This is a genomic window from Lysinibacillus sp. EB271-A1-10B (genome assembly GCF_058791335.1).
On record NZ_JBYTDL010000023.1, the window covers coordinates 1 to 82,861 of the forward strand.

At 38.0% G+C, this 82,861-nt stretch carries 92 protein-coding genes and 2 pseudogenes; 27 read left to right on the plus strand and 67 right to left on the minus strand.

Annotation, left to right across the window (positions count from 1 at the left end; translation table 11 throughout):
• Window positions 1-279: 279 nt before the first annotated feature.
• A complete protein-coding gene (locus tag AC3WSK_RS21395; protein ID WP_079561553.1) occupies window positions 280-1,179 on the minus strand; it encodes a DMT family transporter in 900 nt (299 codons plus the stop codon).
• Between the two features lie 287 nt (window positions 1,180-1,466).
• Between AC3WSK_RS21395 and AC3WSK_RS21400 the strand changes: the two genes are divergently transcribed.
• On the plus strand, window positions 1,467-2,192 hold the full coding sequence (locus AC3WSK_RS21400) for an MgtC/SapB family protein (RefSeq protein WP_079561552.1): 726 nt from the start codon (window positions 1,467-1,469) through the stop codon (window positions 2,190-2,192).
• 15 nt (window positions 2,193-2,207) lie between these two features.
• Window positions 2,208-3,203: a cation diffusion facilitator family transporter gene (locus AC3WSK_RS21405; RefSeq protein ID WP_079561551.1), complete on the plus strand. Its 996-nt coding sequence runs from the start codon at window positions 2,208-2,210 to the stop codon at window positions 3,201-3,203.
• Between the two features lie 170 nt (window positions 3,204-3,373).
• On the opposite strand, the gene AC3WSK_RS21410 is transcribed toward AC3WSK_RS21405, so the two are convergent.
• From AC3WSK_RS21410 to pruA, 4 genes are all read right to left on the minus strand, one after another.
• Window positions 3,374-4,537, minus strand: coding sequence for an iron-containing alcohol dehydrogenase (locus AC3WSK_RS21410; protein WP_079561550.1), 1,164 nt, complete (start codon window positions 4,535-4,537; stop codon window positions 3,374-3,376).
• 366 nt (window positions 4,538-4,903) lie between these two features.
• Window positions 4,904-6,148 carry a Glu/Leu/Phe/Val family dehydrogenase gene (locus tag AC3WSK_RS21415; protein ID WP_079561549.1) on the minus strand — a complete coding sequence of 415 codons (1,245 nt, stop codon included), beginning with the start codon at window positions 6,146-6,148 and terminating at the stop codon, window positions 4,904-4,906.
• Between the two features lie 83 nt (window positions 6,149-6,231).
• The gene (locus AC3WSK_RS21420; RefSeq protein ID WP_079561548.1) at window positions 6,232-7,425 is read right to left on the minus strand and encodes an ornithine--oxo-acid transaminase; all 1,194 of its coding nucleotides are present in this window, start codon (window positions 7,423-7,425) and stop codon (window positions 6,232-6,234) included.
• Window positions 7,426-7,719: 294 nt separating this feature from the next.
• Window positions 7,720-9,264 (minus strand): L-glutamate gamma-semialdehyde dehydrogenase, encoded by a 1,545-nt coding sequence (gene pruA / locus AC3WSK_RS21425; RefSeq protein ID WP_427485153.1) that lies wholly within the window; start codon window positions 9,262-9,264, stop codon window positions 7,720-7,722.
• A gap of 145 nt (window positions 9,265-9,409) precedes the next feature.
• On the opposite strand from pruA, the gene AC3WSK_RS21430 reads away from it, so the two are divergent.
• The gene (locus AC3WSK_RS21430; protein WP_079561546.1) at window positions 9,410-10,720 is read left to right on the plus strand and encodes an AAA-type ATPase lid domain-containing protein; all 1,311 of its coding nucleotides are present in this window, start codon (window positions 9,410-9,412) and stop codon (window positions 10,718-10,720) included.
• Window positions 10,721-10,846: 126 nt separating this feature from the next.
• Here the strand turns inward: AC3WSK_RS21430 and yugI are convergent, their stop codons facing one another.
• The 4 genes from yugI to AC3WSK_RS21450 all read right to left on the minus strand — a co-directional run bounded on the left by yugI (window position 10,847) and on the right by AC3WSK_RS21450 (window position 14,160).
• Window positions 10,847-11,224 carry a S1 domain-containing post-transcriptional regulator GSP13 gene (yugI, locus tag AC3WSK_RS21435; protein WP_079561545.1) on the minus strand — a complete coding sequence of 126 codons (378 nt, stop codon included), beginning with the start codon at window positions 11,222-11,224 and terminating at the stop codon, window positions 10,847-10,849.
• A gap of 85 nt (window positions 11,225-11,309) precedes the next feature.
• On the minus strand, window positions 11,310-12,968 hold the full coding sequence (locus tag AC3WSK_RS21440; RefSeq protein ID WP_492412299.1) for a hypothetical protein: 1,659 nt from the start codon (window positions 12,966-12,968) through the stop codon (window positions 11,310-11,312).
• A complete protein-coding gene (locus tag AC3WSK_RS21445; RefSeq protein WP_427485155.1) occupies window positions 12,961-13,509 on the minus strand; it encodes an RNA polymerase sigma factor in 549 nt (182 codons plus the stop codon). The genes AC3WSK_RS21440 and AC3WSK_RS21445 overlap by 8 nt, the downstream gene beginning before the upstream one ends.
• Before the next feature lie 390 nt (window positions 13,510-13,899).
• Window positions 13,900-14,160, minus strand: coding sequence for a DUF1871 family protein (locus AC3WSK_RS21450; RefSeq protein ID WP_079561543.1), 261 nt, complete (start codon window positions 14,158-14,160; stop codon window positions 13,900-13,902).
• 72 nt (window positions 14,161-14,232) lie between these two features.
• Between AC3WSK_RS21450 and AC3WSK_RS21455 the strand changes: the two genes are divergently transcribed.
• The 3 genes and pseudogenes from AC3WSK_RS21455 to AC3WSK_RS21465 all read left to right on the plus strand — a co-directional run bounded on the left by AC3WSK_RS21455 (window position 14,233) and on the right by AC3WSK_RS21465 (window position 15,929).
• A complete protein-coding gene (locus AC3WSK_RS21455) occupies window positions 14,233-15,402 on the plus strand; it encodes a MalY/PatB family protein (RefSeq protein WP_079561542.1) in 1,170 nt (389 codons plus the stop codon).
• Window positions 15,403-15,548: 146 nt separating this feature from the next.
• A pseudogene (locus tag AC3WSK_RS21460) lies at window positions 15,549-15,700 on the plus strand (IS1595 family transposase); the annotation flags it as partial.
• 40 nt (window positions 15,701-15,740) lie between these two features.
• Window positions 15,741-15,929, plus strand: coding sequence for a hypothetical protein (locus AC3WSK_RS21465; RefSeq protein ID WP_427485156.1), 189 nt, complete (start codon window positions 15,741-15,743; stop codon window positions 15,927-15,929).
• A gap of 257 nt (window positions 15,930-16,186) precedes the next feature.
• Here the strand turns inward: AC3WSK_RS21465 and AC3WSK_RS21470 are convergent, their stop codons facing one another.
• Together AC3WSK_RS21470 and AC3WSK_RS21475 are read right to left on the minus strand one after the other, a co-directional pair.
• Complete coding sequence (locus AC3WSK_RS21470) at window positions 16,187-16,399, minus strand: hypothetical protein (RefSeq protein WP_053484185.1); 213 nt, start codon at window positions 16,397-16,399, stop codon at window positions 16,187-16,189.
• A 22-nt stretch (window positions 16,400-16,421) separates the two neighbouring features.
• A complete protein-coding gene (locus AC3WSK_RS21475) occupies window positions 16,422-17,009 on the minus strand; it encodes a peptidylprolyl isomerase (RefSeq protein ID WP_079561540.1) in 588 nt (195 codons plus the stop codon).
• Window positions 17,010-17,675: 666 nt separating this feature from the next.
• On the opposite strand from AC3WSK_RS21475, the gene AC3WSK_RS21480 reads away from it, so the two are divergent.
• The gene (locus AC3WSK_RS21480; RefSeq protein WP_492412303.1) at window positions 17,676-19,526 is read left to right on the plus strand and encodes a transglycosylase domain-containing protein; all 1,851 of its coding nucleotides are present in this window, start codon (window positions 17,676-17,678) and stop codon (window positions 19,524-19,526) included.
• A gap of 121 nt (window positions 19,527-19,647) precedes the next feature.
• Here the strand turns inward: AC3WSK_RS21480 and AC3WSK_RS21485 are convergent, their stop codons facing one another.
• Window positions 19,648-20,211, minus strand: a complete 564-nt coding sequence (locus AC3WSK_RS21485; protein ID WP_079561536.1) for a DUF5366 family protein — start codon at window positions 20,209-20,211, stop codon at window positions 19,648-19,650.
• Window positions 20,212-20,365: 154 nt separating this feature from the next.
• Here AC3WSK_RS21485 and AC3WSK_RS21490 point away from each other — a divergent pair, with 154 nt between their 5' ends.
• The 7 genes from AC3WSK_RS21490 to mnhG are packed head-to-tail and all read left to right on the plus strand — an operon-like array spanning window position 20,366 to window position 26,124.
• Complete coding sequence (locus AC3WSK_RS21490) at window positions 20,366-22,780, plus strand: Na+/H+ antiporter subunit A (RefSeq protein WP_079561535.1); 2,415 nt, start codon at window positions 20,366-20,368, stop codon at window positions 22,778-22,780.
• Window positions 22,767-23,189, plus strand: coding sequence for a Na(+)/H(+) antiporter subunit B (locus AC3WSK_RS21495; RefSeq protein ID WP_049669152.1), 423 nt, complete (start codon window positions 22,767-22,769; stop codon window positions 23,187-23,189). Before AC3WSK_RS21490 ends, AC3WSK_RS21495 begins: the two co-directional genes overlap by 14 nt.
• Window positions 23,189-23,530 carry a Na(+)/H(+) antiporter subunit C gene (locus AC3WSK_RS21500; RefSeq protein WP_053593262.1) on the plus strand — a complete coding sequence of 114 codons (342 nt, stop codon included), beginning with the start codon at window positions 23,189-23,191 and terminating at the stop codon, window positions 23,528-23,530. Before AC3WSK_RS21495 ends, AC3WSK_RS21500 begins: the two co-directional genes overlap by 1 nt.
• A complete protein-coding gene (locus AC3WSK_RS21505; RefSeq protein ID WP_079561534.1) occupies window positions 23,523-25,010 on the plus strand; it encodes a Na+/H+ antiporter subunit D in 1,488 nt (495 codons plus the stop codon). Before AC3WSK_RS21500 ends, AC3WSK_RS21505 begins: the two co-directional genes overlap by 8 nt.
• Before the next feature lie 4 nt (window positions 25,011-25,014).
• Complete coding sequence (locus tag AC3WSK_RS21510) at window positions 25,015-25,494, plus strand: Na+/H+ antiporter subunit E (protein WP_079561533.1); 480 nt, start codon at window positions 25,015-25,017, stop codon at window positions 25,492-25,494.
• Window positions 25,491-25,772: a Na(+)/H(+) antiporter subunit F1 gene (locus tag AC3WSK_RS21515; RefSeq protein WP_079561532.1), complete on the plus strand. Its 282-nt coding sequence runs from the start codon at window positions 25,491-25,493 to the stop codon at window positions 25,770-25,772. Before AC3WSK_RS21510 ends, AC3WSK_RS21515 begins: the two co-directional genes overlap by 4 nt.
• Window positions 25,756-26,124, plus strand: a complete 369-nt coding sequence (mnhG, locus tag AC3WSK_RS21520) for a monovalent cation/H(+) antiporter subunit G (protein WP_079561531.1) — start codon at window positions 25,756-25,758, stop codon at window positions 26,122-26,124. Before AC3WSK_RS21515 ends, mnhG begins: the two co-directional genes overlap by 17 nt.
• A gap of 45 nt (window positions 26,125-26,169) precedes the next feature.
• Here mnhG and AC3WSK_RS21525 read toward each other — a convergent pair whose 3' ends face one another.
• The 5 genes from AC3WSK_RS21525 to AC3WSK_RS21545 all read right to left on the minus strand — a co-directional run bounded on the left by AC3WSK_RS21525 (window position 26,170) and on the right by AC3WSK_RS21545 (window position 30,457).
• A complete protein-coding gene (locus AC3WSK_RS21525) occupies window positions 26,170-26,640 on the minus strand; it encodes a GNAT family N-acetyltransferase (RefSeq protein ID WP_079561530.1) in 471 nt (156 codons plus the stop codon).
• A gap of 255 nt (window positions 26,641-26,895) precedes the next feature.
• Window positions 26,896-27,489 (minus strand): adenylyl-sulfate kinase, encoded by a 594-nt coding sequence (gene cysC / locus AC3WSK_RS21530; RefSeq protein WP_079561529.1) that lies wholly within the window; start codon window positions 27,487-27,489, stop codon window positions 26,896-26,898.
• Complete coding sequence (sat, locus tag AC3WSK_RS21535; protein ID WP_492412309.1) at window positions 27,486-28,625, minus strand: sulfate adenylyltransferase; 1,140 nt, start codon at window positions 28,623-28,625, stop codon at window positions 27,486-27,488. Before sat ends, cysC begins: the two co-directional genes overlap by 4 nt.
• 53 nt (window positions 28,626-28,678) lie before the next feature.
• Complete coding sequence (gene cysP, locus AC3WSK_RS21540; protein ID WP_492412311.1) at window positions 28,679-29,743, minus strand: sulfate permease; 1,065 nt, start codon at window positions 29,741-29,743, stop codon at window positions 28,679-28,681.
• A gap of 12 nt (window positions 29,744-29,755) precedes the next feature.
• The gene (locus AC3WSK_RS21545) at window positions 29,756-30,457 is read right to left on the minus strand and encodes a phosphoadenylyl-sulfate reductase (protein WP_492412313.1); all 702 of its coding nucleotides are present in this window, start codon (window positions 30,455-30,457) and stop codon (window positions 29,756-29,758) included.
• Between the two features lie 440 nt (window positions 30,458-30,897).
• On the opposite strand from AC3WSK_RS21545, the gene AC3WSK_RS21550 reads away from it, so the two are divergent.
• Genes AC3WSK_RS21550 through AC3WSK_RS21565 form a run of 4 tightly spaced genes read left to right on the plus strand, consistent with a single transcriptional unit; the run spans window position 30,898 to window position 34,764 of the window.
• On the plus strand, window positions 30,898-31,947 hold the full coding sequence (locus AC3WSK_RS21550) for a sulfate ABC transporter substrate-binding protein (protein WP_492412315.1): 1,050 nt from the start codon (window positions 30,898-30,900) through the stop codon (window positions 31,945-31,947).
• An 11-nt stretch (window positions 31,948-31,958) separates the two neighbouring features.
• Window positions 31,959-32,792, plus strand: a complete 834-nt coding sequence (gene cysT, locus AC3WSK_RS21555; protein WP_427484727.1) for a sulfate ABC transporter permease subunit CysT — start codon at window positions 31,959-31,961, stop codon at window positions 32,790-32,792.
• Between the two features lie 9 nt (window positions 32,793-32,801).
• Window positions 32,802-33,677 carry a sulfate ABC transporter permease subunit CysW gene (gene cysW / locus AC3WSK_RS21560; RefSeq protein WP_427484728.1) on the plus strand — a complete coding sequence of 292 codons (876 nt, stop codon included), beginning with the start codon at window positions 32,802-32,804 and terminating at the stop codon, window positions 33,675-33,677.
• Window positions 33,678-33,693: 16 nt separating this feature from the next.
• Window positions 33,694-34,764 (plus strand): sulfate/molybdate ABC transporter ATP-binding protein, encoded by a 1,071-nt coding sequence (locus AC3WSK_RS21565; RefSeq protein ID WP_079561522.1) that lies wholly within the window; start codon window positions 33,694-33,696, stop codon window positions 34,762-34,764.
• A gap of 101 nt (window positions 34,765-34,865) precedes the next feature.
• Here the strand turns inward: AC3WSK_RS21565 and cysI are convergent, their stop codons facing one another.
• From cysI to AC3WSK_RS21600, 7 genes are all read right to left on the minus strand, one after another.
• A complete protein-coding gene (gene cysI / locus AC3WSK_RS21570) occupies window positions 34,866-36,587 on the minus strand; it encodes an assimilatory sulfite reductase (NADPH) hemoprotein subunit (protein WP_079561521.1) in 1,722 nt (573 codons plus the stop codon).
• A 75-nt stretch (window positions 36,588-36,662) separates the two neighbouring features.
• Window positions 36,663-38,450, minus strand: a complete 1,788-nt coding sequence (locus AC3WSK_RS21575; protein ID WP_427484752.1) for an assimilatory sulfite reductase (NADPH) flavoprotein subunit — start codon at window positions 38,448-38,450, stop codon at window positions 36,663-36,665.
• 360 nt (window positions 38,451-38,810) lie between these two features.
• Window positions 38,811-38,960, minus strand: coding sequence for a YezD family protein (locus AC3WSK_RS21580; protein ID WP_079561519.1), 150 nt, complete (start codon window positions 38,958-38,960; stop codon window positions 38,811-38,813).
• On the minus strand, window positions 38,960-39,700 hold the full coding sequence (locus AC3WSK_RS21585; RefSeq protein WP_427484730.1) for a sirohydrochlorin chelatase: 741 nt from the start codon (window positions 39,698-39,700) through the stop codon (window positions 38,960-38,962). The genes AC3WSK_RS21580 and AC3WSK_RS21585 overlap by 1 nt, the downstream gene beginning before the upstream one ends.
• 12 nt (window positions 39,701-39,712) lie before the next feature.
• Window positions 39,713-40,489, minus strand: a complete 777-nt coding sequence (gene cobA / locus AC3WSK_RS21590) for a uroporphyrinogen-III C-methyltransferase (protein ID WP_079561517.1) — start codon at window positions 40,487-40,489, stop codon at window positions 39,713-39,715.
• 268 nt (window positions 40,490-40,757) lie between these two features.
• Window positions 40,758-40,964, minus strand: coding sequence for a hypothetical protein (locus AC3WSK_RS21595; protein ID WP_079561516.1), 207 nt, complete (start codon window positions 40,962-40,964; stop codon window positions 40,758-40,760).
• A 67-nt stretch (window positions 40,965-41,031) separates the two neighbouring features.
• A complete protein-coding gene (locus tag AC3WSK_RS21600; RefSeq protein ID WP_427484731.1) occupies window positions 41,032-42,540 on the minus strand; it encodes a leucyl aminopeptidase in 1,509 nt (502 codons plus the stop codon).
• A gap of 113 nt (window positions 42,541-42,653) precedes the next feature.
• Here AC3WSK_RS21600 and AC3WSK_RS21605 point away from each other — a divergent pair, with 113 nt between their 5' ends.
• The gene (locus AC3WSK_RS21605; protein ID WP_323648097.1) at window positions 42,654-43,136 is read left to right on the plus strand and encodes a divergent PAP2 family protein; all 483 of its coding nucleotides are present in this window, start codon (window positions 42,654-42,656) and stop codon (window positions 43,134-43,136) included.
• Between the two features lie 308 nt (window positions 43,137-43,444).
• On the opposite strand, the gene AC3WSK_RS21610 is transcribed toward AC3WSK_RS21605, so the two are convergent.
• The 6 genes from AC3WSK_RS21610 to AC3WSK_RS21635 all read right to left on the minus strand — a co-directional run bounded on the left by AC3WSK_RS21610 (window position 43,445) and on the right by AC3WSK_RS21635 (window position 49,829).
• Window positions 43,445-43,774: a YuiB family protein gene (locus tag AC3WSK_RS21610; protein WP_079561513.1), complete on the minus strand. Its 330-nt coding sequence runs from the start codon at window positions 43,772-43,774 to the stop codon at window positions 43,445-43,447.
• A gap of 320 nt (window positions 43,775-44,094) precedes the next feature.
• Window positions 44,095-45,888: a carbon starvation CstA family protein gene (locus tag AC3WSK_RS21615; protein WP_427484732.1), complete on the minus strand. Its 1,794-nt coding sequence runs from the start codon at window positions 45,886-45,888 to the stop codon at window positions 44,095-44,097.
• Window positions 45,889-46,006: 118 nt separating this feature from the next.
• Entirely contained in the window at window positions 46,007-46,753 is a 747-nt protein-coding gene (locus AC3WSK_RS21620) for a LytR/AlgR family response regulator transcription factor (protein WP_427484733.1), read from the minus strand.
• 4 nt (window positions 46,754-46,757) lie between these two features.
• Window positions 46,758-48,509: a LytS/YhcK type 5TM receptor domain-containing protein gene (locus AC3WSK_RS21625; protein WP_492412556.1), complete on the minus strand. Its 1,752-nt coding sequence runs from the start codon at window positions 48,507-48,509 to the stop codon at window positions 46,758-46,760.
• A gap of 23 nt (window positions 48,510-48,532) precedes the next feature.
• Window positions 48,533-49,030 carry an NUDIX hydrolase gene (locus AC3WSK_RS21630; RefSeq protein ID WP_079561509.1) on the minus strand — a complete coding sequence of 166 codons (498 nt, stop codon included), beginning with the start codon at window positions 49,028-49,030 and terminating at the stop codon, window positions 48,533-48,535.
• A 346-nt stretch (window positions 49,031-49,376) separates the two neighbouring features.
• Window positions 49,377-49,829 carry a MarR family winged helix-turn-helix transcriptional regulator gene (locus AC3WSK_RS21635; RefSeq protein WP_346426990.1) on the minus strand — a complete coding sequence of 151 codons (453 nt, stop codon included), beginning with the start codon at window positions 49,827-49,829 and terminating at the stop codon, window positions 49,377-49,379.
• Window positions 49,830-49,965: 136 nt separating this feature from the next.
• Here AC3WSK_RS21635 and AC3WSK_RS21640 point away from each other — a divergent pair, with 136 nt between their 5' ends.
• From AC3WSK_RS21640 to AC3WSK_RS21650, 3 genes are all read left to right on the plus strand, one after another.
• Window positions 49,966-50,457, plus strand: a complete 492-nt coding sequence (locus AC3WSK_RS21640) for a CarD family transcriptional regulator (protein WP_079561508.1) — start codon at window positions 49,966-49,968, stop codon at window positions 50,455-50,457.
• 968 nt (window positions 50,458-51,425) lie between these two features.
• Window positions 51,426-51,848 carry an NUDIX domain-containing protein gene (locus tag AC3WSK_RS21645; RefSeq protein ID WP_427484735.1) on the plus strand — a complete coding sequence of 141 codons (423 nt, stop codon included), beginning with the start codon at window positions 51,426-51,428 and terminating at the stop codon, window positions 51,846-51,848.
• Window positions 51,849-51,860: 12 nt separating this feature from the next.
• Window positions 51,861-52,265 carry an NUDIX hydrolase gene (locus tag AC3WSK_RS21650; protein ID WP_079561505.1) on the plus strand — a complete coding sequence of 135 codons (405 nt, stop codon included), beginning with the start codon at window positions 51,861-51,863 and terminating at the stop codon, window positions 52,263-52,265.
• A 259-nt stretch (window positions 52,266-52,524) separates the two neighbouring features.
• Here AC3WSK_RS21650 and AC3WSK_RS21655 read toward each other — a convergent pair.
• The 20 genes and pseudogenes from AC3WSK_RS21655 to AC3WSK_RS21750 all read right to left on the minus strand — a co-directional run.
• Window positions 52,525-52,620, minus strand: a pseudogene (locus tag AC3WSK_RS21655) (iron-sulfur cluster assembly accessory protein); the annotation flags it as partial.
• A gap of 152 nt (window positions 52,621-52,772) precedes the next feature.
• Window positions 52,773-53,153, minus strand: coding sequence for a helix-turn-helix transcriptional regulator (locus AC3WSK_RS21660; protein WP_492412323.1), 381 nt, complete (start codon window positions 53,151-53,153; stop codon window positions 52,773-52,775).
• Between the two features lie 143 nt (window positions 53,154-53,296).
• Window positions 53,297-53,875 carry a tetratricopeptide repeat protein gene (locus AC3WSK_RS21665; protein ID WP_492412325.1) on the minus strand — a complete coding sequence of 193 codons (579 nt, stop codon included), beginning with the start codon at window positions 53,873-53,875 and terminating at the stop codon, window positions 53,297-53,299.
• Between the two features lie 197 nt (window positions 53,876-54,072).
• Window positions 54,073-54,660, minus strand: coding sequence for a recombinase family protein (locus tag AC3WSK_RS21670; RefSeq protein ID WP_492412327.1), 588 nt, complete (start codon window positions 54,658-54,660; stop codon window positions 54,073-54,075).
• Window positions 54,661-55,101: 441 nt separating this feature from the next.
• Window positions 55,102-55,455 carry a phBC6A51 family helix-turn-helix protein gene (locus AC3WSK_RS21675; protein WP_492412329.1) on the minus strand — a complete coding sequence of 118 codons (354 nt, stop codon included), beginning with the start codon at window positions 55,453-55,455 and terminating at the stop codon, window positions 55,102-55,104.
• A gap of 88 nt (window positions 55,456-55,543) precedes the next feature.
• Window positions 55,544-57,517 (minus strand): phage tail protein, encoded by a 1,974-nt coding sequence (locus tag AC3WSK_RS21680; RefSeq protein WP_492412558.1) that lies wholly within the window; start codon window positions 57,515-57,517, stop codon window positions 55,544-55,546.
• 259 nt (window positions 57,518-57,776) lie between these two features.
• Window positions 57,777-58,064: a hypothetical protein gene (locus AC3WSK_RS21685; protein ID WP_492412331.1), complete on the minus strand. Its 288-nt coding sequence runs from the start codon at window positions 58,062-58,064 to the stop codon at window positions 57,777-57,779.
• A 155-nt stretch (window positions 58,065-58,219) separates the two neighbouring features.
• On the minus strand, window positions 58,220-58,501 hold the full coding sequence (locus tag AC3WSK_RS21690; RefSeq protein ID WP_492412333.1) for a hypothetical protein: 282 nt from the start codon (window positions 58,499-58,501) through the stop codon (window positions 58,220-58,222).
• Window positions 58,502-58,514: 13 nt separating this feature from the next.
• Complete coding sequence (locus AC3WSK_RS21695) at window positions 58,515-60,269, minus strand: glycosyl hydrolase family 28-related protein (protein WP_492412335.1); 1,755 nt, start codon at window positions 60,267-60,269, stop codon at window positions 58,515-58,517.
• Between the two features lie 100 nt (window positions 60,270-60,369).
• Window positions 60,370-60,573 (minus strand): hypothetical protein, encoded by a 204-nt coding sequence (locus AC3WSK_RS21700; protein ID WP_492412337.1) that lies wholly within the window; start codon window positions 60,571-60,573, stop codon window positions 60,370-60,372.
• A 5-nt stretch (window positions 60,574-60,578) separates the two neighbouring features.
• Window positions 60,579-61,256, minus strand: a complete 678-nt coding sequence (locus AC3WSK_RS21705; protein WP_492412339.1) for a hypothetical protein — start codon at window positions 61,254-61,256, stop codon at window positions 60,579-60,581.
• The gene (locus AC3WSK_RS21710; RefSeq protein WP_492412341.1) at window positions 61,246-61,701 is read right to left on the minus strand and encodes a hypothetical protein; all 456 of its coding nucleotides are present in this window, start codon (window positions 61,699-61,701) and stop codon (window positions 61,246-61,248) included. Before AC3WSK_RS21710 ends, AC3WSK_RS21705 begins: the two co-directional genes overlap by 11 nt.
• Complete coding sequence (locus AC3WSK_RS21715) at window positions 61,691-62,317, minus strand: HNH endonuclease (RefSeq protein WP_492535133.1); 627 nt, start codon at window positions 62,315-62,317, stop codon at window positions 61,691-61,693. The genes AC3WSK_RS21710 and AC3WSK_RS21715 overlap by 11 nt, the downstream gene beginning before the upstream one ends.
• Window positions 62,283-62,423: a hypothetical protein gene (locus AC3WSK_RS21720; protein ID WP_426389856.1), complete on the minus strand. Its 141-nt coding sequence runs from the start codon at window positions 62,421-62,423 to the stop codon at window positions 62,283-62,285. Before AC3WSK_RS21720 ends, AC3WSK_RS21715 begins: the two co-directional genes overlap by 35 nt.
• 37 nt (window positions 62,424-62,460) lie before the next feature.
• Window positions 62,461-62,700, minus strand: coding sequence for a helix-turn-helix transcriptional regulator (locus AC3WSK_RS21725; protein WP_492412345.1), 240 nt, complete (start codon window positions 62,698-62,700; stop codon window positions 62,461-62,463).
• Window positions 62,701-62,799: 99 nt separating this feature from the next.
• Window positions 62,800-63,717 (minus strand): hypothetical protein, encoded by a 918-nt coding sequence (locus AC3WSK_RS21730; protein ID WP_492412347.1) that lies wholly within the window; start codon window positions 63,715-63,717, stop codon window positions 62,800-62,802.
• Between the two features lie 241 nt (window positions 63,718-63,958).
• Window positions 63,959-64,438, minus strand: coding sequence for an ArsR family transcriptional regulator (locus tag AC3WSK_RS21735; RefSeq protein WP_492412349.1), 480 nt, complete (start codon window positions 64,436-64,438; stop codon window positions 63,959-63,961).
• 76 nt (window positions 64,439-64,514) lie between these two features.
• The gene (locus AC3WSK_RS21740; RefSeq protein ID WP_492412351.1) at window positions 64,515-64,673 is read right to left on the minus strand and encodes a hypothetical protein; all 159 of its coding nucleotides are present in this window, start codon (window positions 64,671-64,673) and stop codon (window positions 64,515-64,517) included.
• A 394-nt stretch (window positions 64,674-65,067) separates the two neighbouring features.
• The gene (locus tag AC3WSK_RS21745; RefSeq protein ID WP_492412353.1) at window positions 65,068-65,427 is read right to left on the minus strand and encodes a hypothetical protein; all 360 of its coding nucleotides are present in this window, start codon (window positions 65,425-65,427) and stop codon (window positions 65,068-65,070) included.
• Between the two features lie 56 nt (window positions 65,428-65,483).
• The gene (locus tag AC3WSK_RS21750) at window positions 65,484-65,741 is read right to left on the minus strand and encodes a hypothetical protein (protein ID WP_492412355.1); all 258 of its coding nucleotides are present in this window, start codon (window positions 65,739-65,741) and stop codon (window positions 65,484-65,486) included.
• A 111-nt stretch (window positions 65,742-65,852) separates the two neighbouring features.
• Between AC3WSK_RS21750 and AC3WSK_RS21755 the strand changes: the two genes are divergently transcribed.
• Window positions 65,853-66,089 (plus strand): helix-turn-helix domain-containing protein, encoded by a 237-nt coding sequence (locus AC3WSK_RS21755; protein ID WP_492412357.1) that lies wholly within the window; start codon window positions 65,853-65,855, stop codon window positions 66,087-66,089.
• 20 nt (window positions 66,090-66,109) lie between these two features.
• On the opposite strand, the gene AC3WSK_RS21760 is transcribed toward AC3WSK_RS21755, so the two are convergent.
• The 4 genes from AC3WSK_RS21760 to AC3WSK_RS21775 all read right to left on the minus strand — a co-directional run bounded on the left by AC3WSK_RS21760 (window position 66,110) and on the right by AC3WSK_RS21775 (window position 69,364).
• Window positions 66,110-66,334, minus strand: a complete 225-nt coding sequence (locus AC3WSK_RS21760) for a hypothetical protein (protein ID WP_492412359.1) — start codon at window positions 66,332-66,334, stop codon at window positions 66,110-66,112.
• Window positions 66,335-66,339: 5 nt separating this feature from the next.
• A complete protein-coding gene (locus AC3WSK_RS21765) occupies window positions 66,340-67,029 on the minus strand; it encodes an AbiTii domain-containing protein (protein ID WP_492412361.1) in 690 nt (229 codons plus the stop codon).
• A gap of 760 nt (window positions 67,030-67,789) precedes the next feature.
• A complete protein-coding gene (locus AC3WSK_RS21770; protein WP_492412363.1) occupies window positions 67,790-68,845 on the minus strand; it encodes a tyrosine-type recombinase/integrase in 1,056 nt (351 codons plus the stop codon).
• Window positions 68,846-68,989: 144 nt separating this feature from the next.
• On the minus strand, window positions 68,990-69,364 hold the full coding sequence (locus tag AC3WSK_RS21775; RefSeq protein ID WP_079561504.1) for a HesB/IscA family protein: 375 nt from the start codon (window positions 69,362-69,364) through the stop codon (window positions 68,990-68,992).
• A gap of 324 nt (window positions 69,365-69,688) precedes the next feature.
• On the opposite strand from AC3WSK_RS21775, the gene AC3WSK_RS21780 reads away from it, so the two are divergent.
• Complete coding sequence (locus AC3WSK_RS21780; protein WP_079561503.1) at window positions 69,689-70,381, plus strand: DUF2225 domain-containing protein; 693 nt, start codon at window positions 69,689-69,691, stop codon at window positions 70,379-70,381.
• Window positions 70,382-70,430: 49 nt separating this feature from the next.
• On the opposite strand, the gene AC3WSK_RS21785 is transcribed toward AC3WSK_RS21780, so the two are convergent.
• On the minus strand, window positions 70,431-70,667 hold the full coding sequence (locus tag AC3WSK_RS21785) for a NifU family protein (protein WP_010857481.1): 237 nt from the start codon (window positions 70,665-70,667) through the stop codon (window positions 70,431-70,433).
• A gap of 83 nt (window positions 70,668-70,750) precedes the next feature.
• Between AC3WSK_RS21785 and AC3WSK_RS21790 the strand changes: the two genes are divergently transcribed.
• Entirely contained in the window at window positions 70,751-71,086 is a 336-nt protein-coding gene (locus tag AC3WSK_RS21790; protein WP_197144251.1) for a YuzD family protein, read from the plus strand.
• Between the two features lie 126 nt (window positions 71,087-71,212).
• Here AC3WSK_RS21790 and AC3WSK_RS21795 read toward each other — a convergent pair whose 3' ends face one another.
• A complete protein-coding gene (locus tag AC3WSK_RS21795) occupies window positions 71,213-72,277 on the minus strand; it encodes an NAD(P)/FAD-dependent oxidoreductase (protein WP_079561501.1) in 1,065 nt (354 codons plus the stop codon).
• A 324-nt stretch (window positions 72,278-72,601) separates the two neighbouring features.
• On the opposite strand from AC3WSK_RS21795, the gene AC3WSK_RS21800 reads away from it, so the two are divergent.
• Window positions 72,602-72,838, plus strand: a complete 237-nt coding sequence (locus AC3WSK_RS21800) for a YuzB family protein (RefSeq protein ID WP_427484736.1) — start codon at window positions 72,602-72,604, stop codon at window positions 72,836-72,838.
• 211 nt (window positions 72,839-73,049) lie between these two features.
• Here AC3WSK_RS21800 and AC3WSK_RS21805 read toward each other — a convergent pair whose 3' ends face one another.
• Both AC3WSK_RS21805 and AC3WSK_RS21810 read right to left on the minus strand, forming a co-directional pair.
• Window positions 73,050-73,802, minus strand: a complete 753-nt coding sequence (locus tag AC3WSK_RS21805) for a TIGR01457 family HAD-type hydrolase (RefSeq protein ID WP_079561499.1) — start codon at window positions 73,800-73,802, stop codon at window positions 73,050-73,052.
• Complete coding sequence (locus AC3WSK_RS21810; protein ID WP_079561498.1) at window positions 73,799-74,251, minus strand: DUF86 domain-containing protein; 453 nt, start codon at window positions 74,249-74,251, stop codon at window positions 73,799-73,801. Before AC3WSK_RS21810 ends, AC3WSK_RS21805 begins: the two co-directional genes overlap by 4 nt.
• A gap of 88 nt (window positions 74,252-74,339) precedes the next feature.
• Here AC3WSK_RS21810 and AC3WSK_RS21815 point away from each other — a divergent pair, with 88 nt between their 5' ends.
• Complete coding sequence (locus tag AC3WSK_RS21815; protein WP_427484737.1) at window positions 74,340-74,606, plus strand: DUF3055 domain-containing protein; 267 nt, start codon at window positions 74,340-74,342, stop codon at window positions 74,604-74,606.
• A gap of 236 nt (window positions 74,607-74,842) precedes the next feature.
• Here the strand turns inward: AC3WSK_RS21815 and AC3WSK_RS21820 are convergent, their stop codons facing one another.
• The 9 genes from AC3WSK_RS21820 to AC3WSK_RS21860 all read right to left on the minus strand — a co-directional run bounded on the left by AC3WSK_RS21820 (window position 74,843) and on the right by AC3WSK_RS21860 (window position 82,779).
• Window positions 74,843-75,037 (minus strand): hypothetical protein, encoded by a 195-nt coding sequence (locus tag AC3WSK_RS21820; RefSeq protein ID WP_079561496.1) that lies wholly within the window; start codon window positions 75,035-75,037, stop codon window positions 74,843-74,845.
• A 64-nt stretch (window positions 75,038-75,101) separates the two neighbouring features.
• Window positions 75,102-75,629 (minus strand): D-glycero-alpha-D-manno-heptose-1,7-bisphosphate 7-phosphatase, encoded by a 528-nt coding sequence (locus AC3WSK_RS21825; protein ID WP_427484738.1) that lies wholly within the window; start codon window positions 75,627-75,629, stop codon window positions 75,102-75,104.
• A gap of 458 nt (window positions 75,630-76,087) precedes the next feature.
• On the minus strand, window positions 76,088-76,441 hold the full coding sequence (locus AC3WSK_RS21830) for a YutD family protein (RefSeq protein ID WP_079561494.1): 354 nt from the start codon (window positions 76,439-76,441) through the stop codon (window positions 76,088-76,090).
• A 32-nt stretch (window positions 76,442-76,473) separates the two neighbouring features.
• The gene (gene lipA, locus AC3WSK_RS21835; protein WP_079561493.1) at window positions 76,474-77,397 is read right to left on the minus strand and encodes a lipoyl synthase; all 924 of its coding nucleotides are present in this window, start codon (window positions 77,395-77,397) and stop codon (window positions 76,474-76,476) included.
• 104 nt (window positions 77,398-77,501) lie between these two features.
• Window positions 77,502-78,305 (minus strand): sporulation protein YunB, encoded by an 804-nt coding sequence (gene yunB, locus AC3WSK_RS21840; protein ID WP_079561492.1) that lies wholly within the window; start codon window positions 78,303-78,305, stop codon window positions 77,502-77,504.
• A gap of 23 nt (window positions 78,306-78,328) precedes the next feature.
• Window positions 78,329-79,438, minus strand: coding sequence for an HD-GYP domain-containing protein (locus AC3WSK_RS21845; protein WP_427484739.1), 1,110 nt, complete (start codon window positions 79,436-79,438; stop codon window positions 78,329-78,331).
• Window positions 79,439-79,476: 38 nt separating this feature from the next.
• Window positions 79,477-80,844, minus strand: coding sequence for a bifunctional metallophosphatase/5'-nucleotidase (locus AC3WSK_RS21850; protein WP_079561490.1), 1,368 nt, complete (start codon window positions 80,842-80,844; stop codon window positions 79,477-79,479).
• A 256-nt stretch (window positions 80,845-81,100) separates the two neighbouring features.
• Entirely contained in the window at window positions 81,101-81,922 is an 822-nt protein-coding gene (locus AC3WSK_RS21855) for a sulfite exporter TauE/SafE family protein (RefSeq protein WP_079561489.1), read from the minus strand.
• On the minus strand, window positions 81,922-82,779 hold the full coding sequence (locus tag AC3WSK_RS21860) for a DUF72 domain-containing protein (protein ID WP_427484740.1): 858 nt from the start codon (window positions 82,777-82,779) through the stop codon (window positions 81,922-81,924). Before AC3WSK_RS21860 ends, AC3WSK_RS21855 begins: the two co-directional genes overlap by 1 nt.
• Window positions 82,780-82,861: the final 82 nt, after the last annotated feature.

Consider the following 82,861-nt stretch of genomic DNA (forward strand, 5'->3'; position numbering starts at 1 on the left):
TTTGATAAGCTCAAATTGTTTTGCTGGCATCATGTTTGATGTCCAAAATTTTGTTTCGTTCACTAACTCAAGGTTAGCTACTGAAAACTTTATTGATTACGTTTTGCTTGTTCAGTTTTCAAGGTTCATTTTGTCGCTGTTGTTTTCAGCAACTCTATTATCATAACTCGTCTCCAACAAGAAGTCAATAACTTTTTCAAAATCTTTTTTCAAATCTTTTTCTCAAGTCGTCCTTCTTGTTAAGGACAAGTAATAATATATAATATAGCAATTTAAAAATCAAGCTTTTTTTGAAAAAAGTTTAAAAATCTTTTTCTCATCCACCACAAACAATAGAATTCCTACTATAACAATTAATCCACCAATAATTTGTGTGGCTATTAAATACTCTTTAAAAATGAAAAGAGCTAAAATGGCCGCGCCAATTGGTTCAAATAATATCGCAATAGAGACTACATTTGTACTAACGTATTTGATAGACCAATTAAATAGAGTATGCCCCAATAAATTAGGCACGATTGCTAATAAAATAAACCATATCCAGTCCATAGTTGGATAAGGACCAAACGATTCACCTTTAATAAGAACATAGATAAATAACGTAATTGTACTAACAGCATAAACAAGCATGGTATATGTCACAAGAGATAACCGCTTACGTACATCTTGTCCAAATAAAAAGTAAGCTGTAACGAGTGCACACGCAATAAGAGCAAGCATGTCTCCATAAAATGCAGTACCGCTAAGCTTAAAATCTCCCCAACTTATTAAAATACTACCAACAATAGCAATCGCGCCTGCAAGTATGGTTTTTAGAGTAATGCTCTCTTTGAAGAAAAAATATGTACCTACAAATGCAAACAACGGCTGTAGTGTAACCAAAACTGTAGAACTCGCTACAGAAGTGTAATTGAGTGATTCAAACCACAAAATAAAATGGAACGCTAAAAATATGCCTGCAACTGAAGAAAACAGCCAATCCCTTCTTCTTAATTGTTTTACTTCATTCGTGTACTTCCAAAAAAACAGAGGAGCCATTATTAATACCGAAAACAACATCCGGTAAAACGCAATAACCCCCGCTTCTGCATTTGCTAACTTTACAAATATCGCAGATAAGGATACAGAAATAACACCTATAAATATAGGAATGTATGGATGAATTTTTGGTTTCTCCATAAAATCCAACCTCCAATCATTTTTACCTGGACATAAATACGTCTGGATACGACTTTGTGCTATCCATGATATCTACTTGAGACTTTAACTTAAACCAACATCTATTTAATCACCTATAACGTTAGAGACTTCTGTAGCTACTTTCACTACCAAGACCGTTTGCTAAAAGAAAAAAAATGCTTATACTTCATTCCTATCGTGATGTACAATACAAAAAAGTAATGTACATATAATAATGACACCTTGCATATCTCTTAGCAATACGAAATATCTGTGGAGGGTTGCGTATGGAAACCTTATTTGGAAATATGATTACATATGAAGTTGGCATAAAATTAGTAATTGCAGCCACATTAAGTTTAGTAATCGGCATCGAAAGGGAATTAAAAAAGAAGCCTGTAGGATTAAAAACAAGCTTAGTCATCGCCACATTTAGCTGTTTATTAACTATTATTTCGATTGAAACCGCCTACTCAACACCCCCAAGGTCAGAAATCAATATTACAATGGATCCTCTACGCTTGGCTGCCCAAATTGTTAGTGGAATTGGATTTCTTGGAGCAGGTGTTATTTTAAGGCGCGGGAATGATAGTATCTCAGGTTTAACAACCGCTGCAATGATTTGGGGAGCTGCCGGGATAGGGATTGCAGTCGGCGCGGGATTCTATATGGATGCTACTTTAGCTGTTATTATCATCGTCTTCGGCATTGAGGTTTTATCGCCGTTTCTAATGAAAATAGGACCAAAAAGAATTCGTATGCGAGAGATATCATTGAAAGTTCAGATTAACAATGATGAAAGAAGCGAGTCTTTTCTAGAATTTTTAAAGGAAAACAATATTATTATCGAAAACATACGCATTCAAGATGTTCCTAATAAAAATAATAATAATGTTTTTCACGAATTAGATTTACGTTTATCATTAATAGTATCTGATAACTTACTGTCATTTTATCGTTCATTACGAGCACTACCCTATATAGAAAAAATTGAAATGGAAATTTTAAACTAGTTGGAGGATTCTTTCGTGGGAGAACTATTAAAACTATTAAAAAACGGGAATAAACCATCTTTGATGGCAGCAGTTGTCAATGCCTTTTTAGGAATTATTAAAGGCATCGCCTTCTTCTTTACAGGTAATGTTGCCATGTTTGCAGAAATGATGCACTCACTAGGGGATGCAGCAAACCAATTTTTTGTTTATATCGGCTCAGCGCTTTCGAAAAAAGCACCGACAAAACAATTTCCTGGAGGCTTTGGCCGAATCGTAAATTTAGTTTGTCTTTTTGCTGTAATAATCGTAGCAATCCTTTCTTATGAAACTGTAAAAGAAGGCTGGCATCATTTTATACACCCAGCTGGCGAATCTAAAGGAATGCTCATAGCACTTGGCGTATTATTGATCGGTATTGTTTTAGAAGGATCAGTTCTTGCGAAAGCTGCCGTTGAAATACTACATGAGACTGGGCAAGAAAAAGCGGGATTTCTTACAGCTATCCCTAAAGCTTTTCCCTATTTAAATCGCGCAAAACCAGCAACAAAATTAGTGTTTATGGAAGACTTAGTCGCTACAGGTGGTAACGTGTTGGCCTTCGCTGCTATTTTAATAGCGCACTATACAGGTTGGGCTAATATAGAAGGGCTCGTTTCGATGATTATCGGCTTTATGATGTTCTATGTAGTAGCAAAAGTTTTCCTTGATAATGCACGAGGCGTTATTGGCGAAACTGACGAAGAAATGCTAAATCATATCGCTCATCTTGTTATGGATGACCCTAATATCAAAGATATTGTTCGTTTAGAGGTCGTTAAAGAAGGTGAATTTTTACATGTGGAATTAGTTGCCGAAGCTGACCCTAACTTATCACTCGCTTTTCTAGATGATGTCCGCGACCATTTAACAGAGGTCATTTTAAGTCAGAAGGGCGTATCAAAAGTGGCCATTCTGTATGATGAGGATGATGGCGAACAAAATTGGGTGCATATTGGTGAAAGACCAGATCACTCAACACCTAAACAATAATCATTATCCAACATATTTTTTCTAAATAAGATAAATAGCCAATTGCCAGGTTTCAGGCAGTTGGCTATTTTTTATACAAATGAATGATGCCTCTAAGCAATGCAATGTGACATCAAGGTTTATCAGAAAGCCTACACATCAAGATTGCGTAGCCTCGCATCCATTTTCAATTAAAGTGAGTTTTGCAAAATAGCTCGTACATCTTCTTCCTGTAACTTGTTGAAGTTTCCAAAAGGCCCATTTTGCATGGTATGTTCTACGATTTGATGGAATTTTAAATTATCGATTTCATAATCCGCAAGGTGACTTGGAGCTCCTATTGAAGTCCAGAATGCCGATAAGCGATCAATTCCTTCGTATGCTACTTCTTCTGAAGTCTTTCCTGTAGCGTCGACACCGAAAACACGTGTTGCAATACCCGCAAAACGCTCTGGATTCACAGGTACACTTAGACGCATCCAATGTGGTTGTAATATAGCTAAACCGCCTGCGTGCGGAATATCGTATACTGCAGATACAGCGTGCTCAATATTATGTGACGCCCAATCACCTCGAGAACCAATTGATAAGAATCCATTTAATCCAATTGTTCCAGCTAATAAAATCGTTTCACGCAACTGGACATTCTCTAAATCTTCTATTAATTCAGGAGCTGTTGTAATAACTGTTCGTAATACCCCTTCGCACATTTCATCTGTAATCGGGGTATTTGTTGTATTATGGAAATATTGCTCAATAACATGCGACATTATATCAACGATACCGTAAACTGTATGTTTTTTTGGTACCGACACTGTATACGCTGGATTTAAAATCGAAAATTTCGGGAAAACAGCAGGGCTTCCCCAGCTTAGTTTTTCTTCTGTTTCCGCATTTGTAATGACAGAGCCTGAGTTCATTTCAGAACCTGTTGCAGCTAGCGTTAATACCGTGCCAAGTGGTAAAGCGTCCTGCACAAATACTTTACGTTTTACAATGTCCCAAGCATCGCCATCATATTTTGCTCCAGCGACGATTAACTTAGAACAGTCAATAACGGAACCGCCACCAACAGCTAGAACTAGATCAATTCCTTCTTTTTTACAAAGATCAATACCAAGTCTTGCTGTTTCCACACGTGGATTTGGCTCAACACCGCTTAGTTCAAATATTGTTTTATCTGCTTCTTGCAACTTCTCGATGACAGCATTGTAAACACCATTTTTCTTAATGCTACCTCCACCATAGACAACCAACACCTTCTTACCTTGCTGCGCTAACTCTTTCGATAGTTTTTCCAGTGCATTTTCACCAAAATGCAACTTCACCGGATTATAAAATGTAAATGAATCCATTCAATTCGCCCCTTTCTAGTTGGATTTTCTCATATTTCTGTAAATGAACGCAAAAATTAAACTTTGAAAATGTACTCGTTATAAATCTTATGAATTTTCTCAGGAACAGGGACACCGATTCCAGCTAATTTCTCCTGTATGTTCTCATAGGCAATTTTTACAATCCTGTTTTTTGTTTTGCCGGATATCAAAGTGACACACCTGAAGATACATACTATATGAAGAAATTGAACTTCGTTACGACTGGGCGACTCGAGCCCTACTTTATTTATAATGGCACTTTAATTTCATTGATATAATAGTTTTTCAAAAACATGAAACGAGTCACCCCATTAATAGGAGTGACTCGTTTTTCATATATATTGATTAAACCCATCCACGGAAGCGTGAAGCTTCTGCAGTGCGGCGAACACCTACCATATAAGCTGCTAAACGCATGTTAATGTTACGTGTTGTCGCTGTTGTATAAACGTTTTCAAACGCATCAACCATTTTTTTGTATAGACGTTCTTCAACTTCTTCTTCTGTCCAGTAATAACCTTGGTTATTTTGTACCCATTCGAAGTAAGAAACTGTTACACCACCAGCAGATGCTAATACGTCTGGTACAAGTAGAATACCACGTTCAGTTAAAATTCTAGTTGCTTCAGCTGTTGTTGGACCGTTCGCTGCTTCTACTACGATGTTTGCTTTAATGTCGTTTGCATTGTCCGCAGTAATTTGGTTTTCGATAGCAGCTGGCACTAGAATATCACAATCAAGCTCTAATAATTCTTTGTTTGAAATTGTGTTTTCAAATAATGTTGTTACAGTACCGAAGCTATCACGACGATCTAATAAATAGTCGATATCTAAACCTTCTGGATCATGAAGTGCACCATAAGCATCAGAAATACCGATTACTTTTGCACCTAAATCATGCATGAATTTCGCAAGGAAGCTACCTGCGTTACCGAAGCCTTGAATAACAACGCGTGCGCCTTTAATATCAATGCCACGTTTTTTCGCTGCTTCTTGAATAACGATTGTTACACCTTGTGCAGTTGCACGGTCACGACCTTGAGAACCGCCAAGTACTAGTGGCTTACCCGTAATGAAACCTGGTGAGTTGAATTCATCCATACGGCTGTATTCATCCATCATCCAAGCCATAATTTGTGCATTTGTAAATACGTCTGGCGCAGGAATATCTTTTGTTGGTCCTACGATTTGACTAACTGCACGAACATATCCACGGCTTAATTTTTCAATTTCATCCATAGACATTTGACGAGGGTCACAGATGACACCGCCTTTACCACCGCCATAAGGTAGATCCACGATACCACACTTCAATGTCATCCACATTGAAAGCGCTTTAACTTCCTCCTCAGATACGGCCGGATGGAAACGAACCCCACCTTTAGTTGGCCCTACAGCATCATTATGTTGTGCACGGTAACCAGTAAATACTTTTGTTGTACCATCATCCATTTTCACAGGAATACGCACTTGTAGCATGCGAAGCGGTTCTTTTAACAATTCATACATTGCTTCGTCATAGCCAAGTCTATTTAGAGCCTCTTGAATGACTTCTTGAGTTGATGTGAACAGATTTAAGTTTTCAGACATTATTAAATCGCCTCTTTGTTTTTATAATGATAGTATATCGGCATCATTGTAACATACTTCCGAATTGAAATGTGAACATTTTGTTAAAGATTAAAAACTTTTTCAATTTGCTCGATTGACCAATCTAAATCTTCTTGAGAAATAACAAGTGGTGGCGCAAATCGAATAACAGTATCATGTGTTTCTTTACATAATAGACCTAATTCTTTAAGTTTTTCACAATATGGACGTGCTGCCTCTGTTAATTCCATTCCGATAAATAAACCACGACCACGAACATCTTTAATAACTGGGTTATTAATTTCTCTTAATTTCCCTTTAAAGTATTCACCAAGTTGGTGTGAACGCTCTGCTAATTTTTCATCTAGTAATACTTTAATTGAAGCAATAGATACAGCACACGCTAAAGGATTACCGCCGAAAGTTGAACCGTGTGATCCTGGATTGAAAACTCCTAAAATTTCACGATTTGCAGCTACACAAGAAATCGGGAATACACCGCCACCTAAAGCTTTCCCTAAAATGTACATATCAGGCTCTACTTCTTCCCAATCACATGCGAACATTTTACCTGTACGTGCTAAACCAGCTTGGATTTCATCTGCAATGAATAAAACATTGTTTTCACGGCATAACTCACGAGCAGCTTTTAAGAAACCTTCTGGTGGAATAACGATTCCAGCTTCACCTTGGATTGGTTCAATTAAAAACGCCGCTGTGTTAGGAGTAATAGCAGCTTTTAATGCTTCTAGATTACCATAATCGACTAACTTAACATTCGGTAACATCGGACCGAAGCCACGACGATATTCTTCGTCAGATGATAAAGATACAGCAAGCATTGTACGACCATGGAAGTTACCATTACATGCAATAATTTCAGCCTTTCCATCTTCTACACCTTTAATATCATACGCCCAACGACGAGCCGCTTTAAATGCAGTTTCTACCGCCTCTGCACCTGTATTCATCGGCAATACCATCTGTTTATTCGTTAATTTACCAACAAGCTCATACCATTCACCAAGGTTTTCACTATAAAACGCACGAGAAGTTAATGTTACTTTATCAGCCTGTTCTTTTAACGCAGCGATAATTTTCGGATGACGATGACCCTGGTTTACAGCAGAGTATGCGGATAGCATATCTAAGTATTTATTACCTTCCGGATCTTTTACCCAAGCACCCTCAGCCTCTGAGATAACGATTGGTAGCGGGTGATAGTTTGCAGCACCAAAATTTTGAGTTTGTTCAATAACTAGATTTGTTTTTGTCATATAGCATTCTCTCCTTACTTTCATGATGAAAAATCTATGGAAGACTATGTTTTTCTATAAGTAAATTTAATAGGACAATTCCGTATTTTCAGAATATAAAGAACAAGAATCCGCCTAGTACTCCTAGGTAAGCCACTACAACGTTAGCGTCTGCGGTTCTTGCTCGGCCTACTTTATTAGGAGGGGTTTCGCAGATTCTCTTATTAGCCCCGGTTGGATTCAGTTTTGCGCTTACACAAAACCGAATCCGTGACATACACCGAGGGCTATACTTCTTTCAGTTTGCTAAAGAAGTTATAGCATTTCTGAAGTTGTTTTTGCTTGCATGTGAAGTTGTAGATAGTCAGGGCCACCTGCTTTTGAGTCTGTACCTGACATGTTGAAGCCACCAAATGGTTGGTAACCTACGATTGCACCTGTGCAACCACGGTTGAAGTATAAGTTACCTACATGGAAATCTTCACGAGCCTTTTCTAAGTTCATACGATTACTTGTAATAACCGCACCAGTTAAACCGTATTCAGTATCGTTTGCAATATCGATTGCTTGATCGAAATCTTTAGCCTTTGCGATTGCTACAACTGGACCAAAAATTTCTTCTTTCATAATACGTGCAGAAGGATCTACGTCTGCAAATACTGTTGGTTGGATGAAGTAACCAACTGAATCATCAGCTGTACCACCTGAAACAAGGCGGCCTTCTCCTTTACCAATTTCAATATATTCTGTCACTTTGTTGAATGCCGCTTGGTCAATTACTGTTGCCATGAAGTTTTTGAAGTCTGTTGGATCACCAACTGTTAACGTGTTAGTAAGCTCAATTACACGATTAACAACTGTGTCATATACATCTTCAACGATAATAGCACGAGAACATGCTGAACATTTTTGACCTGAGAAGCCGAATGCTGATTTTACGATAGATTGTGCTGCAAGCTCTAAATCTGCTTCTTTATCAACAACGATTGTGTCTTTACCACCCATTTCAGCGATAACACGTTTAATCCAAATTTGACCATCATTTAATACAGATGCACGTTGGTTAATACGTAAGCCTACATCACGAGATCCAGTGAAGCTGATGAAGCGTGTTTTCGGATGATCAACTAAGTAGTCACCTACTTCCGCACCAGAACCTGGTACAAAGTTCACAGCACCTGCTGGAAGACCAGCTTGCTCTAACACTTCGATAAATTTATAAGCAACAACTGGTGTTGTTGAAGCTGGTTTTAATAATACAGTGTTACCTGTTACTAAAGCAGCAACTGTTGTCCCTGCCATAATTGCGAATGGGAAGTTCCATGGTGAAATAACAATACCAATACCTAATGGAATATAGTCATAACGGTTGTATTCACCAGGACGGCTCTCTACAGGTTGGCCTTCTTTAATACGTAGCATTTGACGGCCATAGTATTCTAAGAAATCAATCGCTTCTGCAGTATCTGCATCAGCTTCAGCCCACGGTTTACCCGCTTCTTTTGTTAAAAGTGCAGAGAATTCATGTTTGCGACGACGAATGATTGCCGCTGCTTTAAATAGTACATCTGCACGAATAGCTGGATCTACCTTTTTCCAAGTTTTAAATGTTTCGTCTGCAGCTTGCATCGCTTTTTCAGCTAGTTCTTTGTTTGCTTTTGATACGCGACCAATTACTTCTGTTTTCTTTGCAGGGTTATATGAAACGATTTTATCTTCTGTCGTAATACGTTCGCCACCGATAATAAGTGGGTAGTCTTGACCTAAATAACTTTCGACTTTATTTAATGCTTCTAAATATGCGTTGTAATTTGCCTCTTGAGTAAAATCTGTGAATGGTTCGTGTTTGTATGAAATCATACTAAATCCTCCCTCGTGAGATGTGTTTTAAGTGTGCAAAAAACGTTGACGCAAAATATCTTTGCGTTTAGAATATTCTTACACTTATTATAATGCAAAATTTCGTTGCATATTTCAAGTAAAAAATTTTTGAGGTGCACATTTTATGAAAAATTCCGAACCTTTACTCCCTTTTTATGAGTTTATTGCAACAAATGTAACTGTTGGTATTCACGCTGTAGACCTTTCTGGCAAAACAATTATTTATAATTCGAAGATGAAAGAAATTGAGGGTTTTCATTTTGATGAATTAGCCGATCGTTCTGTTATTGAAATGTTTTCTTTCCGTCAGCATGAAAGTACTTTAATGCGTGTATTACAAACAGGTAAAAAAGAAGTTAATGTAAAACAAACATATTGGAATAAAAATGGTCATGAAATAACAACGATTAACGATACTTTTCCACTATATGTCGAAAATAAACTAATTGGAGCTATCGAGTTTGCTCGGGATATTACATCACTCGAAAAGCTAGTTTATCAGCCTCTTCGTCGATATGGTGAACCTTTAACATTCGATATGATAACAGCTGTTTCTAATTCGATGCGACAAGTTATCGCAAATGCCAAGAAAGCAGCAGCTGTGAAATTACCAGTATTATTAATTGGTGAATCAGGTACAGGAAAAGATCTAGTAGCAGAGGGTATACATCATGCAGCTTCAACTGACCCTGAAGCATTTGTAACTCTAGTGAGTCGTCGCTCTGCTCAATCTGTTTTAGATAAATTACAGGAGCTCTTACAGGATGACAAGACATACACTTTTTTCTTTGAACGCATTGATTTTTTAAGTCTAGACATTCAAGAGCAACTATTAGAGGTATTACAGTCTCTTCCACAGTCAAAATACATGCTCATTGGCAGTGTAGGAAGTGATCCCATTACATTGATTGCAGAAAAGAAACTGTCAAAATCACTGTATTATTTCTTTGCAACAATGGCCATTTCCATTCCTAATTTAACAGATCGAAAAGAAGATATTCTTCCATTCGTAGATGATTACTTTAACCGCCATCAAGAACGATTTGCTTCAAATGTCACGGAATTATCTCCTGATGTACAGGATTTATTTTTACAATATGATTGGCCTGGAAATTTAAAGGAGCTTGAACTATTACTAGATGAAACGGTGTCGTTTATGACTACTGAATCAACGGTTACCTCAGATTTATTACCAATGCATTTCCGCTTCAAAGTACAGCAGCAAGACGTATCTAATCACGAGCCGGAATTTTTTATGTTCCAGCAACAGAATGATGTTATGCCGCTCGATGCTTATTTACGTGAAGCCGAATCCTATTATGTGCAAAACGTCTTAAATTTATATGAGGGCAATATTACAAAGGCCGCTACCGCACTTGGCATGAGCCGTCAAAACCTACAGTACCGAATTCGAAAAATAAAAAATTCGCTATAATTAAATACTAAAAAACGAGGATACCTTCATATTTGAAAGCATCCTCGTTTTTTTATCTCGCATTAATAGGCAGTAATTTATTTGTACCGAAAGCGAAGCGTTAGGTACAAGACTCCAACCTTAAAATTATTGTCCTGACTGCTCGATCCAGTCTTGTAATTTATCTTTTAAGGAATTAAAACCATTCGCATCCGATTCATCTACACGGTCCTGCAATGATTTACGTGGTGGTGCATCTTTTTTACGCAATGTAGCCGGGCGCTCCTGCAAAGCACGAATCGATAAGCTAATTTTTTCGGCATCCTCATCGATTTCAAGTATCTTCACTTCTACCTCTTGCCCAACTGACAAAAATTCACTAACGTCCTTTACAAAGCCGTACGTAATTTCGGAAATATGTACGAGGCCTTGTGTATCTTCATCAAGCGCAACAAATGCACCGTACGGCTGTATACCTGTAACTTTTCCGGTCAACACGTCTCCTAATTCATATTTTTTTTCCATAAACTTTGCCCACTTTCTTTTTGTTTGCTACGTATATATCACCATAAATTATAACATACGTAAATAAGTGGGGCAAAAAATCTCCTTATTCGTTAATGGCACTAATTCGGTAATGTTGTTCACCATTTTCGGTTACTACAGGGGTTAACTCGAAAGATAATTGCTGTCCAACTACCCCTTGCGCCGCACCTTTTACAATTGCTCTAATACTAAGTGACGAGCCTCCCATTTCATAAAGAGCTTTAAAATTATCCATACCACCAAACTGAACAACTGTATTTATATCCAAGTCATCAGTTAAAAGTCTCTGAGCTATGTCACGATCACCAACCCCATGAGCATATAAAAATAAACTAACGATATTAAATGGATTTAATGTCTCTATAATTGCATCATTCTTTGTTTTAACATACTCATCGTAAAGAGATTTAGTTTGCTCAATCCAACCTTCATTAATCTCCATACTAGTTGTTCCATCATCCGTCTGCATAAACGTGTCTTCTCGCAAATATAAAATCCCCATCCAAATATCATATGTTGTTAACTGTTTTAGCGTTTTAGATTGTCCCGTTACCTTTATTTCATCTAGTATTGATTGTGCTGTTTTGCGCATTGCCTCACCATATCCGCCATTCGCAATAATCGTTAATAGATCGATGTATTCGGGCTTGTATTGACCAGTTTTTGTACGAATTGGATTGGTTTCAGTTCCTTTAAAAATGGCAAGCCATGTATTTTCAAACTCTCCCTTTAATACGTTAAAATTATCCGTCTCAGTAGATTTATCCGCTACAAGCGTTTTTTCATAGAGACGGAGAACAGTTGCGGAATCCTCTATAGAATAGAGTAAATCTCCACCAACAAGCAATGAGCCTGTAGCCAAGTATTTAAAATATCCTAATACATTTGGGTGAAGGCGTTCAATATATTCAGGCGCGTCTTTCCCGAATACAGGATTTGGTCGAAAACTATAACTTTGTCCATTATATTGTAATTCTAAATATTGCTCTTTAGCTGTAGCAATTAATTTATTTAGGTCTGCAGGTAGACTTTTTGGTTTTTGTGATAAAACTTTTTCATATTGAACAAGCTTATTAGAATAATAGTTTGCTATCTCTTCTGCTGAGTATGAATATCCACTATAAAAAAAATAAGATTCTTCAAATGACATAAGATTCCCGTAAGTTTCGATAAGTTGTATTTGCTCACGTGGCGTTTGTAGATTATCCAATGTATTTTTTGCCAAACTGTTCAAAAAGTTATCATTTCTGTTCTGTACATCTTGAAACAACTCTTTTCTTTTAGGTAATGAGTCCACTTCATTGTCTGTAGTTTGAACTAATGATATTTCACTAAACTCTTTCTCCGGAATGTCGAGCTCCTTACGCATTTGTTCACGTTTTTCTTTATATTCTTTTGTAAAGTTTGAAAGCCATTCTTCATATACTTTTTCTTGTTCTTTTGCTTGTTCTTGTTCAGCTGTTTGAACAAATGTCAAAGGATTAATCACATACGACGAAACGAGAACACCTACTAAAAGTACACTTGCAATGCACGCTATCCAGACAGCCGGCTTTTGCCATCTCGAAGGGGGCTTTTGTGTTGTTACTGTTTCTTGCGATTGTTGTGCTGCATCTTCTGCCTCGATTTGTGCGAAAACGGTTTTGGGATCTAGCTGTGGTTCCATGCGATCATAGGACTTTTTTAGAAGCTCCATTCGTTTTTCAAACTGTTTATCATCCATTTTCAACACTCCCCTCCTGCATGATCACCGCTTTGAGCTTTTCCTTTGCACGTAATATACGAACTTTAACAGTTGATAACGAAATATTTAGTACCTCTGCTATCTCCTCATACTTTAATTCATGGAAGTAAAATAATATAAGTGGATAACGATATTTTTCATCAAGTTCATTAATAGCACTATGTAATAGCCTATCCTCTTCAAAATTAAGGACTTGCTTTTCTGCTGAAGATGCGGGCAATTGTTGCTGTGCACTTAGTCTTTCTTCCTTTGCTTGCTCTCGTTGTTCTTTGCGATAATAATCACGCGTTGTATTCAATGTGATTTTATAGAGCCACGTCGTAAAACGATCCTGCTTAAATTGATGTAAAAAACGATAGAGCTTCACAAAGACCTCCTGTGAAACATCTGCTAAATCATTACTATGTACACCGCATTGAAAAGCAAACTTTTCAACTGTTCGCTGATGTATTCGGATTAGCTCTATATAGGCGCCTTTGTCTCCTCGCTGAGCCCGTTCTATTAATTCGGTTTCTGTCACAGTCATCCCCCCTTGCATATGTAACGAACCATCCCCCCTAATTGTTACATATTTGAATATATTTTGGATATCCATCATATCGTGTGGTTGATTCCCTCGTACTTCGCGGGTAGAAATTCCAAGTGCACTATTATTCGCCATTCTATCTGAAGTGAAGATTTTAGATCGCTCTATTTTAGACTTTGTAGACTTTTTAATAATAACGATATCCAGGGGATTTTACCGTTGTTTAAATAAAAGAGCTTTATTTTTATAGATAAAAAACGAGGTTGTCTCATAATTGAAAGACAACCTCGTTTTCTATAGAAAAGCAAAAACATAATTGTGCATCCACCAGAAGTTAGGCCAATACAATAATGGTCACTCTGGTATTTTCACCTTTTGAAGAAGTTAAATAATGCATTTTGCTTCAAATTTTATCGCAATAAGTTTGTATGAAATGGCTACACAATCTTCATATGGAATCCATTCTTCAAACGAATGCTCATATGTTTCTTGAATAACCTTTGCAAGAACAGATGGATCATCGATACCTTGCAATGCTGCTACAACATCTGCGGTTTCAGTATCATAATGATCTGGACCTAAGTGGAATGGATCCCACTCCTCTAGCAGATGTACGGCTGCTTGATTCATTTTTATATTTTCCAAAATACTCACCTATTATCCTTTTATCATACTCGTATGATACCATAGTAAATAAAAAAGAAAAGAGTGATTTGCTTGTCTATTTTTGATCAAACTATTAACCGTCGTTGTACAAACTCCGTAAAATGGGACGCAATAGAAAACGTATATGGGCTACAAGATGCTTCAGGCATACTCCCAATGTGGGTAGCTGATATGGATTTTGCTGCGCCAGTAGCTGTATCAAAGGCGCTGCAAGAGCATGCTGAAAAGACTGTTTTCGGCTATAGCTTTGTTAGCGATGAAGCCGTACAGGCAATCGTAGACTGGCAAAATACTCAACATGATTGGCACGTTGATAAAGAATCCATTGTTTTCTGTAATGGTGTTGTCGCTGCTTTAGCAGATAGTATTATGGCATTTACTAATCCAGGAGATAAAGTGCTTATTTCCTCACCTGTTTACCCACCATTCTATAACATCCCAAAAAGCAATGGTCGAGAGGTTGTTAATTGTCCTTTAGTAGAAAAAGATGGGACATATGTTTATGACTTTGTAGCCTTTGAGCAAGCACTTGCTCAAAATGTGAAAGCCTACATATTGTGTAATCCACATAATCCCGGTGGTTATGTATGGGATGAAGCTACATTAAAGGAAATTGTTCGACTATGTGCAAAATATGATGTAGTAATTATTTCCGATGAAATTCATTCTGATTTAATGTTGGATGGCTCAAAACATACACCATTAGCGAAAATCGCTGGTGATGAAATTGATCGCATTATTACATGTATGGCACCGACAAAAACATTTAACCTAGCTGGGATTCAAGTGGCCTATATGATCGTGACAGATAAGAAAAAGCGAATGTTATTAGAAGCAGTTCATATGGCTAGCGGGCAAGGCTCATTAAATACTTTTGCTGCTGTGGCACTTCAAGCTGCTTATACAGAAGGTTCGCCTTGGTTAAACGAAATGCTTCCTTACATTTCAGCTAATATGGACTATGTGATTGCCGAATTAGAACAATTACCTGGGATCCGTATTACAAAACCTCAAGGCACTTATTTACTTTGGATTGATTATCGAGAATTAGAGCTTGATGAAAATGAATTCATGCAACGCTTGCTTGAACATGGCAAACTAGCATTAGAGCCAGGGACAAAATACGGCGAAGAGGGTCGTGGCTTCCTGCGTATGAACGTTGCTTGCTCATTTGAGACAGTGAAAGACGGAGTTCAGCGCTTTAAGCAAGCACTTCAGTAATAGGAAATAAATAGTGAAGGGTATCTCAAGTTTTTTTGAGGTATCCTTTTGTTTTGGCTGTGTTAAAGAAATGCTGATAATTGATGCCTGTCCGAATTCTTCGTAAAATAAGAACAAGCATTCGGCAGGAAGATTGAAAGGATGACAAGGCGTTTAGCAAGTTATTAAAATCATTGATAAATTGACCTTTACAAAAAAAGAACAAGTCTATCAATGGGTAAAACGCTATGTTGATCCTTCTTCTTCCGTCGGCGGAAGCTTAATCCCTACCGGTCAGGAGTTAAAGAAGGGGAACGGCGAAAGAGACTTAAATTGAAACTAACTTGGAGGAGAATCTTGTGTTTCAAATGAACCTAATAAAGAAGTTAAAAACTTCTTATGAAATAGCGCTATCAAATGACAAGAAGTTATTATGTCATATAATGGGAGGAAAGACAGTTGTATTTGATACAAAAACTTGGGGAAAAGTTATTGAATTAAAAAAACCAAACCATCCGAGCAACCTTCACTTTTCCCCAAATGATTAATTACTTTCTAGTTGGTACTTGGTCAAAAGGCTATGTATTTGAGAATAATCTTAAGGGAGCAAAATGAAGGTTCCCCCTTCATAAAAATTAACATTTAAATTTAACAGATTTTTTGTTTTAAAAATATGTCTCATATGGCGATTAAGCATTTGAAGAATGGAGCGAAGATAAAATTTTAACATGAAAGTAATGAGAAAGTATGATGCCTCGCAATCCCTAATGGTTGCGAGGCAAATAGCTTTCCACAAACGTGTTTTTTAAATATTTTGCTGATTGTTTGTATTATTTTTCTCTGAAAGAATACGTGCTTCGATTTCCTTTGATTTCATTTCTTGTTTCTTAGAAATTTTACGGAAAACGGTAAATACAACAATACATAAAATAAGCATGATTAAAAATTCAAAAGCTGCAGGAATATAGCCTGATTTATCTTCTGGGAAATATAAAAATTGATACATTAAATGTTTCATGTTTTACACGTCCTTACAATTATTATTCAAAAACTGTAATTGACTCGATTTTCACATCTTCTACTGGTTTATCACGGAAGTCTTTTTCTACATCTGCAATTTTGTCTACAATGTCCATTCCTTCAACAATATGACCAAATACTGTATGTTTATGGTCTAACCAAGGAGTACCGCCATTTTGAGCATACGCTTCAATAATTTCTTCAGGGAAGCCCGCACCTTGTAATTGACGAAGCATATCACTTGGAAGGTGCTTCATTTGTACGATAAAGAATTGTGAACCATTTGTGTTCGGACCCGCATTTGCCATTGAAAGTGCACCGCGTAGATTAAATACGCTATCAGAGAACTCATCCTCGAAAGAGTTACCCCAAATTGATTCGCCGCCCATACCTGTACCAGTTGGGTCACCACCTTGAATCATGAAGTCTTGGATTACACGGTGAAAAATGATGCCGTCATAGTAACCAGATTTTGCATGGCCTAAGAAGTTTTCAACCGTTTTTGGTGCATGCTCAGGGAATAATTTAATTTTGACGGCACCTAATGTTGTTTTCATTTCTACAAGTACTTCGCCTTCAAGTACTTCTGTTGTTAATTGTGGAAACATTGAAGTCTCTCCTTTAAAAGTAAAATTTCAGTTTCAATGAAAATGATAATAATATCATTTCTGACCTCATTTTAGTCTAACATACTTCTTAATGGTTTTCTTCACCAAAGTATTGACGATTTTTTGCACTTTTAACTTTTTGGCTATTAAGCAAAGTGGAGGGTTGATTTCCGTTCCAACTGAGAGGTTCCTTAGGGACAGTGTAATAGGCGAGACTCCAGGGCGAGCAAGTGGAGGAACGAAGGCTAAAAGCATCACGTCCTGTGATAACACCTTCATGACCAACATCGTGTTGTTGTTGCTGTCGCTTAGTATTTGCATAGACGAAACCCTCTTACTGAAGTATCGTTTTAATGACTATATTTTAGAGTGATATGTTATGTGAGTGGTTGATTGGAGTGGAGACTGGGCGACTCCTTAGGGATCAGCGTCACAGAGGAGACCCTTCAGCGAAGCGGATTTTTTCTGTGCGAAAGCGAAGCGGCAGCAACAAATGTTTTAACTGTGCGAAAGCGAAGCGGCAGCAACAAAGCGCCCAGTCGGAACGGAAATCAACTCGCTTTGCCGAAGAGACAACAAAAGTGCAAATAGGTCGGAACGAGTATTTGGAAACCATCCAAAATATGTTATTCTTTTGAATGACTCATATTTAGAGTGGAGGCACACATGAAAAAGGCTTTTGGTTTTATTATCATTTTACTATCCTTACCTGTCCTTTGGTGGATTAGTACAAATATTAGGACGGAAATCCATGCGGCAAAAGCGCATGAGGAGCAAATTGCTAGCGCTATTCACTTACCGGAAGTTCAGCCACAACTTCCAATAACACTTATTGATCAAAACGGCAACACATTTAGCGAGGAATATGTCGAATGGAGGCAACCTCTAACACTACAAGAGATCCCAAAAATTGCCCAGGAAATTTTCATCGCAAGTGAGGACGCTCATTTTTATGAGCATATCGGCTTTGACCTCAGTGCAATCGTCCGTGCAGTTGTTGCTAACTCAAGCACGAATTCAACGTCTCAAGGTGCCAGCACTATTACACAGCAACTCGTTCGTATGCGTTATTTATCCGATGAAAAAACATATGAACGAAAATTAACAGAAGTTTTTTACTCCTATGAGATTGAGAAAGAATTTGATAAAGACACGATTTTAACGATGTATCTAAATGAAGCCTATTTTAGCAATCAAGTTTATGGAATTGGCGGAGCAGCTACCTATTATTTTCAAAAACCACTCCAAGAATTATCTATAGCTGAAATTGCATTTATTGCGGCCATTCCAAATAACCCCTCACTTTATAATCCTTTAAAAAATTTTGATAAAACAAAAGCGAGACAAGAGCGGTTATTAGATACACTCGCAACTAGCGGCGCTATTACAAAAGAAGATGCTAATACACATAAAGCTGAAACGATAACATTAAATGTAAAGAATAAAGCGCAAAGCTACCCAATGTACAGCACATACGTCCTACAAGAGCTTAAATGGTTAGTTGCAGAAAAAGAAGGCTATGCAGATCGTCTTGCAAAAACACAAAGTGAAGAAGAAAAGAAAAAAATCAAAGCGCAGCTAGACAATCGACTCAATATATTATTTCAAAATGGATTAACGATTTATACCGCGCTTAATCCAGACAAACAAGCAAATGATGAGAAAAAGATGACTGCCATTCTAGGCCCAGGCCAATTACAAGCAGCCGGAGCAGTTATTGATAATAAATCCCGTGAAGTAGTTAGTCTGTATGCAGGGAAGAACTATGAAAAGTTTGGTTATCATCGAGCCTTTCAAGGAACGCGTCAGCCAGGCTCTGCCTTTAAGCCATTAGCGGTATATGCACCGTTCTTTGAAACGACAGCACACACACCTGATTCTATAGTGAGTGGTGGCAGTTATTGTGTCGGTTCATTTTGTCCTCAAAACTATGGCGGCTTTAAATACGGTGATGTACCAATTCGAGTAGCATTTCAATATAGCTACAATACATCGGCTCTCCGTCTGTTGAACACAGTCGGAATTGATACAGCATTTAGTTACTTAGATCGTTTTAACTTTCGCTCCATCGTGGCAAAAGACCATAATTATGCTGTCTCCTTGGGAGGTTTAACGTATGGTGTTACAGCACTCGAGCTAGCAGACGCTTATACAAGCTTTATAGACGGCTCATACGCGCAAGCCCATAGCATCCGTAAAGTAACAGCAGCTGATGGAACGGAGCTTTACAGCTGGGATCCAGCACGCGATCAAATTTGGTCACCTAAAACGGTTAAGAATATGCGTTCAATCCTTTCAGATGTTGTTACTCGAGGTACAGGACAAGGCGTTTATAGTAGAAGTAACTATGTCGGTGCGAAAACAGGAACAACTAACAACTATCGCGACTACTGGCTTGCAGGATTAAACGATGAATACACAGCAGCAGTTTGGCTAGGCTATGATAAGCCACAATCTATGGAAAGATTAGAAGACTATAAGATTCACCATCAACTATTTAATGTTTTACTACAGTAAATAGTCATATATTCTCAATGAAAAGGAGCAGCCCTAAGTGAAATTCATCACTCTGGGCCGCTCCTTTTCTCGTTGAACGGTATTATGTAATTGGATAAATACTTAATGAAAATCGAGGCATTTAATGTGCAAACGGCAAGCTTGCCAAGATGCCATTATACAATTTTAAAACAACATAAATTATTAGCGATAATAGTATTGTCCACATAAATAGCTCAAATACTAGTAAGCCAATCGTTCCACTCATCGACATAAAATGGCTCATTTTATAGATAAGGTAAATAAAGTAGATAAAAACGGTTAAGACAAAAATACCTACTAATACGTAAATAAATTGAATAGCAAAGGCTGAACATATTGCACCAACTAATAATATGATATATCCGCCTCGTGCTTGATGAACTGTCGCACCATCATTATCCTTTGAGAAAAATAACATTCCAAGCTCATGAATCGTTTCCCCTACTAATTTTAATGCTGAAAATAACATAAAAAAGATTCCCGCAAAGACAATTAGTAAAAAAACACGGAGCTCGAAATCAGATAAAAACTCCCGCATGCCAGAATATACACCAATTGCATGAAAAACTTGCAATGATTCACTTACAGCATACATACCAAACGTCAAACTAAATAACAAAATCGTAATCAATGGTAGATAACCATAAATATAAGGGTTTCTCATAAAAATTTTTTTCCTCTATTTTTATTGATAACTTCTTATTTATAATATATCCAAAATTCTTCCACTATCGCAAGCTAAATCCTATGAGTGCATATGCATTCATACAAAAAGTGCGTTATAATTAACCTACTTACTTGCATAAAGGAGGATTTTTTTGTTACAAGTACTTTATATTTTCATTCCAATGCTTGCTGCAATATTTGTGCCATTTTTATATAAACGCATTAAAAATATTCACACAGGCTGGTTTGTTCTTGCAGTCCCTGCTACACTCGCGATTATTTACGCCTCATATATCGCAAAAGTAGCAGATGGTAAAGTTTTTCTTGAAGAGCTTCCTTGGATTCCATCGCTTGATATTTCCGTCGTTTCTTATTTAGACGGACTTAGCTTGCTGTTCTCATTACTCATTACCGGAATTGGCTCGTTAGTCGTACTTTACTCTATTTTTTACTTAGACAAACATAAAGAAAGATTACATAATTTTTATGTTTACTTATTACTATTTATGACCGCAATGCTAGGAGTAGTACAGTCAGATCATTTAATTTCTTTGTACTTCTTTTGGGAGCTAACATCCATTTCGTCATTTTTACTAATTGGCTACTGGTATTCTCGTGATGCATCTCGCTTTGGTGCACTTAAATCAATGATGATTACAGTCGGCGGCGGCTTAATGATGTTAGGAGGATTCATCCTTCTGTATTTAATGGGAGGAACGTATTCAATCCGTGAACTTATTGTCATGGCACCTAACTTAGTGCAGCATCCAATGTTCACTTGGTCACTCGTTTTAATACTTTTAGGCGCATTTACAAAATCTGCACAATTCCCATTCTACATTTGGTTACCAGATGCAATGGAAGCGCCAACACCAGTAAGTGCATACCTTCACTCCGCAACAATGGTAAAGGCAGGTATTTATTTAGTAGCACGCTTTACACCAATTTTCGCAGTTTCTGAGCTTTGGGTATGGCTCGTTACAGGCGTAGGTATTTTAACGCTATTCTGGGGTTCGTTCTTTGCTGTGAAACAAACAGATTTAAAAGGAATCCTTGCGTTCTCTACAGTGAGTCAGCTTGGCCTTATTATGTCATTGCTCGGAGCTAGTGCCTTAGCATTTCATGGCAATGGGGCAACAGATACGATTAAATTTGCTGCTTTTGCGGCGATCTTCCACCTGATCAACCATGCAACATTTAAAGGAAGCTTATTCATGATTGCAGGTATTGTCGATCATGAAACAGGTACACGTGATATTCGTAAGCTCGGTGGCTTAATGAGTATTATGCCGCTTAGCTTTACAGTCGCGGCAATCGGAAGCTTATCAATGGCCGGTCTACCGCCATTTAACGGCTTCTTAAGTAAGGAAATGTTTTTAACAGCAATGCTTGCACTGCAAAATTTTGAATTTTTCGGCTTTGATACATGGGGAGCACTCTTCCCGATTGTCGCTTGGATTGCTAGTATTTTTACATTTGTCTATAGTTTCTATTTTGTTTTCAGAACATTTACTGGTAAATATACACCAGAGAAATTACCTCACAAACCACATGAGGCACCAATTGGCATGCTGATTTCACCGATGATTTTAGCAGCATTAGTGGTAACAATCTTCTTTATTCCGAACCTAGTAGGGGATACTTTTGTAAAGCCAGCAGTACAAGCCATTCAGCCATTCTTATATGATTCACCAAAGGATATTAATATTCACGTGGCGGCTTGGCATGGTGAAATTACACCCGAATTAATCATGACATTTGGCATAGTAATTATTGGGGTTCTATTGTTTGTATCATTACCGAAATGGCAGGGTATTTATCAAAAATTCCCACGATCTTTAACATTGAATAATGCATACGACAAAATAATGCTTGGACTGGACGTAGGATTAAATCGTGTATCACGTCTATATATGACAGGCTCTATGCGTCATTACCTGCTATATATGTTTAGTAGTATTGCCGCGATTGTCATAGGTTCCTTATTTGTGAAGAAGGCCTTTACAGTCTCCTTCCAAGATACTGCACCTATTAGTCCTTACGAAATCATTTTAGTCGTAGTATTAGTCATTGGAACAGCCATTACAATTTTAGCAAAGTCACGCTTAACAGCGATTATAGGTCTTGGTGCTGTCGGCTACACAGTAGCATTGTTCTTCGTTATTTTTAATGCTCCTGATTTAGCATTGACACAACTTGTCATTGAAACGATTTCTGTTGCGCTATTTTTACTAGCGTTTTATCATCTGCCGAAGCTTGGAAAACGAGAAGAGCGCATGCGATTCCAATTAAATCGGGCAATTGTTTCCATTGCTGTCGGTGTTATGGTTACGCTTATAGCACTGTCTGCACATTCACAAAAATTGATTCCGACTATCTCGAAGTATTATGAGGAAACAGTTTATTCAAAAGCTGGCGGTGGAAACATTGTCAATGTAATTTTAGTAGACTACCGTGGCTTTGATACATTATTTGAAATTACAGTGCTAGGTATTGCTGGAATGGCCATTTTAGCAATGATCAAGCTACGCATGAATAGAAAGGAGAAATCGCATGAAAACAAATGATGTCATTATACAATTTACAACAAAAATTGTATTCTTCATTATTTTCTTCTTCTCCATTCATATTTTCCTTGCTGGTCATTACACACCTGGGGGCGGCTTTGTCGGTGGACTTTTAACATCGAGTGCTATCGTACTTTTAGTCCTTGCCTTTGATTTAAATACGGTTCGTAAAGTTTTACCAATAAATTATACGTATTTAACTGCAATTGGCTTACTTCTAGCCCTAGCAACAGCCGCTTTCCCAATGTTTGTAGGTAAACCGTTTTTCACACATTTCTTTGATTATTTCGATTTACCGCTTCTAGGCAAACAGTCATTACACACGGCTATGCTTTTTGATAGCGGTGTCTATTTGGTTGTTGTCGGCGTTACGATGACCATTATTCAAACGATTGGGGAGGATGAATAATGGAAATAATTATGGCGTTTGTCATAGGCTTTTTGTTTATGGCAGCGGTTTATTTAATCTTATCCAAAAGCTTATTGCGTATTATAATCGGGACAGGGCTTTTAAGTCATGGTGCTCACCTTCTCATTTTAACGATGGGCGGGCTTGGTGGAGAAGCACCACCTGTTTTAAAGGAAGGGGCAAAAACTTTTGCAGACCCATTACCACAAGCGCTTATTTTAACAGCGATTGTTATTAGCTTTGGGGTAACTGCTTTCTTCCTTGTACTTGCTTACCGTTCTTACCAAGAGCTCGAGACAGATGATATAAGCTTAATGAGAGGAAGTGATGAGGATGAATAACTTCCTTCTACTACCCATTATCATTCCGTTTTTCTTCGGTATAATTTTGATGTTTGGGCAAAAAAACTTAAAATACCAGCGTTCATTCGCATTACTTGGTATAGGGCTCGCACTTATATCAGCCCTTTCACTGCTTATAAAGGTGAAGAATGACGGTATACAAAAGGTGACGTTCGGGGACTGGCCTGTGCCGTATGGTATAACGATGGTTTCAGATATGGTGTCCGCACTACTTGTCACAACAACGCTTCTGATTGCCATCTTTGTTGTTTGGTATGGCTTTGGTTCCATCACAAAGGAACGCGAACGCTTCTTCTATTATCCTGGGATCATGTTTATTTTAACTGGGGTGAACGGGGCATTTACGACAGGCGATATTTTTAACCTTTTCGTATTCTTCGAGGTATTGTTAATGGCCTCTTATTTGCTCATCGTTCTTGGGGGCGAAAAAGGACAGCTCAAAGGTTCCATTAAATATATTTTAATTAATGTTATTTCTTCTGCATTGTTTGTTATAACAGTTGCCTTCCTTTACTCAGTAGTAGGCACATTAAACATGGCAGATATTGCTGTAAAAATTGCTGACATTAATCAGCCAGGTATTGTTACGGTTATAGCTGTACTATTTTTAATGGTATTTGGGTTAAAAGCGGCTATTTTCCCGTTATACTTCTGGCTTCCAACTTCATATGCGGCAGCTCCAATACCAGTACTAACGCTATTTGGTGCACTATTAACAAAGGTTGGCATTTACGCGATTACTCGAACATATACATTGTTCTTCGTTCATGATTTATCATATACGCATGATCTACTAATGGCATTAGCAGTTGCAACAATTATTGCGGGCTGTATCGGTGCTCTTGCCTATCACGATGTGAAGCTCATCATTATCTATAATATCGTCATTGCTGTAGGTGTTATTTTATTCGGTGTATCTCAAATGAATGAAATCGCCCTAAAAGGTGCCATGTTCTATTTAATTCATGACATGCTTATAAAAGCAGCGCTCTTTATGTTAATAGGTATAGTGATTTACATTACGGGCACATCTGATTTACGAAAAATGGGCGGTCTAATGAATAAATACCCTGCCCTCGGTTGGTTCTATTTAATTGCAGCATTTGGTTTAGCAGGGATTCCCCCACTTAGTGGCTTCGTCGGAAAGCTGTTAATTGCTCAGGGAGGCTTTGAAGCAGGCAGTAACTGGAGCAGTATTTTTATTTTAGCTTCGTCACTTCTCGTGTTATTGTCCGTTATTCGTATTTTCCTTTATGCCTTTTGGGGTGAGGAAAAAGAAACGACAGGTACTGTCGATAAAAAAGTCTATCATACACTATTCATGCCTACTGTTATTCTAGTGCTCATTACCGTAGCGTATGGCGTTGGTTCTGAATGGATTACACCATTTATGGACGATGCAGCAAAACTATTAAGTGATCCATCTATTTATATAGATGCTGTATTGAAGGAGGATTAGAGATATGGCATTTCAAATTATTTTAAATGTTATGCTTGCCTTCGTTTGGATGTTCCTTTCTTCTAATTACACAGCAACAGGCTTTATCATTGGGTTCATTCTCGGTATTGTATTACTCGTTATTATGCGTAGATTTTTTACAACCCGTCTTTACGTCTACCGCATATGGGCAATCATTAAATTGACTTTACTCTTTTTAAAAGAGTTAGTGTTAGCGAATATACAAGTGCTTCGAGTGGTCTTAAAGCCAAAGTTGGATATGCAGCCTGCGTTCTTCGCCTATCCTACTGTTTTAACACAAGAATGGGAAATTACATTATTATCGAGTCTCATTACGTTAACACCTGGTACTGTAGTAGTGCACGTATCAGATGATGCAAAAACTTTGTATGTACATGCTATCGACATGAGTGATGTCGATGAAGCAATTACTGCAATTCGGGATTCATTTGAGAAAGCGATTTTGGAGGTGAGTAAATCATGACAACGTTTATTATTACTGCAATTGTGGTGATTTGCTTATCGATGGTTGCAGTTATTTATCGAATGGTTAAAGGACCTTCTGCATCCGACCGTGTGGTAGCATTGGATTCATTAGGTGTATCAGTCATCTCGCTAATTGGACTGTTTTCAGTATTGGTTGAAACAAGCTTCTTCCTAGAGATTATATTATTGTTAGCGATTTTATCGTTTATCGGTACGGTTGCTTTCTCTAAATTCATAGAGAAAGGAGATATCATTAAACGTGACAATACTCGCTAATAGTTTAGTTATCTTTTTCATTTCTATCGGGGTGCTATTTATTGTCGTGACAGCCATTGGTCTTGTCCGTTTACCTGATTTGTACACACGTGCCCACGCTGCTTCTAAAAGTGCAACGCTCGGTGTTATGTGCGTACTCATTGGCGTATTCTTTCACTTCTGGCTTATTGAAGATCACTTTAATCCCCGCATTTTGCTTGGCATACTGTTCCTGTTCATCACAGGTCCTGTCGGAGGGCATATAATGACTCGCTCCTCATACATTGCTGGTGTAAAACCTTGGAAAGGTACAATTCACGACGAGCTTGGGCCTGAAATTGATCGGATGAAAAAGGAACAAGGCATTAAATAACTTTTCAAAAAAGTGGCCAACGAATAGACTTCATTGGCCACTTTTTTAATTGTTTGATAGCATAAAAAATTCTTTTTCTAAACCAATACCTTCCCAAAAATTTAGTGCTAAGTCATTTTCTAAATCTACATAAACATTTACTACTGAAGTATCATGCTCGTCATTAAACCAAATCACTAAGTCATCTACTAGACGTTTAGCAACCTTCTGTCTTCTATATACTGGTACTACATATACTTCGTCTATTTGGCCATAGTTCATATCGTAAATAAAATCCCTTTTGATCGAAGCCATTCCAAAACCAATCATTTCATTATTTTCATTCGTTGCTATATAAATGGCCCCATATTTTGATTTAATATATTGTTCTAGCTGTTCTTGAATTCCCTTCCTTTCACTCTCTCCTAATTCACAATTTGCAGTTTCTATGGCATTTTCATTCCAAAGTTCCAATATTTCATTTAATAATTTCTGGTTTATAATATCCTCGGTTAATAGTTGAATATGTATGCTCATTTCTTTCATCTCCTATAATGATTGATGATTTAATCATCTCACAACATTTGGGAACGTTCTATAAAAATGGGTAAATTTCTCAATCAAATATACCTCGGCATAATTGCGTCCGGAACCAGCTTTGTCCTTTTTAGCGGCTGTTTAAACACCGCTGAAAGCAGTTAAAAAAATCTGCTTCCTCAGGAGTAAGCAGATTCTTTATGAAAGCAAATTTATTAAATATAAACACACCACTATTACTCGTGGTTATTAAGCCTAAATATATCCTTTTGAAGTTAATATGTCTGTGAGCTGGTCTACGCATTCTTCGATAGAATTAAGTTCTGTGTCTAAAGTAATTTCTGGATTTTCCGGTTCTTCATAGGGTGCACTGATCCCAGTAAAGTTTAGAATTTCCGCATTTCGCGCTTTTTTATAAAGACCTTTTGGATCACGCTTTTCACATGTTTCAACAGAACACTTCACATAAACCTCTATAAATTCCCCAACTTCCACAAGCTGACGGACAACTTGACGATCTTCTCGGTAAGGTGAAATAAAAGCAGTTAGAACAATTTGTCCATTTTCCACAAAAAGCTTAGATACCTCTCCAATTCGTCTTATATTTTCCTTTCGACTAGCTTCATCAAATCCTAAATCCTTATTTAAGCCATGGCGAACATTATCACCATCTAAGACAAATGCTTGATTGCCACGTTCAAAGAGTCGGCGTGCAAATGCATTCGCCACCGAAGATTTTCCAGATGCTGATAAACCAGTGAACCATAAAATAAAGCTTTGATGCTTGTTTTGTGTACGGCGCTCCTCTTTCGTAATGGAAGCTTCATGCCAAACGATATTTGAACTCACTTTAAAACCTCCTTACGCATTCCTTTAATCAATACATCCACAACCTCTTTACGGCTAAATTTACTAGGAGGCACTTCGCCATTACGTAACATTTCACGAACCTTAGTACCCGATAAAATGACATGAGCAGAGCTATCATGTGGACAAGTTTTCGTTGTTGCCATTCCCTCACATTTGTTGCAATAGAAGCTATGCTCAAATTTTAATGGAATAATTCCTAATTCATCTTCCGTAAATTGTTCAAAGATTTTTTGTGCATCGTATGTGCCATAGTAATCACCAACACCTGCATGGTCACGCCCAATGATAAAGTGTGTACAGCCATAATTTTTTCGTACAAGTGCATGGAAAATAGCCTCCTTTGGTCCTGCATAACGCATGGCAGCTGGAAACACCCCTAGTTGCACACGATTTTCAGGATAATAATTTTTCAGCAAAACTTCGTAGCTCTCCATGCGAATTGCGGCTGAAACATCGTCTGATTTCGTTTCCCCAACTAGTGGATTTAAAAATAATCCATCAATTGTTTCAAGTGCAGCCTTCTGAATATATTCATGTGCTCGATGTACAGGATTCCGTGTTTGGAAGCCAACAATTGTTTTCCACCCATTTTCTTCAAAAATTTGACGTGTTTCAAACGGATCAAATGAATAGGCTGGGAACCTTTGCTCTAGTCGTTTTACTAATGTAATTTTTCCGCCCACATAAATACTTGGACGTTCATGCAACTTTTTAACACCTGGATGCTCTAAATCCTCCGTGCCGTATATTAACAATGCCTCTTTCTGCTTATTTGGCTCATAAATATCAGCAACTTCAATAACGCCATAAACAGCATCACCGTATACTAATTTAGCCTCATCACCTGGCTGCAATGTTGCCGCTACATCCTCTGCAACAGGTAATGTAATCGGAATACTCCATACCACGCCAGACGCTAAGCGTGTATGTTCAACAACTGATTCATAATCTTCCTGCGTTAAAAATCCTTCAATTGGACTGTAGCCACCAATAGCAATTAGCTCTAAATCACTTAGTGAAATGGCATCAAGTTCAATTACTTTCTTTATAGGTGTTACATCCTTCTCTAGATTAATAGCTTGCACTAATAGTCCACCATGTGGTTGTAAACTCATCAAAATATCCTCCTAATTTTATTGAATTACTTAGTTTTATATGTTTTCGGGTATTAAATTCCTTCTCCCGCATCGTATATTGAGCGCTCTTCTTCACGCATTGTTCGCATTAAGCTAATGACACCAAGCGTTCCAACAATAATACTGCCAATTAATATGATGGTATAGAAATCTTTTTCTAAGAATAGCTGTACTAAAAAATAAGAAATAGCTAAAGAAAAGATCGGTGAGACAATCCAAATACGGATTATCTTTTTCACAATATGCTTATGGAAAATTTGTTTTCCGTTATTGGCCATCCCCATTCCGATAATCGAAGAGGATGTTACTTGTGTTAATGGAACGGGAAGTCCAAAAATAGAGCTTACACCGACTAGGAGTGCACCTGTACTCGATATTAGTACCCCTTCTGCCTTCTCAAAGCGCATAATTTTTTTACCGTTTGTTTCAAGCACTCGTTTTCCAAGAAGCATTGAGCCAAGCGCCACAAATGCCCCACCAAGCAATATGCCTGTTGTTACACTCATCATCCCTGCACCTACAAGAGGTCCAACTGCATTTGCTACGTTATTCATCCCCGCTGAAAATGCTTCGAAAAATCCAGCGAACACAAGGAGAATCGTTAATATTGGATGATCTTTTAGCAAGCCCTTAACTCGTAATTTATACAGCCACTTCCCAGAGACAAATGCAATGACAAACGCTATAATTGGGATTATTACCCAAAACGATATGATAACAAGTAATGATTTAATGTATAACACTTTATAGGCAATTCCTACACCTACAACTGCTCCCACTGTCACTTCACTCGTTGATAATGGGATACCTAAAAGATTGGCGAAAAATAGTGAGCTCGTTGCAGAAATTAAAATAATAATGACAATCTTTACCGTAATGTACTCTTGCGGCATTATGCCGGAGCTGATTGTTTTTACTACCTCTCCACCTCCAAGAACTGCCCCAGAAAAAACACCCACTGAGCAAATGAGCAGTGCTTGCCAAGCCTTTTTAATGGCACCTGCACCGTAAGCAACTCCCATTGAGGCTGCCGCTCCACTAGCACCTATATTCATCGCAAAAAATAAACTAATCGCTATTGCTACATATTCAAGCATGGCAAAACTCCTTTACTCATGTAATCCACACTCAGTTTTACCAGACCCTTGCCATCTGCCTGAACGCAAATCATCCATTGTAAATGCCGGTTTTGTACAGTGCTCGCAGCCGACGCTTGGATAGCCCCTGTCATGCAATGGATTGTACGGTAAACTATGCTTTGAGACATAGCGCCAGACATCCTTCCATGTCCAATGAATGAGTGGACAAATTTTAATGGATTTAAATTTATCGTCACGATTAATAAAGTTCGTATTTTGTCGGGTTGGTGATTGTTCACGACGCAAGCCTGATATCCAAGCCTTTGCGCTCGCTAATGATTCATGCAACGGCACAATCTTGCGAATTTCGCAGCATTTGTTTGGATTAGACTTCCATAATTCATCACCGTATTCAGCAGCTTGTTGTTCGAATGTAAGTGCTGGTTTTTTCATAATAATGTTCAGCTTCGGATATTTTTCTTTTACTTTATCAATCGTTTCATATGTTTCCTTAAAATGAACATCTGTATCTAAAAAGACAACCGTAGCATCGGGCTTCACCTTTGAAATAAGGTCAATCATGACAATTCCCTCAATCCCAAAGCTACATGCATAGACGATATCTTCGCCATATTCAGCATAACTCCACTGTAAAACCTCCAGTGCTGCCTTGTAAGTTTCGTCTACCTGAAAATTCAATGTTGGCTCATGCCAAGTTGCATATGTTAACATATAATCCCCCTCATAACGAAAAAGGCGTTCCAACGAAAGACATATATAGACATGTCTTCGTTAAAACGCCTCTAGTTTGACTAGCCAGCTTATGCAATGATTGTTCACTAGTATTGGCTACCTCATTCTACAATCATTTTTCTTATTACCAAATATATACTAAAGTACACCAAGTAGTCAACTAGGCTTTTCACAAAAAATTCATTTCAATGAGCCCAAATTTTTATACTGTATTCTTGCATATGATGATAATCAAAAGAAGTACTTTTAATTCCTTGTTGACTAATAGGAAATATATGTTTAATGTATAACTAAGCTTTGAATCAAACCAATATAAAAATGCTGATCAGAGGATCTGAAGGCCATCTACTTAAGACGATTATTATTCGTTCTGGTAGATGGTCTTTTGTATTTTCTAAATCAAAAAGGAGCGAAATTTTATGAAAAAAAGGAAACATCTTTTCCAATCGTTAGTACTTATATCTGCATTAGCACTAACATTAACAGGCTGTGGTAGCAGCTCTTCTGAAAAAGATACAAGTGCTCAGGATACAAGAAAATCTGTGGAGCTACTAAATGTATCCTATGATCCAACACGTGAGCTTTACGAGGAATTCAACAAAGATTTTATAAAAAAATGGAAGGATGAAACCGGTCAAGATGTAACGATAAAACAATCACATGGGGGCTCCGGTAAACAGGGTCGAGCTGTAATTGATGGTCTTGAGGCAGATGTTGTTACACTAGCACTAGCTTACGATATTGATGAGATTGCACAAGTTCGAAGCCTATTAAATAAAGATTGGCAAACAGAATTTGAAAATAACTCTACACCTTATACATCTACTATTGTCTTTTTAGTACGCAAAGGCAATCCAAAGGGTATTAAAGACTGGGATGATTTAATAAAAGACGATGTATCTGTCATTACACCAAATCCTAAAACATCTGGTGGTGCACGGTGGAATTATTTAGCTGCTTGGGCCTATGCAGGGAAATTATATAAAAATAATGAGGCAAAAACAAAAAAATTTATGAAAGCTCTCTATAGCAATGTAGAAGTACTGGATTCTGGTGCACGCGGTGCTACAACAACATTTGTTGAACGTGAAATTGGTGACGTCCTAATTGCATGGGAAAATGAAGCATATTTATCGCTCCATGAATTGGGTGACGAGTTTGATATTATTACACCTTCTTTAAGTATTTTAGCTGAACCACCTGTGTCAATCGTCGACAAAATCGTTGATAAAAAAGGTACACGCAAAGTAGCGGAGGCTTATTTAAAGCATTTATATAGTGAGCGTGGTCAAGAAATTGCTGCAAAAAATTACTATCGACCACGAGATGAAAAAATTCTAGCAAAATATCAAGAGCAATTCCCAAAACTTGAACTCGTTTCAATCGATGATTTTGGTGGTTGGGCAGAAGCGCAAGCGACGCATTTTAAAGATGGTGGTACATTCGATGAAATTTATGTACCTCAATAAGGAGGAATGTTATGAGTAGTTTAACTGTTAATGAAAAAACACGCCGCATTATTCCAGGTTTCCACCTTTCTCTGGGCTATACGATGTTATACGTTAGCTTACTAGTCTTATTGCCGCTATCGATGATTTTTATTCATACAATGTCCTTAAGCTGGGCAGAGTTTGTTAATATTGTGACCGCTCCTCGTGCTGTCGCTTCCTATAAGGTAAGTTTCAGTACTGCACTCGCTGCTGGTTTATTAAATGTTATTTTTGGCACAATCATTGCATGGGTGCTTGTACGCTACCACTTTCCGTTTAAACGAATCATCGATGGACTTGTCGATTTACCATTTGCTTTGCCAACTGCTGTAGCAGGAATTGCCTTAACGTCACTCTATGCGCCAAACGGTTGGATTGGTCAATTTTTTAATTTTAAAATTGCCTTTACGCCACTCGGCATTATCATTGCCCTTACATTTATCGGGCTACCATTTGTCGTTCGTACTGTGCAGCCTGTCTTACAAAATATTAGTGCTGAGGTTGAGGAAGCCTCAGCAAGCCTTGGAGCAACTCGCCTACAAACCTTTCGTAAAGTGATTTTTCCAGAGCTTGCTCCTGCCATTTTAACAGGATTTTCATTAGCCTTTGCACGTGCACTAGGAGAGTATGGCTCCGTTGTTTTTATCTCCGGTAATATGCCGATGAAGACTGAAATTACACCGTTAATAATTATGACTAAGCTCGAGCAATATGACTATGCTGGTGCAACTGCTATTGCAGTGGTCATGCTGGTCACGTCCTTCATTCTATTGTTTAGCATTAATTTAATACAATGGTTGGCAAATCGTCGTTTTGTACATTAGGAGGTATTTATGGAACAATCTACATTTATTCAGCAAGTTGCTCCTGAAAAAAATAATGCAGCGACAAAGTCTGCTGCCTTACAAGAGCCACGTTTTGTCCGATATACGCTAACATTTATTGCACTAGCTTTTTTAGCATTTTTCATTGTGCTTCCACTAGTATCGATTTTTTTTACTGCCTTTCAAAAAGGAGTAGATGTATATGTAGCAGCTATCACACATCCAGATGCATTGGCAGCTATTAAGTTAACCTTAACTGTCGTCGCAATTGCCGTACCATTAAACGCAATTTTTGGAATTATGGCTGCTTGGGCTTTAACAAAGTTCAACTTTAAAGGGAAAAATCTACTTCTTACAATTGTGGATCTTCCTTTTGCAGTATCTCCCGTTATTGCTGGTTTAGTATTTATTTTGTTATTTGGCTCACAGGGATTATTTGGTGATTGGCTATTTGAACATGACATTAAAATTGTTTTTGCGCTACCTGGTATTGTCCTCGCTACTGTCTTTGTCACGTTGCCATTTGTTGCACGGGAGCTCATTCCTCTTATGCAGACACAAGGTACTTCCGAGGAGGAGGCATCCATTTCACTTGGTGCTAATGGTTTTAAAACGTTTTGGTATGTGACATTGCCGAATATCAAATGGGGCTTATTGTACGGCCTTATACTTTGTAATGCTCGGGCAATCGGTGAATTTGGGGCCGTTTCTGTTGTATCAGGGCATATTCGTGGAATGACAAATACAATGCCCCTTCATATTGAAATTTTATACAATGAGTACCAATTTGCAGCAGCCTTCGCCGTTGCTTCACTGATGAGCGTGATCGCCATTATTACACTTATCGTTAAAGATATTGTTGCTTGGAAATCAAAATCTGCTTAAAGGGGGTATTGTCAGCATGAGTATCCAAATTAAAAATGTATCCAAAAAATTCGGTTCCTTTCAAGCTTTAGAAGATGTTTCTCTTCATATTCAATCAGGAGAACTAGTTGCCCTTCTCGGCCCATCTGGTTCTGGTAAAACTTCGTTACTACGAGTTATTGCTGGGCTTGAAACATCCGATGTTGGGGAGATTTTATTTGACGGTCAATCGATGATCGATCGCCATCCAAAGGAGCGAAATGTAGGCTTTGTGTTCCAGCATTATGCACTTTTTCGCCATATGACCGTTTTTGATAATGTCGCTTACGGTCTTAAAGTACGTCCTCGTAAAACAAGACCATCTAAATTAGAAATAAAGAACAAAGTGATGGAACTTCTAAGACTCGTAAAACTGGAAAATTTCGCCGATCGCTATCCAACACAACTTTCAGGTGGGCAACGTCAGCGAGTTGCACTTGCTAGAGCTCTCGCCGTGGAACCCAAGGTGCTCTTATTAGATGAACCTTTTGGAGCACTGGATGCTAAAGTGCGCAAGGAATTGCGTCGTTGGCTTCGAAAGCTTCACGATGATTTTCATATTACAAGTATTTTTGTCACACACGATCAGGAAGAGGCACTCGATGTTGCAGACCGAATTGTCGTGATGAACAACGGCAAGATAGAGCAAATTGGTAGCCCAGACGACGTATACACAAATCCAAAAAGCCCTTTTGTTTATGATTTTTTAGGTAATGTGAATCTCTTTAAAGGACGATTACATAATGGTAAGCTCCTGCATGGTGAATTTGCGATTGATGTACCTGACGCACAGGTATACACAGAGGATCATGCAGTAGGATATGTACGTCCCCATGATATTCAAATTGAGAAAACAAATATATCTGGTACTGTCCCCGTCAAAGTAAGCCATATTCATTTGCTCGGACCTATCGTACAGGTTGAGCTACGTCGTGAAGATATAGATGAATTTTTAGAGGCAGAACTGACTAAAGAACAATTTACTAATCTTCAACTTATGGTTGGTGACCATGTATTTGTCAAACCAAAGCAATTAAAAGTCTTTATCCCCGAAGACTTTTCCATTTAAAAAAGACGTGTAGCAAATATCTTGCTACACGTCTCTTAGTGTTGGTGTCATATTGCAACATAAGCCCTGTAGCAGAGAAAATTTGCTACAGGGCTATTATTTTATTTATGATGAAAATCTCGTCCGTCGTACACAGCTGTTACATAACCTGCACGAATAACAAAATCCCCGAAATGCTCGCCATCTAGACGTTCCTTCGCATAGTGGAGCAGTATTGGACGAAGCTCCGCTAATATCTCCTCCTCACCTATATTTTCACGATATATTTTATTGAGACGATCACCAGTAAAACTTGCTCCTAAATACATATTATATTTCCCTGGACCTTTACCGATAAACCCAATCTCAGCCATTGCTGCACGCGAGCAACCATTCGGACAGCCTGACATGCGAATAACGATTTCTGTATCGTTTAAGCCTGCTTCTTCAATAATGGTTTCTATTCTTGTAATTAGAGAAGGCAGGTAACGCTCGGCTTCTGCCATAGCTAAACCACATGTTGGTAATGATACGCAAGCAATCGAATTTCGGCGCAATGCAGAATAATGCGCTCCATCTGTAAGGTTATATTGCTCAATGATAGCAGCAATTTTTTTCTTCTTTTGCGGCGTTACATTGCTAATCATTAAATTTTGGTTTGGCGTTAAACGGAAATCACCTGTATGCACTTTCGCAATTTCACGTAATCCTGTTAAAAGCTCATAATTTTCAAAGTCCTTAATACGTCCATTTTGAATAAATAATGTATAATGCCATTGACCTTCTGCCCCTTTAATCCAACCAAACTCATCACCTGTGCGATTAAAAGTAAATGGACGGGCCTCTTGGATAGTCCAACCTAGACGACGTGTTAGTTCTTCGTTAAACCACTCAAGTCCTCTGGCATCAATTGTATATTTAAAACGTGCATTTTTACGAACCGAACGATTCCCATAATCGCGCTGAATCGTAATAATTTTCTCCGCTGTTTCCAGTAGTTTATCAGGTGTGATAAAGCCAATTACTCGAGCAAGCTGCGGGTATGTTTCATGATCGCCATGTGTCATACCCATTCCTCCACCAACGGCTAAGTTAAAGCCTACTAACCTACCCTCCTCTACAATTGCAATCAGCCCTATATCTTGTGAAAATACGTCCACATCATTACTTGGCGGAATCGCAATACCAATTTTAAATTTCCGTGGCAAATATTGCGCACCATATATAGGTTCAACTTCTTCATCCTGACTATCAACTACCTTTTCACCATCTAGCCATAGTTCATGGTAAGCTCGTGTTCTAGGTAATAAATGCTCACTTAATTTGGCAGACCAATTATAGATTTCCTCATGTAATGCGGATTGATTTGGATTCACATTACACATCACATTACGGTTGACATCTCCACAAGCTGCAAGAGAATCTAATAACACCTCATTGATTTCCTGCATATATTTTTTAACATTCCATTTTAATATGCCATGCACTTGGAATGCCTGACGTGTCGTTAATTTTAAGGAGCCATTACCATACTTTCTCGCCATTTCATCCATTACTAGCCATTGTGCTGAAGTTGCTGCTCCGCCCGGTGTACGTACACGCACCATAAATTGATAGGCAGGCTCAAGCTTTTGACGCTGGCGTTCATTCCGAAGATCACGGTCGTCTTGTAAGTAACTACCATGGAATTTCATTAGACGGTTATCATCCTCTGGGATACCTGAACTTAATGGATTGTTCATCGTACGCTCTAATGTTCCGCGTAGATAATTACTATCGCTTTTAATACGCTCTACATCACTAGGCTTCCCCTGTTGTGGAGGTAAAATAATTTTCCCTGTCATTTGTTATCGCTCCTTTAATCAAATATTCCTTGGCAGAATTGTAGCTGTCGCTACAGAAAGCATTGCCGAAGGAAGTTAATAAACGTCACGTTGATAGCGTTTCTGCTGTTTTAGTTCATTAACAAAGGCTTTAGCTTCCTCTGGCGTTTTTTGTCCCTGTTGTTCAATAACGCGACGGATTGTTGCATCAACATCAGCCGCCATCGACTCTTTATCGCCACAGATGTAAATGACAGCTCCTTGCTCTAGCCATTCATAAAAAGCAACAGCATTTTCCTCAATTTTATGTTGAACATATATTTTTCTATCAGTATCACGTGAGAAAGCGACATGCAATTGACTTAGTGTGCCTGAAGAAAGCCAACGTTGCCAATCTGTTTGATAAAGAAAGTCTGTGACAAAGTGTTGATCACCAAAGATTAGCCAAGCTTTCCCTCCGATTCCTAATTCCTCACGCTCCTCTAAAAATGCACGGTACGGAGCAACACCTGTTCCAGCACCAATCATAATAATCGGTGTATCCTCATGCTCTGGTAGTCTAAAGTTCGGATTTTTTTGAATATATACCGGTAATGTGTCTCCAATTTGAATACGCTCTGCTACGCTTCCGGAGCAAACGCCAAGACGTTGACGTCCCTTCGTCTCATAGCTTACTTTCCCAATTGTTAAATGTACCTCTTCACTATTTGCTTTTTGACTACTAGCAATGGAATATAGGCGTGCTGGAATTTTACGTAGTAAATCTACAAATTTCTGCGCATCCCATATAAATGGTGCAAAGTCCTCCACAACGTCAAGCAAATCTCTCCCTTTTGCATAGTCCCTCCAAGAATTAGAGTCATCTAATAGCTTTGTAAATTCCTGATGGACCGTATAGGCACCAATTTTTTGTAACAATGGCTTAGATAACACTGTAATTTCTAGTTTTTTTTGCAATACATCCTTTAATGGCTGTGTTTCTTCAAAGACGTTTACTACAGTTTGTGGATCAAACTGTAACGCTGTGATTAAAGCATCAACTAGCTTTTCATCATTTTCCGGTTGAATACCGATACTATCTCCTGGTTCAAAATAAAAATTTGCACCTTCGATGGATAATTCAATATGACGTGTTTCTTTATTTGATCCGCGACCGTTTAAATTAATGTTTTCAAGTACTTCTGCATAAAACGGATTTTTTCGAGAATATGTAGTGTCTCCTTGCGCTGTTTTATTTTGTGTAGTCGTTATATCAGCTACATCTGTCTGTTGAAGCAACTTCTGCTGAACAGCTGAGAACCATTGTGCTGCAGTGTCATCATAATCTACATCACAATCTGTGCGAGGTACGATTTGACTTGCCCCTAATTTTGCAAACTGCTCATCAAAATCCTTTCCTGTTTTACAGAAAAATTCATAGGAGCTATCTCCTAAGGCTAGCACCGAATAATGAAGTTGCTCTAACTTTGGAGCTCGCTTGCTATGCAAAAATTCGTAGAACTGTATCGCTTGATCAGGTGGATCCCCTTCCCCATGGGTACTAACAATAAGTAAAAGATTTGTCACCTTTTTTAAATTATTTGGTTTAAACGTTGCTAACGACGAAATCGTTACGTCCACATCATTGTCTTTCAAGGCTGAGGCATATTTTTCAGCTAACCCCTGGCTATTACCTGTTTGTGAACCATATAAAATCGTTACTGTTTTGGCGATTATTTTTACTATCGGTGTTACTTCCTCAACAACTGGATTACTAGTTGCTAGTGGTGCACTTAAAAAACCGTTTAACCAAATCCTCTGTTCTCCTGTTAGTTGAGGGAGCAGCTCATTTAACAGCTTTACCTGCTCCTCATTAAATGGACTGTTTACTACTTGTAGTTTCAACCTTGCCACCTCACGTATTCGTATCATTTTCTTCTATTGATAATTTATCTGACAAAACGTTTGCTGAAAAAAGATCCATTATGCCTCGGTATAATTGCCGCTGACGCTAAGCTTTCGCGCAGATAAACAATGTGTCTGGAATCGGCTTTGTGCTTAAGCCTGCAAATGTTTTTAGTGCGAAAGCGCAGTGCTAACGTAGCGTCAGCAACACGTTTTTGTCTGTGCGAAAGCGAAGCGTCAGCAACAACACTAGGGCCGACACGATGTCGGTCACTCAGTCGTTGCCACAGGAAGTGGCGTTCGTAGACTGAGTTCCTCTGTTCAGCGGATGTTTGGACACCTGCTGAAAGAAATTAAAAATTATCGAAGTCGTATTTTTTCTTTCTTTTCTATTTGGACCACATAGGAATTTTGCACAATCAATGTAATCGATCCGTGGTTCACAGTATTTAAAATTTGGCGGACATTATCTAATGCAAGATTTACATTTTCAGTCCTTTTATCTACCATTACAAAACACCTTCCTTAGTAAGTTTTAATAATTGATAAATACGTTCCACTAAAACTTTCCTTACATTGTCGTCATAGCCTAAACTTTCACATAAAATAACATTCTTATTCCCATAATCTTGTAATCGCCTTGTTATGCTTTGGCGCAAAATCCCGGTAAACAACAAATACGGCACTATAAATACTTGATTGCCCCTTTTCTGCTCTTGTTGTAACCAATCTTCGAACGTAGGGCCCATGCCATAAAGAAAGCACGTGTCTACAGCTTCATAAGCGTATTTATCACGTAATCTTGTTGCAATTTTGGCTAAATCACTCTTTACTGCAGGATCACTACTCCCACGACCTATAAGTAAGACACTTGCACTGTTAGGCGGGCACCTTGCTTCTAAAATTCTAGTCTGTAATGTATCAATTAATAATTCATGGACCCCAAGTGGTTCACCGTATGTAAATCGCACTTGTGGATGCTCTTCTTTTGCTTTATCAATCTCACTTGGAATATCGTGCTTTGCATGCTGAGCGGCAAGCAATAAAATAGGCACGATCGCTATAGCTGTAGCGCCCTGGTTAATACAACTTGCAATCCCTTCAGCAATTGTCGGAGTTGCAAGTTCTAAAAAACTAATTTCTTGAATCGGTATTTCAATCTCTTGTTGTACGCTCTTCAGAAAGGTAACGGCTTGCTCCACTCCCGCCTTTACTCTACTTCCATGAGCGATATATAAAATGGCTTGCATAAACCCACATCCTTACACAGAAACTTCTGCTAACTGTGGCTGCGGAATGTTTTGTTCAAACCATTGAAGTGTTTCCCTCAAAGTAACAACTTTTCCTACTACAATTATGCTTGGATTTTGAATATTTTCTCGCTGAACTAGTTCTTCAATATTAGATAAAGTCCCTGTGACTGTTTTTTGTTGAGAAAATGTACCCCAATGGATGAGCGCTATTGGTGTTTCCTTATCTCGCCCATACTTGAGCAGCTGCTGACGGATATAGGGAAGGTTACCGACCCCCATATAAATAGCAATCGTATCAATCCCTTTTACAAGACTTTCCCATTGGATTCCATCATCTTTGCCCTCTCTCATATGCCCAGTGACCATAGCAAAACTTGAGCCTAGGTCACGATGTGTAACAGGAATTCCCGCATATGCCGGTGCTGCTATCCCTGAAGTGATACCAGGCACTATTTCAAATGGAATATTATGCTGTGCTAGTACCTCTGCTTCCTCAGCTCCCCTTCCAAAAACGAATGGATCTCCTCCCTTTAATCTCGTTACAATCAATCCTTGCTGTGCATAGCTGACAAGTGCTTGATTAATTTGCTCTTGAATCATGGCGTGCTGCTGAGGTAGCTTACCGCAAAAGATAAGCTTAGCTTCTCGTTTAGCATAGGATAGTAGAGTCTTATTAATGAGTCTGTCATATAGGATGACATCAGCACATTCGATACACCTTAATCCTTTTACTGTGATAAGATCAACATCGCCAGGTCCAGCACCCACTATAAAAACTTTTCCCATTTGATTTCACTCCCTTTCGTCTTTTCTTAGAGATAAAAAAAGACTCAAATTATCCATGGGCAGAGCAATGCCTGTGAATAATAAGAGCCTCTAGTTTGCTAGTCAGCTACGTATTTAATTCTTACTAATACAATAAGAATAATAAATAATTTAGTATATTCTGTCAACACTTTATTTAATACCTAGAATATGATATTTATTTAACTTGTTAAAAAAAACCAGATGTCGCTTGCTGACATCTGGTTTTTTAAGATTTATTTTATTTGAATTAATATCTACGATGCCCTCCAAACGGTGGACCTGGTCGGAAAAATGGTGGACCTGGTCGGTAAAACGGTGGAAATGGGCGATAGAACGGCGAAAAAAATGGAGATGGGCCAAACTGTGATCCAAGAAAACTTCCTAAAAATCCTCCCAAAAACGGCCCGCCGATTGGCCAAAAGCCTCCTCCTGGATAACCTCCGAAGAATGTCATAAGCTTCCTCCCTTTTTTACTCTATCGTATGTAGGGAGATGCATATATCACACGTCCATCGCCTATTCTATTTTTCTTCTCCTAAACGTTGCACAAAGTTTGCTAGTGTACGGACCATTACACCTGTACCACCTTTTGGACCTAAGTCATGTACAGCCATCGCATCTGACGTTCCTGCAATATCTAAATGAATCCATGGTGTATCACCAACAAACTCACCAACAAAGCCTCCGCCAAAAATCATGTGACCATCACGACCAGGAGAATTATTCAAATCAGCGACGTCTGATTTACGAATTCGTTTCTTGTCATTTTCTGTTAAAGGCATACGCCACACAAATTCATCCGTCTCCTGTGCAGCTTCCATGAAAGCAGCAAAGAATTCATCGTCATTAGAAAGTGCACCTGTTTTATCCATACCAAGTGCAGTAATCACTCCACCTGTTAACGTTGCAACATCAATCAGGGAAGTAGCTCCTTGTTGTTTAGCATATGTAGTAGCGTCTGCCAATACTAAGCGTCCTTCCGCATCGGTATTTAACACTTCGACCGTCTTACCACTATATGTCGTGATGACATCATCTGGCTTAAATGCTGTTTCAGATACCATATTATCGGTAGAGCCAATAACAGCTAAGACATTTTTGTTAGGTCGTAATTCACCAATAATTTTCATGGCACCTAGCACAGCTGCAGCGCCACCCATATCGCCCTTCATGCCTACCATTGAATCTTTTGGCTTTAAGGAATAGCCACCTGTATCATACGTAACCCCTTTGCCGACAAGACCAATTGGATCATCAAAATCTTCAGTCGCTTTATATTTTAATGTTATTAAACGAGGTTCTTCATGGGAGCCTTGATTGACACATAAAATACCGCCCATTCCAAGCTCCTCTAATTGTGCTTTATCTAAAATTTCCACTTCAAAATTATACTCGACTGCAAGGGACTCTGCGTAATTTGCTAAGTCTGTCGCTGTCAGTAAGTTTGGTGGACAATTAATTAAGCTACGTGCTTCATTTACAGCATTTGCATAAATAGCGCCAACCTCAAAGCTTGCCACCACTTCATCTAAATCATTAGCAGACGTTACAAGATGAACCGCGTCAATACGTTTATCTACTTCATTTGATGTTGTTTTATAATGAGGAATTGCATAATAACCTAGACCAGTTCCTTCACCAGCTAAAAATGCAACATCTGTTACAGTAATCGATTCTGTCGTAAACGACTCAAGCCAAATGGAATATTCTTTAACCTTTAAGGCCCTTAGTTCCTTGCCAAGCAACCCAAATGCTGCACGAATATCGCCTTCTGTTAGGTCTTTACGGTCATCTAAACCAACAAATAAAATGCGTTTAAGATTTACGTGGCTCTTCAAGAATGGCAATTTCGTCATTTTTTTAAACGCAGTAGATACATCTCCTGCACTAATCCACGCATCAATGGATTCTCCATAAAATGAAGAAAAGCTTGCCCATTCCTGCATTTGTTCACGATGTTTAGGGACACCTACTACTAACACTTCAGTAGAAATCGTTTCAAATGTTTTTGCTTCTTTTACAATATGCATGTACATTCCTCCATTCAGTATTCTATTATACCTAAATTTCAGAAAACGCGTAATATTTGGCTTTTAGAAAATAATGAATGTTATAATAAAAGCAATTATAAGTGAAGGTTGTGATGATCATGAGTTTACTTCAAAATACCCCTTTACTCGTTGCCCTTTTTGCTGTTCTCTTCGCACAGTTTGTAAAAATCCCTATTCATTTTTTAATGACTCGAAAGATTGACTGGGGATTATTTACTTCCACCGGGGGTATGCCCAGTTCACACTCCGCTTCCGTAACAGGACTAACAACCTCTATAGCCTATGAAACAGGATTAGATTCCCCAATTTTTGCCGTAGCCGCTATGTTTTCATTTATCGTCATGTATGATGCAAGTGGAGTACGTTTCCAGGCAGGTCAACATGCAGCAGTATTAAATCAACTACGAAAGGACTTTGAAACACTGCTTCATGATTTAAAAAAATGGCCGCAAATGGATGGCCAAGAAAAAATGGAGGAGCTAAAAACATTACTAGGTCATAAACGGAGCGAGGTATTTTTTGGAGCATTGACTGGAATCTTTATCGCCATCATCACATACCAGTTTATTTTGTAAAAATAGACACATCCTCATGCCGAGGCTGTGTTTTTTTATTTATCGGAACATTTTTGTGATTTATCGGAAACATTTCACGATTTATCGGAAACATTTCACGATTTATCGGAAGCTGTTCACGATTTATCGGAAAAATTCAATAAAAAAATCAGCAGATGCTTGGACATCTGCTGAAATAAGATCAATTATGCCTCGGCAAAATTGCGTCCGGAATCGGCTTTGTGCTAGCACAAAGCACTCCTTTTCGAATCCATGACATCCGCCGGAGGCTTAATTTCTTTCAGCGGATGTTTACCCGCTGAAAGAAATTAAAACATTCGATAACCGCTTTTACGTAAATAAATCATGACAATTCCCGCTACAATTGAACCAGCAAAGCCACCCGATAAAATGGACACATCAACAAGGTGCAATGCTTGTAACTTATCTAAAAGTGCTGGAAATGCAGAACCTGGCTTGAAAATATAATCTAAAAAGCTTACATCATCGACAATAAAAATAACAACAATTGGATACACGATTGCCATTAACCATGTCATTCGCAGAAGCATATTCAATAAAAATCCAATACCAAAGAACATAACGAAAAATAACAAAATTGAAATGATTAACTGTACTAATGAAACTGGACCATCCATGTATGTATAACCTCCGTTTTCCTCTCATAAGTTTACATGATTACTACAACGCTTTCAATGAACATATCCTTGATTTCGCTTGTTCGTCATATTTAGGAATCATCACCATAACGTGTAGTTGATTTCCGTTCCAACTGGGCGCTTTGCCGGGGGGCGTCCGTTGTGCCGCTAATCCCCAAGGAGTCGCCCAGTCGTAACGAAGATCCGCTTATATGTGGCATAAAATTAACATATGTCATCCATAACTCTTGATGATTAGCCAATAAAAAAACTATTGAAAACTAGTATACAACTAATTTTCAATAGTTTCTCGCTTTTCATTATGAAGCTGTTTGTGATAATAAAAACTTTGGTGACTTCCAAAGCTCTGCCCATTTTTTAATGGCAGCAATAACAATGATAAAGCCTAACATTAACATAATGACAGACAATATACCATTTAACATATTGTAACCAGCCGCCGCTGTATTCCAATACACATTTTTAATCATCCAAAAGCCTGCTACATTTACAGTGACATATAAATAGGCTAATGGGATAAAGCATGTTAAGGCATAGATTCGCTTATCTGCAACTTTTAATACGATTGTTACACCACATACTAAACCGATTGTTGCCATCAACTGATTCGAGACGCCGAATAATACCCAAATTGAACTAATATCTCCTGAATACAATAAGTAGCCCCACATGAAGCATGCAAGTGCACTTGCAAAGATTGTACCCGGAATCCAATTTGTACGCTTCAGTGGCTTGTATACATTGCCGCCAAAATCTTGGATTAAATAGCGCGCTACACGCGTCCCAGCATCAATAGCCGTTAAAATAAAGACCGCTTCAAACATGATCACGAATTGATAGAAATAAGAAGATAGTTCAGCAAACCAAGGAATCCCTGTGAAAATATCAGTCATCCCAACTGCAAGCGTTACCGCTCCTCCTGTACGTCCTTCTAAATCCATCCCAATACTTTCAGCTAAAGCATGTAAATGAACAGGCTCCATTCCTAATGTAGCAAAGACTGCTGGGGCTGAATTAATCGCAAAATAATCTGCAGGATGAAGGGCTGTTGCTGCAATTAAAGCCATTACACCTACTAAAGATTCTACGAGCATCGCACCAAAACCGACGATGCGAATATCTTCCCAGCGATCAATCATTTTCGGCGTTGTCCCAGAGCCTACAAAAGCATGGAAGCCAGAAATAGCCCCACAGGCAATTGTGATAGAGACGAATGGCCATACTGGTCCAGCAATTACTGGACCACCACCATGAATAAACTCCGTAATTGGCGGGAATTGAATAACTGGGTTAACGAAAAAGACCCCGATGATTAAAGCAATAAATACACCAATTTTCATGAAACTACTTAAATAATCACGCGGCGCTAATAAGAGCCAAACAGGTAATGCCGCTGCAAAGAATGCATAAATCGGTAAAATAATAGCTAAAGTATCACGGTCAAACGTTAAAAAATCGCCAAATGCTGTTCCTTGAATCATCGGTCCAAGAAATACACCAATCATCAACAAAATAAAGCCAACTGTCGATGTAACTATTAAATTTCCTGTTTTACGGTAAGCAATACCAACAAGCATCGCTATTGGAATAGTAATCCCTACCGCAAAAGTTCCCCATGGATTTCGCTCTAACGCACCAAGGACAACCATCGATAGCCCGGCCATTGTAATTGTAATAATGAAAAGCATGGCAAGGCCTGTACAGAATCCTGCAATAGGTCCTAATTCCTTCTTCATGACCTCAGATAAAGACTTTCCACCATGGCGCATTGAAGCGAATAACACTACTGCATCATGTACCGCACCACCGATTACCGCACCAATTAACAGCCAAAGGAGCCCAGGCAAATAGCCAAATTGTGCCGCTAAAATAGGTCCGACTAACGGTCCAGCTGCTGCGATTGCAGCAAAGTGATGCCCAAATGTCACCCATTTATTCGTCGGAACATAGTCTTTACCATCCTCCATAGCGTGTGCTGGGGTGGGCGTATCATCTTTTATCTTAAGTACCCTCTTTGTGAAAAATATGCCATACAAACGATAGCTAATCATCAGTACACAAATAGAACCTATCACAATTGTAATAGCATTCATTTTATCACTCCTTTTACTTTTTTCACATCATAGCAAACGAATTGACCGATTATTCATAAAATTCACCAAAATGTAAGAATTCCAAGTTGAAAGGGTGTTTTCTACTGTTGAAATGCAGTTATTTTGATAGCTGAAATATCTTTCGTACATCTTTCATATAAAGCCTGCTGACAGGAATCGAATGCCTATTATGCAAAATCAAATTGTATTTTGAGCTGCTCCATGGCTCGAGCTCTTCAATATGCTCTAAATTGACGATAAATGCCCGATGGACCCGCACAAAGCCTTTTAAAGTAAGTTTATTCTCCAAAGCTGCTAATGACTCTGAAGCAAAATATCTCCCTTTCTCCGTGACAACAATTGTCTTACTTTCTTCAGATGTACAATATAAAATTTCCTGAATTTTAATAAGTAAAATCCGATCATTCAGATAAACTGTTAATTTATCAAGCTTGTCCAATTGCATATCCTTTAATGTTTCCATCGTCTTAACCTGTGTTGTTCTTCTTTTAGCCACCAGCTTTTCAACAGCACTTTGTACACGCTCTGGCTCAAATGGTTTCAAAATATAATCAAAGGCATTCACTTCGAATGCTTGCAATGCATATTCATCATAAGCAGTAGCAAAAATAATTTCAGGTTTACGTATACTTAGTTGCAGCTGTTTTGCCAATTCAAGGCCATTGTTTACGCCTAGCTGTATATCTAAAAACACACAATCGATCTGCTCAAACTGTGGATCCAACAGTATTTCCTCCAGATCATCCGATTCACCAATGATCTGAACTAACTTTGTTTGCTCCAATAAAAATCGCAATTCAGCCCTTGCTAACGGTTCATCATCTACAATATAGATATTTAACATTTCTCTACTCCCATCTTGTGGCTTTTAATGGCAGCTGTATCATAATTTTCGTGCCAACATCCAACGTACTTGAAATGTGAAAATCTGCATCAGTTCCATAAATTTCATGGATGCGCTGATAAATATTCCATAAGGCTGTCCCGGTACCTTGTTCGGATTGCATGATCATTTTGCCAAGCTGTTTAACCTGCTCATTTCTCATCCCGCAGCCATTATCCTCTGTTAATAGTAATAACTTATTATTGATTCGCTGCACCTTAACGTCAATCTTGCCTTCCTTACGATTTTTAAAGGCATGATAAATGGCATTTTCAACAAGTGGCTGTAAGGTAAATGGGGGGATTTGTACATCAAACAGTGATTCATCCAAGTGAAACTTCACATCATAGCGGTTTGGAAATCTTTTTTGTTCAATCGACAAATAAGCCTCTACATGGTCAATTTCATTTTTTAACGGAATCAGCATTTGTCGGGCTCCCTGCAAATTACTTCTGAAAAACGTACTAAGCTTTATCAATAAAGCTCTAGCCTCATCAGCATCCGTTCGGATCAGACTTGAAATAGTATTGAGACTATTAAATAAGAAATGAGGATGAACCTGTGCTTGTAGCGCTTTAATCTCGGCATCCTTTAATAACTTTCTTTGCTGCTCAATTTCAGCATATTCAAGCTGCGAGGAAAATAGTCGACTGAGACCTTCAGCTAGCTCCTTTTTCACCCCAGTCAATGAAGAAACATTAATAAAATATAGCTTTAAGGTACCTACCGTCTTATGCTGTACTTTTAATGGTAAGACAATCGCAGCACTTAGCGGACAATCTTCATGTGGACAATTGATTTCTTTTGCGGACGTCGCTGTAATAATGCGTCCTTCTACTAACACTCGCTTCGTTAAAGCTGTTATTATTTCTTGATGAATGACGTGATGATCCTCACCTACTCCTACATGTGCTAATATTCCATTTGTATCTGTAATCGCGACTGCTTCAACCTTAATTTCTCTTTTAATAATCTCCGCAACCGTTCGGCATGATTCTTCATTTAACCCTTTACGAAAATGTTCGATTGTTTGTTGCGCAATTGAAAATGCTTGATGTGTTTGTAATGCTTTTGTACGTTCTTCCTCATCAATAAACGTTTTAATAATAATGAAAAATATTAAAATCCCAAGGGCATTCATAATAATCATTGGTAGAGCGATTAAAGAAACTAATTGCAAAGCTTGTCCAAAAGGCTTTGCTATTATTAAAATAACAATCATTTGTAAAGTTTCTGCACAAATTCCGATCATAACAGCCTTTTTATAGGAGAAGGTTTGACGTATTTTTAATTGCCTACTTAAACCACCTGTGATGAATCCTGCTAGTATAGTAGAAACACCACAGGCAACCGCTGTAAAACCGCCAAGGGTAATACGATGAATCCCTGCAATAATCCCCACACTAACGCCAACAAGTGGCCCACCAAAAATACCCGCAATTGCTACGCCAATTAGCCTCGTATTCGCAATTGCCTCCTCCGCATTTATAGTGCTATGTATCATTTGATTTAAAGGATAAATAGTACCACCTTCGATTTTTATCCCTGTATAGCTGCTCACTATACTTAGAGCACTAAAAATAATAATGAGCCAAACTTTTTCCTGAACCCCTTGATCCTGAAATAGCATGCCCCGAAAGAGGCGCCACCTTGACATTAAAAAGGCAAACACAATGATTAGTCCTACTCGCTCTAACATAAATAAAAATAGTTCCATCATAGGTCCCCTCCCCTGTCACTCTATTTTTTAAAGAACAATTTATAAGAGGAATAACCAAAGACATCTCCTGGATTTATACCTTCTATCCCCTCTAATTGGTGCTTTTCAAATTGGTTAGATGCCATTTCTTTTAACATCACTGATGTCATCTCATCTTGAGCTAGCTCCTTTGGAAACATCCATTTCGCCTCTAATAATTCTTTTTCCTGAAGACAAATCTTCTGTTGCTCATCTTTCATCCGACAATAAAATATCGCCATATTATCACTAATGTCACCACGAATCACACCCGTTCGAAAACCAATTAAGCCTGATACATAGCAATCAATACCCGTTTCTTCTTTTAATTCACGAACAACAGCCTCATCTACCGTTTCACCAGCATTGACAAAACCAGCCGGCAACGACCATCTTCCCTTTAATCCGCTATAGGCCTTTTTGACAACTAGCCATTGCCCTATCTCATTTACGGTTACCCCCGCAACGCCCAACCAAACTTTTCCTCTATCTTTTCTCATATCCTTCACCTCTATATCACTATTATAACGGCCTATTTTCTATATTTAGAAGTATTTATTCAGAATTTTTCGGTTACTCTATACTCTCGATAATAAAATACATACGTACACCAATTTTATAAATATGCCGCACCGATACAAATGACAGGACCATCACCATAACGTGTGCTTGATTTCGCCTTGGCGTAATTGCCGCTGAGCTTTGCTTTCGCTACCAAAAAAATTGCTAAAAGAAGTTAAAAAGCCTCTTCCATAACGGAGAGGCTTTTTTACTTTTTTCAAAGCAGTGTAGTATATTTGCTAAAACAGGGTACTTCGTTAGCACCACAGACTAGATCAACGAATATTATGCTTCCAATTGCTCCATATTCCAATTAAGCTTTAATATATTTTTTAAATTGTTTACTTGATCTGCTCCTATAGTATTAATTAGTTGCTGTTCAATATCAGCTTTATAACATTCGTTCTTTTCAAAACATTCTTGACCAAAATCAGTCATACGAATTGCTTTATGTTTTTTACTATGCTCGACATCAGTAACCTTCACTAATCCTTTTGCTTCCAAACTTTTTATAAATTTATGGGTTGCTTGTCTTGTAAATTCAACACCCTTAGCAACGTCTGAAATCATAAATTGTTTTTTATAAATTATCCCCAAAATACACCATTCAGAGTTAGAAATATAAATATTATGATGCTTATTCCACTTCTCTTCAGCAAGTCGTCGAAGTAGTTCGTGACGTTCGCTCAACAAGTCAATTACATCTCGATTCTGCAATTCGTCCTTCAACTGGTTCACCTTCATTCCATATTTTTCGTTACTAATATACAAAAAAACAACAGCAATCGTCAATCAAGTTGACAAAATTCTTATAATTGCTTACAATTAATTTAGTCAACTTAGTTGACAATATAGTTTGTTGGAGGGAATATACATGTACAATGTTGGCGATGTAGTCATTTATTCATCACATGGACTTTGTTCCATTAAAGATATTTGTGAACAAACCTTTAACGACATTACAAAAACATATTACGTTTTACAACCACTAAATGAACCACAATTAGTCATTCGTACCCCTATTGACAATTCAAAAAAACACCTTAGAGACATTATTAAAAAAGAAGAAGCACTCAATATTTTACATTCATTCACTTCACCTGGTGTAGAATGGATTGAACAAAACACTCATCGATCAAGATTTTATCTAGAAATATTTAAATCCGGTAATCGCCAAAAACAAGCAAACCTTTTAAACACATTGTTACGAAAAAAGATTGAATATAGTGCTAGCGAAAAAAAATTCCCTAACCAAGAAGAGAAATTACTGCAATCTTTACAAGAGAACATTTTTTCAGAGTTCTCCATAGCTCTTAATAAATCATCAGATGAAATTTATGATTATGTATTAACACAGCTTCACTAGCAGTGAGATATTGGTACATTAATAGGGCCACGATTAGAAATATCGTGGCCTTATTTTTTATTTAAAAAGAAATATAAAAAGGTTCTGCTCCATTTTCTAAAATACCGAAAAAATTGTTATCATTCTTGATTGTATAGGCTTCCCCTGTACCATTCATTTGAATGAATTTTTTATGTGAATCAATGAACATAGCATAGCCTGTGGCGAATGATTAGGTAATACTCATTACATTATTTTACCAGTTAACAGAATTCCAAATTTTTGAGAAAATAATTGTAATACATAAGAATTTCGAGGTATCAATTAATTGAAGAAAAGCATTTTTACAATCATTATATCTATGGTTGTTTTGGTAGGTATGATCATTTCATTATTTATTGCGTATAAGGATATTGGAAGTGTATTTGCAGCTAAGTTTATATTGTATTATTTAATTTTTCTTGTTTTATTCATTATTTATATAGTAACCGTAACAATAATAAATTTTAGAAAGCTAAATAAGAAGGATAAAAGAAAGAGGTTCTTTTTTATTATAATTAGTTTCATTCTAATTAGTTGTTGCAACTTTATTTTTTACTATGTAAAAGAACCATCAGAAATAAATTTTTACAATATTGTACTTACACCAGCATTTATATCATTCATTTTTGTATTAGCCGATTTACCATTCTCAACGAAAAAAAGAAATATTATTGAACTAACTGATCTTTCAGAGGACTTGCATTTATAATTAATTTTTAGATTTGCGAGTCCTTTTGTTATGCCCTAAAACGATTGCAGGCTCGTTGAACAATTAATCTCCCTCCGATGAAAAGTGATTTAAACCTTATCACTTTATCCTATGGGAAGGCTTAATCTCTTCTACTATACATTTGCTAATTAACTTCCAAATTACAATTTACTATGTTATTTTTATATAGACCGAATTTTCAGTTATATATAATTGCAATATATAAGGAGTGTTAGATTTGTTTATTGTCAATGTTGAAGGAGCCATAAGGAAAGATGATAAATGGTTCATTATTGAGAGCAATAAAAAAGAAGAACATGCCAGTGGATTACTTTCGCTTGTTGATGGAAAAGTAGAGATTGAAGGAAATTCATCAAATATATTAGAAAAAACTTTGAAAAGAGAAATTTCCAAAGAAATTGGCATTAAGATTAAAGAGAATTTGAAATATATACATAGCGCTTCATTTGTAACAGATAAAGGTGAAAACGTTGTTAATGTTATTTTCCTTTGTGAATATGAATCAGGTGATTTTTTTGTTAAACAGCCTGACGAAGTAGAAAAAATATTTTTGTTAGCAGCGGAAGAAATACTTAACAACCCTCAAGCACCTGTATTTTTAAAAGAATATATCAAATATGCGGAATTAGTACTGTTCTAAAGTAGGTGCATAATGAAAGAAATAAAAGTAGCAGTCAAAGGTATTTTGATAAAAAATAATAAAATGTTAATTGTGAAGCGCTCTGCTTTTGATGAAACAGGGGCAGGTACATGGGAAAGCGTTGGTGGTGTTTTAGAGTTTGGAGAATCATTTGATGTCGCTTTAAAACGGGAATTTCTTGAAGAGGTTGGTTTAACTATTAGCGTAAGGACGCATCTTTTTTCTACGACCTTTTTAACTCATAAAACACGACAAATTGTACTTCTTACATTTCTTTGCGAATGTCAAAATGATGAAATATCTCTCTCGGATGAACATGAGCAATTTATGTGGGCTACTAAAGAAGAATTGATGGAATTATTACCCCACACAATAATTCATGATTACAAAAAACATAATGTTTTTGAGTTACTTTAAAGTACGCGTTCGTTGTTACCTATTATAGATGGATATTCCTTGCCCATTGCCATTTTACTTTAGTTGTTCGTTTCTTCTTTTTAAAGCCATATTAAAAAGCCTCCTCAATTCGTTATGTTTTCTCAACATACAAATCAAAAAGGCTTGGTATCAAATCCTAAATGCCTCATTTTAGGGTTGTGTTTACACATTTGAATTTTATACACAGCAATTTCTACTGTTATTTACAACTCTACTTCAACATTTAGACATTTACTTTTTAATCACAAATCTCAGGTGTACCTTCACGTTTTGCTGTTTTGAAAGACGTACCACAGCCACATGATGCGATAGCATTTGGATTATCGATCGTGAATTGAACGGTATACTATTCGTAAGCATGAACGCCTACTGTACGTATTTTTTATCGGTATTTGAATACGACGTATTTTACAACACTTACGTATTATTAAAACGATAGATTACTTTCTTACATTATATATGTAGACTTACTAGAACCGCAAGTAACTATTTAATAGACCTGGCTGTTAACGTTGAAAGTAACGTATGTTGCTGCCTTATCACTTCATCTTTATAAGCGATTTCACTTTCTAACATCGCACAATTTTCACAACCTACATCTTGAACATCTATACCGTAAAACTTCTTTATAGCCTTTTTAACTGCGTCTAGCATAAAAACTGTACCGGATACTCTATGTTTAGCATACGTCATAGCATCGACTTCCAATTCATTAAATAGAACACTATTCCCCATAGGTTGCGAGAATGTACCAAGAAAATATTGAAACTTTTCTCTGTACCTAGCAATAGTCGATACACTTACACCTAACATCTTTGCTAATTCTGTCTGATTAATTAATTTTTCATCCATAGATTGTGTCCCCATTCTTCCGAAACACGCGCGCGATATGGTCGGTAATTACTCGTTAACAATACGAACTATACACCACCTAATTAAAATACGCAACCCTCGTAAACCCGCGTCACTACTGCGTTAATTACGTTTTCTGTAATTTATAACGTTTAAGGTTATTTCATTTTACTTGCTTTACGTTTTAGTTTCTCGATGCGACCTTCGTAACCGCCTTTAGTCTTGTCATGTTGACCAATTTTCAACGCCTGTTCGGATATATTAAGCGCATCTTGTATCCGGCCTTGCTTTTCGTACATAATAGCGAGCCTGCTAAACGCAACTACTCTCGCACCTTTAAACGCAATTAAGTCCAATTCGTTAATAACATCAAGGCAATATCGCTCACATTCGTCGAAATCTCCGGCTTTGTATGCCATTTCTGCGATCTTTGTTCGAGGAAAATGCTTGTCCGCAGAATTTGTAGCACGTTTTATAGCCTCAATTAAGACTCGTTTACGAAGATCAGGCGATAAGCCCTCAGACAAACTTTCTAAAAACTGTGATGCGCTTCCGCTGTAAGTACGATTTCCTTTATCGAAATCATCACGCACATACGGCCTGTTCGATAGCTGATACGGATGAGCTAAAGAATCTTTAATTTCTTCAATTTCCGACTCGGATAACGTACTATAAAAATCCTCTAACGCTAAATGACGGATAATTCCGCCTGGCTTCTTCTTAAAAATGGATAACATTTACACCCCTCCTACCTATTTATTCTACTTATTAATTATTTTTCCTTTTATACCCCCCAAATGAAAAAAAGTTGTATGTAAGTTCCGAACGGCAGATGACGCCTGTCAGAATCGAGGCCTTTGGGGGTCACGCACTTTCAACGCAAAAAAAAAGAACGACCAACAAACGAGGTTTAATTCGTTCATTGATCGTTTTGTTATCGTTTTATTCCTTCACGTTCAAGCAATCGGTAAATTGTTCCCGTTCCAACTTTATAAGTTGTGCGAATATCAGCGATTGAAACGCCGTCTTGATAATCCTTAATGATAGCGTTGCGTCTAACTTCTTCTTCTCCACCTTCGACTAACTTCGTTTTGCGTCCTTTAAACTTTCCTTTAGCTTTAGCGATTTCAATTCCTTCCGCTTGACGCTGCTTAATTAGCTTACGCTCGTACTGTACAAGTCCGCTGAATATCGTAAAGATAAACTCGCTCATTGGATTATCGTCGGATAAATCAAGCCATGTATCGTTAATCGAACGCAAGCCAGCGCCTTTACTTTGTATAACGTCAACGATTTCAAGTAAGTCTTTAGTTGAGCGAGACAGGCGGCTTAATTCGTGTATAACGATAACATCGCCTGGTTGTAACTCTTCTAACATACGTTGTAGTTCCGGTCTATTCATATCCTTACCGCTAACCTTCTCCGTATAAGTCAGTCCACACCCGGCTAGCTTTAACGCCTTTAACTGTCTAGCATCGTTTTGATCCTTCGTACTTACGCGAGCATACCCGATTAATGCCATAATATTACCGCCTTCCATCTGCTATTGTTACCATTATCGTACCAATAATTACGGTAACAGTCAAACGGTAATTAAAGAATAGCGCTATATCAACGATTGTGAGTATTCATTTTCGTTACCACATAAGTGTACTCTATCGGTAATGCAACCCCTTAAGTTTCAGACCGCCCCGTCCAATCCGACATCCTGCCCCCTGTAATAAGCGCTAACATTACGTCATCTTACTTATGTAAATCGTACAAAATCCGAGTTCCCTCTATTATATGTAACGCAAAACTAACGCATTTTATAAAGTAATGTGACTTCCCAAAGTGTTTTAAGGGCGCGTCCATAAAAGGCGTCTGCCCGACATTTTGCGCCCCAAAAACGTTCTCCAACGGGGAAAATGTAACATTAAAACTGCGTCATATAAAGTGATTTGCGCAATTCGTAATTTCACCTTTACGTTAAACCCATCATCATCATTACGTTGTCATAATCGCTCATTATCGATTCAAAGGATGACTTACGTCTACTGCTCCGGCGAAATTCTTTCGAATAATGCTCGCTCATTCGATCATATTGACGTTCTAGCTCGTACTGATATACGTAATCAAAGTGTCTCCAACGATATAGCGTCATTCTCGTTACTCCAACAAATTGCGCGACCTGTTCTTGCGTCAAATATCCGTCATTTTGAGCGAGTAGAACAATCGCAGTAACCTTCGCTTCATGTCCCTTTAACTCGCGCATAAGGCGTGATATCTCCGCATCTGATACCACATACGGTTTATACAATCGTTTTCCGACTATCATCTAATCACCTTCTTTCCGTTAAATAAAAAAAGACGGCAAGCACCGCTATAAAAGCCGATGCCTGCCCGTTTGTTTTTATATGCTTGTTTTAGCCAACTTGCACCCTCTCCTTCTCGATTAATTTCGCTAACTCAAACGCAATGCGATGAATGTCCGCCTCTTCACGTACTGTAAAGTTGTTGCCAGAGATAACGACTCCTTCGCCTGAACCATTACCACCATTGCCTTCCGAATAATCCCGATTTTCACGCGCAGTTAAGACGCGTTCACCTTTATGGAGACGCGCTGAATATCCGTCATATGGCACGGAGTCTAGTCCGCTGTAATGCGATTTCTTACCGCCTTTTTTATCATCGCCACCGCCGAATAAACCTCCGACGAAGTTTACGCCTGCGCTGATGCCGTTTGTAATCCAACTCGGCATCTTAGCGTTGCTGATAAATCCGATGAAGTCCTTAATTTTATCGTAGGCTGACGATATCCAACCCGTTAATGTTTCGAACCAACCTTGCACGATTGATAACGCTTCAGAAAAGTTATCAATCGCATTTTTGACGCCAGTTAAGATAAAGTCTACAAGTGGCGCTAATACGTTGTCCCATACCCACTTGATAACTGCGGATAATGCTTCCCACGCAAGACCTAGCGCCATTAAAATCGGCTGCGCAATCGACCAAAGAGTCGAGAATAGTTGAACAAGGAATGAGATTGCCGGAGAGATAACGTTATCAAATACCATCGTTGCAACGTCGCCGAGAACCTGTAACATGTTCCAGAAAGCACTTAAATAAGGCTCGATAATCGTCCAAACATTGGATATGATGTCAGATATCGTAGTCCACGCCTGAGAGAACGCCTCTTTTAAACGGTCAAAGCCATCTTGAAATTGCGTCACTTTTTCGGTAACGTACGTCTTGACTTCCTCAAACTTCGTCTTAAGCGTTTCAAACGAGCCTTCTCCGAAAATTTTATCGAATACTCCGCCTACGCCTCCGTTTTCAAACGCAGTCATTAACTCTGAAACTTTCGATTTGATTCCGTCAATAATTCCGTTTATTTGATTCGCAACATCTGGCGGAAATAGAACGCTTATTAAACCGCTCGTACCGCCTTTTTCAAATACGGACCACAAGTCTTTTACTACAGTAACCACTTTTTTGATAGCACCGCGGAACGTTTCGCTATTATCGTAAAGTGCTTTAAGTCCGACTGCTGCTGCGGCTATTCCAGCGGCAATTAACGAGATTGGATTCGCTAGAATGGATATCGCTCCTAAACCAATTAATGCGCCAGTAAACGTTGCTATAGCGCCTGCTGCATATGCGATTGGTTTACGCCATTTAACAAATAGATCGTACAACGAAATTGCTTTATCTGTGACCTTTCCGAGCATGCTTCCTAATTTGTTACTGAGTGCTTCGGTATCAATTCCATCAAACATCTTGTTTAGTCGCCGTAAGAAGTCGCCTAATTTTGTGTTACTTTCCATCCCCATATTTTTAAAGAACGATTGAGACTTCTCTTCAAGTTGGGACCACAAGCCTTTTGTTGTATTTCCCATCTTATTAACCATTTCATCTGTTACACCCATTTTGGTTAATAATTTATCTAAACCAGCCATCTTAGCCGACAAGCCGTCCATTTTAGTGATCTTCTGTAATTCTTTTTTATCTAACCCTATCGCATCGTACATCGAAACGTAGTCGCCTTGCATAAGTTCCTTTGTCGAGAAAGATGCCTGCTGAGTATCTACGCCAGAAAAGGCTTGAATGCGCTCAACTAAACCCCAAACTTGTTTTAGCTCATCAACGTTCTTGCTGAGTCCTATGAACGCCTTTGAGTTTGTCATCATATCTGTACTATTTAATACAGGACTATCAATTGCAGCCTTCTCAACCATTTGGAGATATTTTTTCGCCTGTTTATCGTCACCGAACATCCCGCTAATTGCCATCGCATTTTGTTCGTAGTTTGCTGCAGCGCCGATTGTTGCGTTAAACAATTTGGCTGCCCCCGTTACCCCCGCATAAGCACCCATGAGTCCAATTAAACTACTCTGCATCCCACGCAATGATGCACTGAACCCGTTAGCACCCACGCGCAATGATGAAACGCGAGTTTCAAATCCACCCATTCGATTAGATGCGGATGATACTGCACCTCCAAGCTTATTGGTCGCTGATTGCGCTCTTGACATACTATCGCTAGTTGTCTTACTAACTCGATTCATCTTATTCATTGTCTCGGTCAGTTTGCGGAGCTTAGAACTGCCCTCGTCTCTGACCTTAAAGATAGCCGTTAAATTGAAAGCCATACGTTAGTTAGCACCTCGCTTCTAGCGCTGCATTAATGCGTTCACATACAGCCTTGAACTCCGCTAATACATCTTGTCCTTTTGCTTGCTTCGTCGCTAATACTAAACCGTTTAAGAACAATCCAGCCTCATATCCAAAGCTTTTATCGTATGTGACCAGGTGTAATAGTTGCGGTTTTAATTCCTCTGCTCGAGAGGCAACATCTGCGCTAACCTTAAAGTTATTCCGTTCAAAGTCGTTAATTACGCTGCCTGCTCGTAAAAATAAGCTTTGTTGAGCCGTTAATTTCTTCATTTCTGCATCCCCTTTGCGTTTTGGAATAAAAAAAGACGCCCGATAGTCCGAGCGCCCCAAAATAAAAGCGCCCTCAAAGCGAGGACGCTCACATTAAATATTTGTAATTCTGTTAGGTACGGTGTTACAGAACAATATGCGACGTGTGTGACATGCTAATCATCTAAAACATCAAGTGCATCTTCAAATTCTGGAAGAGTTTTGATATATTCATAGCCTTGTTTAATGAAATTCGGTGCTACATCACCAACAGATGGCTCAAAATGGTGGATTTCTTTTTCAATAATTCCTTTTCCTTCGTGAAATGCTCCTTGACTGACATAGTAGTTTACTGTAATATCTAACCCTGACTTTGATCCGCTTAACGTGTCGATTCGACCATACGCTTCGTTGACCACAATTCCTGAACCTGTTTCGATTGGTTTAATAATTCCCATACTTACACCCTCCTTAATTTCCTGTCAAACTTCTTTTTTCAATCCATGTTCCAGGTGTTCCGTCCGCAATACACTCCCATGCGTCAACAACATATTTACTTCCGATATTACCGAGTTCAACCTTATTATCATTGAGAACAATTTTACCTTTATTCCATGTCCCAGCTGTTGGTTTTAAGATGCCTATGTTAACTCCAGGAATGATATCTTCGTAACCAGATGATACTGATGCATATTTTCCGTCTAAGCCGTAAATAGCAAAACCTCGTAGTCGACATGGTTGTGTGCCGTTATTAAACATAATGGCAATCTTAGCAACATCATCATTTACATGAACATATATGTCATTACCATAATCAGCAACTATACGATAAGAACCACCGTAATTTGTATCATAGTTAAAAGAAGTGTATGACATGCTCTTAACATACGGATGATTTGAACCAGTATTGGTTAGGATTCTGCCATTCTTATCATAACAGCAAATAGAAACACGACCCGGATAACCCTCGTCATTCTCTCTGCGGACTAGGAATTTCTTAACGACTCTCGAATCAACTACAACACCTAAAGCCCTTGCAGTACCAAGCTCAACGTAATCGTCTGTGACAGTAAGTCCTTGTATACTCTTGCTAAAAGCGTTATTGCCAGATGTGCGAGAAAACATGCCAGGCACATGATAAGATGTTGAACCATCATAATAGCAAGCTCGTTTTTGAATATTATGCAACGAATACAGTAGTTGGCCATCGCGTTCCCTCGTTAGACTCCTGTTCATTTCTAACTTAGAAGCAGGATATCTGCTCTGGTCATCTAATTTCGTGTTCAGAGAACCATATCCAATGTGAAATTTATTTTCTGTTGATCCGTTAGTTATTCTTGCAAATACGTCATTGTTACTTTCAGTTCTACAAGTCTTAAATGTATTTTGAGATCCATATTCAATTAAAACAGGAATTGCTTCATTTGGGCTTGCAACGTGTTCCTTAAGTTCGATATTAGGCTTATTAAATACGTTATTATTTTGTATATATCCATCTTCGCTGGTTATGCGGATTCCATATCGGCTCTTCCCTGTTCCTTGACTACTAAGGACAGCTATTCTGCCACCGTAAAAGTTATTTTCGTTACACCAACCTCCGTTTTTAGAAGTTAGATCGAGACCAATTTTATTTCCTATTATTGAATATAAAGATACTTCGTTATAAACAAAGCCCTTTCCGTCTCCTTGGAACTGAGCTCCAATGGTAAATTTGGAAGCCTTCATGATAGTGATATCTGATTCGTAAGTATTGGTGAAGCGTATGCCAACACTATTTTCGCTACTCCAGTCTGACATGAATTTTCTCTCTACTTGTAGCTTCAATACCCTATTTTGGTTTGCTTCTTCAACTACACCTATTACAAGAGCAGGAATATTTTCTGTACCTATATAAATCAATGGATCATCCATATTAACGTTTATCCCGTTTGGAATAACAATTGTTTTAGAAACACAATATCCCAATGATTTCGGAAAATATAGAGTAGGGTTTGGAATTAATTTAAGGAAATCAATTGCTTTGTTAATGGCATCGGTATCATCTGTAATCCCGTCCCCAACTGCACCAAAGGTTTTTACACTTATCGCTATATCAGCTAATTGTTCAGTAACTTGTTTCGCATGGTCATCGATTTTCCCGAAATTATCATTAAATTCCGTTCTCTGCACGTAGTCAGTTGCTTCCCATTTATGCAATTCTAAATTCGGAGTTTTTTCGCTACTCATTCGTAATTCCTCCCGTTCGTTTTTTTATTTGTGAAACTATAAAAAGGCACAACGTCGATTAAAACGTCATGCCTTGCGTTATTCAGTTTGCTTTGATTTATTATGCGTCTACCGGCTCAATTTCCGTTGATTCTTTTTCTTCATTTGCCTCAACTTGTCGTTTAATTTGTACATAAAGAACGCGAGCACTTTCTGAACCTAATGCACGAGCCGTTTGCATAGCCGCAGAAATGTCATCTCGATTAACTGTTCCTTCCGCCAATTTTTTTGTTAGTTCTGATCGTACGATATTGTAATTTTGCATAATTATTATTTCGCTCCTTTTGTCTTTGTTGGTACTTCTGCGATATATTCAAAATCGTACGGGTTATGTCCGTGTGTGAATCGACTAACTTGGTTGATTACCTCGTGCACACCATTGATAGCACCTTGACTTCGCATAACATTCGCTGTGCTTGTCGGGTGAGCTATTGACATAATCACGTTCGTTTTACCCTGGGAGCGATTAGCTGCAGAGATATCGACCATTTCCTCACGTAAATATCCGTAAGCATCCTCGCCTTCGCGGTGATCCATAATACAGCTAATTAGCAAATCTCTCGCCATTTTTAATTTTGCGTGTACAATCGGTTCATACTCTGCTCGAACCTGAGGTACAAACACGTTTTGATACTCGTCTACTACGTCTACAGATGAAATTGTACCTTCCGGCATAGCTGCGTGTGCTAAATGCTCTATACGTTCCTGACGTGCGACAACCTCTTTTTGAAGTACAATGTCATCGTCAATTTTAGCAAGTTGAGCAGTTACATCCGTACCATGCTTAACGCTCTCCGTAAACGTGTGCTCAAACTGTGTCTGCAACTCACTTAAACGCGCGCGAGCACTTGTTAAGTCTGCTTGATACTGCGCCAGTTTTGCTGCTCTTTCAGCGCCTTCATTTCTGTAATCTTGTAATAATTTAAACTCGTGTCCTTTAATTGCCATCTGATTTTATCCCCTCTGTTTTCAGTATTTGAATAATTATTTCTAACTTAGCGATACACCACAATCGCCACGTCGGAATAACAGGCGTTGGCTGTTCGTCTTGCTTGTCCAACTCGAATAATTCGACTAACATTTCCTCGTTACGAGTAATCTGCTCGCTTGTACCTTCGACTTCTCTGCGATAAATCACTGGATACTGAGCGCTCATTAATTCTCGATACAACTCTCGGCTATCTGTCTGCAGCTCGTTTATTTCATACGCATATAAATCGTCTAGCAAGTCGATCAAATCGTCATAAGGCTTTGAGATTTCGCCAATTAAATTAGATATGCCGTGGTCATCCGTTTCGTAAATTAGTAGTGACAGGAACGGAACCTCTCGCAAGGTAACGATTGATAGTAAGGCAAAGCGCCAGGCTTCAACTTCTCGGTTACTAGACGGCATATTGCACCGCCTTTTGTTTCGCCTCATTACGTCGAACCTCTGCAGCCTCGTCTCGTAAGTGGCCTATCATCTGCTCGACTTCAATGTCAGTCAGTTTGCGACCAATAAGACCTCCTATAAAACGCTGTACGAACGGTCGTAATAGTTCCGGTTTGAATCGTTCGGGATATTTATCGAATGCTTCTATCGCAAATAAATCATGCTTTGTACTATTACAAGACCTACACGCAGGCAAGACATTAGCCTCGATATTTACCCCACCATAACTACTTGATTGCGGATATACATGGTCACAAGTGGCGACTACATTATCATCAGAAAAGTCACAACCACAATATACACATGCTTCCGTCAAAATGGTTTCAATATATGCAGCGCTTACCATCGGTGTAGTTTGTCCGGCTTTAATGGCGTATGCGTAAGCACGCTGTCGAGCGTATTCACCGTTCTTCCTTCTGTGTTGCTTCCTGCACTCGTTACAGATATTCTGACGCCCTGTTTTACTCTTTGCATCACGGCGGAATAGCTCAACTGTTTTTGTCTCATTACAGATACGGCACTCAATTGTTTTAACTTCACTCTTATTCTTTTTCATATCCCTCAATCTCTCCCTCAATCGTTTTTATAGTTTGGAGTATCTCGTCACGCACCTTGATTCCAGACGCTTGTACCCCAGCTAAAGCTGTTAGATATTTGATTAATAGCTGTAATCGCTCATTCACACGTTCACCTCCCAAAAGGCTTTACTTTTGACAAAAATCATGTTATAGTGGTGTCATGGGTAATTCTATTTGTTTTTTCGAAATCTCGCAAAAAAATAATAAAACTTTCATCAATCGGAAACTTACGAGCAATTGAAGCTCGCAGACGCTCACTCGGAGCATAGCGTCCACTTTCAACCGCAGCAATTCCACTGTAAGAAAAGCCCAACAGCTTTGCAAACGACCGTTGGGACTCACCATTAAAAAGACGGATTGCCTTTACCGTATTACCATTCATCACATTTAACCACCTTTCTGTATTTTGCTTACATTCTCCCTAAAATAAATGCGGGCATCAACTGCCCCTCTACTACTATATGGTTTTTCAATACGGTAACTACGCACTTTCTCGCTGTTTTTGCGAACGTTTTTTCGCATTTTCTACCTCACAGTGAGATTGACGAGAACGGCGCCACTCGCCAGTTACTTTATCCTGTATTCTACCGTGTTGCAAGTCGCAAATATAGCGTCTATTATCGTGAGCATAAAATACATTCCCACACTCATTGCACTCCCGCACTCGCTTAACGTCCAATCGTCTGATACGTCGTAAAGCATCGTCATAATCGTACCCATCGTTAGCATATAGGCGAGCATAACCTTTAGCTTTCGCCTTTTCCATACGCAGCGCTCGTTTGAATTTACGGATTGACATCGTTTCTTCTCCATCTATACCGTTTTCAATTACTCTCGCTCCTACGGCCGATTGTTGTTGAACTACACTAAGCTCCGACATATCGTACGCGGACATTACTGTCTGTTTTGGTAGACCGTATTTGCGCAATTGCACAGACTCCACAGCACTATCGCGATCTTCTTCATCTTGCGAGTAAATACCTATTATACGGTTTCGATCTTTTACAGTGTCACGGAACACCTTTTCAACTCCATGTACCGGATACTCAGCCTCACGCTCCGCAACCTGGTCAATTCGCATAATAAAGTCTCCTAATATTTCACCGATTGTACATGAACGCGAGAAGTCTTTCATACGAGTCGCAGGGTGACGAAGAAATGCCTTGTCCAATTTTATTTTCTCTGGATTAGCGTACTCATTTTTAAACGTTCTTGTCATAGCAATACGTTCCTTAATCGTCAACGAATCATTCGTGTAATGCTTATACCACAAATCATACATAGCTCGCTGTACTTCAGCTTCCGGTCGCGTGATTTGATACATAGACATCAATTTCGTTACTTCCTGCTCCTTCGATACTACTTGCTCTGTTGTAAGTTCAACCACTTTAGTCTCCATTGTTTGTTGCCCCCTTATTTGTTGGTATGTTTTTCAGACTGACGTGTCATTCTTTTCACTTTGTTTTTAAGTAATATCAATGTAATATATGTTACTATTGCGAATATCCTAGCGTTTAAATGCGTTAGCATTTATGCGCTAGAAAAGTAGGTCTTTATAGTAATTCTTTATACGTAATTCTTTATAACGTCTAATAAACAGATTAGCTAATGTTGAAAAACAGACTAACCACAGCTAAAAATCATACTGCATCACCAGGCTTCCATTTAAACGCATCTTTTCTAGTCCGTAATTTCTCTCGACGCGCCTTATTTCTAGCAATGCGTTTAGCAATTTCCCGTTCATCAGAGAACACTCGCGCGAATTCTTCCACTGTCTCGATTAGCGGATTAAATGTGTACACGTTATTCCCGTAGTAAGGATGCTTTGTTGCATTAATCACTCGTAACTTCCGCAAGGTTTCGATTGCCTTATCGACGGTACTGCGACTAACATTCAATACCACTTCCATCTCGTCAAATGTCGGGAAACTATAACCATATGAACGATTGTAGTTTTTCACTAGATACGCATAAACTAACGCTGTATTTGCATTAAAATCCGGATGTAGCGTGTAAATCTCCATCAACGCGTGTGGCATAGCTGCCCAACCTTTGGTCTCAAACGGTAACGCTGCTTGTGTAGCTGGAATTGCCGGTGTTTGTTTCGTTGTCTCTGTCATAAATATCTCTCCCTTTGTTTTGAGGTTTTTTCGCCTTAACTAATTAATTTTCTACTTACCACTTGCAATCTGTCATTTACTCCTGTATAATGACATTATAAATAATAAAAAATGTTAAGATGGTTAAAGTCTGCGCGCAAACAGACGTACCACTACCCATTATATCGGTCACTGCTTGCAAATGTAAAGCAGTTTTTTGCATTTTTTTTAAAATTATTTCCTCTACTTCTATCAAACCTCACTCTCCCTAAGCGTCAAGCTACTTTTAATGTGCAATATTCGTGCCACCCTCACGTCCGACTGTCGTACTTCGGCGATCCTCCAAAAAACTTTCATCTACTATATATGCACACTTGAATTGTACGCATAGGGACAACTTTTCGAAAAAACTCTCCCTACTTAGATATATCCTCAAAGTTTCCGATTGTCGCACACCTTTTTCAAAAATATTGTTTGCTATCGACAGTGAATCGGTGCTCTCCCTTTGGTATAGTGCGTTTTAAGGCGTTCTAACCTTCGGATGATAAATAATACTACTGCGATACTAGCACGCCTAAATCAACGGGTTTAGCAAAGGAAAACAAAAGGCTAGACACGTCATTCTCCTCGCATCTAGCCGCAACTGTAACTTAACCCTCCGATAATACTTCCTCCAATGTTAACGTCATCTTAAAATCTCTTCTCCAGCGGTTGCTGACTTTCTTACGAATGTTTACCGACGTTTCAATATCCCCTTTTACATTACGTAGTGGATTTAAAACAGCGTCCAATCTGGCCATTTCGTCCTTCACTACTCGACGTTTTTTAAGCGTGTCTTGTAATTGCGTAACGTAGCTTAGAGCGTATTCTTCCGACGGATCGATTCCTTCTAAATCGTGATACATGCTACTAATATACCTATCTAAACGAGACAACTCTTTTGTCAGCACGACTCGTTGAGCGTTTAATTCCGACATGAACTCGTTAAATTTTGAATGATACTCACACATAACCTTTTCCCCCTAACGTTTTCAGTTCCGGTCAAATTCCGTAGTTTTCTAACGTATTAAGCTAACAATCTAGGTGCCTGCGCTAGAATCGCTAGCAATTCTATAGGTTCGCACGTGTCTAGTTCGGCAAATAACGCAGCTGACTCATCAGTCCAGGCAAAATGAACTTCATTATCTCCGATGTGTAATGTTGCTTCATCTGCATAACCTAGTTGCTTATAGACTTCTAAATGCACTCCGGCGAAAAATTCGGTTCTTACTACTTCATAATTAAAGCCTGGCTCAATCTCAATGATTTGTGTTTGTGTGTTCATAAAAACGACCTCCCATAAATATATTTTTGGTACGCATACAAGTACCACTTCTGTTATTATTATATGGTACGCTATTGCGTAACGTCAAGTATATTTTAGGAGGAATTTTAAATGGCTAAGCAAGTGGTTATTAAAATTGATTACTTAATTGAAAAGTACGAGGTTAAATCATTAAGGAAATTGGCGGAAATGTGCGATATAAGACATGCAGCATTAAGCGAATTGAATAATGGTAAAAGAAGAAATATCAACTTCGGACACATCGAGAGGATCGCTGAGACTTTAGGGATTGAGGATATTACTGAGATAATTGATTTTGTAGAAGCAGACGAAGAAAAAGCGCTCTAGCATATTGCTAGGCGCTCTTTTTATTTAAATACCCCTTCTATAATTAACACAAGATCCTTCCAAAATGAGAAAAGCAACACGAAACCAATTACTAATGAAATAATAGCACCAGTTAATATTGGATGCCTATTTGCAAAGTTATCTTTTTCAACAGCTTTATCATTTCTGTTTAAATGATGCCCAATACTGGATTTTGATATTTTATTATTATTTCCAATACGAATTCCAGAATTATTATTCCTCATAACTTTTACACCTCAGAATGCCCAATTTCACTTTTAGTAATCTTATTATTATCACCTATATTAATTGAGTTATCATTAATAAGTTGAAGTAAATTAAATATAACTAAATTACGTTCCTCTGTTCCTCTGCTTTCTAGTTGATCTTCTATGTCCAAGCTATCAATATCTTCAAATTCTTTTTCTAATTCTAATATAATATCAATTAATTTTGATTTCGCAATTGATTTAATAGCTTCAATTTGGTTGGTTGAAACTACTGTTTGCATCGATATAATTTGAAACCCTGCACTAGATAATTTATAGCACAATTCTGAGGGAATTGGCTTTCCGAATTTACTTTCTTTATCTTCACACACTCTCTCTAATACAGCAATTCCATCAGTAATTTCTACAGTAGCAATATCTTCATACGTGGGGAATTCTAACTTTTTTTGTTTTATTAGAGCTTTAATTGGTACTTTATAATTTTTGTGGTCCAATACTCTATTTAAAATACAATGTCCTTTCACTTCTCCCTCAAATACCCTATAAGAAGGTAATTTCATTCCTTCTCTATATCCTGCTAATTCGCCTTCAACCCAATCACTAATTTCACTATTGTTAAAATCTTTTAATATCACTTTTAAACGCATCAATATAGACTCAATATCACCATTCCCTAAAGCTAAATCTTTTAGTAATTGGCTCTTTGCCATAATAATCACCCCTAAAATCCCATTTATTAAATGATAACCTATAATTATATTTAAATCCTAATTAAAGAAATTTTCGTTCATTTTATATCTATATATTTGACATATACCATCTGACCATACATCATGAAGCCGAGATAAGGAAAACGGCTTGGCGCTGATTTCGGTTGCCTACGTTAGAGACTCAAAAAGAATCAACTAACATAGACAGCCGATTCCATGAATCCTCAATTAAGGTATCCGTATTGTATGCCCTTGTTTAATCGCGATCCTTTCGAATCGATACACGTAGTTTCTACTTCTGCCCCCGAAACGTCATGTAATCCGTCTACACACCTTTTGTATGTATCGTAAATGCTTATCCTACTGATATGAGGAACTCGGCAACAATTACAATATATCGTGTACCCTGCGTGACCTTAGCCACTCAGACCTTCCGCTCCTGACCGATTATGTGCGTCAACCACATTCAGACACTACGAAAAACAAGGAACTCGCTTATTGTGTCCTAGCCGAATTTACTGCGTTGGCTCGGCGTAACCTGACGTGTTTTTTAATGACGCTTAACGGCTTCTCGTCAGTGAGCGTTCCTAAAAAAGACAATAGGAAACTAGACCTTTGCATTTTATCTTTTTTTCAAGTAAAATGAAGGCATATCATCGCTCATATTCAATTATGGGTGAAACACTTATGCTGGCGGGCATATTTGTGTTAAATCGGAATAAGAAAGGTCTAGCGTTGGAGCGCTAGGCTTTTTCTTTTTTTATTTACGGAGTTTTGTTCTCAGTTTCCGTAAAGGAGAATACTCTAAGTGCTTAACCTGCACGTCACTGTCAGTCATCTGCACATATCTTCGAGTCATTGAAATACTGGAATGTCCTAAAATCCGCATTAGCGTATACGGATCACCGCCATTTAAAATAAAATTGCGGGCAAACGTATGTCTCCAGGTATGTGCGGTACTTCGAATTTCTTTACCAACTCCGGTAACATCTCCGTAATACTTCAACCGTTTATTCATCTGCGTATCTCGTACTTCCTCACCGTAACAAGATAAGAAAATACGCTTCGATTCCGGGAAATGCTGCTTATTCTCGTCTACCAACTCAAATAGAAGTTTTAATGTATCTTGCGAAATCGGTACAACTCTATAGCGACGATTTTTATTAAACTCTGCTCCTAAATGAATGCAACGAGTCTTAACGTCGATTGATTCAGGAATAATCGAAAGCAATTCATTCATTCGCATTCCCGTATCTAATAGACAAATTTGAAAAACATAATCGCGGAATCCTACGTAAGTTCGTTGATCGCAGGCGTTTATTAATGCTTCGATTTGCTCATCTGTAAACGATTCTATTTTGTCTATATCGTCTTTTTGGCATCTGATATTATCCATTGGACTTACGCGTACCATGTTCTCCGCCTTCCAAAAATTGAAGGCCACTTTTAAAGCTCTGATCCGCATATTAATAGTTGCAGACGATAATCCTTTTCCATAGTCACCGTTCATGTATTTATGGTTTTTAAAGCGCGGTGCTTCTTCTGTTAAATAACGAATGTAATCACGGCACATTGTCGATGTAATATCGTTAACATATCGAACCTTATAATCAGCCTCGAATAACCATTCGGTAAAATAACGCCAAGTGTTCGAATAATCCTCTTGCGTCCTTCTCCGAATACCTTCGCCAATCTTAGCGGTAATGAAATAATTCCACCCGTCAGACAGACCGATTTTATGTACGGTCCTAATCGATTCATTTTCACGCGTCTCTACTCTTGCTCTACGTCGTTTAATTGAACGGTTTTTAGACATAAAAAAAACGCTCCCCTCCGTATCGTTTTTCAATACGTAAGAAAGCGCAATTTAGCGTTAATATTCATATATCCGATAGAAACCAACTAACAACTAGTCGGTATAAATACGTAAGCATGACGTTCCACTGTCCGATCAATTCGATTAGTCACAAATCTCAGGCGTACCTTCACGTTTTGCTGTTTTGAAAGACGTACCACAGCCACATGATGCGATAGCATTTGGATTATCGATCGTGAAGCCACCGCCCATTAGCGATTGTTTATAGTCAATTTTTGTCCCCATTATAATCGGCGCATCTTCACGGGAAACAAGAATTGTTAAACCATGTTGTATATCTTCAAAATCATCTTCTTTTTTCTCTTGATCAAAATGCATACCGTAAGATAGGCCACTGCATCCGCCACCATTAACAACTACACGTAAAAACGCACCTTGCTCTTCATTGTGCTCCATCATTTCATTAATATGAAAGACAGCCGCTTCAGTAATTTCAATTACTTGCTTTAAACTTGTCATCCCAATCACCTTCCTTCTTAATTATTATCATATCAATTTTGACTATTGTATGACAAATATTCAGCTCCAAGAGGATTTTTGGCACAACAACAAAAGATAGGATGACATTTGTTAATACGTATGCTTTGTAGTTAATCTTCGTTCCGACTGGGCGACTCCTCGGGGATCAGCGATAGAGGAACGAAATCAACCTCACATTATTGTGACAAAGCTGATATTAGTAAAAATTCTAATATTTTTCACATTAATAGTAATTTTTATTCATGTTTATAAAATAATCATTGGTATAATAGTTGTAATCACTCGATGAAAGAGGTATAAAATATGGAGATTTCACCTTATTACGAAAAAAAAATTCAATGTCTTCATTGCAAAAAAGAATTTCCAACATTAAAAGTACGCTCTAAATTCATTAAAGTAGATCATACAGAAACAGATTTTCATCCTATTTATGCAGACGGTGTAAATGCACTTTATTATAATGTATTTGTTTGTGAGCATTGCGGCTTTTCATTTACAGAAGACTTTTCAAAATATTTCGCCCCTGGCACGCAAGATGAAATTCGCATACAAATTACAGAAAAATGGGTACACCATGACTTTAAGGGAGAACGCACTGTATTCCAAGCGATACAAGCTTATAAATTAGCGTTCCTTTGCGGTACGATTAAAAAAGAGAAATTTGTTGCTATAGCTGGGCTTACATTACGTCTTGCATGGCTGTATCGTTCACTAAAAAACGAAGGCCAAGAGCAGCGTTTTATGACAATGGCCCGAGATTACTATATGGATTCTTATTCAAATGAGGATTACAGCTCTACTCAAATGTCAGATGTACGAATTATGTATATGATCGCTGAACTATCACGACGCATCGGTGATTTAGAAAATGCTACTCGCTTCTTCTCAAAGGTCATTGAGAAGCAAAGTGTTGGTGGAGAAGCGAAGATCATTGATATGGCTAAGGAACAATGGGCAATTATTCGAGAAGAAAAAGAACACGCTCGCCAAGTATAAGAAAAAAAGTTCTAGCGTGAATGAATCAGCTAGAACTTTTTTAGTCGTTTTAGAATACTTGCTCTACTTCAATAATACCTGGTACTTCTTCTAATAATGCGCGTTCGATACCAGCTTTAAGTGTGATTGTTGAACTTGGGCAACTACCACATGCACCTAATAAACGTAATTTTACAATGCCGTCTTCTACATCTACTAATTCACAGTCTCCACCGTCACGTAGTAAGAATGGGCGTAATTTATCTAATACCTCTTGAACTTGATCGTTAATTGTTGCTTCTGCCATTTGTCTCGACTCCTTTCCTTATAATGATTATAATGTTAGCAACAGAAAAAATCCAATATAGAATCACGAGGAGTGGAAATGCTATGAGTCAAACGAAACCACAGATTGAAATTTACGGAACAGAGGTTATTTGCGCTAGCTGTGTTAATGCACCATCTTCAAAAGATACATATGAATGGCTACAAGCAGCCATAGATCGAAAATATCCAAACCAAGGATATGATATTCGTTATATCGATATTGAAGGACCAATTGAGAATGAGCGCGATCAAGATTATGCTGCACGCATTCAAGATGATGAATTTTTTTATCCGCTTGTCCTTATAAATAATGAAGTAGTCGGCGAAGGATATGTGCAACTAAAGCCTGTATTTACTGCACTTGAAAAGCTAGGTTTCACGCCAGATGAAACTGTTTAATCCTAGCACAACGTCGATTTTGGGCGCATTGTTTATGTGCGCGACAGCGGCAGTAATGTCGAGGCATGATTGATAGAAAAATAAGGGATTGTTTCGAAATAAATTTCGAAGCAATCCCTTTTTAATTTAATCGTTTTGACGTTTGTAGTACCATAATAGTCCTGATTTCATTAAGCGTGCGATACGCCCTGTTACTGTTGTATCTGCTAAATAAACAAAGCCTTGTTTTTTACCAAGCGCTCCCATGAAACCTTTTAACTTGATATCAGGCATTTTTTCAGGTAAGTTTTCGCCATTCCAACGCATGCGAAGTACTTTTACGATTTGTTCTGCTTGTTCCTCTGCTAACTGTGCAGTTGGAGGTAATTCTGAAGCAGCACAGTCACCTACAATATATACATGCTCGTCATCAAGAAGATTGAAATATTGTGTTACAAGAGGACGACCTTGTTTATCTTTCTCAACTTCCAAATCACGAACAATTTTGACTGGCTGTACACCAGCAGTCCATACTACAGTATCGAGTGCAATTTCTTCATCATGATTGTAAATTTTACCTTGTTCGATTTTTGTAATATTTGAATTGGCAATCACTTCAACATCATTCTTTACGAACCAGTCTTTTACATATTTACTTAGCTTTTCTGGGAAGTCCTTTAGAATACGTGGACCACGGTCGAATAGCTTTATTTTTAAATCAGAACGACTTTCACGTAGCTCACTTGCAAGCTCAATACCACTTAAGCCCGCTCCTACAATTCCGACTGAAGAGCCTGCTGGTAAACCACAAAGTGCTTGGAATGTTGAACGTGATTTCGCCATTGTCTGAATGCTATATGTGTACTCCTCTGCACCTGGTACACCATGATATTTATCCTCACAGCCAAGACCTACAACTAAATCATCATATTCAATATGTTGTCCATCTTCTAGAATGACTACTTTTTCCGCACGATTAATTTCAACAACTTCTCCGTATACAGCCGTTAAACGTTCATGCTCCGGGAAGCATACACGAATTTCTTTATCTGTTGCAGTCCCTGCTGCTAATGCGTAAAATTCTGTTTTTAAACTATGGAAAGGGGCTCTGTCTACTATCACAACTTCTTTGTCTATTGGAAGGTTTGGTAATAGTCGAAGCATGACACGCATATTGCCGTAGCCGCCACCTAAAAGTACTAATTTTCCCATAATAGTCTCCTTTTATATCTCTTATATTAATTGTTCACAAAGTATCCACAAATGAGTATAACCGATTGTGAGAAGTTTCACAATATCATAATGCAATTTTGTGAAAGATTTCACAAAATAAATGATAACTTGCCTTTTTCGAACGGCTTTTGAATGATTACATCCCTTTCATCACTTTTGCAAAGATCGTTTAACACTGTAGCGAGTCATCATTTTGTATGCATCCAGCTTTAACACTGAATATCGCCTTTTATCTCACGGCCAACTCAAATTATTGACGAATGTTTTAAAAGCGAGTAGCATTACCTTGGTGAGGTGACACGTATGAATCCAATGGTTGAATTTTGTATAAGTAATTTAGCAAATGGCTCTCAAAAAACATATGAAGTACTAGAACGCGATCCAAACATCGACGTTTTGGAATATGGCTGCCTTAGTTACTGTACAAAATGTTCAGAATCATTTTATGCAATCGTCAATGGTGAATTAGTTGAAGCTGGTTCTCCTGAAGAGTTGACGAATGCCATTTATCAATTTATTGAAGACAATCCGTTATGGTAATGAAGGCTTAATACCTCATTCATATAATGTTGAAACGCTTACTATTAAATTTGAACATATAAAAAGGATGTTATGCCAAAAAAATCGACATAAGCATCCTTTTTTTATGTTTGAACTTTTTATACGGATATTTGGACAGCAATTGAAAAGTAAATTTAAACCCGATTTCATCTCACACCTATAGAAAATGGGAGACTTCGGATGAAAGAAGTTAAATTAATGCTTCAACCACATAAGTAGGTTGCTGTTCCTTCTCAAGTACAACCTTTGAAGGTGTAACACCTGTATTTACATGGATTGTGTCACAGCCAAAACGAATCCCACACATAATATCTGTGTCGTAATTATCGCCAATCATCACCATTTCATCTTTCATAAAGCCATGCTCTGTCGCAATGACTTCAAGCATTGCAGGGGATGGTTTACCGATATAGAGTGGCTCAACGTCTGCAACCTCACCAACTAATCGGGCAAATGATCCATTACCAGGGAGGAATCCATGTTCTGTTGGGAATTTAATATCTTGATTCGTAGCTATAAACGTTGCCCCATTTTGCACAGCAATCGTTGCCTTCGCAAGTGCCATATAATCTAGATTTCGATCAATCCCCATAACAAATACCTCTGGCTCATCCTCGGTAGGTTCAATGCCTTCATTAAATAACGCTTTACGAATACCATCAGAACCTAACATGGCTACTTTTTTGCCAGGGAAATTCAAGGCTACATATTTCGCTGTAACTAATGCACTAGAGTAAATATGATCTAACGGTGCATTCACACCAATAGCGTTTAAAGCTTCCTGCAGCTGCTCTCTTGTCTTAGAAGAATTGTTTGTTACGTAAAATGGCTCAATTCCAGCTTGTTGTAACTGATGTATAAAAGTTATCGCAGAAGGAATTCCATCCTTCCCACGGTACACTGTCCCATCTAAATCAAAGCAATAGGCCTTGTAGGTTTTCATTGATGATCCTCTGGTAAAAATGCTGAAACAGGGCCAAGTTCATTTGTTAAGTAACTATTCACAGCTGGTGAGAATTGTTTTAATGCTGGTAAAGTAGCTGTTAATACATTCACAACTCCTTGAACATCAACATCTGTAAATTCACGAACAAGCATTTTACGTAAGCCAACTACTGCTTTTAATGGTTCTTCCATTTCAGTAGATACGACTTTTTCATCGATTAAAATATCAATAATATCCTCATAGCTTCCTGGATCACGCATAATGAAACCGTCAATCATTAAATTTCCAACATCCATCATTGACTCCATCACATTGTGACCAATTCGCTCGATTGCTAATTCCTTAATATCGTTTTCTAGCCAGCTATTTTCTGACTCTAAAATAGCTAATAGCCCATCTAAGTACTGTAAATTTTTTGTGATTTTATTACGATCTACAAAATACACAAGGAAAGCCCCCATTCAAATCTTTAAAAGTTGATAGTCATTTCTCTTCTATAGTACCATATCTATAGGACTGGAAGGAGATTAAAAGATGGAACGTTTTTTTTTATATGATGATGTAGAAGATACAAAAACACGCTTTGTTAGTTTTGCTGGGGAAAAGTTACGTTATGATTTAGCCATTTTGCAATCGGGTCGTTTCTTTGGGAAAGTGCTTGTCATGGACATCCAATTTGGGCGCTTTGCAATAATCGGTCCAGATGATGTAGAAGAGCCTGGCTATCTTGAACACGTTTATAATCGTACAGAGGAAGATACAGTCGAGCTACGAGAATATTTACGTGAATTATTAAATTAACACCATTCAAATTCGTGTTTCATGAGAAGACAAGCTGAAACCTAGATGGTGTTTATGGAACACGAATTTCGAGGCTCCTCACAAAATGCTGGTGGATCATGCAAACAATTAAGAATTAAATACAAAAAAAATTCCGCTTTTCTGCAGACATAAGGATATACTTTATGCACTGTACTACAGAAAGAAGGCGGAATTTCTTTTGTAAGAATCTTATTGAGGAGCATTGTATCGTGCCCCTACTTTTCATTATTTATAGTAGCAGGATTATCCTTATTGTGAGGCTTGTCTTTGTTTTCATTGTCGTTTTGTTTTTTGGCTTGTTGATTTTGTCCAATTACTCCTAAATCATCCACACTAATATCAAAGCCAAATCCATATTCTTCTCGATCTAACGATTTTTTATTTTCTTTAGTCAAATTAATCACCTCCAATAAATAAATTATCCTTTTTCAAATGTTTTATACGCTTTTTCTTTCTATCTCAACAACACTAGCTTTAAGCTGTTGCATCCTTAATAATCCAATCAGCAGCACTAATTAAATCTGGAAAAACCGCATCTGCGAGCGGATCTTTTGCACCTAAAAACACTCCCTTAGTTCCTGCTCGTTTCCCTGCTATAATATCTGTATCCGTATCTCCAACCATGTAGGATTTTGCCAAGTCTATATTATATTTTTCACCAAGGTCAACGATTAATTTACTATTAGGTTTACGGCACGCACAGCCAGACTTTGGTTTATGGGGACAATAGACGACTTCATGGATAGTGGCACCTTCTTTTTTCAATTCCTTCACCATATGCTCATGAATTTTTTGAAGCTTCGTTTCTTTCATATATCCCAATCCAACGCCGCCTTGATTGGTTACTACAAATATATAGTCAAAGTATTTATTCAATTTTTTTATTGCTTCCGGAACATGAGGTAGGAAATAAAGTTCATTAGGTTTGTTTACAAATTTAACGCGATCCGTTAATACTTCATTGATGACCCCATCACGGTCCAAAAATACAGCTTTTTTCATCTAAACAACACACACCTTTAATATAAAATAAGTAGGTTGCTATAAAAGCCAAGTATACAGGCTCATTTCCATAGCGTGAGGTTGATTTCCGTTCCGGCTGGGCGCTTTGCCGCTGACGCTTCGCTTTCGCGCAGAGCAGAGCTTCCTGGGGGCGTCCGATGAGCCGCTTCGCTTCGCTGCAGGGTCTCGGGCCAACACTATGTTGGTCACGAAGGCGTTATCACAGGATGTGATGATTTTAGCCTTCGTTCCTCAATTGCTGATCCCCAAGGAGTCGCCCAGCCTCCACTCCAATCAACTTATCTCATTCTGAATATGTTTTATTAAGTGCCAACCCAACGTGGGTGAAAAGCCAAAAATAAAACAATTTATTGTATTCACTTTTATTATTACCATTTTTTAAAAACCTATCACTACAAAGTAAAAACCTGATGCAAATTGCATCAGGTTTTAAATGTTTATTCTGCTATTTGTTCATTCTCAGCAAGCTTTGTCACTTGACTATCTTCACTTACTACAGCTACTGGCTGCTGAGTAGATTTACCGGATTTGCGCAAGACGAAATAGGCACAGCCAAAATTACAATACTCGTATAGGTAATCTTGTAGTGTACTAATCTTTGTATCGAAAGTGGCTTTCTGATTTTTATCGTCAAAAAAGCCTTTTAAGCGCAATTGATTATAACCCCAGTCGCCCACAATATAATCATATCTAGCTAAAATATCCGAGTATCGCTCTTGGAACACTTCCTCTTCGAAAGCTTCTCGGTAATCTTTTATAAGCTCGTATTCATATCCTTCAATAGTAATCAAAGTGACACCACCTTCCATTTCAACATTTGTTTTTACAGTTCTGTTTGTAATTGACGTTCTTTTGTTGCTTCGTTTACTTGTTCATCAGCATGATAGCTACTACGTACAAGTGGGCCTGCTTCACAATGCTTAAATCCTTTTTCCATTGCGATTTTACGAAGTTTACCGAACTCTATTGGTGAATAATACTTTTTAACAGCTAAATGCTTTTTCGTCGGCTGTAAGTATTGACCAATTGTCATAATATCTACGTCAATTGCTCGTAAATCATCCATAACTTCTAAAATTTCTTCTTCTGTTTCACCTAAGCCTATCATTAAAGATGATTTCGTAGGGATGTCTGGCTGCATCTCTTTTGCCAAACGTAGAAACTCTAATGAGCGCTCATATTTTGCACGAGCACGTACTCTTGGCGTTAAGCGACGTACGGTTTCAATATTATGATTTAAAATATCTGGCTTCGCATCCATTAATAATTGAAGGTTTTCTTTCACGCCACCTAAATCGGACGGTAAAACTTCAACCGATGTAGCCGGACTTTTACGACGAATCGCACGCACAGTTTCAGCTAATACTTGCGCACCGCCATCCTTTAAATCATCACGCGCAACCATTGTAATAACAACGTGCTTCAAGTTCATAATAGCAACAGAATCTGCTACGCGTTCTGGCTCAGCTAAGTCTAATTCATTTGGTAAGCCTGTTTTAACAGCACAGAAACGGCAAGCACGTGTACAAACAGATCCAAGAATCATCATTGTTGCTGTACGGCGTTCACCCCAGCATTCATGAATATTAGGACAGCGTGCTTCCTCACATACAGTATGCAGATTTTTTTCTCGCATGAGCTTCTTTAGCCCTTTATATTCATCATTTGTGTTTAGTTTAATTTTTAGCCAATCTGGCTTTCTTAAGTATTCTTCTTTCTCTTTACTTGTAGGTTTACAAGATGTCATACGATATCGCCCCTATCAGAAATGTGCATTTTTTCTATTAACTATCTTCACTGTTGTCAATGTAACATAATATATGAACTCCAACAACTATCACAGTAACATTTCTATTCTTTAAAAGGCACAGGTATTTCAAGGGACGGCTGTGTTGCTGAATCACCACTTGAATAAACATTTGGCACTTGCCCCTTTGTTAAACCCATTGCCACCGGAATATCCTGAGAAACTGTAGCTGTTTTACTAGCAAAAGGGACAATAATTTGTACATTTACCTCTAAATGAATTCCTACCTGAACAAATGCACTATTAATACCATACTCCGTTATTGAAGAAGTAACTTCACTATGCACATTTCCAACTACGTGAAAGCGTACCGGAATTTTAGGTCCTAAATTCCCGAGTAAAGGAATATTGGCAGCCTGGCTAATAGGTACATAAAAAACAACTCCATTGCCTTCTTTTATCTTGTTAAAATCATATTCAACATTATCAAGATTCGGTAAGTTAGACAAGTCACCTTCCTCAGCCTGCTCTAAATTCATTTTTACTTGCTTTACCGTTTCGGCACGGACTCGATTAATTACTTCAGTATTAATTTTCAAATCCGAGTTGTTGCCAGGGGAAACCTCTACAAGAACATCATTAATATCTAAAGCATTTGATGTGGCATTACTTACAACATAGGATGCAATCTTATTCGTTTGTATTTCAGCATATTCTAAGTAGGTTGGCATAAGCCGTTCATTCAGAAAATAGATAAATAAAAAAATACCAACAATAACGCTTACAATTAAAAGGGGTATACGATTCAACCGTTTTTTTCCCCTTTTGCTATAGTTACCATGCTGACTATATGATCGTAATTTCATCCTTTTTCGAGGGAAAAACAAAAAAATCTCCTCCTGTTCCATAACGTATGAACAGGAGAAGATTTTTATTCGATTTTCGATGGGACAACGTAATCCGCTTCAACACTTTCAATGATTACGTTTGGGTAGTCCACTAAATTAACTTCATATGTAGCTGCTAATATTTGATTTTGCTCCTCAAAAATACGAATCCACGGCATTGCTGGATCCAATGTATTTTGTCTTGATACGATACCTCGACGGCCGTCCGATAATTTTAAAATAACACCGTTAGGATAATGGACCACAGACATTTTCAATGCATTGACAACACGTGCATCGTATATAGTGCCAGAGCCTGCTTCTACAATTGCTAGGCCCTGAGAAGGTAGCATTTTTTCACGATATACCCGGCTTGTCGTCACTGCATCAAAGACGTCAGCAACACCAATAATTTTTGCAAACGGATGGATTTCAAAATCAACTAACCCCCGTGGATAGCCACTCCCATCAATCCGTTCGTGATGTTGGAAGGCACAATGTGCAACAATCAATGATATGGTATGTAAATTTCGTAACAAATCAAACCCATATCGAGTATGCTGCTTCATTGTTTCAAACTCGTCAAACGTTAGGCGCCCAGGTTTTGTCAAAATCTCTTTTGGTACCATAAGCTTCCCTATGTCATGTAACAAAGCGCCAATTCCAATTATACGTAAATCCTCTGCTGAGTAACCAAGCTCTTTAGCAATCGCTATCGAATAAAGAGTGACTTGAAAGGAGTGTTGATATAAATATTCATCAAATAAATATGCATCTGTTAGTATTGTTAAAATTTCATCATTGCCACTAACTACCGATAGTAACTCATCTACAATTGAGAGAATTGCCTTTGATTGTTGGTCAAGCACATAAGAGGCATTTACTGGACTTAAACCATCGATTGATTGGAAAGAATTTTTAATGGTTGAAATCGTTTTATTTCGAACAACAGTTGGGACTGTTTCCTCTACTTCAATACCCTCAGAAATTTTATCGTCAATATACAAATAATGAATATTTAATTGTTGAAGTCTTTGTATGATACGTTCATTAATGACAACATCTTTTTTTAAAAGAGGGTGTCCCGCCTCGTTCCAAATGGTTCTTGCTAAGACCATTCCTTCTTTTAATACATCGATTGAAATTAACCGCATGACCTTTTCCCCAATCCATTCTAAAAGCGTTTTATCTATTAGTGCTTAAAGAATCTTTGCCCATAATCTATCATAATATTTCGTAAAAATTCTGGTAGAATATATTTTTTCTTAGCATATTTAAAGCTTGGATAAAAATAACCAAACGTAAATAAATCAAGTGTGACTAATTTATAAATTCGATCGTTATCTGCAAGCTTCCCATTGATCAGTAATTGGCGATCTTCATTCATTGAAAAGCCATACGTTAACATCTTCCCAAAGATTACGCCTCTAAACCCTAATCCTTTAAGCTCAATATAAGGCCATTCTTCATTTTTAGATTGCTGGAAAATTTCTTTCATCTCAGCAACCGATAATTCAATCGTACATAAATTTATAGGATGTGGGAAAATTCTATGCAAATCAAGTGCCGTCACTGTTCCCTTAGGTAAACCATCTAAAAAAATACCCGCGTTAAATAACGCACAATCCGCTCCACTTTTCTCCAAAATAGCTCGCGCGAACAAATCGGATAATTGCGAATAATGGAACCATTCTTTGTTGTACGATTTTTCTGTAGTGAATACTGGCTTATCGAGTAATCGTTTGCCCTCATCTTCTAAAAACTGAACGATTTCATGTTCATTTTTAACCGTAGGCAAATCTTTATTATGAATTAAGAAATCCTCTTTTTCAACAATTTTCCTCATTTTTTTGTCATATTCTAACACAAGATGGCCCGTATATTGACCAAATTTCCCCCCACCAGTTAATAAAACGCCATTAATCAGCTTTCCATTCGGGAGAACATGATGTGTATGTGAGCCGAATATAACATCTATTTCTGGGCATTCCTCAGCTAAAAGCTCATCCTCTGTTATCCCTAAATGCGACAAACAAACTATAATATCTACTTCTTTACGAAGCTGATAGGCTAAGTGAATGAGTGAGTTTCGTGCCTCATCAATCTCCCAGTTTAATTCCTTATAATAAATTTCAAACATAGCCGTTGCTGCAATAACTGCAATCTTTGTGCCATAAGCAGTTGTTAATACAACATACGGTTTCATCCAAGCTGGATTTGTTCCATGTGAAGCATTTACATTAGCAACTACTACATCAAAAGCTGCTCCATCATATAAATGATACAGCTCCTCATGGGACAATGTTATACCTTCATTATTACCGATTGTCACAACATCGTAGCCCGCTTCATTTAATAACTTCACATTGCCCTTGCCAACTGTTGCTTCTGTATAAATATTTGAACGATCTAAATGATCGCCGACATCAAATAAATAGCTTGTCTCTCCCATGTTTGTAAGCTTTGTACGCATTTCTTTCACATGACTTTGCATTCGTGGCCAATATTTAAAATGACTATGCAAATCATTCGTATGAAAAACATGAATTTTTTCCAGCAATTAAGCCACCTCTTCTTTAAAATAGCTTCTATGTCTGTAGAAGAATTGCTATTAAATAATCAGACTTTAATATCATTATAAAGTTCATTTACAGATACTTCCAATCTATATTGGCTCATCATCAAAAGTTGTGGATGACATTTGTTAAAAGTATTCCTTGTATATAAGTTAACCTTCGTTCCAACTGGGCGACTCCTTTGGGATCAGCAATCGAGAAACGAAGGCTAAAACCATCACGTCCTGTGAGAACCCAATATTACAATAATCCCTCGATAATAGAACGAATTCCTAATAATAATAAAATAACTCGAAGTGCTACTACAAGCGTATCTGATTTAATTCTTTTATTTAATGCTGCCCCTAGCTTTGCTCCAATATAAGCTCCTGGAATAACAGGAATCGTATAAAGCCAAGGCACATTTCCTAAATAAATATGACTCGCTGAATTAACAAGCGACGATAAAAATACTAGGAACATCGATGTTGCTACTGCTACATGTGGTGGGAATAAAAATAAAATAATCATGGCAGGCACAATCATCGAGCCTCCACCGATACCAAATAATCCTGAGGCAAAGCCAATACAAAACGTTAATACAATGGCAAACCAAATTGGATACCCATATACATAGGTATTTCCTTCTTGATCTTCGAACTCTCGTTGCATACCGTTTTTTACAAACCATTCTACTGGTTTCAATTTATCACGTACAAGTAATATCGTCGCTAAAATAATAAGTAAAATACCAAAATATAAATTAAATGATGGTAAATCTAGCCCCTTATTTACCCATGCGCCCAGCATTGTGCCCGGAATACTCCCTATAAAAAAAATCCAACCACTTTTGTAATCTACTGTTTTAGATTTCATATAACTTAGTGTAGAAGCAAGTCCAGTGAAAATCATCATGACAACAGATAATCCAACTACTTTTTGAGGAGTGATCTCTGGAATCATCCCTAGATTTAACCCGACGAATAATGTCGCTGGAACTAAGACAACTCCTCCGCCAAGCCCAACCAATGAGCCAATTACCCCAGATAATAATGCAATAATAACTAAAAGAAAAAATTCCATTATAGTTCCCCTTCAAACATGTTTAATTGTTTAGGCGCTAATCCTACATCACTAATCGCTAAAATTCCTTGGAACTCTTTTGCATTTTTAGCGGCATGAAGCCCTGAGTTATTATTAAATAATACATATAGATCCTGCACTTCTGATTGGAGATGTTTTATATGCTGTCCCATCTGCTGCAACTCTTCCCTATTATAATCATATAAAAAGCGAACTTTCCGCCAGTTTTCGGCATTCCCGGTATTGCGCCATCCATGAATATTACGTCCATGAATGCGTACAAGTGCCTTTTTCGCAGTAGCCGTAGGATAAAATGGTACTGAGCCTACACCAGCCTGCGGTTCATCACAAATCGTATGAATGAATTGATGCTCTCGTAAAAAGTCCATTGTTTGCTGCACTACATTGTCTGCATACCATGTTCGATTGCGAAACTCAATAGCTAAATCAAAGCTTTTAAGCTGCTGCCTAATATACAATAAATATTGTACATTTTTAGTCTGACAGTCAAACCACGGTGGGAATTGTGCTAATACCATCGCTAGCTTCCCATGACGTTTAAATTCATTGGCACATTCGATAAAGGCATTAAACATGTCATTCTTCGATTCAAACGGTATGTCGCCACGTAAATGACCAGTCATTCCTTGATAAAGCTTCACAACAAAACGGAAATTTTCGGGTGTATCCTCACACCATTTCCGAACATTCTCTTTAGAAGGTATGGCATAAAAAGAGGTATCTACCTCTACCGTTAAAAAATGACCTGTATAATCGAATAATTTGTCCTTTGAGGCAGTCACTCCACTATACAGTGAAGGATGATCGCCCCAACCAGTTAATCCAACTATAATCATGTGACTCCCTCCTTCATGTACATTTATCATAGCATACACCTTCTAATTAAACGTATCTTAAAAAATCATAGCTCATAAATAA

Excerpts from the sequence above, each read along its gene's own strand:
- AC3WSK_RS21480 (WP_492412303.1), top strand. The coding sequence starts at position 17,676 with ATGAAAAAGGCTTTTGGTTTTATTATCATTTTACTATCCTTACCTGTC.
- AC3WSK_RS21420 (WP_079561548.1), bottom strand. The coding sequence starts at position 7,425 with ATGACAAAAACAAATCTAGTTATTGAACAAACTCAAAATTTTGGTGCT.
- AC3WSK_RS21440 (WP_492412299.1), bottom strand. The coding sequence starts at position 12,968 with ATGGATGATAAACAGTTTGAAAAACGAATGGAGCTTCTAAAAAAGTCC.
- AC3WSK_RS21545 (WP_492412313.1), bottom strand. The coding sequence starts at position 30,457 with ATGTTAACATATGCAACTTGGCATGAGCCAACATTGAATTTTCAGGTA.
- AC3WSK_RS21660 (WP_492412323.1), bottom strand. The coding sequence starts at position 53,153 with ATGGGGACACAATCTATGGATGAAAAATTAATTAATCAGACAGAATTA.
- AC3WSK_RS21495 (WP_049669152.1), top strand. The coding sequence starts at position 22,767 with ATGAAAACAAATGATGTCATTATACAATTTACAACAAAAATTGTATTC.
- AC3WSK_RS21685 (WP_492412331.1), bottom strand. The coding sequence starts at position 58,064 with ATGAAGAAATTAACGGCTCAACAAAGCTTATTTTTACGAGCAGGCAGC.
- AC3WSK_RS21585 (WP_427484730.1), bottom strand. The coding sequence starts at position 39,700 with ATGCAAGCCATTTTATATATCGCTCATGGAAGTAGAGTAAAGGCGGGA.
- AC3WSK_RS21760 (WP_492412359.1), bottom strand. The coding sequence starts at position 66,334 with ATGAGGAATAATAATTCTGGAATTCGTATTGGAAATAATAATAAAATA.
- AC3WSK_RS21680 (WP_492412558.1), bottom strand. The coding sequence starts at position 57,517 with ATGCAGAGTAGTTTAATTGGACTCATGGGTGCTTATGCGGGGGTAACG.
- AC3WSK_RS21615 (WP_427484732.1), bottom strand. The coding sequence starts at position 45,888 with ATGAATGCTATTACAATTGTGATAGGTTCTATTTGTGTACTGATGATT.
- AC3WSK_RS21735 (WP_492412349.1), bottom strand. The coding sequence starts at position 64,438 with ATGACAGAGACAACGAAACAAACACCGGCAATTCCAGCTACACAAGCA.
- AC3WSK_RS21755 (WP_492412357.1), top strand. The coding sequence starts at position 65,853 with ATGGCTAAGCAAGTGGTTATTAAAATTGATTACTTAATTGAAAAGTAC.
- AC3WSK_RS21650 (WP_079561505.1), top strand. The coding sequence starts at position 51,861 with ATGAAAGAAATAAAAGTAGCAGTCAAAGGTATTTTGATAAAAAATAAT.
- AC3WSK_RS21505 (WP_079561534.1), top strand. The coding sequence starts at position 23,523 with ATGAATAACTTCCTTCTACTACCCATTATCATTCCGTTTTTCTTCGGT.
- AC3WSK_RS21595 (WP_079561516.1), bottom strand. The coding sequence starts at position 40,964 with ATGACATTCTTCGGAGGTTATCCAGGAGGAGGCTTTTGGCCAATCGGC.
- AC3WSK_RS21725 (WP_492412345.1), bottom strand. The coding sequence starts at position 62,700 with ATGAATGGTAATACGGTAAAGGCAATCCGTCTTTTTAATGGTGAGTCC.
- AC3WSK_RS21670 (WP_492412327.1), bottom strand. The coding sequence starts at position 54,660 with ATGGCATTAATCGGGTATGCTCGCGTAAGTACGAAGGATCAAAACGAT.
- AC3WSK_RS21690 (WP_492412333.1), bottom strand. The coding sequence starts at position 58,501 with ATGGGAATTATTAAACCAATCGAAACAGGTTCAGGAATTGTGGTCAAC.
- AC3WSK_RS21395 (WP_079561553.1), bottom strand. The coding sequence starts at position 1,179 with ATGGAGAAACCAAAAATTCATCCATACATTCCTATATTTATAGGTGTT.
- AC3WSK_RS21600 (WP_427484731.1), bottom strand. The coding sequence starts at position 42,540 with ATGCATATTGTAAAAGAAGCAAAAACATTTGAAACGATTTCTACTGAA.
- AC3WSK_RS21470 (WP_053484185.1), bottom strand. The coding sequence starts at position 16,399 with ATGAAACATTTAATGTATCAATTTTTATATTTCCCAGAAGATAAATCA.
- cysI (WP_079561521.1), bottom strand. The coding sequence starts at position 36,587 with ATGACAGGGAAAATTATTTTACCTCCACAACAGGGGAAGCCTAGTGAT.
- AC3WSK_RS21665 (WP_492412325.1), bottom strand. The coding sequence starts at position 53,875 with ATGTTATCCATTTTTAAGAAGAAGCCAGGCGGAATTATCCGTCATTTA.
- AC3WSK_RS21415 (WP_079561549.1), bottom strand. The coding sequence starts at position 6,148 with ATGTCTGAAAACTTAAATCTGTTCACATCAACTCAAGAAGTCATTCAA.
- cysP (WP_492412311.1), bottom strand. The coding sequence starts at position 29,743 with ATGCTTGAATATGTAGCAATAGCGATTAGTTTATTTTTTGCGATGAAT.
- cobA (WP_079561517.1), bottom strand. The coding sequence starts at position 40,489 with ATGGGAAAAGTTTTTATAGTGGGTGCTGGACCTGGCGATGTTGATCTT.
- AC3WSK_RS21640 (WP_079561508.1), top strand. The coding sequence starts at position 49,966 with ATGTACAATGTTGGCGATGTAGTCATTTATTCATCACATGGACTTTGT.
- AC3WSK_RS21795 (WP_079561501.1), bottom strand. The coding sequence starts at position 72,277 with ATGGGAAAATTAGTACTTTTAGGTGGCGGCTACGGCAATATGCGTGTC.
- AC3WSK_RS21565 (WP_079561522.1), top strand. The coding sequence starts at position 33,694 with ATGAGTATCCAAATTAAAAATGTATCCAAAAAATTCGGTTCCTTTCAA.
- lipA (WP_079561493.1), bottom strand. The coding sequence starts at position 77,397 with ATGACATCTTGTAAACCTACAAGTAAAGAGAAAGAAGAATACTTAAGA.
- pruA (WP_427485153.1), bottom strand. The coding sequence starts at position 9,264 with ATGATTTCATACAAACACGAACCATTCACAGATTTTACTCAAGAGGCA.
- AC3WSK_RS21790 (WP_197144251.1), top strand. The coding sequence starts at position 70,751 with ATGAGTCAAACGAAACCACAGATTGAAATTTACGGAACAGAGGTTATT.
- AC3WSK_RS21675 (WP_492412329.1), bottom strand. The coding sequence starts at position 55,455 with ATGATAGTCGGAAAACGATTGTATAAACCGTATGTGGTATCAGATGCG.
- AC3WSK_RS21430 (WP_079561546.1), top strand. The coding sequence starts at position 9,410 with ATGAAAAATTCCGAACCTTTACTCCCTTTTTATGAGTTTATTGCAACA.
- AC3WSK_RS21765 (WP_492412361.1), bottom strand. The coding sequence starts at position 67,029 with ATGGCAAAGAGCCAATTACTAAAAGATTTAGCTTTAGGGAATGGTGAT.
- yunB (WP_079561492.1), bottom strand. The coding sequence starts at position 78,305 with ATGGAACAGGAGGAGATTTTTTTGTTTTTCCCTCGAAAAAGGATGAAA.
- AC3WSK_RS21745 (WP_492412353.1), bottom strand. The coding sequence starts at position 65,427 with ATGTGTGAGTATCATTCAAAATTTAACGAGTTCATGTCGGAATTAAAC.
- AC3WSK_RS21510 (WP_079561533.1), top strand. The coding sequence starts at position 25,015 with ATGGCATTTCAAATTATTTTAAATGTTATGCTTGCCTTCGTTTGGATG.
- AC3WSK_RS21610 (WP_079561513.1), bottom strand. The coding sequence starts at position 43,774 with ATGGATGGTCCAGTTTCATTAGTACAGTTAATCATTTCAATTTTGTTA.
- AC3WSK_RS21815 (WP_427484737.1), top strand. The coding sequence starts at position 74,340 with ATGGAACGTTTTTTTTTATATGATGATGTAGAAGATACAAAAACACGC.
- AC3WSK_RS21700 (WP_492412337.1), bottom strand. The coding sequence starts at position 60,573 with ATGCAAAATTACAATATCGTACGATCAGAACTAACAAAAAAATTGGCG.
- AC3WSK_RS21775 (WP_079561504.1), bottom strand. The coding sequence starts at position 69,364 with ATGACAAGTTTAAAGCAAGTAATTGAAATTACTGAAGCGGCTGTCTTT.
- AC3WSK_RS21805 (WP_079561499.1), bottom strand. The coding sequence starts at position 73,802 with ATGAAAACCTACAAGGCCTATTGCTTTGATTTAGATGGGACAGTGTAC.
- AC3WSK_RS21730 (WP_492412347.1), bottom strand. The coding sequence starts at position 63,717 with ATGGAGACTAAAGTGGTTGAACTTACAACAGAGCAAGTAGTATCGAAG.
- AC3WSK_RS21400 (WP_079561552.1), top strand. The coding sequence starts at position 1,467 with ATGGAAACCTTATTTGGAAATATGATTACATATGAAGTTGGCATAAAA.
- AC3WSK_RS21515 (WP_079561532.1), top strand. The coding sequence starts at position 25,491 with ATGACAACGTTTATTATTACTGCAATTGTGGTGATTTGCTTATCGATG.
- cysW (WP_427484728.1), top strand. The coding sequence starts at position 32,802 with ATGGAACAATCTACATTTATTCAGCAAGTTGCTCCTGAAAAAAATAAT.
- AC3WSK_RS21550 (WP_492412315.1), top strand. The coding sequence starts at position 30,898 with ATGAAAAAAAGGAAACATCTTTTCCAATCGTTAGTACTTATATCTGCA.
- sat (WP_492412309.1), bottom strand. The coding sequence starts at position 28,625 with ATGAGTTTACAACCACATGGTGGACTATTAGTGCAAGCTATTAATCTA.
- AC3WSK_RS21800 (WP_427484736.1), top strand. The coding sequence starts at position 72,602 with ATGAATCCAATGGTTGAATTTTGTATAAGTAATTTAGCAAATGGCTCT.
- AC3WSK_RS21500 (WP_053593262.1), top strand. The coding sequence starts at position 23,189 with ATGGAAATAATTATGGCGTTTGTCATAGGCTTTTTGTTTATGGCAGCG.
- AC3WSK_RS21630 (WP_079561509.1), bottom strand. The coding sequence starts at position 49,030 with ATGAGAAAAGATAGAGGAAAAGTTTGGTTGGGCGTTGCGGGGGTAACC.
- AC3WSK_RS21475 (WP_079561540.1), bottom strand. The coding sequence starts at position 17,009 with ATGTTTCCACAATTAACAACAGAAGTACTTGAAGGCGAAGTACTTGTA.
- AC3WSK_RS21580 (WP_079561519.1), bottom strand. The coding sequence starts at position 38,960 with ATGGTAGATAAAAGGACTGAAAATGTAAATCTTGCATTAGATAATGTC.
- AC3WSK_RS21705 (WP_492412339.1), bottom strand. The coding sequence starts at position 61,256 with ATGGCAATTAAAGGACACGAGTTTAAATTATTACAAGATTACAGAAAT.
- AC3WSK_RS21825 (WP_427484738.1), bottom strand. The coding sequence starts at position 75,629 with ATGAAAAAAGCTGTATTTTTGGACCGTGATGGGGTCATCAATGAAGTA.
- AC3WSK_RS21750 (WP_492412355.1), bottom strand. The coding sequence starts at position 65,741 with ATGAACACACAAACACAAATCATTGAGATTGAGCCAGGCTTTAATTAT.
- AC3WSK_RS21845 (WP_427484739.1), bottom strand. The coding sequence starts at position 79,438 with ATGCGGTTAATTTCAATCGATGTATTAAAAGAAGGAATGGTCTTAGCA.
- AC3WSK_RS21780 (WP_079561503.1), top strand. The coding sequence starts at position 69,689 with ATGGAGATTTCACCTTATTACGAAAAAAAAATTCAATGTCTTCATTGC.
- yugI (WP_079561545.1), bottom strand. The coding sequence starts at position 11,224 with ATGGAAAAAAAATATGAATTAGGAGACGTGTTGACCGGAAAAGTTACA.
- AC3WSK_RS21860 (WP_427484740.1), bottom strand. The coding sequence starts at position 82,779 with ATGATTATAGTTGGATTAACTGGTTGGGGCGATCATCCTTCACTGTAT.
- AC3WSK_RS21605 (WP_323648097.1), top strand. The coding sequence starts at position 42,654 with ATGATCATGAGTTTACTTCAAAATACCCCTTTACTCGTTGCCCTTTTT.
- AC3WSK_RS21410 (WP_079561550.1), bottom strand. The coding sequence starts at position 4,537 with ATGGATTCATTTACATTTTATAATCCGGTGAAGTTGCATTTTGGTGAA.
- AC3WSK_RS21625 (WP_492412556.1), bottom strand. The coding sequence starts at position 48,509 with ATGGAACTATTTTTATTTATGTTAGAGCGAGTAGGACTAATCATTGTG.
- AC3WSK_RS21785 (WP_010857481.1), bottom strand. The coding sequence starts at position 70,667 with ATGGCAGAAGCAACAATTAACGATCAAGTTCAAGAGGTATTAGATAAA.
- AC3WSK_RS21485 (WP_079561536.1), bottom strand. The coding sequence starts at position 20,211 with ATGAGAAACCCTTATATTTATGGTTATCTACCATTGATTACGATTTTG.
- AC3WSK_RS21710 (WP_492412341.1), bottom strand. The coding sequence starts at position 61,701 with ATGCCGTCTAGTAACCGAGAAGTTGAAGCCTGGCGCTTTGCCTTACTA.
- AC3WSK_RS21695 (WP_492412335.1), bottom strand. The coding sequence starts at position 60,269 with ATGAGTAGCGAAAAAACTCCGAATTTAGAATTGCATAAATGGGAAGCA.
- cysT (WP_427484727.1), top strand. The coding sequence starts at position 31,959 with ATGAGTAGTTTAACTGTTAATGAAAAAACACGCCGCATTATTCCAGGT.
- AC3WSK_RS21770 (WP_492412363.1), bottom strand. The coding sequence starts at position 68,845 with ATGTCTAAAAACCGTTCAATTAAACGACGTAGAGCAAGAGTAGAGACG.
- AC3WSK_RS21620 (WP_427484733.1), bottom strand. The coding sequence starts at position 46,753 with ATGTTAAATATCTATATTGTAGATGATGAACCGTTAGCAAGGGCTGAA.
- AC3WSK_RS21525 (WP_079561530.1), bottom strand. The coding sequence starts at position 26,640 with ATGAGCATACATATTCAACTATTAACCGAGGATATTATAAACCAGAAA.
- AC3WSK_RS21855 (WP_079561489.1), bottom strand. The coding sequence starts at position 81,922 with ATGGAATTTTTTCTTTTAGTTATTATTGCATTATTATCTGGGGTAATT.